Origin of the sequence: Pseudomonas sp. Os17, from assembly GCF_001547895.1 — a bacterium.
Classification (GTDB): Bacteria; Pseudomonadota; Gammaproteobacteria; order Pseudomonadales; family Pseudomonadaceae; genus Aquipseudomonas.
Genome location: NZ_AP014627.1, coordinates 1732716 through 1845084, shown reverse-complemented (window position 1 = coordinate 1845084; position 112369 = coordinate 1732716). Strand labels below are relative to the sequence as shown.

Annotated in this window: 116 protein-coding genes and 4 pseudogenes (1 of these 120 running past the window's edge); 37 read left to right on the top strand and 83 right to left on the bottom strand. The window is 60.3% G+C overall.

What is annotated here, in order from left to right; all coding sequences use genetic code 11:
* Positions 1-9 precede the first annotated feature (9 nt).
* The 42 genes from fliL to POS17_RS08085 all read right to left on the bottom strand — a co-directional run bounded on the left by fliL (position 10) and on the right by POS17_RS08085 (position 47879).
* Positions 10-510, bottom strand: coding sequence for a flagellar basal body-associated protein FliL (fliL, locus tag POS17_RS08290; RefSeq protein WP_060838149.1), 501 nt, complete (start codon positions 508-510; stop codon positions 10-12).
* A 153-nt stretch (positions 511-663) separates the two neighbouring features.
* Positions 664-2091: a flagellar hook-length control protein FliK gene (locus POS17_RS08285; protein ID WP_060838148.1), complete on the bottom strand. Its 1428-nt coding sequence runs from the start codon at positions 2089-2091 to the stop codon at positions 664-666.
* A gap of 95 nt (positions 2092-2186) precedes the next feature.
* Entirely contained in the window at positions 2187-2531 is a 345-nt protein-coding gene (locus POS17_RS08280) for an Hpt domain-containing protein (protein WP_060838147.1), read from the bottom strand.
* A 31-nt stretch (positions 2532-2562) separates the two neighbouring features.
* Positions 2563-4260 carry an ATP-binding SpoIIE family protein phosphatase gene (locus POS17_RS08275; protein WP_193790982.1) on the bottom strand — a complete coding sequence of 566 codons (1698 nt, stop codon included), beginning with the start codon at positions 4258-4260 and terminating at the stop codon, positions 2563-2565.
* A gap of 14 nt (positions 4261-4274) precedes the next feature.
* Entirely contained in the window at positions 4275-4580 is a 306-nt protein-coding gene (locus POS17_RS08270) for an STAS domain-containing protein (protein WP_011059979.1), read from the bottom strand.
* 87 nt (positions 4581-4667) lie between these two features.
* Entirely contained in the window at positions 4668-5117 is a 450-nt protein-coding gene (fliJ, locus tag POS17_RS08265) for a flagellar export protein FliJ (RefSeq protein WP_016963162.1), read from the bottom strand.
* A gap of 6 nt (positions 5118-5123) precedes the next feature.
* Positions 5124-6482: a flagellar protein export ATPase FliI gene (gene fliI, locus POS17_RS08260; RefSeq protein WP_060838146.1), complete on the bottom strand. Its 1359-nt coding sequence runs from the start codon at positions 6480-6482 to the stop codon at positions 5124-5126.
* A complete protein-coding gene (gene fliH / locus POS17_RS08255; RefSeq protein WP_060838145.1) occupies positions 6472-7308 on the bottom strand; it encodes a flagellar assembly protein FliH in 837 nt (278 codons plus the stop codon). The genes fliI and fliH overlap by 11 nt, the downstream gene beginning before the upstream one ends.
* Positions 7309-7317: 9 nt before the next feature.
* Positions 7318-8337 (bottom strand): flagellar motor switch protein FliG, encoded by a 1020-nt coding sequence (fliG, locus tag POS17_RS08250; RefSeq protein WP_011059975.1) that lies wholly within the window; start codon positions 8335-8337, stop codon positions 7318-7320.
* A complete protein-coding gene (gene fliF, locus POS17_RS08245) occupies positions 8330-10117 on the bottom strand; it encodes a flagellar basal-body MS-ring/collar protein FliF (protein WP_060838144.1) in 1788 nt (595 codons plus the stop codon). The genes fliG and fliF overlap by 8 nt, the downstream gene beginning before the upstream one ends.
* 15 nt (positions 10118-10132) lie before the next feature.
* A complete protein-coding gene (fliE, locus tag POS17_RS08240; protein ID WP_016963157.1) occupies positions 10133-10459 on the bottom strand; it encodes a flagellar hook-basal body complex protein FliE in 327 nt (108 codons plus the stop codon).
* 129 nt (positions 10460-10588) lie between these two features.
* Positions 10589-11995, bottom strand: a complete 1407-nt coding sequence (locus POS17_RS08235; RefSeq protein ID WP_060838143.1) for a sigma-54-dependent transcriptional regulator — start codon at positions 11993-11995, stop codon at positions 10589-10591.
* 5 nt (positions 11996-12000) lie between these two features.
* A complete protein-coding gene (locus POS17_RS08230; protein WP_060838142.1) occupies positions 12001-13212 on the bottom strand; it encodes a sensor histidine kinase in 1212 nt (403 codons plus the stop codon).
* Positions 13213-13322: 110 nt separating this feature from the next.
* The gene (locus POS17_RS08225; RefSeq protein WP_016963152.1) at positions 13323-14798 is read right to left on the bottom strand and encodes a sigma-54 dependent transcriptional regulator; all 1476 of its coding nucleotides are present in this window, start codon (positions 14796-14798) and stop codon (positions 13323-13325) included.
* A 171-nt stretch (positions 14799-14969) separates the two neighbouring features.
* A complete protein-coding gene (locus tag POS17_RS08220; protein WP_060838141.1) occupies positions 14970-15266 on the bottom strand; it encodes a hypothetical protein in 297 nt (98 codons plus the stop codon).
* Between the two features lie 11 nt (positions 15267-15277).
* Positions 15278-15673: a flagellar export chaperone FliS gene (fliS, locus tag POS17_RS08215; protein WP_060838140.1), complete on the bottom strand. Its 396-nt coding sequence runs from the start codon at positions 15671-15673 to the stop codon at positions 15278-15280.
* Between the two features lie 128 nt (positions 15674-15801).
* The gene (gene fliD / locus POS17_RS08210) at positions 15802-17241 is read right to left on the bottom strand and encodes a flagellar filament capping protein FliD (RefSeq protein WP_060838139.1); all 1440 of its coding nucleotides are present in this window, start codon (positions 17239-17241) and stop codon (positions 15802-15804) included.
* 82 nt (positions 17242-17323) lie between these two features.
* Positions 17324-17695, bottom strand: a complete 372-nt coding sequence (locus POS17_RS08205) for a flagellar protein FlaG (RefSeq protein ID WP_060841896.1) — start codon at positions 17693-17695, stop codon at positions 17324-17326.
* Between the two features lie 73 nt (positions 17696-17768).
* Positions 17769-18620: a flagellin domain-containing protein gene (locus POS17_RS08200; RefSeq protein WP_060838138.1), complete on the bottom strand. Its 852-nt coding sequence runs from the start codon at positions 18618-18620 to the stop codon at positions 17769-17771.
* A 232-nt stretch (positions 18621-18852) separates the two neighbouring features.
* The gene (locus tag POS17_RS08195) at positions 18853-19122 is read right to left on the bottom strand and encodes a hypothetical protein (RefSeq protein ID WP_060838137.1); all 270 of its coding nucleotides are present in this window, start codon (positions 19120-19122) and stop codon (positions 18853-18855) included.
* Positions 19119-20405 (bottom strand): motility associated factor glycosyltransferase family protein, encoded by a 1287-nt coding sequence (locus POS17_RS08190; RefSeq protein ID WP_060838136.1) that lies wholly within the window; start codon positions 20403-20405, stop codon positions 19119-19121. Before POS17_RS08190 ends, POS17_RS08195 begins: the two co-directional genes overlap by 4 nt.
* An 82-nt stretch (positions 20406-20487) precedes the next feature.
* Entirely contained in the window at positions 20488-21414 is a 927-nt protein-coding gene (locus tag POS17_RS08185) for a ketoacyl-ACP synthase III (RefSeq protein WP_060838135.1), read from the bottom strand.
* A gap of 231 nt (positions 21415-21645) precedes the next feature.
* Positions 21646-22698 carry a pseudaminic acid synthase gene (gene pseI, locus POS17_RS08180; RefSeq protein WP_060838134.1) on the bottom strand — a complete coding sequence of 351 codons (1053 nt, stop codon included), beginning with the start codon at positions 22696-22698 and terminating at the stop codon, positions 21646-21648.
* On the bottom strand, positions 22691-24196 hold the full coding sequence (pseG, locus tag POS17_RS08175) for a UDP-2,4-diacetamido-2,4,6-trideoxy-beta-L-altropyranose hydrolase (RefSeq protein WP_060838133.1): 1506 nt from the start codon (positions 24194-24196) through the stop codon (positions 22691-22693). Before pseG ends, pseI begins: the two co-directional genes overlap by 8 nt.
* A complete protein-coding gene (gene pseF / locus POS17_RS08170) occupies positions 24193-24900 on the bottom strand; it encodes a pseudaminic acid cytidylyltransferase (protein ID WP_060838132.1) in 708 nt (235 codons plus the stop codon). The genes pseG and pseF overlap by 4 nt, the downstream gene beginning before the upstream one ends.
* A 110-nt stretch (positions 24901-25010) precedes the next feature.
* Complete coding sequence (pseC, locus tag POS17_RS08165; RefSeq protein WP_060838131.1) at positions 25011-26180, bottom strand: UDP-4-amino-4,6-dideoxy-N-acetyl-beta-L-altrosamine transaminase; 1170 nt, start codon at positions 26178-26180, stop codon at positions 25011-25013.
* Positions 26181-26274: 94 nt separating this feature from the next.
* Positions 26275-29211: a TIGR00180 family glycosyltransferase gene (locus tag POS17_RS08160; protein WP_060838130.1), complete on the bottom strand. Its 2937-nt coding sequence runs from the start codon at positions 29209-29211 to the stop codon at positions 26275-26277.
* Positions 29212-29262: 51 nt separating this feature from the next.
* Complete coding sequence (locus POS17_RS08155; protein WP_060838129.1) at positions 29263-30000, bottom strand: cephalosporin hydroxylase family protein; 738 nt, start codon at positions 29998-30000, stop codon at positions 29263-29265.
* A 20-nt stretch (positions 30001-30020) separates the two neighbouring features.
* Complete coding sequence (locus POS17_RS08150; protein WP_060838128.1) at positions 30021-31091, bottom strand: class I SAM-dependent methyltransferase; 1071 nt, start codon at positions 31089-31091, stop codon at positions 30021-30023.
* Complete coding sequence (locus tag POS17_RS08145; protein WP_060841895.1) at positions 31081-31938, bottom strand: NAD-dependent epimerase/dehydratase family protein; 858 nt, start codon at positions 31936-31938, stop codon at positions 31081-31083. Before POS17_RS08145 ends, POS17_RS08150 begins: the two co-directional genes overlap by 11 nt.
* 5 nt (positions 31939-31943) lie before the next feature.
* Entirely contained in the window at positions 31944-33170 is a 1227-nt protein-coding gene (locus tag POS17_RS08140; RefSeq protein WP_060838127.1) for a class I SAM-dependent methyltransferase, read from the bottom strand.
* Complete coding sequence (locus POS17_RS08135) at positions 33167-33727, bottom strand: dTDP-4-dehydrorhamnose 3,5-epimerase family protein (RefSeq protein ID WP_060838126.1); 561 nt, start codon at positions 33725-33727, stop codon at positions 33167-33169. The genes POS17_RS08140 and POS17_RS08135 overlap by 4 nt, the downstream gene beginning before the upstream one ends.
* Positions 33724-34806, bottom strand: coding sequence for a CDP-glucose 4,6-dehydratase (gene rfbG / locus POS17_RS08130; RefSeq protein ID WP_060838125.1), 1083 nt, complete (start codon positions 34804-34806; stop codon positions 33724-33726). Before rfbG ends, POS17_RS08135 begins: the two co-directional genes overlap by 4 nt.
* A complete protein-coding gene (gene rfbF, locus POS17_RS08125) occupies positions 34788-35561 on the bottom strand; it encodes a glucose-1-phosphate cytidylyltransferase (protein WP_060838124.1) in 774 nt (257 codons plus the stop codon). Before rfbF ends, rfbG begins: the two co-directional genes overlap by 19 nt.
* 254 nt (positions 35562-35815) lie before the next feature.
* Positions 35816-39388: a glycosyltransferase gene (locus POS17_RS08120; RefSeq protein WP_060838123.1), complete on the bottom strand. Its 3573-nt coding sequence runs from the start codon at positions 39386-39388 to the stop codon at positions 35816-35818.
* Between the two features lie 120 nt (positions 39389-39508).
* Positions 39509-41077, bottom strand: coding sequence for a flagellar hook-associated protein 3 (locus POS17_RS08115; RefSeq protein ID WP_060838122.1), 1569 nt, complete (start codon positions 41075-41077; stop codon positions 39509-39511).
* 13 nt (positions 41078-41090) lie between these two features.
* The gene (gene flgK, locus POS17_RS08110) at positions 41091-43142 is read right to left on the bottom strand and encodes a flagellar hook-associated protein FlgK (protein WP_060838121.1); all 2052 of its coding nucleotides are present in this window, start codon (positions 43140-43142) and stop codon (positions 41091-41093) included.
* 10 nt (positions 43143-43152) lie between these two features.
* On the bottom strand, positions 43153-44415 hold the full coding sequence (gene flgJ / locus POS17_RS08105) for a flagellar assembly peptidoglycan hydrolase FlgJ (RefSeq protein WP_060838120.1): 1263 nt from the start codon (positions 44413-44415) through the stop codon (positions 43153-43155).
* Between the two features lie 10 nt (positions 44416-44425).
* On the bottom strand, positions 44426-45535 hold the full coding sequence (locus POS17_RS08100; protein WP_016963126.1) for a flagellar basal body P-ring protein FlgI: 1110 nt from the start codon (positions 45533-45535) through the stop codon (positions 44426-44428).
* A 15-nt stretch (positions 45536-45550) separates the two neighbouring features.
* Positions 45551-46246: a flagellar basal body L-ring protein FlgH gene (flgH, locus tag POS17_RS08095; RefSeq protein ID WP_060838119.1), complete on the bottom strand. Its 696-nt coding sequence runs from the start codon at positions 46244-46246 to the stop codon at positions 45551-45553.
* A 61-nt stretch (positions 46247-46307) separates the two neighbouring features.
* A complete protein-coding gene (gene flgG, locus POS17_RS08090; protein WP_060838118.1) occupies positions 46308-47093 on the bottom strand; it encodes a flagellar basal-body rod protein FlgG in 786 nt (261 codons plus the stop codon).
* A gap of 45 nt (positions 47094-47138) precedes the next feature.
* Entirely contained in the window at positions 47139-47879 is a 741-nt protein-coding gene (locus POS17_RS08085) for a flagellar basal body rod protein FlgF (protein WP_016965788.1), read from the bottom strand.
* 331 nt (positions 47880-48210) lie between these two features.
* Here POS17_RS08085 and POS17_RS08080 point away from each other — a divergent pair, with 331 nt between their 5' ends.
* Both POS17_RS08080 and POS17_RS08075 read left to right on the top strand, forming a co-directional pair.
* Positions 48211-49077: a hypothetical protein gene (locus POS17_RS08080; RefSeq protein ID WP_060838117.1), complete on the top strand. Its 867-nt coding sequence runs from the start codon at positions 48211-48213 to the stop codon at positions 49075-49077.
* A complete protein-coding gene (locus tag POS17_RS08075; RefSeq protein WP_060838116.1) occupies positions 49074-49796 on the top strand; it encodes a TylF/MycF/NovP-related O-methyltransferase in 723 nt (240 codons plus the stop codon). Before POS17_RS08080 ends, POS17_RS08075 begins: the two co-directional genes overlap by 4 nt.
* A 53-nt stretch (positions 49797-49849) precedes the next feature.
* Here POS17_RS08075 and POS17_RS08070 read toward each other — a convergent pair whose 3' ends face one another.
* Entirely contained in the window at positions 49850-51412 is a 1563-nt protein-coding gene (locus POS17_RS08070) for a sigma-54-dependent transcriptional regulator (RefSeq protein ID WP_060838115.1), read from the bottom strand.
* On the opposite strand from POS17_RS08070, the gene POS17_RS31590 reads away from it, so the two are divergent.
* The 7 genes from POS17_RS31590 to POS17_RS08045 all read left to right on the top strand — a co-directional run bounded on the left by POS17_RS31590 (position 51395) and on the right by POS17_RS08045 (position 56038).
* Positions 51395-51619, top strand: coding sequence for a hypothetical protein (locus POS17_RS31590; protein ID WP_129405521.1), 225 nt, complete (start codon positions 51395-51397; stop codon positions 51617-51619). The genes POS17_RS08070 and POS17_RS31590 overlap by 18 nt on opposite strands.
* A gap of 98 nt (positions 51620-51717) precedes the next feature.
* On the top strand, positions 51718-52509 hold the full coding sequence (phhA, locus tag POS17_RS08065; RefSeq protein WP_060838114.1) for a phenylalanine 4-monooxygenase: 792 nt from the start codon (positions 51718-51720) through the stop codon (positions 52507-52509).
* A gap of 69 nt (positions 52510-52578) precedes the next feature.
* Positions 52579-52935, top strand: coding sequence for a 4a-hydroxytetrahydrobiopterin dehydratase (locus POS17_RS08060; RefSeq protein WP_007930096.1), 357 nt, complete (start codon positions 52579-52581; stop codon positions 52933-52935).
* Positions 52935-54125, top strand: coding sequence for an amino acid aminotransferase (locus tag POS17_RS08055; protein ID WP_060838113.1), 1191 nt, complete (start codon positions 52935-52937; stop codon positions 54123-54125). Before POS17_RS08060 ends, POS17_RS08055 begins: the two co-directional genes overlap by 1 nt.
* 197 nt (positions 54126-54322) lie before the next feature.
* Positions 54323-54454 carry a hypothetical protein gene (locus POS17_RS32430; protein WP_256596728.1) on the top strand — a complete coding sequence of 44 codons (132 nt, stop codon included), beginning with the start codon at positions 54323-54325 and terminating at the stop codon, positions 54452-54454.
* Between the two features lie 85 nt (positions 54455-54539).
* On the top strand, positions 54540-54722 hold the full coding sequence (locus tag POS17_RS08050; protein ID WP_060838112.1) for a hypothetical protein: 183 nt from the start codon (positions 54540-54542) through the stop codon (positions 54720-54722).
* A gap of 116 nt (positions 54723-54838) precedes the next feature.
* Positions 54839-56038, top strand: coding sequence for an MFS transporter (locus POS17_RS08045; RefSeq protein WP_060838111.1), 1200 nt, complete (start codon positions 54839-54841; stop codon positions 56036-56038).
* Here the strand turns inward: POS17_RS08045 and arfB are convergent.
* Both arfB and POS17_RS08035 read right to left on the bottom strand, forming a co-directional pair.
* On the bottom strand, positions 56035-56448 hold the full coding sequence (gene arfB, locus POS17_RS08040) for an alternative ribosome rescue aminoacyl-tRNA hydrolase ArfB (protein WP_060838110.1): 414 nt from the start codon (positions 56446-56448) through the stop codon (positions 56035-56037). The genes POS17_RS08045 and arfB overlap by 4 nt on opposite strands.
* A 181-nt stretch (positions 56449-56629) precedes the next feature.
* Positions 56630-58051: an amino acid permease gene (locus tag POS17_RS08035; protein WP_060838109.1), complete on the bottom strand. Its 1422-nt coding sequence runs from the start codon at positions 58049-58051 to the stop codon at positions 56630-56632.
* Between the two features lie 395 nt (positions 58052-58446).
* Here POS17_RS08035 and POS17_RS31585 point away from each other — a divergent pair, with 395 nt between their 5' ends.
* The 3 genes from POS17_RS31585 to POS17_RS08030 all read left to right on the top strand — a co-directional run bounded on the left by POS17_RS31585 (position 58447) and on the right by POS17_RS08030 (position 60244).
* Positions 58447-58803 (top strand): hypothetical protein, encoded by a 357-nt coding sequence (locus POS17_RS31585; RefSeq protein ID WP_129405520.1) that lies wholly within the window; start codon positions 58447-58449, stop codon positions 58801-58803.
* A gap of 274 nt (positions 58804-59077) precedes the next feature.
* The gene (locus POS17_RS32135; protein WP_016964425.1) at positions 59078-59215 is read left to right on the top strand and encodes a hypothetical protein; all 138 of its coding nucleotides are present in this window, start codon (positions 59078-59080) and stop codon (positions 59213-59215) included.
* Between the two features lie 63 nt (positions 59216-59278).
* Positions 59279-60244 carry a leucyl aminopeptidase gene (locus POS17_RS08030; protein ID WP_060838108.1) on the top strand — a complete coding sequence of 322 codons (966 nt, stop codon included), beginning with the start codon at positions 59279-59281 and terminating at the stop codon, positions 60242-60244.
* Positions 60245-60406: 162 nt separating this feature from the next.
* Here the strand turns inward: POS17_RS08030 and rluB are convergent, their stop codons facing one another.
* The 5 genes from rluB to POS17_RS08005 all read right to left on the bottom strand — a co-directional run bounded on the left by rluB (position 60407) and on the right by POS17_RS08005 (position 65182).
* Positions 60407-61597 carry a 23S rRNA pseudouridine(2605) synthase RluB gene (gene rluB, locus POS17_RS08025; RefSeq protein WP_060838107.1) on the bottom strand — a complete coding sequence of 397 codons (1191 nt, stop codon included), beginning with the start codon at positions 61595-61597 and terminating at the stop codon, positions 60407-60409.
* Between the two features lie 242 nt (positions 61598-61839).
* Positions 61840-62847, bottom strand: coding sequence for an SMC-Scp complex subunit ScpB (gene scpB / locus POS17_RS08020; protein WP_060838106.1), 1008 nt, complete (start codon positions 62845-62847; stop codon positions 61840-61842).
* Positions 62848-62859: 12 nt separating this feature from the next.
* Positions 62860-63558 carry a segregation and condensation protein A gene (locus POS17_RS08015; protein ID WP_173655933.1) on the bottom strand — a complete coding sequence of 233 codons (699 nt, stop codon included), beginning with the start codon at positions 63556-63558 and terminating at the stop codon, positions 62860-62862.
* A 120-nt stretch (positions 63559-63678) separates the two neighbouring features.
* Complete coding sequence (locus POS17_RS08010; RefSeq protein ID WP_060841894.1) at positions 63679-64308, bottom strand: L-threonylcarbamoyladenylate synthase; 630 nt, start codon at positions 64306-64308, stop codon at positions 63679-63681.
* A gap of 13 nt (positions 64309-64321) precedes the next feature.
* Positions 64322-65182, bottom strand: coding sequence for a PHP domain-containing protein (locus tag POS17_RS08005; RefSeq protein ID WP_016965852.1), 861 nt, complete (start codon positions 65180-65182; stop codon positions 64322-64324).
* An 87-nt stretch (positions 65183-65269) separates the two neighbouring features.
* Between POS17_RS08005 and POS17_RS08000 the strand changes: the two genes are divergently transcribed.
* From POS17_RS08000 to POS17_RS07975, 6 genes and pseudogenes are all read left to right on the top strand, one after another.
* The gene (locus POS17_RS08000) at positions 65270-65866 is read left to right on the top strand and encodes a septation protein A (protein WP_060838105.1); all 597 of its coding nucleotides are present in this window, start codon (positions 65270-65272) and stop codon (positions 65864-65866) included.
* A gap of 1 nt (position 65867) precedes the next feature.
* Positions 65868-66167: a YciI family protein gene (locus POS17_RS07995; RefSeq protein WP_060838104.1), complete on the top strand. Its 300-nt coding sequence runs from the start codon at positions 65868-65870 to the stop codon at positions 66165-66167.
* A 110-nt stretch (positions 66168-66277) separates the two neighbouring features.
* Positions 66278-66688, top strand: coding sequence for a translation initiation factor 2 (locus POS17_RS07990; RefSeq protein ID WP_016965849.1), 411 nt, complete (start codon positions 66278-66280; stop codon positions 66686-66688).
* Between the two features lie 7 nt (positions 66689-66695).
* Positions 66696-67373, top strand: coding sequence for a response regulator transcription factor (locus POS17_RS07985; RefSeq protein ID WP_060838103.1), 678 nt, complete (start codon positions 66696-66698; stop codon positions 67371-67373).
* 138 nt (positions 67374-67511) lie between these two features.
* Positions 67512-67949: an LTXXQ domain-containing protein gene (locus POS17_RS07980; protein ID WP_016965847.1), complete on the top strand. Its 438-nt coding sequence runs from the start codon at positions 67512-67514 to the stop codon at positions 67947-67949.
* 66 nt (positions 67950-68015) lie between these two features.
* Positions 68016-69357 (top strand): annotated as a pseudogene (locus POS17_RS07975) (ATP-binding protein).
* Positions 69358-69439: 82 nt separating this feature from the next.
* Here POS17_RS07975 and POS17_RS07970 read toward each other — a convergent pair.
* The gene (locus tag POS17_RS07970) at positions 69440-70006 is read right to left on the bottom strand and encodes a nitroreductase family protein (protein ID WP_060838102.1); all 567 of its coding nucleotides are present in this window, start codon (positions 70004-70006) and stop codon (positions 69440-69442) included.
* A 122-nt stretch (positions 70007-70128) separates the two neighbouring features.
* Between POS17_RS07970 and POS17_RS07965 the strand changes: the two genes are divergently transcribed.
* Entirely contained in the window at positions 70129-71583 is a 1455-nt protein-coding gene (locus POS17_RS07965; RefSeq protein WP_016962638.1) for a TrkH family potassium uptake protein, read from the top strand.
* Here the strand turns inward: POS17_RS07965 and POS17_RS07960 are convergent.
* On the bottom strand, positions 71540-72601 hold the full coding sequence (locus tag POS17_RS07960) for an AraC family transcriptional regulator (protein ID WP_060838101.1): 1062 nt from the start codon (positions 72599-72601) through the stop codon (positions 71540-71542). The two genes, POS17_RS07965 and POS17_RS07960, sit on opposite strands and share 44 nt — an antisense overlap.
* 159 nt (positions 72602-72760) lie before the next feature.
* On the opposite strand from POS17_RS07960, the gene POS17_RS07955 reads away from it, so the two are divergent.
* Both POS17_RS07955 and POS17_RS07950 read left to right on the top strand, forming a co-directional pair.
* Positions 72761-73072: a DUF962 domain-containing protein gene (locus POS17_RS07955; RefSeq protein WP_060838100.1), complete on the top strand. Its 312-nt coding sequence runs from the start codon at positions 72761-72763 to the stop codon at positions 73070-73072.
* Positions 73073-73167: 95 nt separating this feature from the next.
* The gene (locus POS17_RS07950) at positions 73168-73758 is read left to right on the top strand and encodes an HD domain-containing protein (RefSeq protein WP_060838099.1); all 591 of its coding nucleotides are present in this window, start codon (positions 73168-73170) and stop codon (positions 73756-73758) included.
* A gap of 19 nt (positions 73759-73777) precedes the next feature.
* Here POS17_RS07950 and POS17_RS07945 read toward each other — a convergent pair whose 3' ends face one another.
* A complete protein-coding gene (locus POS17_RS07945; protein ID WP_060838098.1) occupies positions 73778-74599 on the bottom strand; it encodes a UDP-2,3-diacylglucosamine diphosphatase in 822 nt (273 codons plus the stop codon).
* 132 nt (positions 74600-74731) lie between these two features.
* On the opposite strand from POS17_RS07945, the gene POS17_RS07940 reads away from it, so the two are divergent.
* Positions 74732-75541: a helix-turn-helix domain-containing protein gene (locus POS17_RS07940; protein WP_060838097.1), complete on the top strand. Its 810-nt coding sequence runs from the start codon at positions 74732-74734 to the stop codon at positions 75539-75541.
* Positions 75542-75592: 51 nt separating this feature from the next.
* Positions 75593-76486 carry a DMT family transporter gene (locus POS17_RS07935; RefSeq protein ID WP_060838096.1) on the top strand — a complete coding sequence of 298 codons (894 nt, stop codon included), beginning with the start codon at positions 75593-75595 and terminating at the stop codon, positions 76484-76486.
* On the opposite strand, the gene POS17_RS07930 is transcribed toward POS17_RS07935, so the two are convergent.
* Positions 76480-76767 carry a SelT/SelW/SelH family protein gene (locus tag POS17_RS07930; protein ID WP_060838095.1) on the bottom strand — a complete coding sequence of 96 codons (288 nt, stop codon included), beginning with the start codon at positions 76765-76767 and terminating at the stop codon, positions 76480-76482. The two genes, POS17_RS07935 and POS17_RS07930, sit on opposite strands and share 7 nt — an antisense overlap.
* A 71-nt stretch (positions 76768-76838) precedes the next feature.
* On the opposite strand from POS17_RS07930, the gene POS17_RS07925 reads away from it, so the two are divergent.
* Complete coding sequence (locus POS17_RS07925; protein ID WP_060838094.1) at positions 76839-79028, top strand: patatin-like phospholipase family protein; 2190 nt, start codon at positions 76839-76841, stop codon at positions 79026-79028.
* A gap of 97 nt (positions 79029-79125) precedes the next feature.
* Here the strand turns inward: POS17_RS07925 and POS17_RS07920 are convergent, their stop codons facing one another.
* Positions 79126-79560 carry a MarR family transcriptional regulator gene (locus POS17_RS07920; RefSeq protein ID WP_016962630.1) on the bottom strand — a complete coding sequence of 145 codons (435 nt, stop codon included), beginning with the start codon at positions 79558-79560 and terminating at the stop codon, positions 79126-79128.
* Between the two features lie 119 nt (positions 79561-79679).
* Complete coding sequence (gene recQ, locus POS17_RS07915) at positions 79680-81806, bottom strand: DNA helicase RecQ (RefSeq protein ID WP_060838093.1); 2127 nt, start codon at positions 81804-81806, stop codon at positions 79680-79682.
* Between the two features lie 275 nt (positions 81807-82081).
* On the opposite strand from recQ, the gene POS17_RS07910 reads away from it, so the two are divergent.
* The gene (locus tag POS17_RS07910; protein ID WP_016962628.1) at positions 82082-82669 is read left to right on the top strand and encodes a UPF0149 family protein; all 588 of its coding nucleotides are present in this window, start codon (positions 82082-82084) and stop codon (positions 82667-82669) included.
* Between the two features lie 10 nt (positions 82670-82679).
* Complete coding sequence (locus POS17_RS07905) at positions 82680-83072, top strand: YbaN family protein (protein WP_060838092.1); 393 nt, start codon at positions 82680-82682, stop codon at positions 83070-83072.
* 74 nt (positions 83073-83146) lie between these two features.
* Here the strand turns inward: POS17_RS07905 and POS17_RS07900 are convergent, their stop codons facing one another.
* Together POS17_RS07900 and POS17_RS07895 are read right to left on the bottom strand one after the other, a co-directional pair.
* Positions 83147-83752 (bottom strand): tRNA-uridine aminocarboxypropyltransferase, encoded by a 606-nt coding sequence (locus tag POS17_RS07900; RefSeq protein WP_060838091.1) that lies wholly within the window; start codon positions 83750-83752, stop codon positions 83147-83149.
* Positions 83753-83761: 9 nt separating this feature from the next.
* Entirely contained in the window at positions 83762-84655 is an 894-nt protein-coding gene (locus tag POS17_RS07895; protein ID WP_060838090.1) for a LysR family transcriptional regulator, read from the bottom strand.
* 358 nt (positions 84656-85013) lie between these two features.
* Here POS17_RS07895 and speB point away from each other — a divergent pair, with 358 nt between their 5' ends.
* Both speB and POS17_RS07885 read left to right on the top strand, forming a co-directional pair.
* Positions 85014-85964, top strand: coding sequence for an agmatinase (gene speB, locus POS17_RS07890; RefSeq protein ID WP_060838089.1), 951 nt, complete (start codon positions 85014-85016; stop codon positions 85962-85964).
* A 334-nt stretch (positions 85965-86298) separates the two neighbouring features.
* Entirely contained in the window at positions 86299-87687 is a 1389-nt protein-coding gene (locus tag POS17_RS07885) for a sodium:solute symporter (protein ID WP_060838088.1), read from the top strand.
* Between the two features lie 243 nt (positions 87688-87930).
* On the opposite strand, the gene POS17_RS32425 is transcribed toward POS17_RS07885, so the two are convergent.
* Both POS17_RS32425 and ptrR read right to left on the bottom strand, forming a co-directional pair.
* Complete coding sequence (locus POS17_RS32425; RefSeq protein WP_011059908.1) at positions 87931-88059, bottom strand: PA1414 family protein; 129 nt, start codon at positions 88057-88059, stop codon at positions 87931-87933.
* A 133-nt stretch (positions 88060-88192) separates the two neighbouring features.
* Positions 88193-89086: a putrescine utilization regulator PtrR gene (gene ptrR, locus POS17_RS07880; RefSeq protein WP_060838087.1), complete on the bottom strand. Its 894-nt coding sequence runs from the start codon at positions 89084-89086 to the stop codon at positions 88193-88195.
* 103 nt (positions 89087-89189) lie between these two features.
* On the opposite strand from ptrR, the gene POS17_RS07875 reads away from it, so the two are divergent.
* The gene (locus tag POS17_RS07875; protein WP_060838086.1) at positions 89190-90350 is read left to right on the top strand and encodes an MFS transporter; all 1161 of its coding nucleotides are present in this window, start codon (positions 89190-89192) and stop codon (positions 90348-90350) included.
* Positions 90351-90358: 8 nt separating this feature from the next.
* Here POS17_RS07875 and POS17_RS07870 read toward each other — a convergent pair whose 3' ends face one another.
* The 3 genes from POS17_RS07870 to POS17_RS07860 form a co-directional block, all read right to left on the bottom strand.
* Complete coding sequence (locus tag POS17_RS07870) at positions 90359-91282, bottom strand: DMT family transporter (RefSeq protein WP_060838085.1); 924 nt, start codon at positions 91280-91282, stop codon at positions 90359-90361.
* A gap of 102 nt (positions 91283-91384) precedes the next feature.
* Positions 91385-91813 carry a DUF2177 family protein gene (locus tag POS17_RS07865; protein WP_060838084.1) on the bottom strand — a complete coding sequence of 143 codons (429 nt, stop codon included), beginning with the start codon at positions 91811-91813 and terminating at the stop codon, positions 91385-91387.
* Positions 91814-91841: 28 nt separating this feature from the next.
* Positions 91842-92678 carry a CvfB family protein gene (locus tag POS17_RS07860; RefSeq protein ID WP_060838083.1) on the bottom strand — a complete coding sequence of 279 codons (837 nt, stop codon included), beginning with the start codon at positions 92676-92678 and terminating at the stop codon, positions 91842-91844.
* A gap of 353 nt (positions 92679-93031) precedes the next feature.
* Between POS17_RS07860 and POS17_RS07855 the strand changes: the two genes are divergently transcribed.
* The 3 genes from POS17_RS07855 (at position 93032) to POS17_RS07845 (ending at position 95085) form a co-directional block, all read left to right on the top strand.
* On the top strand, positions 93032-93220 hold the full coding sequence (locus POS17_RS07855) for a hypothetical protein (protein WP_016962619.1): 189 nt from the start codon (positions 93032-93034) through the stop codon (positions 93218-93220).
* 198 nt (positions 93221-93418) lie between these two features.
* Positions 93419-94138, top strand: coding sequence for a TorF family putative porin (locus tag POS17_RS07850; protein ID WP_060838082.1), 720 nt, complete (start codon positions 93419-93421; stop codon positions 94136-94138).
* A 71-nt stretch (positions 94139-94209) separates the two neighbouring features.
* On the top strand, positions 94210-95085 hold the full coding sequence (locus POS17_RS07845; RefSeq protein ID WP_060838081.1) for a DUF6279 family lipoprotein: 876 nt from the start codon (positions 94210-94212) through the stop codon (positions 95083-95085).
* Between the two features lies 1 nt (position 95086).
* On the opposite strand, the gene POS17_RS07840 is transcribed toward POS17_RS07845, so the two are convergent.
* Entirely contained in the window at positions 95087-95479 is a 393-nt protein-coding gene (locus tag POS17_RS07840; RefSeq protein WP_060838080.1) for a hypothetical protein, read from the bottom strand.
* Positions 95480-95673: 194 nt separating this feature from the next.
* Here POS17_RS07840 and POS17_RS07835 point away from each other — a divergent pair, with 194 nt between their 5' ends.
* On the top strand, positions 95674-96417 hold the full coding sequence (locus POS17_RS07835) for a DUF899 domain-containing protein (RefSeq protein WP_060838079.1): 744 nt from the start codon (positions 95674-95676) through the stop codon (positions 96415-96417).
* Between the two features lie 118 nt (positions 96418-96535).
* Positions 96536-97483, top strand: a complete 948-nt coding sequence (locus POS17_RS07830; protein ID WP_060838078.1) for an AraC family transcriptional regulator — start codon at positions 96536-96538, stop codon at positions 97481-97483.
* A 151-nt stretch (positions 97484-97634) separates the two neighbouring features.
* Here the strand turns inward: POS17_RS07830 and POS17_RS07825 are convergent, their stop codons facing one another.
* Complete coding sequence (locus POS17_RS07825) at positions 97635-98216, bottom strand: hypothetical protein (RefSeq protein WP_060838077.1); 582 nt, start codon at positions 98214-98216, stop codon at positions 97635-97637.
* 443 nt (positions 98217-98659) lie between these two features.
* On the opposite strand from POS17_RS07825, the gene POS17_RS07820 reads away from it, so the two are divergent.
* The gene (locus POS17_RS07820; protein ID WP_060838076.1) at positions 98660-98932 is read left to right on the top strand and encodes a hypothetical protein; all 273 of its coding nucleotides are present in this window, start codon (positions 98660-98662) and stop codon (positions 98930-98932) included.
* A gap of 177 nt (positions 98933-99109) precedes the next feature.
* On the opposite strand, the gene POS17_RS30765 is transcribed toward POS17_RS07820, so the two are convergent.
* Positions 99110-99403 carry a hypothetical protein gene (locus POS17_RS30765; RefSeq protein ID WP_082729835.1) on the bottom strand — a complete coding sequence of 98 codons (294 nt, stop codon included), beginning with the start codon at positions 99401-99403 and terminating at the stop codon, positions 99110-99112.
* 171 nt (positions 99404-99574) lie between these two features.
* On the bottom strand, positions 99575-99814 hold the full coding sequence (locus POS17_RS07815) for a hypothetical protein (RefSeq protein ID WP_060838075.1): 240 nt from the start codon (positions 99812-99814) through the stop codon (positions 99575-99577).
* 259 nt (positions 99815-100073) lie between these two features.
* On the opposite strand from POS17_RS07815, the pseudogene POS17_RS07810 reads away from it, so the two are divergent.
* Positions 100074-100333: pseudogene (locus POS17_RS07810) on the top strand (hypothetical protein).
* 173 nt (positions 100334-100506) lie between these two features.
* Here the strand turns inward: POS17_RS07810 and POS17_RS31580 are convergent.
* The 12 genes and pseudogenes from POS17_RS31580 to POS17_RS07785 all read right to left on the bottom strand — a co-directional run bounded on the left by POS17_RS31580 (position 100507) and on the right by POS17_RS07785 (position 107544).
* Positions 100507-100920, bottom strand: a complete 414-nt coding sequence (locus POS17_RS31580; protein WP_129405516.1) for a hypothetical protein — start codon at positions 100918-100920, stop codon at positions 100507-100509.
* Position 100921: 1 nt separating this feature from the next.
* Complete coding sequence (locus tag POS17_RS31575; RefSeq protein ID WP_129405515.1) at positions 100922-101302, bottom strand: hypothetical protein; 381 nt, start codon at positions 101300-101302, stop codon at positions 100922-100924.
* A 734-nt stretch (positions 101303-102036) separates the two neighbouring features.
* Positions 102037-102714 (bottom strand): annotated as a pseudogene (locus POS17_RS32625) (hemagglutinin repeat-containing protein); the annotation flags it as partial.
* A gap of 42 nt (positions 102715-102756) precedes the next feature.
* Positions 102757-103008: a hypothetical protein gene (locus tag POS17_RS07795; protein WP_060838072.1), complete on the bottom strand. Its 252-nt coding sequence runs from the start codon at positions 103006-103008 to the stop codon at positions 102757-102759.
* A 3-nt stretch (positions 103009-103011) separates the two neighbouring features.
* Positions 103012-103551 (bottom strand): hypothetical protein, encoded by a 540-nt coding sequence (locus POS17_RS32240; RefSeq protein WP_197662856.1) that lies wholly within the window; start codon positions 103549-103551, stop codon positions 103012-103014.
* A 337-nt stretch (positions 103552-103888) separates the two neighbouring features.
* Entirely contained in the window at positions 103889-104173 is a 285-nt protein-coding gene (locus tag POS17_RS07790) for a hypothetical protein (protein ID WP_060838071.1), read from the bottom strand.
* A 43-nt stretch (positions 104174-104216) separates the two neighbouring features.
* On the bottom strand, positions 104217-104579 hold the full coding sequence (locus tag POS17_RS31570) for a hypothetical protein (RefSeq protein WP_129405514.1): 363 nt from the start codon (positions 104577-104579) through the stop codon (positions 104217-104219).
* Positions 104580-104791: 212 nt separating this feature from the next.
* Entirely contained in the window at positions 104792-105178 is a 387-nt protein-coding gene (locus POS17_RS31565) for a hypothetical protein (RefSeq protein WP_129405513.1), read from the bottom strand.
* Positions 105179-105257: 79 nt separating this feature from the next.
* Positions 105258-105575, bottom strand: coding sequence for a hypothetical protein (locus POS17_RS31560; RefSeq protein WP_129405512.1), 318 nt, complete (start codon positions 105573-105575; stop codon positions 105258-105260).
* Positions 105576-105709: 134 nt separating this feature from the next.
* Complete coding sequence (locus POS17_RS31555; RefSeq protein ID WP_129405511.1) at positions 105710-106159, bottom strand: hypothetical protein; 450 nt, start codon at positions 106157-106159, stop codon at positions 105710-105712.
* Between the two features lie 599 nt (positions 106160-106758).
* A complete protein-coding gene (locus POS17_RS31550; RefSeq protein ID WP_148654943.1) occupies positions 106759-107100 on the bottom strand; it encodes a hypothetical protein in 342 nt (113 codons plus the stop codon).
* 147 nt (positions 107101-107247) lie between these two features.
* Entirely contained in the window at positions 107248-107544 is a 297-nt protein-coding gene (locus tag POS17_RS07785; protein ID WP_060838070.1) for a hypothetical protein, read from the bottom strand.
* 177 nt (positions 107545-107721) lie between these two features.
* Between POS17_RS07785 and POS17_RS32270 the strand changes: the two genes are divergently transcribed.
* Positions 107722-107988 carry a hypothetical protein gene (locus POS17_RS32270; protein WP_082729834.1) on the top strand — a complete coding sequence of 89 codons (267 nt, stop codon included), beginning with the start codon at positions 107722-107724 and terminating at the stop codon, positions 107986-107988.
* A 132-nt stretch (positions 107989-108120) separates the two neighbouring features.
* Here POS17_RS32270 and imm2 read toward each other — a convergent pair whose 3' ends face one another.
* The 4 genes and pseudogenes from imm2 to POS17_RS07775 all read right to left on the bottom strand — a co-directional run.
* Positions 108121-108474 (bottom strand): Imm2 family immunity protein, encoded by a 354-nt coding sequence (imm2, locus tag POS17_RS30745; RefSeq protein ID WP_082729833.1) that lies wholly within the window; start codon positions 108472-108474, stop codon positions 108121-108123.
* Positions 108474-110487 (bottom strand): annotated as a pseudogene (locus POS17_RS07780) (deaminase domain-containing protein); the annotation flags it as partial. The pseudogene POS17_RS07780 and the gene imm2, both read right to left, overlap by 1 nt.
* A 123-nt stretch (positions 110488-110610) precedes the next feature.
* Positions 110611-110880 (bottom strand): hypothetical protein, encoded by a 270-nt coding sequence (locus tag POS17_RS31545; protein WP_129405509.1) that lies wholly within the window; start codon positions 110878-110880, stop codon positions 110611-110613.
* Positions 110880-112369: the final stretch of a hemagglutinin repeat-containing protein gene (locus POS17_RS07775; protein ID WP_159426418.1), read on the bottom strand. The gene runs 7219 nt beyond the window's last position; 1490 of the gene's 8709 nt are visible here — the last part of the coding sequence; its start codon lies beyond the right edge, outside the window; it ends in the stop codon at positions 110880-110882. Before POS17_RS07775 ends, POS17_RS31545 begins: the two co-directional genes overlap by 1 nt.

Genomic DNA, 112369 nt, shown 5'->3' with positions numbered 1-112369 from the left:
GTCGTGTTCCTACTGCAGTACGAAGTTAGTAAAGAGCAACTGCTCGACCACCACTTTGCCCACCTCTTTCTGCGCCACTTCCTGGACGCTGGCCGTAGCCTTCTGGCGGAGCATTTCCTGACCGACCGGAGTCGCCAGGGTGTCGAAATTCTGTCCGGAGAAAAGCATTACCAGGTTGTTGCGGATCACCGGCATGTGCACTTTCAGCGCATCCAGATCGGCCTGGTTGCGCGCCAGCAGGGTAATGCTCACCTGCATGTAGCGCTGCCGGCCATTCTGCGTGTAGTTGGCGACAAAGGCCGGAGCCATGGGCTCGTAGATCGCCGCCGGCTTGACATTGCTGGCGGTTTCCGCGGCCGGGGCGGGCTTGCTCTGGGAGCTGTGCATGAAATACCAGGTGGCGCCGACCGACAGGCCGATGGCCAGCAACAACGCCAGGACAATCAAGAGGATAAGCTTGAGTTTGCTTTTCCCTGCGGTGGGTTTCTCTGCTGCTTCGCTCTTCGCCATGCCAATAATCCGTCACTATTCGGGGGTTCACAGTCGCACGGCAAGGCAAGAGCAAGTGTTATGCCAGATTTGTCTGGAATGCGGGGATGAGCTGCGGGGAGGGAGAAGCAAGGGCCATGGCGAGCGGATCGCCACGACCCCTTTGTCACTCAATCAAGCGTAATAGTCGACCGCGCTGGTACCAATGACCGTCTGCACGGGCGCGGCCACTTCAGCCACGCCATGGGGCAACTCTTCGTCGCCACCGTCCAGGCTTGTGCCACGGGTGCTGGAGCCACTGCGACGGGCCTGTTCCTGCTGGGCCTGCTCCTGCCCCTGCCAGCCGCGGGACTGATCGGATACGTTGACGTCCACCTGCCCCAGCCCCTGCTGGTTGAACATGTCCCGCATGCGGTGCATCTGCCCCTCCAGGGCTTCGCGGACGCCGGCATGGGCACTCATGAAGGTCACCTGGGTCTGCTGGTCGGGGATCATGTGCACGCGAATATCCAGGCGCCCCAGCTCCGCAGGCTGCAACTGGATGTCCGCCGACTTGAGGTTGGCACTGGACAGGTACATCACCCGGTTGACCACTTCATCGGTCCAGCCGCTCTGGTGCATGGCCAGGGGCTGGTTGACCGGCACCGCGTTGGCGGTCTTGGGCGTTGCCGCCTGAGTCAGAGCCGCCAGGCGATTGGCGAAATCATCCACCCGGGTATCGCTGGAAGCCCCCTTGAGGTCTTTCAGGCCATCGGCAATCAGACCGGTGAAGGCCTTTTCACCGCCTTGCTCAGTACCGCCTTTGCCGGCCTGCTGCTCCAACATGCCGACCATGGCATTGGCGAAATTCTGCACCGACGCCAACTGACCCTCAGTATTGGCGCTCGCCGGTGCGGCCTTAGGCTGAGACTGACTGGAAGCCGAGACGTGACCGCCCTGCTCCATGGCCAGGCGCACTGCCGGCATGGCATCCAGAGGATCGGCCTCGGGGTCGAACACGGCCTTGGGCGGCTCGGCCGCAGGGGCCACCGCCGGCACTGCCGCGGCCACCACTGCCGGCACCACCACGGGCACTTCAACCTGAGGTTGCGGCGCTGCCACCGGCGGCACTTCGGCAACCTGAGGCTGGGGCTGGATGGCCGGCAACAGACCAGGGTCCAGCGGTGCCGGATTTACCGAAGCATCGGCCTGGGAGTTATCGACCGACTGGCTATCAGCCGACTTGCTGTCGGCCGGCTTACTGTCGTCACTGGCGGCGCTGGCCGTTTTGCTGTCGCTGCTCGTCGACTTGTCGGCAGGCAAGGATTTGCCGCTATCGGCAACCACGGGCTGCGACGCGGCAGACTGATTGCTGGCGACATCTTTCTTTGGACTATTGTCGGCGCCCTTGTCACGCACCGGCCTGGGCGAGTTGTCGGCAAAGGTCGGCGACTTGCTCAGCGGCTGGCTCTGGGCCTCCTTGGCATAGAGCTGGGCGAAGCTGGACGCCTTGTCACCAGGCTCGGCAACGCTTGCCAGGGGGCTGGCAGGAGTCGCTTGAGTCTTGGACTTAGCGCTGGCCTGAGCGGTGGCCTGAAGAAGCGTATTAGGGGTAACAGCCATGGGACAGTCTCCGCTGCACGGGGATCGTAGGTACAGTCGGGAAACTTTATTGCAAAGGTCGAGCCAGTTTCGTCAACCCGCTGAAAAAATATTGCTCAACAGTGAAAGCGCTGCAGTTCCTGCTCGCACAAGCGCCGGACAATGGCGAACTCGCCATCAATCTCCCCTACCAGGCGAGCTATGCCGTCAGTGGCGGACTGCCCGGCCCGCAACTCCAGCTCATGGCAGAGTTCCGCCAGGCGGATGGCCCCCATGTTGCTGCTGCTGCCCTTGAGGCTGTGAGCGGTGGCCACCAGTTGCAGAGCGTCCTCGGACTGGTGCAACAACCGCACCCGCTCCTCGGAATCGCAGACGAACGTGTCCAGCAGGACGGGGTATTCATCCTCCATGACTTCCTGCAATGCATTGAGCACCGTGTGGTCCAGATGGATCTCAGCCACTTGTTCACTCCTTGATCAAGAAACTTCGGGATTATGCCAGAGCGTCCCAGGAAAACTCCACGCAGACACTGCGCCCATCGTCCGACCACAGAGCCTCGCGGCTCATCTGTCGGATCAGGCTGACGCCACGCCCCGAAAACCGTCCGGCATCGTTGGGACGGGCCAGAACGGCCGCCACATCAAAGCCCTCGCCACTGTCTTCGACCCGCACCACCAGACGCCCTCCCGCCTCCAGCGGCTGTACCTGCAGGTGCACCCGGACAAACCCTTCCTGCAACTGCTCCAGCCGCGTCGCACGCTCGCGGTAGTAGCGGGTAAACCCCTCGGCATCGCGCTTGAGCCGGGAGTCGAGCTTGAGCACTCCATGCTCCAGAGCATTGGAATAGAGCTCGGCCAGGACACTGTAAAGAGCCCCGCTCTGGGAGCGCAGGCCATGCACTTCAAGCAGCAGTTGCAACAGGTATGGCAGCGGATTGAAGCGCTTGAGGGTGGCCGCGCGAAACTCGAAGCTCAACGACCAATCCAGTGGACAGGACTGGCCGCTGTCGGAGTACACCGGGGCTGGCGGCGTCAACCTGGGAAACTCCGGCAACCCGACCTCGACCATGCTCACATCGTCCCGGGCACTGCCGCCAAAGCTCTCCAGGGCCTGCTGGACCTCCTCGAACAGTCGCTCCGGCTGGCGGTTGGCGGCGAACACCCGATGCAGTCGTTCCACGCCAAACAGCTCCTCCTCGGCATTGCAGGTGTCGATCACCCCGTCGGACAGCAGGAACACCCGATCTCCGGGCATCATGGAGAACACCTCGGTACGATCCTCGAACGCCTCGGCACTCAATATGCCAAGGGGCAGATGCCGCGCCACCAGGGGCGTGCGCGCATCACCGGCATGGCGATACAGGTAGCCCTCGGGCATGCCGCCGTTCCACACCTCCACCGACCGTCGCTGGTAGCTCAGGCACAACAGGGTCGCGCAACAAAACATGTCCACCGGCAGGATGCGCTTGAGCTTGGCGTTCATCTCCCGCAGGGTTTCCGGCAAACCGTAGCCCTTGGCGGTCATGCCATAGAACACTTCGGCCAGAGGCATCGCCCCGACGGCCGCAGGCAATCCGTGCCCGGTGAAATCCCCCAGCAGCACATGCATGTCCCCCGCCGGGGTATAGGCCGCCAGCAACAGATCGCCGTTGAACAGCGCATAAGGCGATTGCAGATAGCGGATGTTCGGCGCATCCAGGCAGCCGGAGTGGGCCACCTTGTCGAACACCGCCTTGGCCACTCGCTGCTCGTTGAGCAGGTAATCGTGGTGACGGGTGATCTGATCGCGCTGGGCCAGCACGGTTTCCTGCAGGCGGCGCAATCGATCCATGGCGTTGATCTTGGCGCCCAGGATGACCGGGTTGTAAGGCTTGGCCAGAAAGTCGTCGCCGCCCGCCTCCAGACAACGGGCGAGCGCCTCGCTCTCACTCAGGGAGGTCAGAAAGATGATCGGTACCAGGGTCTCGCCCGCCAGGGCCTTGATCCGCCGCGCCGCCTCGAAGCCGTCCATCACCGGCATCAGCGCATCCATCAGCACGATCTGTGGCCGCTGCTGCTCGAACAGCGCCAGGGCCTCGGCGCCATTGCCGGCCACCAGTACCTGATGCCCCTGGCGCCGGATAATGCCGGACAGCAGCAGACGATCCGCCGCGCCATCTTCGGCAATCAGCACACACAGGGGCTCGGCCATCGAGCGCAGCCCGCTCAACTGATATCGAAAAGCTTGTCGAAATTGGAGATGGCGAGAATCTTGCGCACATCCGAGTTGCTGTTGATCACCCGGACATCGGCATTGTCACCGCCGGCATGGTCACGCAGCAGTAGCAGCATGCCCAGGGCAGAGCTGTCGAGGTAGGTGGCTTCCTTGAGATCCACCACGATGGACTCCGGTGTCCGATTGAGCCGCTCATAGGATTCGCGAAACTCCTGATGACGCCCGAAATCAAAGCGCCCACGGATGGAGATCGTGAGTTTCTGACCGTCCGGGGATATTTCTGTAACGACCGACATGTGACTGCTTCCTTGTCATTGACGACGTTTAAAAGGTTTAGCACCCACCGGGCAGACGAACAACCTGCAGACGAAAAATGAGCGCAATCAGTAGGGATTCTGACGGGGCAGACGCTGGGAAAGTTCATCCAGCAACTTCTGTTCGCGCTTGTCCTCAAGCGCCCGAGCCTCGTCAATGTAGCGCTGCACCAGCTTGCGCAGCCCTTCCACCCGGGCATAAGCCTGCTGCCAGGCCTCCCGCGCGCGATCGAGGTTGTTCTGATGCCAGGCCAGGCTTTGCCGCTGCTGGGCCACCGCCGTGTCCAACTGACTGAGAAAGTACTGGTAGTTCATCAGCCAGTGACCGCTGACGCCCAGCTTGCCGCGCTCGACCCACTGCTCCTGGTAATCGCCGCGAAAGCGCTCCAGATCCCCCAGCTTGCTCTCGGCCACGCGCACCTGGCCATGGAAGTACTCCAGGCGCTGGGCAGCGGTACGCTCGGCGCTTTCAGCCATGTCCACCACCGGCGCCAGGCGCGCCGCACGGCTATCGGCCATGGCCGGTTAACCGCCCGCCGCCGGAGCGAAAAGCATCTCCAGATGGGTTTGGCTGTGGCCCAGGCTGACGTTGTCGTTCAGCCCCTGGCGCAGGTAGGCAACCATGGCCGGCTGCAGGGAAATCGCCGTGTCGGTGTCGCGATCACCGCCTGCCACGTAGGCGCCGACGCTGATCAGATCCCGCGCCTGCTGATAACGCGACCACAACTGCTTGAAGTACTGGGCCCGCGCCATGTTGTCGGGGCTGATCACCGCCGGCATGACCCGGCTGATGGAGGCTTCGATGTCGATGGCGGGATAATGCCCTTCCTCCGCCAGGCGCCGGGACAGCACGATATGCCCGTCGAGCACGCCTCGGGCCGAGTCGGCGATAGGATCCTGCTGGTCATCGCCCTCCGACAGCACGGTGTAGAAGGCCGTGATCGAACCACCGCCGGCCTCGGCGTTACCGGCCCGCTCCACCAGCTTGGGCAGCTTGGCGAACACCGAAGGCGGATAACCCTTGGTGGCGGGCGGCTCGCCAATGGCCAGGGCGATTTCCCGCTGTGCCTGGGCGAAACGAGTCAGGGAATCCATCAGCAACAGGACATTCTTGCCCTTGTCGCGAAAATATTCGGCGATCCGCGTGCAGTACATTGCCGCCCGCAACCGCATCAGCGGCGCGTCGTCCGCCGGCGAAGCCACCACCACCGAACGCTTGAGGCCTTCTTCGCCCAGGATGTGTTCGATGAACTCCTTGACCTCACGCCCCCGCTCACCGATCAGCCCGACCACGATAATGTCGGCCTCGGTGAAGCGGGTCATCATCCCCAGCAGCACACTCTTGCCCACACCGGTACCGGCGAACAGGCCAAGACGCTGGCCGCGCCCCACCGTCAATAAACCGTTGATGCTGCGAATCCCCACATCCAGCGGCTGACTGATGGGATCGCGCTTGAGGGGGTTGATGGTTGGACCATCCATCGGCACCCAGTCTTCGGCGCGCATGGAGCCCTTGCCGTCCAGCGCCCGACCGGCGCCATCCAGCACGCGTCCGAGCATGCTCATGCCCATGGGCAGGCGCCCGGTGTCGGCCTGAGGCACCACCCGGGCACCCGGCGCAATCCCGGCGACACTGCCCACCGGCATCAGGAACACCTTGCCTCCGGAGAACCCCATGACCTCGGCCTCGACTTGGACCGGGTGATAGCTGTCATCGTTGATCACCAGGCAACGAGTGCCCATGGCGGCACGCAATCCTTCCGCTTCCAGGGTCAGGCCGACCATGCGCAGCAGACGCCCCTCCAGGATGGGCTGACCAGGCAGCTTGACGGCCTCGGCGTAGCTCCCCAGACGCTTGCCGAAACTGGTGCGTTCAAGGCGCATCAGCGGCTTCCGCAGGCTCGGGGTGCTCGGTGACGAAAGATTGCTCGGGATCGATATCCGCCACCGACGGCGTCCGCGGCCCCAGATCCAGGCTCAGGTCCGCAGCGCCCGGGTGCAGCGACTGCTCGTGCATCCGATCGAACAATTGATCCATGGCTTGGGTAATGCGGGTTTCGACGCTGGCATCGATGCGACTGTGCTCGGTTTCGACCCGACAGCCGCCAGGCAGCAGTGCCTCGTCTTCGACGATGCGCCAGCTTTCCTCATGCCGCTCGCGCAGGCTCTTGACCTGCTCGAAGTCCTGCGGATTGACGTAGAGACGCACATTGCCGACACCCAGGGGCAGCAGCTTGAGGGCTTCGCGCATGACGTGCTCGATCTGGCTGGAATCCATCGCCAATTCACGCTGGATCACCTCACGGGCGACATGCTTGACCAGTTCCACCAGGGTTTTCTCGATCTGCATGTCCTGCTCGGCAATCGGCTCGAACAGGTTGACCATCAGTTGCTCGAGGGCCTGCAACTTGGCGACCAGAGCGACTTCAGCTTCCTGCCGGACCTTGAGCGTAGTGCTGTGGAAGCCTTCTTTCTCGCCGGTGGCAAAACCTTCGTTATAGGCTTCCTGACGAATGCTCTCGAGCTCTTCAAGGGTCAGCGGCTGGACTTCCTCCAGCGGCACTTCCTCGATCTCTTCCGGAATCTCTTCAGGCTCCGGCTCCGGCTCGGGCGGCTCGGGATCGAAACTGGGCAGCGCCCAGACGTCAAAACCCTCGACGTCCCGGGCGCGAATCAGTTCGCTGTGGGACTCATCACTGCTGGACGACATAAAGCGACCTTAGATCATTTCTTCGCCGCCCTTCCCGCCGAGAACGATCTCTCCGGCTTCGGCCATACGGCGGGCAATGGTGAGGATTTCCTTCTGCGCCGTTTCCACGTCGCTGACGCGAACCGGCCCCTTGGCTTCCAGATCGTCGCGCAGCAGCTCCGCCGCACGTTTGGACATGTTCTTGAAGATCTTTTCCTTGACCCCTTCGTCCGACCCCTTGAGGGCCAGCACCAGCACGTCGGAAGACACTTCGCGCAACAGCGCCTGAATGCCGCGATCGTCGACATCGGCCAGGTTGTTGAACACGAACATCAGATCTTCGATCTGGCCGGACAGGTCTTCGTCGACTTCGCGGATCGAATCCATCAACTGGCCTTCGATCGAGCTGTCGAGGAAGTTCATGATGTCGGCCGCACGCTTGATACCGCCCAAAGTGGTACGGGAGGCGTTGGAGTTACCGGAGAACTGCTTCTCGAGAATCTGGTTCAGCTCTTTGAGCGCCGCCGGCTGCACGGTATTGAGCGAGGAAACCCGCAAGATGATATCCAGTCGCGCCTTGTGGTCGAAGTTGCCCAGCACTTCACCGGCTTGATCCGGATCCAGATAGGCGACGACGATCGCCTGGATCTGCGGGTGCTCGTAACGAATCACGTCCGCCACCGCCCGGGGCTCCATCCACTTCAGGCTGTCCAGGCCGCTGGTGTTGCCACCCAGCAGGATGCGGTCGATCAGGCCGTTGGCCTTGTCTTCGCCCAGGGCCTGGGTGAGCATTTTGCGCACGTAGTCATCGGACCCCACGCCCAGGCTGGTCTGATCGCCGACGATGTCGACGAACTCGCTCATCACCTGCTCGACCTGCTCGCGGTGCACGTTGCCCATCTGCGCCATGGCCACACCCACACGCTGGACCTCTTTGGGCCCCATGTGGCGCAGCACCTGCGCGGCATCGGTGGACCCCAGGGACAGCAGCAGAATCGCGGCTTTGTCGACCCGGGTCAGTTTGGCGGTAGCGGCTCGGTTATCACTCATCTGCGTTAATCCACTCTTTCACGACCTGAGCCACACGACCCGGGTCTTCAGCCACCAGACTCTTGATTGCGTTCAACTGAGCGTCATAGCCCTCGCTCGGGCTCGGCAGCAGGATGCTTTGCGGACCACCGAGGCTGACGCGATCGTTGGCCAACTCGCCATCCAGGCCGCCCATGCCGCCCAGTTCGACATCACTGCCAAGACCTGCCAATTGCTTGTCTTTGCCACCGCCGGTGATGTTGTTGAGCACCGGACGCAGGACACCGAACACCAGCACCAGGATGAACAGCACGCCCAGGACCTGCTTGACGATGTCCCAGAACCAAGGTTGCGAATAGAACGGAATATCGGCGACCGCTTCTCCACGCTCGGCGGAGAATGGCACGTTGATCACACTGACGCTGTCGCCACGGCTGGCATCGAAACCTACCGCGTCCTGCACCAGTCGGGTGAACCGCGCCAATTCGTCGGCGCTCCAGGGAGCACGGGTGGTTTCGCCATTGGCCGGATTGACCTTGACCTGATCGTCCACCACCACCGCTACCGACAGGCGATTGACCCGACCCTGCTGCTGCTTGGTGTGGCTGATGGAGCGATCGAGCTCGAAGTTCTTGGTGGATTGTTGACGCTTGTCCGCCGGGTAAGGTGCCAGCATCGGCTGACCGGTGGCCGGATCCATGACCTGTTGGCCATTGGCATCCAGCAGCGGCTGGCCGGGTTGCACCATGCCCGCAGAGGCAGTCGCGCCCCCAGTGGTTTGCGGCGCCGACGCCGGTGACGGCGGTTGGTTGCTCAGAGCACCCGGCACGCCTTGCGGGCCATTGCTGCTGGAGCGCTGTTCGTTGACCGATTGCTCGCTGCGCAGGGCCGGCTGATCGGGGTTGAACTGCTCGGAAGTGGACTCCACCGCGCTGAAGTCGACATCTGCCGAGACTTCAGCCTTATAGCGATCGTTGCCCAGCACCGGCTGCAGAATGTTGTGCACCCGCTGGGTCAGCATGCTTTCCAGGCGACGGCTGTAATCGAACTGTTTGCCGGCCATGGTCAATGCGGAGTTTTCCGCCTGATCGGAGAGCAGGTTGCCCTTCTGGTCGACCACGGTGACTTGGGACTTGCTCAGCTCAGGAACGCTGGTGGCCACCAGGTTGACGATGGCCATGACCTGACCCGGCTCCAGAGAGCGACCGGAGTACAGCTCTACCAGTACCGATGCGCTGGGCTTGCGCTCGTCGCGGACGAACACCGAGCTTTTCGGAATCGCCAGGTGCACGCGGGCGCCCTTGACGTTGTTTAGGCTGGAGATGGTCCGGGCCAGCTCGCCTTCCAGGCCGCGACGATAGCGGGTCGCTTCCATGAACTGGCTGGTACCCAGGCCCTGGTCCTTATCGAGGATCTCGAAGCCGACGTTACCGTCTCCCGGCGCCACGCCAGCGGCAGCCAGCTTCATGCGAGCTCGGGACAGATCATCGGCCTTGACCAGCAAGGCACCGGAATTAGGCTCGACGGTATAAGGAATGTCGGCAGAAGCCAGGGTATCCATGACCTGCTTGGCATCCATACCGGCCAGGCTGCCGTACAGCGGCCGGTAATCGGGCTGCTGCGACCACAGCACCACGGCAAAGCCGATCGCCACGCTGGCGGCCAGGCCTACCAACAGGCCAACCTGACGCAGCATGGTCATCTGGGACAGGTTTTCCAGGAAGGACAGACCGAACAGCGGCGGTTTACCGTCTATCGGGGTGGCCTTGGCCGGTACGTTATCGGCGACTGCTTCTGCCATGACTCAATCTCGTCCTTAAACCGGCATCTGCATGATGTCTTGATACGCTTGAACCAGCTTGTTGCGCACCTGGGTCAAAGCTTGAAAAGACACGCTGGCCTTTTGCGAGGAAATCATCACGTCAGTCAGGTCGACGCCGCTTTTACCAATTTCAAAAGCGCTGGCCAGCTGATTGGAAGCCTGCTGAGTGTCATTGACCTTGTTCACGGCCTGACCAAGCATGTCAGCGAAGCTACTGCCGCCGACTTCTGCCACTGCGGCGGATTTAGGCTGCGACATCGCGTCCATCTGCATGGCCCGCATATCCAGCATCAACCGATTAAATTCAACACCTTGGCTCATGGTCTACTCTCTCTGACGACCCGCAATTTTTTGACACTCACTGTGCGGTTAGTGAGGTGTTAGCAACAAGGGTGCCAGCTCCATGGCCTTGCGCGACAAAAGCCTGTCCGAGGCTTCGTCCATGAACGATCAAGTGGCAAACAGATAGGCTTCGACATCCATTCCGGCGTCACGCATCTGCGCCAACTTGTAACGCAGGGTGCGCGGACTGATCCCCAATCGCTCCGCCGCCTCCTTGCGCCGCCCGCGCTCGGAACGCAAGGTATCGATGATCATCTGGAATTCCCGACGCCGTAGATCGTCGCCCAGGCCGCCCGACTCCTGGGGCGCACCCTCCCCGGCATTGACCAGACCGCGCGGCGCCGACTGACCGGCCACCGGCAAGGCCGGCAGCGGCGCACAGGCAACCGGCCCGGCCAGACAGAAGTCCTCCGGCTGGATCAACCCCCCTTGCTGCAGGATCAGGGCTCGCTGCAAGGCGTTGTCCAGTTCGCGAACGTTGCCCGGCCAGGGATAGGCCAGCAGGCAGGCCTGAGCCTCGGCAGAGAGTCTGGCGGCGGCATGCTTCATTTTATTGACGTGCTTGGCCAACAATCGCTCGGCCAGCGGCAGGATATCGGCGGTCCGCTCGCGCAGCGGGCGCCATGCCAGGGGAAAGACCGACAGGCGATAGTACAAATCCTCACGGAAGCGCCCGGCCGCCACCTCCCCCGCCAGATCGCGGTTGGTGGTGGCCACCACCCGGATATCCAGGGTGATGGGCTTGCGGGCGCCGACCCGCTCCACCTCGCGCTCCTGCAAGACCCGCAGCAACTTGGCCTGCAGCCCCAGGGGCATTTCGGAGATTTCATCCAGAAGAATGGTGCCGCCATCGGCCTGCTCGAACTTGCCGGGCTGGGCCGCAATGGCACCGGTAAAGGATCCTTTCTCATGCCCGAACAGGGTGGCTTCAAGCATGTTGTCGGGAATCGCTGCGCAGTTGATGGCAATGAACGGCTGGCTGGCCCGATGGGAATGCTGATGGATATAGCGCGCCAGCACTTCCTTGCCAGTGCCGGACTCGCCGGAGATCAGCACCGTGGAATCACTGCGAGCCACGCGCGCGGCCAACTCCAGCAACTGGGCACTGGCCGGCTCGAAAGCCACCGGCCCTTCCCCGTCAGCCGCCCCCAGGCAGCCTAGGGCATGACGAGCCACCAGTTCCAGCAACGCCTTGGGCTCGAAGGGCTTGACCAGATAATCGGCAGCCCCCTGGCGCATGGCCTCCACGGCACGCTCGACGGCGCCGTGGGCGGTCATCAGCAACACCGGCAATTGCGGTTGCCGGGCACGCAACAGCCCCAGCAACTGATGGCCATCCATACCCGGCATGTTCACATCGCTGACCACCAGGCTGAAGGACTCGACGGCTACCGCTTCCAGCGCCTCTTCCGCGCTGCCAACCGCCTTGTAGTCATGACCGGCCAGCAGCAGGGTATCTGCAAGGGCCTCGCGCAAAGCACGATCGTCTTCAACCAGTAGAACCTTGATTGCCATTAACTTCACTCCACTCCATGAGCACTGGAGAACAGAGGCAGTGTCACCAGCGCACAAGTACCGCGCCCAGGACGCGAACGCAGGGATAATTCTCCCTGATGAGCCCGGGCCACCGCCTTGACCACCGTCAGGCCGAGCCCGGTGCCGTTGGCCTTGGTGGTGAAAAACGGCTCGCCCAAGCGCTCCAGAACCGCAGCGTCAATTCCGCTGCCACTGTCACTGATACACAACCTGAGGCTGTCACCCCGGGTATACAGATGCACCTTGAGTCGCGCCGCGCCAGCACTGGCCTGCACGGCGTTTTCGATCAGATTGAGCAAGGCGCCGACCAGGGTGTCGCGGTTGCACAGCAACTCCCCTTGATGACTGTCACACTGCCAGCGCACGGCAACGTCCTGGACATGGGTCTGGGCCGCGGCCTGCAACGACTGCAGCAGCGACTTGGGGGACAGGCGATCGGTCAAGGGCAATTCGCCACGGGCGAATACCAGCATGTCGCGCACCTGATGCTCCAGCTCATGCAAGCGCTCTTTGAGCCGCCCAGCGAAACGCTGATGAGTGGCCACTGGCAACTCCTGTTCGGTGAGGTGGCTGGCATACAGCAAGGCTGCCGAAAGAGGGGTGCGAATCTGGTGTGCCAGGGAGGCGACCATCTTGCCCAGGGAGGACAGGCGCTCGTGACGAGCCAGTTGATCCTGCAGATGACGGGTTTCAGTCAAGTCGTTGAGCAACACCAGTTGCCCGGGCTCGGCATCCAGCGAACGGGTAGCAATCGACAGGCGCCGACCGTCGCGCAGGGAAATTTCATGACCGTCGTCCTCGCGGGGCGCAAAGCTGCGGGCAATGATGTTGCGCCACAACTCCCCTTCCAGAGGCAAACCTAAAAGATCACAGGCCGCCGGGTTGGCTTCACTGACGATACCCTGGCCATCGATGACGATAACGCCGCCCGGCAACAGGTCGAGAAGGTTCTGCAGACGGTTGGCCAGACGCTCTTTTTCCGCCAGCTCCTGCATGCGCTGGGCGCTGACCACGGCCAACTCGCCCTTGAGCTCGGTCACCCTGGCCTCAAGCATGCTGTAGGAGTCAGTAAGTTGGCTCGACATCTGGTTGAACAAGGCGAAGGCCTGCTCAAGACCCTGCCGGCTTGCCTGCTCTACGGACGACGATGGCCCCGGCGCATCGGGGACAGGAGACATCTGGGCGGCTTGGGGCATCGTGCTCTCTCGCTTGGCTGACCGTCAGTTAAACGGAACGTTACAAGAGACTTAGCAATACCCGTGCCTAAAAAAAACCACCCAGTTTTCAACGACTTGAAAAACAGGCGTCAATCATCCGCCTGTTCATCACCTTCACGACGGCTCATGCCGTACTTGCGCATCTTCTCCACCAGCGTCGTGCGACGGATGCGCAGACGCTCGGCGGCACGCGCCACGATGCCATTGGCGTCGTCCAGGGCTTGCTGGATCAACCCCTGCTCCAGGCTACCGAGGTAATCCTTCAGGTCCAGGCCTTCCGGCGGCAACATGGCGGTGGCGGCGAAGTCCGGGGCATGACCATTGATCGCTACCCGCTCTTCCAGATCGCTACGCAAGCTATCCACCAGCTGCTCGTCTTCATCATCGACGTAGCGGAACTTCTTGGGCAGCTCGACCACACCGATCACCCCGTATGGATGCATGATCGCCATGCGCTCCACCAGGTTGGCCAGCTCTCGGACGTTGCCCGGCCAGCCATGCCTGCACAGCGACATGATGGCGGCGGAATTGAAACGAATCGAACCGCGCTTCTCGTGCTCCATGCGCGAAATCAATTCATTCATCAGCAGCGGAATATCTTCCACCCGCTCGCGCAGCGGCGCCATCTCGATAGGGAACACGTTGAGGCGGTAGTACAAATCCTCACGGAAGGTCCCGACCTCGATCATGCTTTCCAGGTTTTTGTGGGTGGCGGCAATGATCCGCACATCGACACCCTGGGTCTTGTTGCTCCCCACACGCTCGAAGGTCCGCTCCTGCAGCACCCGCAGCAGCTTGACCTGCATCGGCAATGGCATATCGCCAATTTCATCGAGGAACAGAGTGCCGCCATTGGCCAATTCGAAGCGACCGGCGCGACTGGTAATGGCCCCGGTGAAAGCCCCCTTCTCGTGACCGAACAATTCGCTTTCCAACAGCTCGGCAGGGATGGCTCCGCAATTGACCGGAACGAAAGGCGCATCACGGCGCTTGGAGTGATAGTGCAGATTGCGCGCCACCACTTCCTTGCCGGTTCCCGACTCCCCAAGGATCAACACACTGGCGTCGGTATCCGCGACCTGCTGCATCATCTGCCGCACGTGCTGGATTGCGCGACTGGTGCCTACCAGGCTACGGAACAGGTTGGGCTCGCGATGACGGCCGCGCTCGCGGGCCTGATCGTACATTTCACGATAGACCTGGGCGCGGTGCAGGGAATCAAGCAACTTGCTGTAGCTGGGCGGCATTTCCAGGGTGGAAAGCACTCGACGCCGCTGGTCTTCCGGCAAATCAATGGAAGAATTTTCGCCCATTAGCAAAACCGGAAGGAACTCATCCCAGGTTGAGAGTGTCTTTAGCAGACCCAGAAGCGCGCCCGGAGCATTTACGGTCCCAATGAGGACGCAAATTACTTCACGACTTGACGACAAAGAGCCGACAGCCTGCTGCCAGTCATGGCTACCGCAGGGTAAATTTTCTTCGCCGAGAAAATTTAAAATCACCGCCAGGTCGCGGCGGCGCACGCTATCGTCATCGATCAGCAGAATTTTGGTTTCACGCCACATGCAATAGCAACTTCCCTAGTCAACTCAATGCCCAGAATAAGGGGCAAGCTAGACGCGCTTGTAGGCATTTTCTGCCTTATAGACGCCTGAAATCTGAAAACAGCCACTAGTTAAGTCAAAAATGCGTGCACAGTCAAATTTATGGCGCGCAACGTTCGGATTAACTCAACATTAACCGAACAAATGGTAAACCTTTGCCGCGCTCTGCGCTTGAGTGATCTGCGACATCTCGTCGACTATCGCCTGACGCTCGCCGGTCGCCACCTCAAGCAGCTGTCGGTAAACCCCCAACAACTCCTCCAGATTGTCACGCAAAGCGACCTCATCGACCTGAGCTTCGCTGAGCACGTCCTCCATGCACGAACGACAAGCCAGATCCAACTCACCAATGGCTTGCCAATTGCGCTCAGCAAGGGCGTCGACCAATGCCTCGCGGGTTTCTTCGATACGTTGCAGGACAGCGCTCATGGTGTTCCTCCTCAGAACTGCGGACCCGGCGCAGCGATGGCATCCCAGCCCTCTTTGACCGTACGCAGCAGACCAGCAACCTCATCAAGGATCTTCGGATCAGTCTTGATATTGGCTTCAGTCAGACGCTTCATCATGTAGGTATAAAGACTGTCCAGATCCCCCAGAGTATCCATGGAGTTTTCCAGGTCCAGGCCCTCACGCAAGCCACCGATAATGCCAATGGCCTTGCTGATGAACACGCCCTTGTTGGCGATATCCTTGCGCTCCATCGCACCCTTGGCCTGAGCGATACGATCCAGGCCGCCTTCCATCAACATCTGCACCAGACGATGTGGACTGGCTTCGGAGGTCTGCGCCTGCGCACCGACCTTCTGATACTGCCGAAGGGCTAACATCGGATTCATGTGATACCTCTTCAAAACTCAAGGGTTCGTATAAGCATTGTATCGACGCAACGTCAAAAAACTTTAGGCCAAATACAAAAGCCCGGAGCGTTGAAAAACGCTGCCGGGCTTTGGGCACAGGCCAGATATTAACCTTTCTTTTGTGCGTTCAACGCTTCGAACATCGACGTGATGTTACTGGCGGTGGCCTTCAACTTGCCCACCAGAGTATCCATGTCGTTGTACTTCTTGGTCAGTACTGCCGTCAGTGTTGCCACTCGACGATCCAAAGCATCCTGTTGATCGCTGAGCTTTTTCTTGGTGATATCCAGAGTCTTGGTCCGAGTGGTCAGAATCCCCTCGGTCATGCTGCCTACACCCTGAGTGAACGGCTTGATAGCGGAAGTCATGCGATCGAGCAACCCCGGATTGGTGCCGTCGCCCGAAAACAGCTTCTGCACTTCGCCACCAAGCTTCTTATCGGTCATGGCGACAGTGAATTTTTTATCGTCGAAATCCAGCGCACCAGTCTTCTGGTTGGTGGTAATCCCCAACTGCGCCAGGACGGTGAGCTTGTCGCCCGCCCCAACCTGTGACAACGGCTCACGAATGGCCGCCAGAATCGAACGAGGCAGAGCGTCACCGGTCAACTGAGCCGGGACCGTCAGCTTGCCATTGTCATCCAAAGAGGGCTTAGTCAGGGTCGAAATACCATTGGCCACAGCGTTATAGGCATCGACAAACTTCTGAATTGAAGTCTTCAGACCTTCAGTATTGGTCGCAACGGTGATAGTGATCGGCTTATCGGTCTTGGCCAACAAGTTGAGCTTGAGACCGGAAACAGCCTGAGTGACGGTGTTGGTCTTGCTGGTCAGTTGCATGCCATCGATACTAAAAACCGCATCCCTGGCCACCCCACCAATGTTGCCCGAAGCGGCGGCTCCAGTCCCCATAGACTGGGTGCCATCAACTTCCAACCCAGCGATACCACTGACAGAAATATCAGAGCCCGCACCGGTCTTGTCAGAGCCGATCACCAGACGCGAACCGAACGAGTCAGTCACAATGTTGGCACTGATTCCGGACATGGCCATCTTGGAGTCGGCATTGATCGAGTCACGCACCGACTGCAATGTCGCATTCGCGCCGATTGTCAGCGGATAGTTAATGCCATTTTGAGTGATGTTCAACGTACCACTCGGAATGGCACTGGTATTTCCTCCGGCAAAAGCCTTACTGGCCACTTTTGACGAAGTTGCAAGATCGGTCACCTCAACAGTGTACTTGCCAGCCACCGCATAGTTGTCGGCTGTGGCATCCACGATTTTACTGTCGGTGGAGGTCGCCGCAAAACCGGCAAAGGAAGGATTGACCGAGCTTCCGAGCCCTGTGACCGACAGGGTGCTCTGAAAAGTCGACAACAGCGATTGCAAGGTTCCGATACCGGAGATACTCGCGCTGTTGTTGGTAGTTGCACGGTCGATCTGACCCTGCTTGGCCGCTTTGTCAGCCGCAACCAACGCCTTGACGATAGCACCGGTATCGAGGCCGGAACCCAGACCGGTACCCGGTAGAATTGGACTTGCCATGTGTTTCTCCCTTCAGTGTGCCGCCGATCTTTTGACCACTACAACGTCCAAAAGAACATAGCAACAAATTTCATGCCAGCTATCAGACTTTCGCGCTAAACAGCAGACTGCTGGCGTCATTCAAGCTATTGGCCAATCTCAGCACTTCCTCGTTGGGGATCTGACGAACCACCTCACCCGAATCACTGGCAATGACCTTGACCACAACCTGACCGGAGGGCTCGTCGATCGAGAACTCCAGGTTACGCTTGACCGACTGGACGAATTTCTCGATTTCCTGAACGGCCATCTTCAACTTATCTTGCTCAGCCTGCGCATCTTTCTTGCCGTCATGGCTAGCAGTTTCAACCACAGCAGGCACCACCTCTCGAGGCTTCTCCACGGGCTTGTCAGCAACTGGCGTTACCGGCTTGGCCGTTGGATAAGACAAGTTCAGCTTCACGCTCATATCCATGTCCATCACCTCTTAAAGTAAAAAAGCGAGAGAGCACGACCAGCGCACTCCCCCGCCAAAGCTTAGCCAGCTATTACTGAAGCAGTTTCAGTACAGCGGACGGCAGTTGGTTGGCCTGGGCCAGAACTGCGGTCGAAGCTTGTTGCAGAGTCTGCTGCTTGGTCAGCTGGGCAGTTTCAGCAGCGAAGTCGGTATCTTGTACGCGACCCAGTGCAGCACTGGCGTTTTCGTTGATGTTCTGCAGGTTGGAGATGGTGCTGGTCAGACGGTTCTGGGCAGCACCGAGGTCGGCACGGCTGGAGTTGATGGTCTGCAGCGCCTTGTCGATAGCGTCCATTGCAGCTTTGGTGCTGGCTTCAGCAGTGGTGCTGTCAGTACCGGTGATGGCGATGGTCGCCGAACCCACGCTCAGGGTTGCAGCGTCGAAGCCGCTGGCCAAAGTGATGGTGATCTGGTTGGTAGCGCCAGTGTTGGAACCTACCTGGAAGGTCATGGTGCCAGCAGTACCGTCGATCAGGTTCTTGCCGTTCAGGTTGGTCGACTTGGCGATACGAGTCAGCTCGTCCGACATCTGAGCAAATTCTTTGTTCAGAGCAACACGGTCTTGAGTACCGTTGGAGTCGTTTCGCGACTGAACTGCCAGTTCACGCATACGCTGCAGGATGTTGGTGGACTCTTGCATCGCGCCTTCAGCGGTCTGGGCGATGGAGATACCGTCGTTGGCGTTTTTGATTGCCATGGTCTGACCACGGATCTGCGAGGTCATACGGGTAGCGATCTGCAGGCCGGCGGCGTCGTCTTTTGCACTGTTGATTTTCAGGCCGGAAGACAGGCGAGTCATCGAAGTCGACAGAGCGTCGGAAGCGCGGTTCAGGTTCTTCTGAACGTTCAACGACGTGACGTTAGTGTTTACTGTTAAAGCCATGACGAATTCCTCGTTGGTTGGGTACTGCGGCTTCCGGCCCTGGCAACCGCCGGGTAATGGCCTAGAGAACCTTCGTAATAGTTATCGTCGGTAATGCAAGTTGCTTTAGGGCTTTTTCAAAAATATTTGCCATCACCCTGCCACCCCTTGAAAAACAAGGGGTTAAACCCTTGTCCAACTAAAAAATGACGCCAGAAAAACCCCACCAAAACCCGCCTGATGCGCCTAATCCTCAATCTCCAAATGCCATGGACAGCCACTCCACCAACTCGTACTCCAGGTAGTCGGCCAGGCCCAGCCAATCCTGCGCCTCCTGACACTTGAGCATCAGACTCAGCAACCCGGACCACTCCTGCTGAACCGCCAGAGGGGCAACATCGACCAGGCCTTGCACCGGGTCGAACAGCTCGATCATGTTCACCGCCGCTTCGACCTCCCGTCCCAGGCGGAACAGATCGGCAACCTCCCGGGCACGGGCGATCAGAGACTCAAGCCGGCTCATTGGACAAAATCCTCATGGAAGGTGGTGCCCGCGATCATGGCGCCGCTGCGACTGGTATTGAAAAACCTGACCTCGGGCTGACTCTGGATGTAGCGCTCCAACTCGCACAGGTAGCTGCGGAAATTGAGCTGGGTCTTGACTCGCTGCCCGTTGCCGTCCAGCACCCAATGCTTGGCGGCCTTGAGTTGCGGCCCCAGGTCGCCGTCCTGCCAGCCGGCATGGGTTCGATCCATCGGAAAGGCAAAATCCGCACCGAACAACGTGATCCGCCGCCCTCCCATCTTCACCGCCAGGTCCACCGCGGGATGGATCACGCTGCCTCCGGCATGCAACTGCGCCTTAGGCCATCGCTGACGCAAAGACGCAAAGACCGGGCTGGCCGAGTAAGCGACGTAACGTGGCCCCTGCCAGCCTTCAAGCACCCGCGGATCCGCCAGAGGCATGTACACGAGGGTCGTGCTGGCACTGTCCTGAGCCGGAAGATGCCGGCTGGAAATACGCTGATCGATACTCACCACCACATCCGGCTGAATGCCGTGGCGCTGCAGGGGCTGATACGCGGTGTCGACACAGATCAGCAACGGTCGTTGCGGCCGTTCGCGCAATGCCCGCAAGGCTGCAAAATGCTGCTCCAGGCTCGGACCGGTCGCGATCACAAAAACCTCGCGCCCGCTATCGCGGCCAAACAACTCGGCGACATCGGCATCAGCCCGCACCCACGGCTCGACGGCAGCCAGGCGCTCGGCGACACCCGCCTCCTCGGTGAACAGGCGGTTGTTGAACGTCACATGAGTCTCACTGACCAATCGGTCGCGAATCTTCGCGCTGTAATCATCGGCCAGCACCAACTCGGACGGCAGGGCAAAGAATGGCAGCTGAATCTCCGACAGGTCGCCGGCGTAGAGCAGCTCGACCCGCGGATCGGCCAACCAGAACTGCTGATCGAGCAACTGCAGCACCAGCTTGAACAGCGCGCCGTTGAGAATATGCACGTAAAGTCGCGTCAGCCCCGGTCGCTCAAGCAACGCCAGTTGCAGATCCCCCAGGCCGCAGCCATACAGATGCAGGACAGGCGCCTCGGGCAGACTGGCCGCCTGAGTACGAGCCTCGCGAGTGCGATCATGACGGCTGGTGAGCTGGATACCGGCGACGCTCAGGGTCGACCCCAGGCCTTCCACCAGATCCGCCTGCAATACGGCACTGTCCTCAGCCAACAGCCGCTCCAGCAGCGCCGGCCAGCGCTCCCTCAGTACCTGGGCATTGTGTTCCAAGCTATCGCTCATGCTGCCTCGCCTATCACTCGCGCAAAAAAATAGCGCTCAAGATTACACCTTGAGCGCTACATGTACCGCCGGGAACGGGAACTCAGGCGCGATAGATGATCGCCGAGCCCCAGGACAGGCCAACGCCAAAGCCACTCAAGGCCACGCGCTTCCAGCTGGAATCGAACATGTGTTTTTCCAGCAACAGCGGAATGCTCGAGGAAACCGTATTACCGGTTTCCACCATGTCCTTGATGAACTTGTCCGGATCGCCCTCAAAGCGCCGGGCCACGGCGTCGACAATGGCCGCACTGCCCTGGTGAATGCAGAACGCATCGATATCGTCCGGCTGCAAGCCCGACTCGGCCAGCAACTCATGCAGATGCGCCGGCACCTTGAGCAACGCGAAGTTGAACACCTGACGACCGTTCATGAAGAACACGCCATCGCTGACCTTCAGGTGCGGAGCGCCGGAACCGTCGGTGCCGAACTTGGCCTTGCCCAACTGCCAGGTCGCGCCCTCGCCCAGCCAGGTGGCAGTGGCGGCATCGCCGAACAGCATGGTGGTGTTGCGATCTTCGGGATCGACGATCTTCGAATAGGGATCGGCGGTGACCAACAGGCCGTTTTTCAGGCCCGCAGCTTCCATGAAGCCCTTGATGGCATAGATACCGTAGACATACCCGGAACAGCCCAGGGAGATATCGAAAGCCGCGACGGTAGTCGGCAGGCCCAATTTGTCCTGCACGATCGCGGCGGTGTGGGGCAACCCTTCCTCGTCTCCGTTCTGGGTGACCACGATCAATACGTCGATGGCTTCGCGCTTGAGCTCCGGGTTACTGGCGAACAGGGCATTGACCGCTTCGACACACAGATCGGAAGTCTCTTGCCCGGCGTCTTTGCGCGGCAGAAAAGCAGAACCGATCTTGCCCAGGATGAAGTCTTCATCCTTGGCGAATTTTGCACCTTGTGCGTAATTGTCCACGCCGGCTACAGGCACGTAGCTCGCAATGCTTTTTATGCCAATCATTACGGCTTCCCAATAATAAACAGCTCAATACCCCCGCTCAGTCACTGAGCAGGGGCTGCCGAAAGAAACACAGATACTTGCGCCGAACACAACGGCATCGGGAAGAACAAAGGGCTATCACGGGTCCTGTCACGCAGGGCTGGCGCCATCTTCCCGGGCAATACAATACAGTGAAGATGCACGTTATGACTCACAGGTCACGCCATTTTGCCGAATCAGCTACACAAAGGCCTATTCGACGAATGCCCAGTCCAGTGCGGTGCCGCGCTTGAGTACCTTCCGCGCGCGGCGGCCGAGCAGCGCGTCGTAGTGCTTGGGAGCCAGCCCCAGCCCGGGACGGATCGCCCGCAGGTTGTCGGCGCTGAACAGCTCTCCGGCCTGCATGTCCCGGGTGACATACAGCGACCGGCGGTACATCAGCGACTGCTTTTCCGCCTGGGTAGCGCCATAGCGCACCTGCCCCATGGCTTGCCAGGCACGCTCGGTCTCTACCACCAGACTGGCCAACTCCCCCGGCTCCAGGGAAAAACTGGCGTCGACCCCACCGGCCGAACGGTCCAGGGTGAAGTGCTTTTCGATCACCGTCGCTCCCAGGGCCACCGCCGCCACCGATACGCCAACCCCCATGCTGTGGTCGGACAGCCCCACTTCACAGCCGAACAGCTCCCGCAGGTGGGGAATGGTCAGCAGGTTGCTGTTGGCCGGTGATGCCGGATAGGTGCTGGTGCACTTGAGCAGCACCAGATCCCGGCAACCGGCCTGGCGCGCGGCCCGGACACTTTCGTCCAGCTCGGCGATGCTGGCCATGCCGGTGGAGATGATCAGCGGCTTGCCGGTGGCGGCGACCCGACGAATCAAGGGCAGGTCGGTGTTTTCAAAACTGGCGATCTTGTAGGCCGGGACGTCGAGGCTCTCGAGAAAATCCACCGCGCTCTCGTCGAACGGAGTGGAAAACGCCAGCATGCCCAGCTCCCGCGCCCGGGCGAAGATCGGCGCGTGCCACTCCCAGGGCGTATGGGCGCGTTGATAAAGGTCATAGAGGGATGAACCGGCCCAGAGACTGTCCGGGTCCTTGATGAAGAACTCGCCCTGATCCAGATCCAGGGTCATGGTATCGGCGGTGTAGGTCTGCAACTTCAGGGCATGGGCACCGGCCCGGGCCGCGGCCTCGACGATCTGCAGGGCCACCTCCAGCGACTGATTATGGTTGCCGCTCATCTCGGCGATGATCAGCGGCGCCGCACCGGCGCCTACAGAGCGCGAGCCGATCTTGAAACTAGTCATCCAGAGATTCCTTCAATACACGGGTGAATTCGCAGGGTGCCTGGCGGTAGCCGGCGCGGCGAAACAACGCCAGTGAAACCTGGTTTTCTGCCAACACACGGGCCCCCAGGCGTTGCACATCGGGCCAATGGCGCATCAGGCATGCCTCGCCCTGCTCCAGCAACGCAGCCCCCCAGCCCAGGCCCAGGCGCTCGGCAAACAGGTAGATCGACACCTCGGCCTGCACGCCTTGGCGGTCATAGCGCAGCACCCCCACCGGCCCCTCGGGCACTTGCGCAATCAGCAACAAACGCTGCGGATCCTTCAGACAAGCCTCCAGCCAGCGCAGATGGTCCGGCCACTCAAGCGTCCCGGGCTGCTGTGACCAACACCGGACAAGCTCGGCATTGCGCCCGTCGAACAGCAGGCGGGCATCATCCAGGGTCGCCGGACGCAAGCGCAGCGCGGCGGTGAACAAAGCCGCTGCCACGCGTTGCACGCCACGGCCATCCACCAGTTCACGGGCCCGCCGGGCCAGGCTCTGACGCAACCATGGATTGTCCAGCAGCAGGCTCACCGCCTGACGCACCTGCTCCACACTGACCTGCTCACAAGGCCCCAGATACAAGTGGGCACCGGTTTCGGCCAGCAAGCGCGCATTGAGCTCCTGGTTGCCGGCCACGGTGATGCACAGCGTGGGCACACCCAGCACCGCGCGCTCCCAACTGGTACCGCCCCCGGCGCCCAGGCACAGATCGGCCTCGGCCAGCAGAGCGGCAAAATTCTTCACATAGCTGTGCAGGCGCCAGTGCGGCCGCTCGGCGGCCAGGGCCTGCATGGCCTGCCAGTCCGGGTTGCCGCTGCCGGCGACGAAATCCACCTGCAACTGATGGAAATCCGCCAGCGCCAACATCGCCTTATGGGTCTGACCGGCGGCATCGAAGCCACCGAAGTTCACCAGCATCCGCCGCGGCTGGGGACGAATCGGGACCGCGGGACGTCGGAACTCTTCGCGCAGCAAGGCGAAATGCGGGCCGAACAGGGTCCGGCAGCGCTCGTCATGCAACCCGGCATAGGCCTGGGCGCTGCCGCTGAAATTCTGGTCCAGCAACAGGTCCACGGCATGCCTGCGGTTGGCCAGATCGTCGATGGCGGCGATCCTCGGCGCCCACTGCCGAGCCGCACTCTGCCATTGATGATCAAGGCCGTAATGGTCCACCAGCACCCAATCGAAGGCTGCTTGAGTGGCCAGCGCCTGCTGCAATGCGGCGATGTCCGCCTGCCAGGGCAAGGGCGTCTCGATCCCCAGTTCGGGATGCTCGTCGGCATAGCGATCCGGCAATTCAAAGGTCTGGAACCCCTCGGCCTGCAGCGCCTCCAGGCGATGCCCGGGCAGACGCCGACAGGCGAATGCCACGCTGGCGCCCTGGCGGCGCAGCTCCTGGGCCAGGGTCAGGCAGCGAGCCACATGGCCACTGCCGATGGCCGGCGAGGCGTCGGCGCGGATCAGCAGCCTCACTCCAGCTCTCCCCCGGCCTTGAGCGCGGCATACAGGTATTCAGCGCGGCGCCAGTCCTCTTCGGTATCGATGTCCTGCACCAGATGCCGGGGCAGGATCACCGGCAGGCTGCGAGGCGAGAACAGCACCTCGCCCTGCAGCCAGGCCTGGCTCCGGCCCCAATAGAACTGCGCCGCATCCTGATAGGCCGCGGGCAGATCCTGGGAGCGGCTTTGACGAAACTGCGGATACAGCGCATCGAGCGCCCCTTGCTCATCGAGGATCAACGCCCGCTGCACGGGAAAGCCGAAACCGCACACCGAAAAGGCGAATCCCTTGTCCGGGCGTCGCATCAACATCTCCAGCCCCTGACGCAGATAACGTGCCTGCAGCAAGGGCGCCGTGGCATAGATGCAACAGGCGTACTCGTATTCCCGCCCCTGTTCCCGCAACGCCTGCAAGGCATGGACAATCACCGCCGCAGTGCCAGTGAAGTCATCCGCCAGGGCCGGCGGCCGGATGAAGGGCACCTCGGCCCCACAGGCGAGCGCCAGCTCCGCGATCTCGGGGTCATCGGTACTGACCACCACCTGCCGGAACAACCCGCAGCTCAGCGCCTTGTCGATGGAGCGCGCGAGCATCGGCACGCCATCGAAGGCCTTGAGGTTCTTGCGGGCAATACGCTTGCTGCCGCCTCGGGCTGGAATCAACGCCACGCAACTCACCGGTGTCTCTCCACATTGCAAACACCGATCTCAGGCACACAACCTGGGCGAACAGCAACAGTCTCGGTGCCTTGTAACACGCCCCCGAAAATAGCCCTCACGAACATCGTTCACTCCAGAATCCGTTGCAGGTGCGCCACCACTTCATCCTGCAGCTCATCGGTCAATTCGGGGAACAGGGGCAGACTAAGGGCTTCGAGGAAATAGCGTTCTGCCTCAGGGAAATCTCCCTCGGCAAAACCTTGCTCCTGGTAATACGGCTGCAGGTGCACCGGGATGTAGTGCAGATTCACCCCCAGGCCCGCTGCACGCAACTGCTCGAATACCTGCTTCTGTGTCAGCTGGATACGACTCAGATCCAGGCGCACCACATACAGATGCCAGGCAGAGTCGGCACCTTCCTGCGCCACCGGCAAGGTCAGTGGCAAGTCGGCCAACAGCACTTGATAGCGTGCCGCCAGCTCACGACGCCGGGCCACGAACTCGTCGAGCCTGGCCATCTGCGAGAGTCCGAGCGCCGCGTGCAGATCGGTCATCCGGTAGTTGAATCCCAGCTCAAGCTGCTGGTAATACCACAGGCCCTTTTCCGGGACCTGCATCAGCGCCGGATCACTGCTGATGCCATGACTGCGCAAGCGTCGCAGGCGCTCAGCCAACTCCGGCCTGTTGGTCAGCACCATCCCGCCTTCGGCGCTGGTGATGATCTTCACCGGGTGAAAACTGAAGATAGTCATCGTCGCATGGGCTCCGGAGCCCACGGGACGCCCCAGATACGAAGCCCCCACGGCGTGCGCCGCATCTTCGATCAAGACAAAGCCATAACGATCGGCAAGCTGGGCGATAACCCGCAAATTGGCACTCTGCCCGGCAAACGCGACAGCCACCACCACCTTCGGCAAAGTGCCATTACGTTCGGCGTTCTCGAGCTTTTGCGCCAACAGATCCGCATCCATGTTCCAGGTATGCGGATCGATGTCGACAAAGTCCACTTGCGCGCCACAGTAACGCGCGCAATTAGCCGAGGCGACAAAGGTATTGGGGCTGGTCCAGAGAACATCGCCCTGTCCCAGCCCCGCCGCCAGGCAGGCGATATGCAGCGCGGCCGTGGCATTGCACACCGCAACGGCGTGCCCTGCCTGGCAGTAATCGGCCAGAGCCCGCTCAAAACGCTCGACAGTCGGCCCCTGGGTCAGCCAGGGAGACTGGAGCACCTGCACCACTGCATCGATGTCAGCCTGATTGATGCTCTGGCAACCATAGGGAATCCGGTAGGGCATCATGATCCACTCCTTCTGCAAGCAGGCGTTAGGCGCTGATACGCCAAGCGCGCAACCAATGGGCGACTGAGCATGCTTGAATCCTTAGAAACAGCGATCAATGGGAAAATATCTGCAGCCAATCTACAGGTGCCGCTGCAACCAGGACAAAGCCCTTGCCGCTCAACGCCAGGTTCTGGTTATAGGCACTATCCTGGGCAAAGCGCGCCGCCCATTTGTCTTGCAGCGCCGCGGCCGCCTGCGGGTGTTGCGGCAAAGTCCCCGGATGCTGCACCTGGGCCTGGGGCGTCAGCACCGTGAGGTAACCGGCATCGGCGACTTTCAGGCACAGGTCGACATCGGCGAAGGCTTGGTCGAAATGCTCTTCGTCCAGTCCGCCCACCGCCTCGAACAGCGCCTTGGCGATCATCAGGCAGGCACCGGACACCGCCGAGTAGTTCTTCTCCACCCACAGGCTGTTCATGTAGCCCGCCGCGTCCTTGGCCTCGCCGGCGAAGGCGGCGCCCAGGTGGCCGTCGAAGCCCAGGATCAGGCCGGCCTGAGTGGTCATGCCCCTCTCGTTCACCAGCTTGGCGCCGACAATCCCGACTTCCGGACGCTGGGCCTGGTTGAGCAGACTCTCGATCCAGTTGGCGTTGACCACTTCACCCTCGGCCGAGAGCAGCACCAGGTACTCGCCCCGTGCTTCCCGGCAAGCCATGTTGAACAAGGCCGAAGCGCTCAGGCGCCGGTCGCTGCGCAACACACGAATACGCTCGCCGCGGCCTTCAAGGCTGGTCAGCCAACTGTCGAGCTCGGCACTCTGACTGTGGTTTTCGGCGATCAGCACTTCATAGCGCTGGTAGCGGGTGCGCTGCAGGACGCTGACCAGGCAGCGTTGCAACTCGGCGAAATTGTCCTGGCTGGGCAGAATGATCGATACCAGCGGTCGCTCGGCGTGCTGATACTCGATCTGGTAAGTGCCCGGCTGCGCTGAGCCAACCTGAGCGCGATAACCTCGTGCGGCCAGGTGCCGGGTCAGCACCTGCCGCTCTTCGGTCTCTGCCTTGTCCCCAGGGGCCTGACAAATCAACAATGGCTCGGCCAGGTGGGCCAGGCCGGCCAGACCGCCGTCCTGGATCAGGCGCAGCAGCAGGTCCAGCTCCAGCGCCTGTTTGAGTTCTCGGGAGAAACCACCGGCCCGCAGCACCGTCTCGCGGTCCAGCAGCCAATGCCGGGCCATCAGCGCCGGCGTGCCTTGCAATTGATCGAGGTTGACCCCGGGGCGGAACACTGAAGTCAAGGTGGCATCGGCACGGCGCTGGATCTCGTCCATGGCCACAGCCCGAATACCTTCGGCGCCGAGCAACTCCAGGCTCGCCCGCAGCAGGCCGCTGGCGGTGAACTGATCACCGGCCTCGGCCAACAACACCCAGTCGGCGCGAGACTGGGCCATGGCCTGATTGATGCGCTCGACGTAGTTGTTTTCCGTGACTTTGATGAAGTGCAAGGTGTCCTGGGCCGTGGTGGTGGCCGGCAGCTCGCCCGTGGTGAACACCACCAGTTTGAACGCCTTGTAATGGCCGGCCAGCAGACTGTCGAGCGTAGCCTGCAACTTGACCAGATCAGCGTCCAGGTCCAGCAACAGGATCTGCACCTGCGGGCCTCCGGCATGACGCGCCAGGTGCGCAGCGATGGCACTCAGTTGTGCCGGCTCCGGAGTACGGGCCTCGAGCCATTTGAGCAAGCGTCCCGACTCGGTCGCGTCGAACAGGGCACGACTGTCTACCCCTGGCACCGACGCCAGGCGCTCGGCCCAGGCCTGCAGCTTGCGCGCCTCCTCGGGCTCTTCGCTGTCCTGCATCGACTCCGCCAGGCGCTTGACCACCTCGCGGTTGAACAGGTTCAGGGTCAGCGCTTCCCACAACCGGGCGCGCAGGCTTTGCGGCGTGTCATTGGGATGGACCCGCATCAACTCTTCCTGACGCAGCAACACGCCCTCCAGCTCCTTGAGCTGCAGGCGCCCGGTGGGCATGGCGTGCATGAGGAATTCCAACTCAGTCAGCAGATCGAACATCGGCTGGTTGTAGAACGGCATCTCGACGAACTGCTCGGGACCGAAGGAGCGTACCGGCTCGGCTCCAACCTCGACCCAGGCCGAACGAAAGATCGCCGTCCCCTTGAGGGAGCGTCCGCTGAGCAGGCAGTCGGCCATGGCGGTGAAACTGTCCAGGGCGATCTGCTTCACCTGCTCGGGGTCCCGGTCACTGAAACCGGTGGGCAGCGAGGCGAGGAATTCGGCGAACGCCTCACGCTGGGCCACCGATTGCGCGTCCTTGTAGGTCAGCACCGTCAGCACATTGGTGTTGTGCTCCGAGGCCCCGTAGTTGGCCTCGCGCACGGCAAACGGAATCGGCAGGATCCGCGCCTTGGCACAAGCCAGCAGGAAGAAGGAGTGACCGATTTCCTGCCATTCGAAACTCACCCCCGGTGGCAACAGCTCATACCACTGGCGCAGCAGGTCGGTGCGGGTCACCGCATAGAACGGCGGCAGGAAATGCCCCATGAAATTCATCACCCGGTCCTGGGCATCATCGGCGCCATAGTCCTCCATGACCCGGCGATCACGGCGGTAGTAATTGGTTTCCGAAGCCCGGGCCAGGTACATCATCCCGTAGCCGTGGCACAGTCCGTAGTCGGGATGGGCCTCAAGAAACTCCAGGGAGCTGGTCAGCGCATCATGGAGGAGAAAATCGTCATCAGCAGCGAACGCCATGTAGGGCGTAGTCACCAGGCTCATGCCGTAGGTCAGCTTGTCCTGCAAGCCCTTGTAGCCGAACTGCGGCAGATGCCGGTAGTCGACCCGAGGGTAGAGTTGCGACAGCGACTCGTCCGCCTCCAGCGACGAATCCAGTACCAGGATCGAGCACGGATAGGTGCTGTAATACTGCAAGGTGCGCCGCATGAACGCTTTGCGGTTGTGGGACAGCAGCACAAGGGTGAAACGCTCACTCAGGGGTGCTTTGTCATTCATTGCTTTGTCTCCAACCCACATAGGTACTTCCCCACAACCGGCCAAACGCCTTAAACCTGCAACCATTGATAGTTAACGAACCCGACGCAGGTAACCGTCCGGTGCCACGGTGATCAGCAACTTGTTCTGCATCTGGTAGTCGATCTCGAAATCGCGGTTCTCCTCCAGATAGGCCCAGACCGCGGTTTTCGGGTTGTCGCCCGGGCCCCACGGACGGTCCGGGAAGAACTCCGGCGGCATGTCCTCGACCACGGTGTCCATGACCACGCAGTAGCTGTCGACCGACACCAGCGGCGCATACAGGCGCAGCTCTTCGAGCACGTGCTCGTGGGTGTGGTTGGAGTCCAGGACCAGGATCACCTTCTTGCCCGCCGCCGCGGCCCGCACCTGCTCGGCAATGGCCGGATCGATGCTCGAACCTTCGATCATGCGGATGCGCTTGCTCATCGGATGCTGCTCGATGGCTTCGCGGTTGTGCGGGCGGATATCCAGGTCGATGCCCAGCACTTCGCCATGGCCCTGCAGCTCCAGCAGCGAGGCGTAGTAGATGATCGAACCGCCATGGGCGATGCCGCATTCGATCACCAAGTCCGGCTTGACCCGCCAGATGATCTCCTGCATCGCCATCATGTCCTGGGGCAGCTGGATGATCGGCCGGCCCATCCAGGAAAAGTGATAGCTGTACTTGTGCGCCGCGGACTCATTGAAAAAATCGCGGGCCAGGCCCTTGAGCTTTTCATCCTGGCCCTGGGCGCTGATCTGCGCCTGGCATTCTTGTTCAAAGGCTTGAATGACGTTGTGCTCGGTCATATTCGGTTCTCAATGGCAAATTAGCTGAACGAAGCGCTATCGACGGCGTGATAGACGTAACGGCCGTCGGTCATGCGCTTGATTTCTTCGAGGTAGTTGGAATTCATCACGAACAGGTTGGCGCCCGCCGGCAGAGCCTCCATGGCTTCCTGGGGCGAGGACACGCGCATGCCGCTGAGCGGCAGGTAGCGGCCCTGTTTGGCCGGGTTGATATCGACGACCTGATCCACTGCGACACCGGCACGCTGCAGGAACAGCGAATAGATCACGCCCTTGGAAGAGGCGCCCCAGATCCCGGCGGCGGTGTGCGGCGCCGACTGGATGATGCGCTTGGCACACTCGATGCTGGCGGTGAAATCCGCCGGCATCCGCAACGGCTGCAGCGGCGCCGGCAACGCCGACTGCAAGCTGCCCAGGTCCGCCACCACGTACAGGTACTGGCCGCCAAACAGATGCCCGGCTTCATGCACTGTGCCGAACATGCGCTGCAGGTCTTGGAGACGGAAGTAATTGACGTGCTCATAGAACACATCGAACCAGGCGCGATGCTCAAGGATCCAGTCGAAACACGGCACTTCGATGTAGATCTGCCCACCCTGGTTGGCATCGGCAATCTCTGCCAGAAAGGCCAGCGGGTCGGCAATATGCTCCAGCACATGACGCAGCACGATGGCCTCGGCCGCCAGCCCCAGGCCACGGGTGAACGGCGCCTTGATCACCTCGGGATTGGTCCCCTCATAGGCCGGGTCGATGCCGGTGATGGCATAGCCCTCGCTGCGCAGCAGCTCGAGGAAATAGCCCTTGCCGCAACCGACCTCGATCAGCTCACGCCCCTTGAAGTGGCGGGCGATGATGCCCTCCACGTCCATCAGGTGCTGCTGGAACTGCGCCGAGTGAGCCTGCTCGTTCTGATAGTCGCTGTCGTAGCTGAGCTTGTCGGCATCGAAGGCCTGATTGAAGATCAGCCCGCTCTGCAGGTCCTGCACCAGCACGATATCCGCAGACGCCGAGGCACGGGCACTCTGGGCATCGGCGAAGGTGCGGTTCTGCAGCACCGGCAAATCGGCGACCCGATACAACTCATGCGCCATGTTCGGCTCCTGTTATGTGCAGCAGGCGCTGGTTCAAGCCCCAGAACGCCATGGGTTCGTAGTCCGGGTACGGGTAATGCCCCAGGTTCAGGCGGATCGCCGCACCGCGCTGAGCGATACGCTGCTCCACCAGGGAGCGCACGGATACCGGCCGACCACTGGAGCAATTGACCACTCCGGAAAATCCGCGCTGGTCGAGCAGCGCCGCCAGGTGGCCGGCGGCGGCCTCGATGGCCAGGTAGTCCCGCAGTTGTTCGCCGCCGGACATATTGAAAACCTCGTCACCGGCATCGATCGCTCGGTCCAGCGCCGCCAGCAGGCTCTTGGGGTTCTGCCCCGGGCCATGCAGGTAGAACAGCCGTGCCCACTGCAAACTGAAGGGCAGCTGCTGCTGCAGGGCTTGCAGAAACAGGTGCAGGCTGTGCTTGGCCAAACCGTAGGGATTGCTCGGGCGCGCCTCGATCTCTTCACCCAGCGGCCCGCTCTGCATGCCGTACTCGAAGCAGGTGCCGGTGACCAGCACCTGGCTCACCCCGGCCTCGACCACGGCCTTGATAAAGCGGTAGTCGGCCATCAGGTTGTGTTCCAGATGAAACAGTGCCTGATAGTTGGGCAGCCCCGGCCAGGCCAGATGGGCCAAGGCATCGACGCCTTCCACCAAGGCCGCGACATCGAGCTGCGGGGCGTGCACGTCCAGGGCGCGAAACTCCACCGCGTCGAACCAGGGCAACTGCCGCGCCTTGTCCGCATCCCGCGCCAGCGCACGCACGCGGCATCCCCGGGCCAGCAAGGCCGCGACCAGATGCCGACCGACAAAGCCGGTGGCGCCGGTGACCAGCACCGTCATGCCCTTCACAGCAGCTTCAACTCGGGCACCGCGATCACGAAGCGCCCGCCCCATTGCCGTACCTGGGCCAATTGCTCGCTGACTTCGTCCAGCAGGTTCCACGGCAGTACCAGCACATAGTCCGGACGCTCCTGATCGATGCGCTCGGGCGCGACCACCGGGATCCGGCTGCCCGGCAGGTACTTGCCCTGCTTGTGCGGGCTGGCATCGGCAACCCAGGCCAACAGGTCGGGCTTGACCCCGGCGTAATTGAGCAAGGTATTGCCCTTGGCCGCCGCGCCATAACCCACCACGCGCTTGCCTTCGGCCTTGGCCTGGAGCAGGAAGCGCAGCAGCTCGTGCTTGATCCGCTCGGCGGCCGGCGCCAGGGTCTGGTAGTACCCGGGTGTGTTCACCCCGGCCTGCTGTTCCAGCCGCAACTGACGCGCCACGCTGTCCAGTACGGGACGGCGCTGGCCATCGACACGCTGCACGAACACCCGCAGCGAACCGCCATGGGTCGACAGGGTTTCGACATCGAAGATTTCCAGGCCGTTGCGCTGGCACAGACCCTGGACCGCGGTCAGCGACAGGTAGGAATAGTGCTCGTGGTACAGGGTATCGAACTGCTGCCCGGCCATCAGGGTCAGCAGTTGGGGGAACTCGAAAGTCGCCACGCCCGTGGGCTTGAGCAAGGCGGCAAAACCACAGAGGAAGTCGTTGATGTCCGGCACATGGGCCAGCACATTGTTGGCCGCCATCAGGTCGGCGGCCCAACCCTCCGCCAGCAACTGCGCGGCGGTATCGCGGCCGAAGAACGACTCACGGATCAGCAGCCCCTTGTCCCGCGCCGCCTGGGCGGTACTGCGAGTCGGCTCGACCCCAAGGCAAGGGATGTCACGCTGGGCCACGTACTGCAACAAGTAGCCATCATTCGCCGCCACCTCCACTACCCGGCTCTGGGCATCCAGGCCGAAACGCTCGACCATCTGCGCCACGTAGTCCCGGGCATGCTGCAGCCAGGTGCTGGAAAACGAGCTGAAATAGGCGTAGTCGGCGTCGAACAGGTGGTCGGCGCGGGTGTAGTCCTCGGTCTGCACCAGCCAGCATTGCTGGCACACCTGGACCTTGAGCGGCACCCATTGCTCGGCCTGATCCAACTGCCCGGCACGCAGATAGGCGTTGGACGGCGGCGAGGTGCCCAGGTCGATCAGAGGCAGGCTCAGGCATGCGCCACAACCGCGGCAATTCATAGACTCACTCCAGCGAAAGCGGCATCGAGCAAGGGGTGGCTGGCATCCCGGGTCGACAGATTATTGACAGGCAGCGGCCAGTTGATCGCCAGGCGCGGGTCCAGCACCGACAACCCGGCCTCGTGCTCCGGGGCGTAGTCGGCGCTGTGCAGATAGAGCAGTTCGGCATCCTCGCTCAGGGTCTGGAAACCATGGGCGAAGCCTGCCGGCAACAACAGGCTGCGGCCGTCGCCGCCGCGCAGGTGCTCGGCATGCCAATGCAGAAAGGTCGGCGACTCGGGGCGCAGGTCCACTGCCACGTCCCAGACCTCACCGCGCAGGCAAGTGATGAGCTTGGCTTCGGGTCGGGCCGCGGTCTGGTAGTGCAGACCGCGCACGCTGCCGCGCTCGCGGGTGCAGGAATGGTTGATCTGACGGATATGGAAAGGCTGGCCAAAGGCACTCAGGCTGCCCTCGCAGAACAATCGGGAAAAATGTCCGCGCTGATCCTCGAAACGTTTGTGGCGCACCTCAAACAACCCGGCCAAGGGCAGCGCCAGCACCTGGAACTCGCTCACAGCGCCCCCCGATACAGGTTCAACTGCCCGAGGGTCACGGCGCGCATGTCCGCTCCGCTTTTCCAGGCCAGGTGCCAGTCCAGGGTTTGCACCAGGCATTGCTCCAGGGTCCAGCGGGGCATCCAGCCCAACAGCTGTCGCGCACGACTGCTGTCCAGGCGCAACAGACCGGCTTCGTGCAACTCGCTGGGCTCGATCCGCAGCCCCGGGGCTTCGGGCCAGTGCCGGGCCAGCAGCCCCACCACGTCACCGACGCTGCACATGTCTTGCTCGCCGGGACCGAAGTTCCATGCCCCCGCGTATTGCGGACCTTGCTCATACAAACCAGCCGCCAGCTGCAGGTAGCCGGCCAACGGCTCCAGGGCGTGCTGCCAGGGGCGCACCGCCTGGGGGAAGCGCAGGGTTACAGGTTCATCGGCGGACCAGGCCCTGAGCACATCGGGAATCAGCCGCTCGGGCGCGAAGTCGCCCCCGCCCAGCACATTGCCGGCGCGGGCCGTGGCCAGGGCCAGGCCGTGCTCGGCGTAACGCTCGGCGGCAAAGAACGAGGAGGCATAGGACTGGGCCAGCAGCTCGCAACAGGCCTTGCTGCTGCTGTAGGGATCATGACCACCCAGGGGTTCGTTTTCCCGGTAGGGCCACAGCCATTCCTGATTGGCGTAGACCTTGTCGGTAGTCACCAGGACGCAGGCGCGCACCCCACCGACCTGACGGATCGCTTCCAACAGGTTGAGGGTGCCCATGACGTTGCTTGAGTAGGTCCCCAGCGGATCACGGTAAGCCTCGCGCACCAGGGGCTGGGCCGCCAGGTGCAGGACGATTTCCGGCTCGACCTGGGCGATCAGCTCCAGCAGGCTGCCCAGGTCCCGCAGGTCGCCACGATGATCGTCAATCCCCTCGGCCACCCGGGCCAGCTCGAACAGGCTTGGCTCGGTCCCCGGATCCAGGGCGAAACCGCTGACCTCTGCGCCCAGGCTTTGCAGCCACAGGCTCAGCCAACTGCCCTTGAAGCCGGTATGGCCGGTCAGCAGGACCCGCTTGCCGCGCCAGAACTCCGGACTCAGTCCCACTGCTTCCACGGGGCCTCCCCGCTTTGCCAGAGCTGTTCCAGATGGTTCTTGTCGCGCAGGGTGTCCATGGACTGCCAGAAACCCGAGTGCTCGTAGGCACTCAGCTGATGATCCTTGGCCAACTGGATCAGCGGCTCGGCTTCCCAGGTGGTGCTGTCGCCATCGATGTAAGACAGCACCTTGGGCGACAACACGAAGAACCCGCCGTTGATCCAGCCGCCGTCGCCACGGGGTTTCTCAGTGAACCCCAGGACCTGATCGCCCTTGCGATCCAGGGCGCCATAGCGGCCTGGCGGCTGCACCGCGGTCACGGTGGCCAGCTTGCCGTGGGCCTGGTGAAAATCCACCAGGGCGCCGATGTTCAGGTCTGACACACCATCGCCGTAGGTAAAGCAGAACGCCTCTTCATCCTGCAGATAGCGCCCGGCACGGCGCAGGCGCCCACCAGTCATGGTTTCCTCGCCGGTGTCGATCAGCGTCACGCTCCAGGGCTCGCTGTAGTTCTGATGCACGTCCATGCGGTTGTTGCGCATGTCGAAGGTCACATCCGAGGTGTGCAGGAAGTAGTTGGCAAAGAAGTCCTTGATCGCGTAGCCCTTGTAGCCCAGGCAAATCACGAAGTCATGAATCCCGTGGGCGGAATACTGCTTCATGATGTGCCAAAGAATTGGCTTGCCACCGATCTCGATCATGGGCTTGGGCTTGAGGTGGGACTCTTCGCTGATTCGCGTTCCCAGTCCACCTGCCAGAATTACGGCCTTCATCGCTGTCCTCTTGCTCTTCGTGGGCCAGGTCAGCCCATTCAGGGCTGGCGCGGCGCCAGATGCAGATCATTCATCGCAACCCAAGGGTCCCTTGCACCGCGCCGCAGTGAAGGATTTATGGCGATTTACTGGGGACTTGCAGGAAGTGCGCCAATTGCGTGCAGGCAACGCAGAAGGCCGCAAGGACAGTCACTCGAGTGATGCTTGCCCAGAGAGGCGGCCGGTGACGGTGGGCATCACCGGCCAAGATTGGATCAGTCCGCCAACCATCCCCACAGCCAATGCCGCAGGTTATCGTCACGCAGCATGAAGTCGCGATGCACCGCTTCTCGCAGCTCATCGCCCATGCGGTAGCTGGCTGCCGGGTCGGAAAGGTGCATGCGGATCGCCTGCAACCATTCCTCGGTGCTGTTGCTGCGGACCTTGGTGCAAGGCAGGAAACCGCGATAGGCCTCAGTGTCGGTGCAGATCACCGGATAACCGCAGGCACCGTACTCCAGGAGCCGCAGGTTGCTCTTGCAATCGTTGAAGATATGAAACTCCAGCGGCGCCAGCGCCAGATCCAGGTTCAGGCTGGCCAGCTTGAACGGATAGCTTTGCAGGCTGGTGAGCGAGTGAAATTCGTGTACGTAAGGACGCAAGTCGTCAGGGCACATGCCAAAGAATACCCACTCGACCTCGTTCGCCAGCTCGCGCACCACCTCGGCGATGATCTCCAGGTCGCCGGTATGGCTGGTGCCACCACCCCAACCCACCCGAGGCTTGCTGGAGGTACCACGACGACTGGTCAAGCTGGCCCAGGGGTCCAGCGCCAGCATGTTGGGCACCACGCGGATGTCGCTGTGCATGCTCGACAGGGCGTCTGCCAGTGGCTGGGTGGTCACCACCACCCGATCGCACAAGCCGATGCCTTCACGCAGCATCTGCTCGGTGTTCACCGGCTTGTTCCGAGCGTGGGTGTTTTTCTTCGGCGCACTGACGATGTAGTCGTCGAGCTCGAAGACCCGCAGGGCGCTGGAATATTTTTTCATCCGCAGAATGTCACTGGCCGCCCCTTCGCTATAGCGGCACTGCAGGATGATGGTATCCGGCGACAGGCGCTCGATATCCACCGTGGACGGCGACTCGTAGGCCACCCGGGCAATCACCCGCCCCGCTTCTTCCAGTGCCGCCAGGGGACCTGTGACCCGGTAATGCCCGACCGCGGAACTGTTGACCGGCAAGCCGAGGATCAAGGGCAACGCGCGACTGCAGAACGGATTCCAGTTGTTGCGCAAGGAAGGTTCCAGACTGAAGCTGGAATAGCCCAGGCTAAGGGCCGGGTTATAGGCCGGATCGCGAGCGATCTTCGCCATCCACTGCTGATAGAAGCGCTCCTGCTCGGCCTCGCGGACCAGCTGGCGCTCGCTGTCGTCAACGGCAGGCGATGCTGGTCGCAGCATCAGGGTGGCATGAGGCGTCCAGACCACCAGATAGCCATTGCGATCGACCCGCAGACACAGATCGGTCGCCCCCAATTCGCCGGCGAAGGCCTGCTCATCCAGGCCGCCCAGGCTGGCAAAGACCTCCTTGCGCACCATCAGGCAATCGTCACTGACCGCACTCCAGTTCTGTACCACTTGCAGTCGTTGCATGTAGCCCCTGGCGTCCATGGCTTCGCCGACAAAAGGCGAACTCACAGGCCCAGCCATACCCAGCACCTGACCGGCATGGAGAATGGAACCATCAGTCGCCAGGATCCGTGCCCCCACCACGCCCACCTCCGGACGCTGGGCCTGATTAAGCAGCTCATCCAGCCAGTCGCCACTGCAGATAAGCGCCCTCGGGCTGAGCAGCAAAAGGTAGTCGCCACGCGCCTGGCTCGCCGCACTGTTGATCAGCGCAGCATGGCTGTGCGGACCGACATAAGGCAGAACTCGCAGCATGGCACCACCCAACTGGGCCATGGCTGTCAGCCAGTCGGCCATGGCCGGGTCGCGACTGCCGGCATCCATCAGCACAATTTCATAGTGGTTGTAGGCCGTCTGCTCGATCAGGCTTTCCACACAGCGCTGCAGGGTCGCCAGGGAGTCACCGCACGGCAGGATGATCGACACCAACGGTCGGCTAGCATGCAGGTAATCAATGCGGTTGAGCAGCGGCAGATCATCATGAACAATCCGGTGCTCCACGCCGATGCGCTGCAAATGCGCCGCCACCAGCCCTTCACTGGCCTCGATCACCTGAGGGCGGGACAACCACTGGGCGAAGCTGAACTCGGACTCCAGCTGGATATCGGCAATGTGCTCGATGGTCTGCGGCCCGGCCGCCTCCACCATCCGCCACAGCAGATCCTGGGGCGCCAGCTCGCCACGGACCGGGTCGAAACCGCCCTCGGCCATGAAACGCTCGCGAGAAAAAGCCAGGGCGCGACCGACATAGGGATAGGAGCGCATCAGGTCGAGGTTGAAGTCGGGCTTGAACACCGGCTCCGACGACTCACCCTCTACCAACGCGCCTTCATCGCTGTAGGCACAGAACATGGCCGGGGTATTGGCGATGCGCTCGGCAAGGATCAACAGTGCCGACTCCTGCAGGCGATCACCAGCCTGCAGCAGATAGAACCAGTCGCAACCTTCCAACTGCGGCACCAGCTCATTGAGCTGCTGCACCCAGTCGCCTCGCAGAGACTGATGCAGAACCCGATCACGCACCTGCTCTTCGCCCACCGACAACACCAGCACCGCGGCAGGCGCGAACAACTGACCATCAATGCTGTCCAGAGTCCGAGCAAGTGCCTCGCCATCGCCCTCAAAGTCAAGGACCACCGGCACCAGTTGCACCCGCCGCGGCCAGCTGTCGATGCGCTGAGGCATCAGCCGCTGCTCCACCGCCGAAAACTTGCGTACCGACAGCCACTCCCGATAGAAATCCTCGTAACTGATGCTCTCGCCACCGACCCGGCCATCGACCACGGTACTGCGGTTGCCCAGCACCCGGGTCACGCACAGCTCCTGCCAGTTACGCGGCTGCTCGGCCTCCCGAGCCATATCGACATAGCGCACCCAGCCTGCCGCCGGCGCCGACTCGCCACTGCGTGCGGCCAGCATCTGCACCAGCCACTCCCACTCACTACGTGCCTGCTTGAGCATTTCCGGAGTCGCGCTCAGGCGCCCCGGGTACAGGCGCTCGCAACTGAGCACCGTCACCAACGCCGCGAGATTGCCACGGCGCATCAGGCAGATGAACAGAGCGAAATCCAGCAGCGCTACAAAACCGGCACCCTCCTGGATCAATGCCGGCAGCAGCTCCAGCACATCGGCACGACGCATCAGCGCCGAGCTGAAGTTGCCGAGGAAATTGCGCGGCGTGCTCTCGAGGATCGCCAGCATATCCTCGCCCTTGAGCACGGCATCGTTGTAGGTAAAACGGCAGTTGTCGACCCGCGGCGGCAGGATGAAATTCCCGGCGTCACTGAAGACCCGTAGTGCGCACACCAGGTTGATATCCGGATTGTCGATCAGCACCGGTGCCTGCAGGGCGATGCTGGGCGCAAACAGCCGATCGTCATCACATAACACCTTGATCAGCTCGCCACGCGCCTCTTCAACACAGCGCAGGACGTTCTTCTGCAGGCCCAGGCGCTGCGGGTTGCGCAGATAGCGCACAGGATGTGCAGGCTCGACAATGGCTTCGACGATACGCTGGATCTGATCGTCGGCACTGTCGTCGCAAATGACGATTTCCAGGGGCTGGTAGGTCTGCGCCAGGGCACTGTCCAGAGCCTGACTGAAGAAACGCGGGTTGAAGGCGGGGATGACGATGCTGACTAGAGGGGCTTGGTTCACGGTTGCAAACTCTCGAGCGGCGAGCCCCGGCCAGAAAGACCAGGGCTGCAGGACCGCTTAAAAAAGACGGCTGACGGCTCGACGATCACGGCGTTCGAGACGGGCTCGAACGCCTTGTACTCAGACCTTGTTGAACAGGCCGAGTTGAGTGATCTTGCTGAAGGCCAACTGCGAGGCCTGCAACATGGTCTGCTGCAGGGTCAGACGGGTCATGACTTCGGCCGGATCGGAATCACTGATGGCCGAACGCGTGGTGACGTTGGCTGCCGCCAGACTTTCGTTGATTTCGTTCTGGGTGGCCAACGCCGAGCCACGACCACCGATGGAGCTGATGCCGATGGACAGCTGATCGACACCACTGGCCAGGTTGGCCATGCCCGAGGCGAGGTCGGCCAACTGCTTCTGGGTCGCCAGGACGTTACCGTCGGTGGGTGTGTTCAAGGCGTTTTTCAACTGACTCACGGTGTCCAGGATATTCTGGGTTTCGTGAGTGTTGACCGCCACGCTGAACTGATCGTTGGCGGCCGGCGACGGAGCGCCCGTCAGGGTGAAGCTCACACCTGCCGCAGTGGCAATATTGCCCGGACCGACCACCCCTGAAGACACTGGCTTGCTGTCGGCCGTCAGCGGCGCGGCATACAGGTCGAAGTTGGTGGCGCTGGTGAACTTGAGCACCGCGTTACCGCTCGGGAACGTCGAGTTGTAGGCCACCGGGTCAGTCACGCTGGTGGCTGAAACCTGAGTCATGCTCGGGTTGCCCGGAGAACGCGCAACGTTGAAGGTGTCCGGCTTCGACGCCAGGGTGAAGCTATGGCCCGGCAGCACCGTGTTGGCGACATCGCCGGACTTGAGATTGACGTTCAGGTTCAGATCGATACCCCGGAAACTCACCGTCTGATTCGGCGAAGTACCGACCACGCCACCCTTGCTGGCCTCGGCGGTCACATCGTTGCCGCTGCCATCGAGGATCTGCAACTGGGTACCGCTGACGAACGACACGGTATAAGGCTCGCCAGCGCGGAACTGGCTGTTGTAGGCGCCACTGTTGCTCATCTGGCCATTGGACAGGGAAACCCGTCCATCATCCACCGCCGGCGAGGTCATGGTGACCTGACTACGACTGGTGTTGAGCGCCTGCTGGAACACATCCCAACCGGTGCTGTTGGCGGCCATCATCATGGTGTCGCCCACCGGCAATTTCAGGCTGCTCTGGTCACCGTTGTAGCTGTAGGTGCCATCGGAGTTGCGGCTGAACGGCGGAACGTCGTCCTTGGAACCACCGAACAGGTACTTGCCGTTTTCGTCCTGAGAGTTCATCAGGCTCAGCAGTTGCTCTTCGATCTGCCCCAGCTCGGCAGCATTGGCCTGGCGGTCGGCATCGGTGTAACCGGCGCTGCCCGCGCCGACGGCCAGTTGCTTGGCGCGGTCCAGGACGTTGTTGATGCTGGTCATCACCGACTCGGCCTGGCCCAGGGAAGCCTTGATCGAGTTGCTGTTGGCTTTGTACTGATCAAGCAGGGAAGCCTGCTGACCCAATTGCAGCAGACGGGCAGCGCCCACCGGATCGTCGGCGGCGGTCTTGACCCGGACCAGGCTGCTGGCTTCTTCGCCGCTCTTGATCGCGTTGGAGAAGTTCTTCTGATAGTTGGCAGCCGAAGTCTCGTAATACTGGGCGGTGGAAATGCGCATGGGCTACGACTCCTTAAAGGCTGTTGATCAGCGTGCTGAAGGTTTCCTGCGCAGCCTTGATGATCTGCGAAGACGCGGTGTAGTACTGCTGAAACTTGACCAGGTTGCCGGTCTCATCATCCAGGTTGACCCCGGACAGCGAGTCCCGGGCACCCTTGGCGTTGGCCAGGATGGAACCGTTGGCCGCGGTGTCGAGCTTGGCCTGGCTGGCCTTGGCGCCGACGTTCTCGATCAGCTTGCCGTAGGCATCCACCAGGGTGATGCCCTTGCTCGCCGAACCGGTGTCCACGGTCTGTTTGGTCTGCAGGCCCGACAACGCCAGGCCGTTGCGGTTATCGGAAGAACCGGCGCCATTCACCGAGATGCTCATGTTGTCACCGGCGTTGGGCGAACCGGCAACGGTCATTTGCACCGTGAAGGTCTTGGTCACGGGTGGCGTGCCGCCGTCGGTGATCGGGTTGCCGCTGGCATCGAGCATATTGACTTGCAGGTTCAGGACGTTGCTCTGCCCCGGCACGATGGAGCCGCTGCCCATCTTGGTGCCCTTGGCGTCAAAGTAATCGTATGTCTGGCTGCCGCCGGACGCCGCGTTGAACACCACCTTGACCGGGCCGGAGTTCTTGAGAGCGGTCTGCATCTCCAGCTTGCTGGCTACATCGTAGTTGTCGATCGGCACCGCCAGGGACGGCTGCGAAGAAATGCTCAGGGAGCTCTTGACCCCGGCACCCAGCTCGGCCTTCAACGGCGCGGCCAGAGCCAGGCGCTTGGAGTCGGTCATTTCCGTCTGGATGGTGGCTGCGGCATTGCGGGTCGGGATGATCTTGAAGCTGTCACCGGCGGCCACCGTACCAGTGAGGTTCAGCGAGAAGCCGTCGATCACCGGCGCCGGGCTGGTGGTCGTGCTGAAGCTACCCAGGTCGGAGCCATCGGAACGCTTGACGCTGTAATCGGTGGCACTGCTGAAGGTCACCGTGTAGTCACTGGTGCTCAGCTTGCCGGTGTCCTTGATCGTCACATTGAAGTTGCCCGAACCGGCGCTGTTGGTCGCGCTGGCCATGCTGCGCTGACTGATCATCCTGAGGCTGTTGATGTCGTTGAACAGGTTGCCGCCGAATTCACCGTTCTTGTCGATGCCCTGGGCCATCTGGCTGTTCATCTGGTCGGCTACCACCAGGGCCACGCGCCCCAGTTCATTCATGGCCGGGTCCAGCACTTCGCTGCGATAGCGCAACAGGCCGCCGATCTCGCCACCCGTGGTGACGTTGGTGATGTCCGCGGTACTGGTACCCCGGTTGATCTGCAGCATGGAGCGGGTCGGATCATTCTTGCCCTGCACCACTTCCAGGGTGTTGGCAGAGTTGCCCATCACCAGTGGCTGACCGCTGCCCAGGTACAGATCGAGGCTCGAACCGCGCTCCGATACCTGAACCCCGATAAACGTCGAAAGCTGACGCACGGTTTCATTACGGGCATCCAACAGATCGTTGGGCATGCCGTTGCCGTTGGTCGACAGCTCGGAAATCTTCTGGTTGAGCTGAGCCACGGTGTTGGCCAGCTTGTTGACCTGGTCCGCCATGCTCGCCAGGTTGCCATTGATGTTGCTGTTCTGCTCGTTGAGCTGGCTGGACACCGAATTGAAACGGTTGCTCAAGGCCTGAGTGTCGCTGAGCAGCAACTGCCGGGAGGCCTCGTCGGTGGGCTTGGCGTTGAGGTTCTGCAGCGAGGCGAAGAACTTGGTCAGGGCGCCGTTCATGCCGGTGCCGTTGTCCGACAGCAACTGGTCGATCGGGCTGATCTGGCCCTGGTAGGCGGCCACGTCACTGTTGAGGGACGTGGCGGTGCGCAACTGGGCATCGAGGAAGCTGTTGTACACCCGGCGCACGTCGGCCAGGGTGGTACCGGTGCCGATGAAGACATTGCCGAATTGAGCGGAGGCCTTGGTGCCCTGCACGGTCTGCTGGCGCGAGTACCCGGCGGTGTCGGCGTTGGCAATGTTGTTACCCGTGGTCATCAACGACGTTTGGCTGGCGGCCAGCCCCGACATCCCGATATTGAGCAAACTCATGATTCAGACCTTATAAATTCGTGGAAACGCCCGCCGCAGCGTAGTTCTGGTAGTTCTTCATCTGCTTGGCTATCTGCGAAATCTTGCTAGCGTAATCCGGGTCCGTTGCATACCCGGCTTTTTGCAACTCGCGAACAAACTGTTCTGGTTTATCGGCCACCTTCAGCACTTCTTGATAGCGATTGTTGCTCTGCAACAAGGTCACCAGATCGTGGAAGCTGTCCTGATAGGAATCGTAGGAACGGAACGCCGCCGTCTCCTTGACCATCTGCCCATTGCGGAACTCACTGGTGATCGCCCGGGCCTGAGCACCCTGCCAGCTCTTGCCGGCCTTGATGCCGAACAGGTTGTGACTGCTGGTGCCATCCTGCTGGCGCATCACCGATTTGCCCCAACCGGTTTCCAGCGCGGCCTGGGCCACCAGATAGCGAGGATCGACGCCGATCCGCTGAGCAGCCTGCTGCGCCATTGGCAGCATGGTGGCCACGAAGTCGTCGGCGGAGCTGAAGGCGCGCTTGGCCGGCGCCAACGGCGGCTGGGCCATGGCCCGGCCATACACGCGCATCTTGCCCTGGGACGCGGCATAGCCCTGGTTGACCCGCCATTCGCCGCGCAGCACCGCATCAGCGGCCGCCGTGGTGCGACTCGGCGCAGCGTTCTGAGTGGTGGCATCGGCAACACCGCCGGCCGACGGCACGATCCCGGTCAACAGGCGATCGGTCAGCTTGCTTGGCAGCGACAGGCGACGCTGGTTGAGCAGGACCATGTCGTTATGAGCCACGGAGGTTCGCAACGGGTCATGGGCACGGGAGGCCCACAACGGCCGCTGGCCATTGGACCGGCTCAAGGGACCATCCTGGGCACTGGTGCCCGCAGCAATCGGCGTCGGTGTCGCCACTGGCGCAGCGGCCTGGGCTGGCGGCGTGGCGCCCGGCGTGACCGGCTTGTTCTTCATCATCTGGCGCATCAGCACATTGGCCAGGCCGATACCGCCCCCCTCACGCGACAGGGACACCGCGAGCTGCTGATCGTACATGTCCTGGTATTGCTTGGCGGCCGGGGTATTGAGCGGGTTGTCCTGGGCAATGACATCCGTGGCCTTGCGCATGGACTTGAGCATTTCGTTGAGAAACAGCGATTCGAACTCCTGGGCCACCTTGCGCACGTTGGCTTCGCCGTTCTTGTCCCCGACCTTGAGTTGCTGCAGACGATTGAGGTCGGAATAGGACCCGGAATCGCCGCTGCCAATCAATCCGCTCTTACGTATATCCATGGCCGCCACCTCAAATCACGATCAAGTCGGCTTGCAGCGCGCCGGCCTGTTTCAAGGCTTCGAGAATCGCCATCAGGTCGCCTGGGGCCGCGCCCACCTGGTTCACCGCGCGAACGATCTCATCCAGGGTGGTACCCGGGCCGAACTTGAACATCGGCTTGGCTTCCTGCTGCGCATTGACCCGCGAACGCGGCACCACCGCGGTCTGGCCATTGGACAGGGGACCGGGCTGGCTGACGATCGGGTCTTCGGTAATGGTCACGGTCAGGCTGCCGTGGGTCACCGCCGCCGGCGACACCTTGACGTTCTGCCCGATGACGATGGTGCCGGTCCGGGAGTTGATGATGACCTTGGCCACCGCCTGCCCCGGATCGACTTCCAGGTTCTCCAGGATCGACAGGTAATCCACGCGCTGGCTTGGGTCCAGTGGAGCGGTGACGCGGATCGAACCACCATCGATGGCCTGGGCCACGCCCGGGCCGAGCATGTCGTTGATCTTGTCGACGATGCGCTTGGCAGTGGTGAAGTCCGAACGGTTGAGGTTCAGGGTCAGGCTGTTGCCCTGGTTGAAACCGCTGGGCACGGCTCGCTCCACCGAAGCGCCGCCGGGAATCCGCCCGGCCGACGGCACGTTGACGGTGATCTTCGAACCGTCGCGCCCTTCAGCGTCGAAACCACCCACCACCAGGTTGCCCTGGGCGATGGCATAGACGTTGCCGTCGATCCCCTTGAGGGGTGTCAGCAACAGGGTGCCGCCACGCAGGCTCTTGGAGTTACCGATGGACGAAACCGTGATATCCACCTGCTGGCCCGGCTTGGCGAAAGCCGGCAGATCGGCACTTACCGACACTGCCGCAACGTTCTTCAACTGCACGTTGCCGGAACCGGCCGGCACCTTGATGCCGAACTGCGACAGCATGTTGTTGAAGGTCTGCAGGGTGAACGGCGTCTGAGTGGTCTGGTCGCCGGTGCCGTTAAGCCCGACCACCAGGCCGTAGCCGATCAACTGGTTGGAACGCACGCCGGAAATACTGGCGATGTCCTTCAGCCGCTCGGCCTGAACGCCGAGGGAAGTGGACAGCAACAAGGCCGCCGCCATCAGGTGCTTGAAGTTGAACATGAGGCTTCTCATCACCTAGAAAGGGAACAGCGGGCTGAGGAAGAAACGGTCGAACCAGCCAGGCTGGTTGGCATCGGCAAAGGAGCCGGTGCCCGAATAGGTGATGCGCGCATCCGCCACTCGGGTCGAGGAAACGGTGTTGTCAGTGGCAATATCGTCGGCCCGGACCAGGCCGGCGATCCGCACCAGCTCGTCGCCGGTGTTGAGGGTCATCCACTTCTCGCCGCGTACCGCGATGATGCCGTTGGGCAACACATCGGCCACGGTGACGGTGATCGAACCGGTCAGGCTGTTGCTCTGCGCCGCCTTGCTGTCGCCCTTGGTCGCACGGTTGCCGCTGTAGCCGGCATTGAGGGTCAGGTCGCCATCGCCCAACGGGTTGTTGGTGTTGGGTACGGCACCGAACAGCGAGGTCAGGCCAACGCTGTTGGAGCTGGTCTTGGTCAGGGCCGAGTTGGCGCCCTTGCTGGCGTTGGTCCGCTCGTTCAGGGTGATGGTGATAATGTCACCGACCCGGAACGCCTTGCGGTCGCTGTACAGGTTCTGCTCGAAGCCGGCCTGGTAAATCGAGCCATTGTTGGACGCGGAAGGCAGCGGTGTACGAGGCAATACTGGCGCGTAGTAAGGGTCATTGGGCTTGGGCGGCGGGGCAACACAGCCCGCAAGCACGGCACTCCCACTCAGCGCTAGAACACAAATAAACCGATTCATGACCCTTCCTCACGATGTTGCCGGCACGCCACATCAGACCTGTGGCGACCTCAAGACTTGATTACAGCTTCTGCGTTATGAACGAGAGCATCTGGTCGGCGGTGGAGATCACCTTGGAGTTCATCTCGTAGGCACGCTGGGTGGTGATCATGTTGACCATCTCCTCGACCGTACTGACGTTGGACGCTTCCAGAGTGTTCTGCAGGGTGGTGCCGAAACCGTTGAGACCCGGGGTACCGATCTGCGGCGCGCCGCTGGCGGCGGTTTCCAGGAACAGGTTGTTGCCCTGGGCCTGCAGGCCGGCCGGGTTGATGAAGTCGGCGGTTTGCAGGTTGCCGATCACCTGGGACGCCGGGTTGCCGGCGATGGTGATGGATACGGTGCCGTCCTGACCCACAGTGAAAGTCTGCGCGTCGTTGGGCACGACAATCGCCGGTTCCAGGGCAAAACCACTGGCGGTGACGATCTGGCCATTGGAGTTGAGGTGGAAGGTGCCGTCACGGGTGTAGGCCGTGGTGCCGTCGGGTTGCAGGATCTGGAAGAAACCGCGGCCGTTGATCGCCAGGTCCAGCGGCTGCTCGGTGGTTTGCAGGCTGCCGGCGGTGAAGTTCTTCTGGGTGCCGACAATGCGCACACCGGTACCGACCTGCAGGCCGCTTGGCAGTTCGCTGTCCTGGGTCGACTGGGCACCCGGTTGACGCTTGATCTGGTACAGCAGGTCCTGGAATTCCGCGCGATCACGCTTGAAACCCGTGGTCGAGACGTTCGCCAGGTTGTTGGAAATCACACTCAGGTTGGTGTCCTGGGCGGACAGACCGGTTTTGGCAACCCATAGAGCCGGAAGCATTCGATTCTCCTCTCGCGCCTGTTTTACGGCGCTAGGTACTGGTAATTAGCTGATCTGCAAGACCCGAGCCATGGCCTGGTCGTCTTCTTTGGCGCTGTTCATCATCTTGATGTGCAATTCGAACTGCCTGGACAAGGCCAGTACTGCGGTCATCTCTTCCACGGCATTGACGTTGCTCGACTCCAGGAATCCCGACACCAGCTGGACATTGGCATCGGCCGGCGCCGGCTGGCCGTCCTTGGTCTTGATCGAGCCATCGAGCCCTTTGGTCAGGTTCTTGATGTCCGGATTGACCAGCTTGATGCGATCGACCTCGGCCATGACCCGCGGCCCCTCACCCATGGCACGGATGCTGATGGTGCCGTCCTGGCCCACTTCGATCTTCTGCTCAGGCGGCACGGCGATCGGACCGCCGTTGCCCATGACCGGCATGCCGTTGCCGGCACGCAGCACACCCAGGGCGTCGACGTTCAAGCTGCCGGTGCGCACATAGCTTTCGCTGCCATCGGGGCTTTGCACGGCGATCCAGCCCTTGCCGCTGACGGCTACGTCCAGGTCACGACCGGTTTCCACCATCGAGCCGGGAGTAAAGTCCGTGGCTGGCCGCTCGCCCATGGCAAAGGCCCGCGCCGGAAAACTGTCACCAAACACCGGCATCGCGCGCGCCTGTTCCAGGTCGCGCTGAAAGCCGTTGGTGGAGATGTTCGCCAGATTGTTGGCATGAGCCTTTTGCGCCAGTGCGTTCTGGCTGGCGCCGGTCATTGCCACATAAAGGTACTTGTCCACAATCGTTCCTCATCTGCCGGACGTTTGCCGCCCCACGCTGTAGTAGGCATGGCGCAAGCAATTTCTACACCAACTTCCACGCCAAGCAACGCACACCATGCAGGCCGGGGCTTTAACGCAAGCAACGTGGTTTTCAAGACGAGCCAAGAGACGAAAAAACGGCGGACTTATGCCGCTGACGGCAAGTATCGGTCGCGCTCCCGGGGAACTTTCGACCACCAAGCCGGCACTTTGTGAACAGTTCTTGCTAGACACAGTCGCTGGCGCTCGCGACTTCAGTTTGCAGGGGGGTGGCCGACACCTAAGCCAGTGACTGCCAAGGAGAACCACTTTGAACCTGTACCTCAATCAGCTGCGCAAGACAGCCGACTTCAAGGAAGCCATCTATTCCGGGGATATCTTCCTGGACACTGACCTGGCCACCGCAAAAGAACTCTGCGGGTACGCCAAGGAAAGCATCACCGCGGCATTCGATGGCGAAACCAACCACCAGGCTCTGCACACGATGATGCCGGTAGAAGAGTTCGTCAGCCGGGTTACCCGACTCAAGGGCCAGTTCACCAACAGCCAGCGCGTCAAGGATCTGATCCTTGCCTTCATTCACGAGATCGGCATCGATCCTCGGGACTACATTTTCGACGTACCGCGCCTGCGGGTCGTGCCCAACTACGACTACCTCCACGCCGGCGTCAGCTACGCCTACAAGCCTCATCGCGACAGCTGGTATGGCAGCGTGGACTGCCAGATCAACACCTGGATGCCGGTCTACAGCATCACCCCGGACCAGACCATGATGATCAACCCCGGCTACTTCGAGAAGCCGGTGGCCAACACCTCGAAAGACTGGAGCCTGAAGGACTGGATCAGTAACCAGCGCCACAAGGCCAAGGACAACCTGACAGAAGAAGTGCGGGTCCATCCAGTTCCCCTGGAAGAGATCGACAACGCCTCGGAGATCCGCATTGCCGGCAATTGCGGCGAGATGCTGGTGTTCTCCGGCTCGCACCTGCACGGCACGGTGCCCAACCACACCGATCGCACCCGCTTCAGCGTGGACTTCCGCCTGATGCACCTCGAAGACCTGAAACACCACCGCGGAGCCCCCAACGTCGACAGCGCCTGCCCCGACGTCGGCTCCGGCTTCAAAGACTACTTCCACGCCCACGACTTCTCGAATTTCCAAGGATTCAAGCCATGACCAAACGTCGCCTTACCCCCGCCGAAGCCGAATACAACGAAACCCGCGCCGGCGTACTCAAGCGGGTCGACGCCGAGTACGTTGCCGACGCACCCTTCGTCTTCGCCAACCGCATCAACGTCACCGCCGCGCTGTCGCGCATGGAGCTGTTCAAGAAGGTCATGGATGTACCCGGCGCGATCATCGAATGCGGCGTGTACAAGGGCAACTCACTGATGCTCTACATGCACCTGTCGATGATCCTCGAGCCTTACGCCATCAACCGCTCCATTGTGGGCTTCGACACGTTCGAAGGCTTCACCAGCATCAACAAGGACGAAGACCCGGCCGACATCAACGAAAGCATGTTCTCCGACACCGACCAGTCGCTGATCCAGGACATGATCGATGCCAACGACCTGCTGCGTCCGGTGAACCGTATCCCGCGCTGCGAGCTGGTCAAGGGCGACATCTGCAAGACCGTGCCGGAATTCGTCAAATCGCGTCCGGACCTGGTAGTGGCCATGCTGATCCTCGACACCGACCTGTACGAACCCACCAAGGTCGCGTTGGAAACCTTCCTGCCGTACATGCCCAAGGGCGCCATCGTGGTTCTCGACGAAGTCGCCTACCGCAACTTCCCGGGCGAAACCAAGGCCCTGCGCGAAGTGTTCGACATGAACAAGATCGAACTCAAGCGCCTGCCTTTTGACTCCTGTGTCGGCTACTTCCATATCTGAAGACAGCCAGCCCCGAGCCAAACGAAAAGCCCCGCTTCATCAGCGGGGCTTTTTTATTCCGGAGATTCCTTGCCGACCTCGTACTGGCGCAACTTGTTGGCAATGGTGGTATGGGACACCCCCAGACGCTTGCCCAACTGCCGGCTGCTGGGATGCTCGGCATACAGGCTTTCCAGCACGGCCTTCTCAAAGCGCCCGACGATCTGTTCCAGGCCGCCCTCCAGGGAGAAATCCCCCAGGGGCTGACGGGCACCGTAGTCCGGCAAGCGGATGTGCTCGGCCTTGACCATGCCGCCATCACACAACGAGACCGCCTGGAACAACACGTTCTCCAACTGCCGGACGTTGCCCGGCCAGTGGTAGTGACTCAGGCGCTCCATGGCCGCCGGTGCCAGTCGCGGCAGCGGGCAGCCGATCTGCCGGCTGGCCTGATCGAGAAAATGCTCCACCAGCGGGGTCAGGCCATCGAGGCATTCGCGCAGGGGCGGTATGTGCAGCGACAGCACATTCAGCCGGTGATAGAGGTCCTGGCGAAACTCGCCCCGGGCACAGAGCTCCGACAGGTCGACCTGAGTCGCGCAAATTACCCGCACATCCAGATACACCTCTTCATCACTGCCCACCCGCCGGAAGCAGCCATCCTGCAGAAAACGCAGCAACTTGACCTGCAGACGCGGGCTCATCTCCCCCACGCCGTCGAGAAACAGGGTGCCTCCGGCGGTCAGTTCCAACAGTCCCAGCTTGCCCTCGGCCCGCGCCCCTTCGAAGGCCCCGGGGCCATAGCCGAACAGCTCGGTTTCAGCCATGGATTCCGGCAACCCGGCGCAGTTCAGGGCCATCAGTGGCGATTGCCCCCGCGGGCTGGCCAGGTGGCAGGCGCGGGCCAGCAGCTCCTTGCCGGTGCCGGTTTCGCCCTCGATCAACAGCGGCGCATCCAGCGGCGCCATGCGCCGTGCCTCACGCACCACCGCCGCCATGACTTTCGAACTCTGGAAAATACTGTCAAAACCGCGCAACTCCTGCTTGCGCACGTTGTAGATGCGCTCACCGACCCGATCCGCCCGATGCAAGGTCAATACCGCGCCGGCCATGGCCTCGCTGTCGTCGTGCTCGGATTGCAGCGGGGCGATGTCCGCCAGGAACACATCGCCCTTGACCTTGACCCGCAGCCCGTTGATCCGCGACTGGTTGGCCCGTACCAGTTCCGGCAAGTCGAAGTCCTCGGCATAGCGCGACAGGGGAATGCCCGGCACCTCATCCACCCGCACCCCCAGCAACTGCGCCGCCGCCCGGTTGGCGGCAACGATGGAGCCGCCCATATCGATGGACAACACCGGGAACTCCAGCGCCCCCAGCAGCGCATTGAGCTCCATATGCCGACGCTCGCTGGGCATCAGCCCGACACGCTTGACACCGAAGACCCCGGCGATGGATTCGAACTTGGGGCGCAGCGCCTGGAACTGCAGATTGATCAGGTTCGGGCAGTGCAGGTAGATGGCGTTGCCATGCTCGCCCCCCACTTCGCCACGGGCCACGTTGATCCCGTACTCCACCAGCAGATTGAGAATGTCGCGCAGGATGCCGATGCGGTTCTGGCAGTGAACTTTGATACGCATAAAAGGAGGCCCGGAGCTGATGATAAAGGGCATAAACGCCAAAAACCGACGTTTTTGACGCCGACCTTGGCAAACTTTCTGCAGGGTGACGCAGATAATCGTCAAGATTATGTGACAGCAAAGGGCTTTTTCAAAGCTGAAAACCCACAACACGGCGGCCATCCAGGCAAATTCGTAACGATTACTTTACAAATAGACACCCAATAGCCCCTCACGCCCACCGAACGCCTGCTGCAAAGCGTCGCACCCTCGGGTAAGACTGGGGTCACACATAACAAGAACGCATCCCCTGGCAGGAGAGCAGCATGAAGCAGACGCAGTACGTGGCCCGCGAGCCCGACGCGCAAGGTTTTATCGACTATCCACCCGAAGAACACGCGGTGTGGAACACCCTGATCACGCGTCAGCTGAAAGTCATCGAAGGTCGTGCGTGCCAGGAGTATCTGGATGGCATCGAGAAACTCGGACTGCCCCACGATCGCATCCCGCAGTTGAGCGAAATCAACAAGGTCCTCGGCGAAACCACCGGCTGGCAAGTGGCCCGGGTGCCGGCGCTGATTCCCTTTCAGACCTTTTTCGAACTGCTGGCCAGCAAGCGTTTCCCGGTGGCGACCTTCATTCGCACCCCAGAAGAGCTGGACTACCTGCAGGAGCCGGACATCTTCCACGAGATCTTCGGCCACTGCCCGCTGTTGACCAACCCCTGGTTCGCTGAATTCACCCACACCTACGGCAAGCTCGGCCTGCAAGCCACCAAGGAAGAGCGGGTATACCTGGCGCGCCTGTACTGGATGACCATCGAGTTCGGCCTGGTAGAAACCCCGGCCGGGCGACGCATCTATGGCGGTGGCATCCTCTCCTCGCCCAAGGAAACCGTATACAGCCTCTCCGAAGCCCCGGAACACCAGGCCTTCGACCCGCTGGAAGCCATGCGCACGCCGTATCGCATCGACATCCTGCAACCGATCTATTTCGTCCTGCCCAACCTCAAGCGCCTGTTCGACCTGGCCCATGAAGACATCATGGCCCTGGTCCACCAAGGCATGCAGCTGGGCCTGCACGCGCCCAAGTTCCCGCCAAAACCCAAGGCGGCCTGAGCGGTTCGCACTCGCGAGCCGCTGCGAAAGATAGTAACTTCCAACAAGAATCGAACTCAGGAACACACCATGACCGCTCTGAACCAAGCCCATTGCGAAGCCTGCCGCGCCGATGCTCCACAAGTCAGCGACGAAGAACTGCCGGTACTGATCAAGCAGATCCCTGACTGGAACATCGAAGTTCGCGACGGCGTGATGCAGCTGGAAAAAGTCTTCCTGTTCAAGAACTTCAAGTTCGCCCTGGCCTTCACCAACGCCATGGGCGAGATCTCCGAAGCCGAAGGTCATCACCCGGGCCTGCTCACCGAGTGGGGCAAGGTCACCGTGACCTGGTGGAGCCACTCGATCAAGGGCCTGCACCGCAACGACTTCATCATGGCCGCCCGCACCGACGAAGTGGCCAAGACCGCAGAAGGACGCAAGTAATGCATTTTGACGCCATCGGCCGGGTACCCGGCGACCCGATTCTCGGCCTGATGGGGGCCTACGCCAGCGATCCCAATCCGAACAAGTTCGACCTCGGCGTGGGGGTCTACAAAGACGCCCAGGGCCTGACTCCGATTCCGCGTTCGGTGAAGCTGGCCGAGCAGCGCCTGGTGGATCGCCAGGACACCAAGATCTACATCGGCGGCCACGGCGACGCGGCCTTCGGCAAGGTGATCAATGAACTGGTGCTGGGCAGCGACTCTGCGCTGATCGCCAGCCAGCGCGTCGGTGCCACCCAGACCCCGGGCGGCACTGGCGCCCTGCGCCTGAGCGCCGACTTCATCGCCCACTGCCTGCCGGGCCGTGGCGTGTGGCTGAGCGATCCGACCTGGCCGATCCACGAAACCATCTTCGCCGCAGCCGGAGTCAAGGTCAGTCACTACCCTTACGTGGGCAGCGACAACCGCCTGGACGTCGAGGCCATGCTGGCGACCCTGAACCGGGTGCCCGAGGGCGATGTGGTGCTGCTGCACGCCTGCTGCCACAACCCGACCGGCTTCGACCTCAGCCACGCCGACTGGCAACGGGTACTGGACGTGGTGCGCAGCCGCAAGCTGCTGCCACTGATCGACTTCGCCTACCAGGGCTTTGGCGATGGCCTGGAGCAGGATGCCTGGGCGGTGCGGCTGTTCGCCGCCGAACTGCCGGAAGTGCTGATCACCAGCTCCTGCTCGAAGAACTTCGGCCTGTACCGCGACCGCACCGGCGCCCTGATCGTTTGCGCTCAGGACGGCGAAAAACTGCTGGACGTGCGCAGCCAACTGGCCCACATCGCCCGCAACCTGTGGTCCACACCACCGGATCACGGCGCTGCAGTGGTCGCCACCATCCTTGGCGATGCCGAACTCAAGCGCCTCTGGATCGACGAAGTGGAAGCCATGCGCCAGCGCATCGCGCAACTGCGCGCCGGCCTGGTGGAGGCCTTGCAACCCCATGGCCTGGCCGAGCGCTTCGCCCATATCGGTGTGCAACGCGGGATGTTCTCCTACACCGGCCTGAGCCCGGCTCAGGTGCAGGCGCTGCGTGAGCAGCACAGCGTGTACATGGTCAGCTCCGGCCGTGCCAACGTGGCCGGGATCGACGCCACCCGCCTGGACCTGCTGGCCGAGGCCATCGCCCGGGTCGTCTGAAACATGTGTTTGCCGAGGCGGGCGTCTAAAGGACGCCCACCTCGGCAAGGCACTTGCGGCGCGGCCCTGATCCTTTCATCCCAAAAAATCGCGATAAAAATCTTTTTGTCATTTCCAGTGCTGTATCCTGCCCAGGCTTTTTAAAAGCGCGGACCTACCCAGCGATTTAAAAAACAGACTTTGCGAGGAGCAACGACATGCATGAGATCCCGAATCTCCCCTTCCCAAGCCTGCACGAAACTGAGCAGACCACCCCGCCCCAAGCCAGTGCTGAAAAGCCTGTAGTGCAAGAAGCCGCCGACCGCCGCAAGGCCGACAGCGAAGACTGAAAAGTGCTGTAACCAGACCGTGTGGAAAGCGCTACTCAAGCGCTTTCCACACCGCCTGAAACCTCCCTCCGAGCCTCACCCGACCATGACCGACTCCTTCAGCGAAACCCAGGCCAGCGTACTGATCGGCACCGCGGAAAAAATGATCGAGGTGTGGAACCGCCTCAGCGCGCAGAAACAGGCCGCCCTGCTGGCCCGCTTCGGCACCCAGGAAAACGCCATCGCCGCCCTGGTCACCACTCACCTGCTGCAAGACCAAGACGCCTGAGTCAACACCCTGACCCGAAAGATCTGAACAACGCGTCGAATTCTCCCCCTGCATCAGCGTCCACATCGGTATCATAAGCAGCCTATCTATTTAGCTGTCGCCGTGGACCCATCCCCATGCCAGATTCCCAGCGCCCCTTGGCGGTCACGCTGCAAGTCGTCTCCATCGTCCTGTTCACCTTTATCGGCTACCTGAACATCGGCATTCCCTTGGCGGTGCTGCCGGGCTATGTGCACAGCGACCTGGGTTTTGGCGCGGTGATCGCCGGCCTGGTGATCAGCGTGCAGTACCTGGCCACCCTGCTCAGCCGCCCCTACGCAGGACGCATCATCGACAACCTGGGTAGCAAGCGCGCGGTGATGTACGGTCTGGCCGGCTGCGGACTGAGCGGTGTGTTCATGCTGCTTTCGGCCTGGCTGCAACATCTGCCGACCCTGAGCCTGATCAGCCTGCTGACCGGCCGCCTGGTGCTGGGCAGCGCGGAAAGCCTGGTGGGCTCGGGTTCGATTGGCTGGGGCATCGGGCGAGTCGGCGCGGCCAACACCGCCAAGGTGATCTCCTGGAACGGCATCGCCAGCTACGGCGCCCTGGCCATTGGCGCGCCCCTGGGCGCGTGGCTGGTCGATCATCTCGGCTTGTGGAGCATGGGCTCGAGCATCATCCTGCTGGCCGTGCTCGGCCTGCTGCTGGCCTGGCCGAAAGTCGCCGCCCCCATCGTCGCCGGCGAACGCCTGCCATTCATCCATGTGCTGGGCAAGGTCTTCCCCCACGGCTGCGGCCTGGCCCTGGGCTCCATCGGCTTTGGCACCATCGCCACGTTCATCACCCTATATTACGCCACTCAGCATTGGGCCAACGCGGTGCTGTGCCTGAGCCTGTTCGGCGCCAGCTTCATCGGTGCCCGCTTGCTGTTCGGCAACCTGATCAACCGCCTGGGCGGCTTTCGCGTGGCGATCGCCTGCCTGTCGGTGGAAACCCTCGGCCTGTTGCTGCTGTGGCAGGCTCCGGACGCCAACTGGGCCCTGGCCGGCGCGGCCTTGAGCGGCTTCGGCTTCTCCCTGGTGTTCCCGGCCCTGGGGGTGGAGGCGGTGAACCTGGTGCCGGCCTCCAGCCGAGGTGCCGCGGTGGGCGCCTATTCGCTGTTCATCGACCTGTCGCTGGGCATCACCGGCCCCCTGGCCGGGGCGATTGCCGCGGGTTTCGGCTTTGCCTCGATCTTCCTGTTCGCCGCCATCGCCGCTTGCTGCGGCCTGGTACTCAGCCTGTGCCTGTACCGTCAGGCACCCCGACAGCGCAAGGAACGCGCACTCGGCTAGAAGTCCACCTTGCCGCGACCGGCCTTGATGTTGCCGCGCTTGGCCTTGCTCTCCAGACGGCGCTTCTTCGAACCCAGGGTCGGTTTGGTGGGGCGGCGTTTCTTTTCCACCTTGACGGCACTGAGGATCAGCTCGGTGAGGCGCTCAAGGGCATCGGCACGATTCTGCTCCTGAGTGCGGTACTGCTGGGCCTTGAGAACGATCACGCCGTCACTGGTGATGCGACTGTCGCGCAGCGCCAGCAGGCGCTCCTTGTAGAAGGGCGGCAAGGACGAGGCCGGAATGTCGAAGCGCAAATGCACCGCGCTGGACACTTTATTGACGTTCTGCCCTCCCGCGCCCTGGGCGCGGATGGCGGTCAGCTCGATCTCGGCATCCGGCAGATGCACATTGTTGGAAATCACCAGCATGGAACAGGAATCCGTTTTCAGGGCCCACAGGATACCCCCATTACCCGGGCTCCGGCGGGCCTCTTCGCCGCCCAGCACACACTTGCAGGCGGCCTGCCGGCGCAAGCAATCCAAGCCCGCACAAGAATCACAGGCATGAAAAACCCGGCCGGAGCCGGGTTAGTCCTTGCCGGGGCCGCGCTTACTTCAGCGAAGCACTGGCCGCCTGCAGCGGTTGCTGGGCACTGCGCTTGTTCTTGATCAGGTAGCAGACCCACATGAACACCACCCACACCGGGATCGCGTACACCGAGATCTGGATGCCCGGGATCATCAGCATGATGCCGAGGATGAACACCACGAATGCCAGGCAGACGTAGTTGCCATAGGGGTACCACAGGGCCTTGAACAGCGAGGTCTGGCCGGTGCGGTTCATGTGCTGGCGGAACTTGAAGTGCGAGTAGCTGATCATCGCCCAGTTGATCACCAGGGTCGCCACCACCAGGGACATCAGCAGTTCCAGTGCGTGCTGCGGGATCAGGTAGTTGAGCACCACGGCAACGAAGGTCACCACCGCCGAGGCGAGGATCGACATCACCGGCACACCGCGCTTGTCGATCTTGGCCAGGACTTTCGGCGCATCCCCCTGCTCCGCCATGCCCAGCAGCATGCGGCTGTTGCAGTAGGTGCCGCTGTTGTACACCGACAGCGCCGCGGTCAGGACCACGAAGTTGAGGATGTGCGCCGCAGTGTTGCTGCCCAGCATCGAGAACACCTGGACGAACGGGCTGCCGCTGTAGGCATCGCCGGAAGCGTTCAGGGTCACCAGCAGGGTGTCCCATGGGGTCAGCGACAGCAGCACCACCAGGGCGCCGATGTAGAAAATCAGGATGCGGTAGATCACCTGATTGATCGCCTTGGGGATCACGGTCTTCGGCTTGTCGGCTTCAGCTGCGGTGAAACCGAGCATTTCCAGGCCGCCGAAGGAGAACATGATGATCGCCATGGCCATCACCAGGCCGCTGACGCCATTGGGGAAGAAGCCACCGTGGGACCAGAGGTTGCTCACCGAGGCTTGCGGGCCGCCATGGCCGCTGACCAAAAGGTAGCTGCCCAGGGCGATCATGCCGACGATGGCCACCACCTTGATGATGGCGAACCAGAACTCGGCCTCGCCGAAGACCTTGACGTTGGCCAGGTTGATGGCGTTGATCATCACGAAGAACACCGCCGCCGAGGCCCAGGTCGGGACGTCCGGCCACCAGTAGTGCACATACTTGCCGACCGCGGTCAGCTCCGACATGCCCACCAGGATGTAGAGAATCCAGCAGTTCCAGCCAGAGAGGAAACCGGCGAAGCCGCCCCAGTACTTGTGGGCGAAGTGGCTGAAGGAACCGGCCACCGGCTCTTCGACGATCATCTCGCCCAACTGGCGCATGATCATGAAGGCGATGAAACCACAGATGGCGTAGCCGAGGATCATCGATGGGCCAGCGGATTTGAGTACCCCGGCCGAGCCCAGGAACAAACCGGTGCCGATCGCGCCGCCCAGGGCGATCAGTTGAATATGGCGATTTTTCAGGCCGCGTTTCAGCTCGCCCGAATGCGAGTTTTGTCCACTCATGAAAAGGTTCTCACGCAAGGTTTGATGATGTTTGCAAGACGTTGCCGCCCGATGAGGCTTAAGCGGCGCGGAGCAAACCCCAGCGCAGGCACCCGAAATTCAGCGTTTTTCTAACGGTCATGCGTCACCTGTTTGTTTTTATCTGTGACGAAATCGAACCCACCACGCTCGTGACGCGGCGGAGTGAACAAGGTGGATAACCTTGAGTTTATTGGCCCGGCAGCGCGGCTCCCAGCGCCCTCGGGGCAGGCTGAAACGCGCGACGCAGACGCAAAATGCGCGGGTACGCAGTTGGGTCACAGTTAAAACGCCGCGCATTGTACACCCCTGACCCCCTGCCGCCAGACACCGCTGTATCAGCGTGCCGGTAACCGGGATCTTGCGGGGCCTGCTCGATGCTCGACATCGGCGGCGGAACATTGGACGGACCGCGTGGGGTCGTCGATGAAGGTGCGATGACCATCGCCCTTCGAAGGGTGTCGGTGAAAGTCGGTTACGGCGTTCATTGCGCCTCCTTCTTGTTATGCACCTGTACGCAGGCAGGTGTGCATCTCACCCGCCTTGGCGCTCCGGAACAAGCGGGCCAGAGCCTCGGCAAGCAGATGGCTCACGGTCCGCCGGCAGCTTTTCCTTACAGCGCCACGACCCGTGCCGTTTCAGGGCGCAACACGCAACATTTCGTCATTTTTTCTTTACAGCGCGTAACGTTAACTTGCCAAGACAGATCATCCGCCCCGGCGACTGCAAATTGACGCGCCGACCGCGGCGCCGCCGGGAGTGCTTTAGCTTTTTGTTTTCAGGCGATAAATAGCTCGCGCAAAAATAGAAAATAAAGTTCAGTAGAAAATAATCTAAATATTTTTTTGCACTTCAAAATGCCCTGAACTAGGTTTCCAGCCACTTGCCGGATGCCTCGTCCGACAGGTACGAGGAGCGGCTGCGCAGCCTGTGCAAGCATCTCGTTCACCGCTGTTGATCCGCTCTGCCAATGGACTGCTATGCGCTATGTCATCTAGGAGAGTCACCATGCAAACACTGGAACAAGACCTGGAAACCGAACTGCAACTGGACGAGTGGTTCGAAGCGGCCACTCATGATGCAGCCGTGGAAATGATGCAGGCCGACGCCGTGGTGCCGTTCGGCACGGCGATGTGGCCAATGTAAGGCGCCCGGACCGGAGCAGGCCTTGCGCCTGCCCCGGTCACCTTTGTCCTCCAGGGAGGTTTTATGGACCAGACCCGCGCCATCCGCCATTTCCTGTACTACCTCGAACGCCACCCGGCCCTGAGCAACGCCCGAGCGCAGAAAGTGGTGCTCGGCCACACCGCCGACTACCAGGCCATGGTCAGTGCCATCCTCGAACAGGCGCGCCAGGCCACGCCGCTGACGCTCAGCGCCCTGCGCCTGGACCTGGAGCCGGCCGAACGCCTGGCCCGGGCGATCATCGACTGCGACCTGTACATTTTTTTCTACGACTCCTCGACCCTGACCCAGCCCCGCCCCGACGGCCCGGAGTTCCTCCGCCCGCTGCACGGACTGATGGCCGAGCACTGGAAGAAGTCGCTGCTGTTCAAGGATTACGGCGAGTACTTCTACGACACCTTCAGCGTCGAGCCGCAGCGTATCGCCGACCTCAATGCCACCTTGATCCGCCGCCTGTCCCAGGCTTCGACCCTGAGCTTCAGCGACCCCCAGGGCTCATATTTCGAGACCCCCCTGAGCAACGTGAAGAAATGGACCGACATCAACGGCGTCGGCAACTACGACCTGGCACCCGGGGAAATCGCCACCCACAGCGAGGCCATCAACGGTCATGTGAAGTTTCTCGGCACCTTCCTCGGCACCATCCCCTTCGCCCGTAAATACGGGGTACTGCAAGCACCGCTGGAGCTGTGGATCGAGAACTCCAGCATCACCAGGGTCGCCACCGAGGTACCGGGGCTGGCCAACGACTTCAACAAATACCTGGATGCCAACCCGTCCAACCGGCGCATCGAGGAGCTGGGCATCGGCACCAACGAAGGCATCAGGTCCCTCTACGGGCGCAATTCCGGCTTCGAGGAGCGCCACTGCGGCCTGCACCTGGGGCTGGGAGGCGGCGCCAAGGGCAGCCACCACCTGGATCTGATCTTCAGCTCAGGGGTGCTGGCGGTGGACAACAAGCCGGTGTTCGACGGCCAGTTCGCCTTCTAGCGCAGCCGCAGGCTGGTAGGTAGGCGCTGGCTTTTCAGCGAAGACGATCATGCCCCAGGCGCAGGACTTGAGAGCCTGTTCGCCGGCAAGCCGGCGCCCACCAAGCACCGGGCAAAAAAAACGCCAACCCGAGGGTTGGCGTTGTTGTCGGCTGGCCGACGCTTACTCCGGCTTGCGACGACCGAAGCCGGGACGCTGGCCGGCACCGGCCGGGGCGCCACGACGCTTGCCGGACGGCGCGTCCTTGTCCAGCACCGGGCTTGGACGCTTGGACTTCGGTGCCGGTTTGGCCGGACGCTTGGTGTCCGCCGGACGCTCGGCTACCGGCGTGCCCCGACCGCTGGCCGGACGCGGCGCGCGTGGCGCGCGCTCACCGTCCTGACGGGCCGCCGGCTTGCGCCCTGGGCGCTCGCCTTCGATCTGCGGCTCGCGGGAAGCACGCGGGCTGGCCGGTGCGCCGGTGGCCGGACGCAGGGTGCGCACGCGCTCGCTCTTGCCCACCGGACGCGAGGATTTGCGCTGCATGCGCTCCAGCTTGTCCTTGGACTTGGCGTTGAGCTGCGGCAGGGCCACCGGGGTCAGGCCGACTTCGGCACTGAGCACGTCGACTTCGTACTGGCTCATTTCGCGCCAGCGGCCCATGGGCAGGTCTGAGTTGAGGAACACCGGACCGAAGCGCACGCGCTTCAGGCGGCTGACCACCAGGCCCTGGGATTCCCACAGGCGGCGCACTTCACGGTTGCGCCCTTCCATCACCACGCAGTGGTACCAGTGGTTGAAACCTTCGCCACCGGGCGCCTGCTGGATGTCGGTGAACTTGGCCGGGCCGTCTTCGAGCATGACCCCGGCCTTGAGGCGCTCGATCATCTCGTCGTCGACCTCACCACGCACACGCACCGCGTACTCGCGGTCCATCTCGTAGGACGGGTGCATCAGGCGGTTGGCCAGCTCACCGTCGGTGGTGAACATCAGCAAGCCGGTGGTGTTGATGTCCAGGCGGCCGATGTTGATCCAGCGGCCTTCCCGCGGACGCGGCAGCTTGTCGAACACGGTCGGACGGCCTTCCGGGTCGTCACGGGTGCAGATTTCGCCGTCGGGCTTGTTGTACATGATCACGCGGCGCACCGATTCGGCGGCCTCTTCGCGCTTGATCACCTTGCCATCGATGGAAATGGCGTCATGCAGGTCGACGCGCAGGCCCAGGGTGGCCTCTTTGCCGTTGACCTTGATCCGGCCCTGGCTGATCCAGGCCTCGACGTCGCGGCGCGAGCCGACGCCGATACGGGCGAGGACTTTCTGCAGTTTCTCGCCGGCTGGACGGATTTCCTGGTCGTTCTGATCGGTATCGCTCATCTGGGCACCTCCCGGTGTAGCGCTTCAGGCTAGAGCGGCCTGAAGACGTGAAAACAGGTTCTGTGGCGAAGGGATCGCCAAAGGGTCGCGAATCATACGCTCATGGCGGCGATTGCGCATCACAGACTAGTTGATAAGTCGCCGCCCGGGCTTTTTTCCGCCAACCGGTGACCGGCATCGCCGTGGGAGCCGGCTGGCCGGCACGTCATGCGCCGCACCGACTGATGCCTTCGCCGGCAAGGTCAGTCGTCCAGCAGGCGGCGTTCGTTTTCGATGGCTTCGGCCAGGGCCAGGGCTTCGGCTTCTTCTTCGCTCAATTGCGGTGGCGAAGGCTCCAGCGCGGCCACGGCGGCCAGCAATTTGGCCCGGGCCTCGGCGACACCCAGCACATCGTCCTCGGCTGCACCCTGCGGCTCTGCTTCGGGCTCGACCGCAAACTCATGGGAGTCATCCAAGTCGTCACCAGGGATGTCAGGCTCGGCTTGCACCTCCGGGTGATCGAACAGCGGCTCCGAGTTCCCAGGCTCAACCGCGCCATCGCGATGCAGGTCGTCGAAGTCGGTCTTGATCCCCTCCTCCATGGAGTCCAGCTCCAGCAACAGGGTATGGAAGCTGGTTTCTTCCTTGGGCTCTTCCTGCTCCGCGCTGGCGTCGGCCAGTTGCTGCAAGTGCTCGGGCACGGGGGCGTCATCGAACTCCAGCACCGGCTCGGCTTCGATCTCCCGCAGTTCGGCCAGCGGCGGCAGGTCGTCGAGGTTCTTCAGGTTGAAATGGTCGAGAAAGGCCTTGGTGGTGGCGAACATCGCCGGTTTGCCCGGCACATCACGGTAGCCCACCACCCGAATCCACTCGCGCTCCAGCAGCGTCTTGACGATGTTGCTGTTGACCGCCACGCCGCGCACATCTTCGATCTCGCCGCGGGTAATCGGCTGGCGGTAGGCAATCAGGGCCATGGTTTCCAGCAGGGCACGGGAGTAGCGCTGCGGGCGCTCCTCCCACAGGCGGCCGACCCAGGGCGCGAACTTTTCGCGGATCTGCAAGCGATAGCCAGAAGCCACTTCCTTGAGCTCGAACGCCCGCCCCTCGCAGGATTTGCCCAGCAGGGCCAGGGCCTTCTTGAAGACGGCCGGGTCCGGCCGCTCGGCTTCTTCGAAGAGCTCGAACAGGCGTTCCAGGGACTGGGGTTTTCCCGAGGCCAACAGAAAGGCTTCGAGCAGGGAGGCCAGCTCGCGGGGTTCATTCAGGTTCATGATTTAAGCTCGTTATTCGGCTCGCGCCCGTACGTGGATGGCCGCAAAGGGCTCATTCTGCACCAGCTCGACCAGGGATTCCTTGACCAGTTCGAGGATCGCCATGAAGGTCACCACCACCCCCAGGCGCCCTTCCTCGGCGGTGAACAGCTCGACAAAGGGCACGAAACCGCCGCCCTTGAGCCGCTCCAGCACATCGCTCATGCGCTCGCGGGTAGACAGGGCCTCGCGGCTGACCTGGTGGCTTTCGAACATGTCGCCACGGCGCAGCACCTCGGCCATGGACATCAGCAACTCTTCCAGGGCCACATCCGGCAGCAGCTTGCGCACCCGAGCCTCGGGCGCATCAAGCTTGGGCACCACCACGTCGCGGCCAACCCGGCTCAGGCCGTCGATGCCTTCAGCGGCGGCCTTGAAGCGCTCGTATTCCTGCAGGCGGCGGATCAGCTCGGCCCGCGGGTCGTCCTCTTCTTCCTCGACCTCGGCGGAACGCGGCAAAAGCATTCGCGATTTGATCTCGGCCAGCATCGCCGCCATCACCAGGTACTCGGCGGCCAGCTCCAGGCGCACCGACTGCATCAGTTCCACATAGCCCATGTACTGGCGGGTGATTTCCGCCACCGGGATGTCGAGGATATTGATGTTCTGCTTGCGGATCAGGTACAGCAGCAAGTCCAGCGGGCCTTCGAAGGCTTCGAGGAAGACCTCCAGGGCATCCGGGGGGATGTACAGGTCCAGGGGCATTTCCATGACCGCCTGGCCATAGACCATGGCGAATGGCAGCTCCTGTTGGGCACCGGCCTGCTCGTCGACGGTTTCTACTGCGGACATCTAGGCCTCGGCCATGAACGGCGCAGGGTCGCCACAACCGACGCGGATCACTTCCGGCTCGCCATCGGCCAGGCTGATCACTGTGGACGACTCGGTGCTGCCGAAGCCGCCGTCGATGATCAGGTCCACCTGATGCTCCAGCAACTGGCGCATCTCATAGGGATCGCTCAGGGCCTCGGTGTCGCCGGGCATGATCAGGCTGACACTCATCAGCGGTTCGCCCAGCTCGGCCAGCAGCGCCAGGGCAATCGGGTTGCTCGGCACCCGCAGGCCGATGGTGCGGCGCTTGGGGTGCAGCAGCAGGCGCGGCACCTCCCGGGTGGCATTGAGGATAAAGGTATAGGGCCCCGGCACATGGGCCTTGAGCAGGCGGAAGGTGCCAGTGTCGATCTTGGCGAACAGGCCCAACTGCGAAAGGTCGCTGCAGATCAGCGCGAAGTTGTGCTTGTCGTCCAGTTGCCGCAAGCGGCGCACCCGCTCGATCGCCGCCTTGTCGCCCATCTGGCAGGCGATCGCATAGGACGAATCGGTGGGATAGATCACCACGCCACCGCCACGGATGATCTCGACGGCCTGTTTGATCAGGCGCGGCTGGGGGTTTTCCGGGTGGATCTGGAAAAATTGACTCACTGTCTCTACCTGTTCAGGCGGCAATAATTGGCTCATGTTTGAAGCGACACCATAGCGGTGGCAGATCCTCGGGTACCGGGCGGTATTCGCCGATCTCGGACCAGCCTCCTGGACCATGAAAGTCACTGCCGGCGCTGACCAGCAGTCCGAATTCACGAGCAAGAATAGCCAAACTGCCCACTTGCTCCGCAGGTTGATGGCCATTGACCACTTCGATTGCATGACCACCGGCTTGAATATAGTCGGCAATCAGACGGCGACGCTTGCTGCGGGTGAAATCGTAGTGCCAGGGATGGGCCAGGCTGACCCAGGCACCGGCCTCGCGCAGGGTGCCGACCGTTTCCTCCAGGGTGGGCCAGTGCAGCTTGACGTCACCCAGCTTTCCCGCCCCCAGCCACTTGCGGAAGGCTTCGGCGCGGTCCTTGACGAAGCCGGCACGCACCAGGTAGTCGGCAAAGTGCGGCCGCGCCGGGGCGTTACCGCTGTCTCCCAGCTCCTGCTGGATGGCCCGGGCGCCTTCCAAAGCGCCCGGCATGCCCTTGAGGGCCAGCTTGCGGCTGATTTCCTCGGAACGCAGCCAGCGCCCTGCGTGAAGTTTCTCGATGGCTGTCACCAGGGCCGGGGCCCGGGTATCAAATCCGTAGCCCAGCACATGAATAGTGGCGCCGCCCCAGGTGCAGGACAGTTCGACGCCATTGACCAGTTGCATGCCCAGTTGCGCCGCTGCCTGACGGGCCTCATCCAGCCCTTCGAGGGTGTCGTGGTCGGTCAGGGACAGGATTCGCACGCCTCTCTCGTACGCACGCGCAACCAGAACCGCAGGCGCCAGGGCGCCGTCGGAGGCCGTGCTATGGCAGTGCAAATCGACATTCACAGGATGTTAAAACCTCAAGTCAGCTGGCGCTTTCGCGACCAAGGATGTTTGTTATTATGCCGCCACATCCTGCTTCTGGCTGCCACTGTGAAACAATTCATCGACTTCATCCCGCTGTTCCTGTTTTTCATCGTCTATAAAATCGATCCCCGGGTCGTCGACCTGGCCGGGCACGAAGTCACCGTGGGCGGCATCTACAGCGCCACGGCGGTGCTGATCATCAGTTCCCTGGTGGTGTACGGCGCGCTGTTCATTTCCCAGCGCAAACTGGAAAAGAGCCAGTGGCTGACCCTGGTCGCCTGCCTGGTCTTCGGCAGCCTGACCCTGGCCTTCCACAGCGAAACCTTCCTCAAGTGGAAAGCCCCGGTGGTCAACTGGCTGTTCGCCCTGGCCTTCATCGGCAGCCATTTCATCGGCGACCGCCTGCTGATCAAGCGCATCATGGGTCACGCCCTGACCCTGCCTGATCCGGTGTGGACCCGCCTGAACATCGCCTGGATCGCGTTCTTCCTGTTCTGCGGCGCCGCCAACCTGTTCGTCGCCTTCACTTTCCAGAGCATCTGGGTCGACTTCAAAGTCTTCGGCAGCCTGGGCATGACCGTACTATTCCTGGTGGGCCAGGGCATCTACCTGTCGCGCCACCTGCATGACGCCGATCCCACTACCCCGAAAACCGAGGACTGACATGCTTTACGCAATCATTGCCACAGACGTCGCCAACTCCCTGGAAAAACGCCTGGCCGCACGCCCGGCGCACCTGGAGCGACTGCAAGTACTCAATGAGCAAGGGCGTGTGGTGCTGGCCGGCCCGCACCCGGCGATCGACAGCAACGACCCCGGCGCCGCCGGCTTCACCGGCAGCCTGATCGTGGCCGAGTTCGAGTCCCTGGAAGCCGCCCAGGCCTGGGCCGAAGCCGACCCCTTCGTCACTGCCGGCGTCTACGCCAACGTGCTGGTCAAGCCGTTCAGGCAATCGATGCCGTAAATCCTCCCCGACGCGATGAACCTTCAGGGTCCATCGCGTTCTCAATCGCTCATTATTCTCGTTTGACGGCCGACAACCTGCCCAACACTCGATTGGAATCAGGAGTTTCGATGCGCCAAGGTCCGCTGTGTCTGCTGTTGGTCATGTTGTCGATCGGGGCTCCGGCCCTTGCCGAGGAAACCCAGGAAACCGGCCATTCGACGCCGCTGTCCCTGAGCGCCGGCAGTCAGATCACCGAGTTGCAGCAACGCTTGAAAGAAAGCGAGCGCCTGCGAGAAGAGCTGAGCAAACAATTGCAAAGCGCCGACGCCGAACGGGAAAGCCCACAACTGGCCCGCTTGCGCCAGGAGAACCAGCGCCTCAAGCTGCAGCTCAAAGAGGCCCAGGCCAACCCGGTGCCGCGACTGCTGACCGATCAGCAGCAATGGTTCGTCACTGGCGGCGGCGTGGCCCTCATCGCCCTGCTCTGCGGTATCTTCGCCAGTGGCGGGCATCGCAAGCGTCGACAATGGCTAAATTGAGTGATTCATGAGCGACCTGTTACTGATTGATGATGACCAGGAGCTGTGCGAGCTCCTGAGCAGTTGGCTCGGCCAGGAAGGCTTTCAAGTGCGTGCCTGCCACGATGGCTGGAGCGCACGCCGGGCCCTGGCCGAAGCGGCCCCGGCAGCCGTGGTGCTGGACGTCATGCTGCCCGACGGCAGCGGCCTGGAACTGCTCAAGCAACTGCGCAACGACCACCCCGACCTGCCGGTGCTGATGCTTTCGGCCCGCGGCGAGCCCCTGGACCGCATCCTCGGCCTGGAACTGGGCGCCGACGACTACCTGGCCAAGCCTTGCGACCCTCGCGAACTCACTGCCCGCCTGCGCGCAGTCCTGCGCCGCAGCCACCCGGTGGCGGCTTCCAGCCAGCTGGAGCTGGGCGACCTGTGCTTCAGCCCGATTCGCGGCGTGGCCACCATTGACGAGCAGGACATCAGTCTCACGGTTTCCGAAAGTCGCCTGCTGGAGGCCCTGCTCAAGCAACCTGGCGAGCCGCTGGACAAACAGGAACTGGCGCAGATCGCGCTGGGCCGCAAGCTGACCCTGTACGACCGCAGCCTGGACATGCACGTCAGCAATCTGCGCAAGAAGATCGGCCCCCACCCAGATGGTCGCCCGCGCATCGTTGCCCTGCGCAGCCGCGGCTACTACTACAGCCTGTAACCGCGTCCCGACGCCATTGTCAGGACGCCGGCCCGGCGTCTTTACCCAAGCTTTACCCTCCACTGACCGCCGCTGACCTTGATCTGGGTAACCTGAACTCATCCGGAACTTACCGGGAATGAGACAAGGAGACACACCATGCGCAAGACCCTGATCGCTCTGTTGTTCGCCGCCGCCCTGCCAACCGTGGCCATGGCCATGCCTGAGGGCAACGGCCCGATGGGGCCGATGGACGGTCCACGGCACAGCGAGCACATGCGCGGCAAAGGCCCCTTCGGTCAACTGGACCTGAGCCGTGAGCAACGCCAACAGATCGGCAAGCTGATGGGCGAGCAAATGCACGACCGCAAGGCCGTCGTGGAAAAATACCTGGAAAAACTCTCGCCGGCCGACCAGAAAGCCATGAAAGACGAACTGGCCGCCAAACAGCAGAAAACCCAGGCTGACATCCGCGCCCTGCTCAAGCCCGAGCAGCAGAAAGAATTCGACGCCATCGTGAAGAAACAAGAGGAACGTCGCGCCGAATGGGCCGAGTTCAAGGCCTGGAAAGCGCAACAACCGCAAAAAGCGCAATAATGCGTTAGCGTCCATCCCCCAGCCCAGTGGCCTGCGCCACTGGGCTTTCGCGTTCGAGGAGTCTCTGTGCGTTCATTGTTCTGGCGCATCCTGGCCAGTTTCTGGCTGGCCATCACCCTGGTTGCCGGGTTGTCGATCCTGCTCGGGCACATGCTCAACCAGGACGCCTGGATCCTCAGTCGCCATCCGGGGCTCAACAGCCTCACCGCGGAGTGGACGCAAACCTACGAAACCCAGGGCGAAGACGCCGCCCAGGACATCCTCCAGCAGCGCAAGCGCCAGTACCACATCGATGTCCAGGTCCTCAATGAGAGCGGCGACCCGGTGGTACGCGGGACTTTCCCGCGCCGCGCCGCCGCCTTCGAGGCCCGGCAGAACAACGACGACCGCCACCTGCCCTGGCGCCGCCTGACCGCGGAATACACCAGCCCGACCACCGGCGATACCTATCTGTTCATCTACCGCATCCCCCATCCGGAGCTGGATGCCTGGCACCGCGACAGCCTGACCTGGCCCCTCAGCGCCCTGGCCATTGCCCTGGTGGTGCTGACCCTGTTCAGCCTGCTGGTAACCCTGTCCATCACCCGTCCGCTGAGCCGCCTGCGCGGCGCCGTACACGATCTGGGCCAGGCCAGCTATCAGCAGAACAGCCTGGCGCGCCTGGCCAATCGGCGCGACGAGTTCGGCGTACTGGCCCGGGACTTCAACCGCATGGGCTCGCGTCTGCAAAGCCTGATTGGCAGCCAGCGTCAGTTGCTGCGGGATGTGTCCCACGAACTGCGTTCCCCCCCTGGCACGGCTGCGCATTGCCCTGGCCCTGGCCGAGCGTGCCGCCCCCGAAGAGCGGGAGCGGCTGTGGCCCCGACTGACTCGGGAATGCGATCGCCTGGAGGCGCTGATCAGCGAGATCCTGGTGCTGGCCCGGGTCGACGCGGACAACGCCAGCGCCGAGGACGTGGACCTCAATGCCTTGCTGCTGGCCCTGCAAAAAGACGCGCAACTGGCCTGCCCGGAGCAACAGGTGCAGATCGACGCCCAGCCGCAGCTGAGCCTGCGAGGCTGGCCGACCATGCTGGAGCGAGCGGTGGACAACCTGCTGCGCAATGCCCAGCGCTTCAACCCCGCCGGGCAACCGATCGAGGTCCAGGCCCTGCGCCAGGGCGACAGGATCCTGATCAGCGTGCGCGACCACGGGCCCGGGGTGGGCGCCGAACACCTGAAACAGTTGGGTGAGCCGTTCTTCCGCGCACCAGGGCAAAGCGCACCCGGCCATGGCCTGGGCCTGGCCATTGCTCGCCGGGCGGCGGAGCGTCACGGCGGCAGTCTGTTACTGGACAATCACTCCCAGGGCGGCTTCATCGCCACCCTGGAGTTGCCCCTGATGCCCGGCGCGCCAGCCCCCGCCTGAAACCAGCGCGGGCAAGCCGCTACTGCCAGGTCCGGCGGTAACGGGCTTGCCCGCGATGCAACACAGCGACCGCTGGTGTCGATCAGGCCTTGGCGCTCCAGGCGCTGACAAACTCGCTGGTGTCGACTTTTGGTGCGACCCGAGGCTCGTTCAGCGGCGTCCCCAGGTACAGGAAGGCAATGATCTCTTCCCCCTCCGTCAGGCCCAGCCCCTTGGCCACGTGCGGCGAATAGGACAACTCGCCGGTGCGCCACACGGCGCCAATGCCCTGGGCATAGGCCGCCAGCAGGATACCGTGGGCTGCACAGCCCGCCGCCAGCAATTGCTCGGACTTGGGCACCTTGAAATGCTCCTGCAGCCGCGCCACGACCACTACCACCAGCGGTGCACGCAGCGGCATGGCCCGGGCCTTGTCCAGCGCGGCCTGAGTCACTTCGCCGCCTTGCAGCTGTACGGCTTCAACCAGCAGTTCGCCCAACTGATCACGGGCTTGGCCTTCGACGGTGAGGAACCGCCAGGGGCGCAATTGCCCGTGGTCCGGCGCGCGCAAGGCGGCGGCGAACAGTGCTTCGCGCTGCGCGGCGCTGGGCGCAGGCTCCACCAGGCGCGGCACGGAAACACGGTTGAGCAAAGCGTCGAGAGCCTCCATCGGCCACCTCCTGAAAAAAATGTCCGGCCATTCTAACGGCATCCGCCGCCGGGGTGCCGGTTTACATGCCCTGCCCCGCAGGTAGAATGAGCGCCCTTCACCTACCAGCCCGAGCGCAATACATGGCGTTGCCGACTTTAAGAATCATTGGCTTCATCATCGGCATCTTCCTCATCACCCTGGCCATCGCCATGGTGGTACCGATGGCGACACTGGTGATCTTCGAACGCACCGGCGACCTGCCGTCCTTCCTCTGGGCCAGCATGATCACCTTTATCGCCGGGCTGGCCCTGGTGATTCCCGGTCGCCCCGAGCACATCCACCTGCGCCCGCGAGACATGTACCTGCTGACGGTTTCCAGCTGGGTGGTGGTGTGTATCTTTGCCGCCCTGCCGTTCCTGCTGACCCAGCACATCAGCTACACCGATTCGTTCTTCGAAAGCATGTCCGGCATCACCGCCACCGGCGCCACGGTGCTCAGCGGCCTGGACAGCATGTCCCCGGGCATCCTGATCTGGCGCTCGATGCTGCACTGGCTGGGGGGCATCGGCTTTATCGGCATGGCGGTGGCGATCCTGCCGCTGCTGCGCATTGGCGGCATGCGCCTGTTCCAGACCGAGTCCTCGGACCGCTCGGAAAAGGTCATGCCGCGCTCGCACATGGTGGCGCGCCTGATCGTCGCCACCTATGTCGGCATCACCATCTTCGGCAGCCTGGCGTTCTGGTGGGCCGGCATGAACGTGTTCGACGCCATCAACCACGCCATGTCGGCAATCTCCACCGGCGGTTTCTCCACCTCCGACGACTCCCTGGCCCACTGGCAGCAACCGGCAGTGCACTGGGTGGCGGTGGTGGTGATGATCCTCGGCAGCCTGCCCTTCGCCCTCTATGTGGCGACCCTGCGCGGCAACCGCAAGGCGTTGATCAAGGATCAGCAGGTCCAGGGCCTGCTCGGCATGCTCCTGGTGACCTGGCTGGTACTGGGCACCTGGTACTGGTGGACCACCGACCTGCACTGGCTGGACGCCCTGCGTCACGTGGCGCTGAACGTGACCTCGGTGGTCACCACCACCGGGTTCGCCTTGGGCGACTACAGCCTGTGGGGCAATTTCTCACTGATGCTGTTCTTTTATCTGGGGTTCGTCGGTGGCTGTTCAGGCTCCACGGCCGGAGGGATCAAGATCTTCCGCTTCCAGGTGGCCTACATCCTGCTCAAGGCCAACCTCAATCAGCTGATCCACCCCCGGGCGGTGATCAAGCAGAAGTACAACGGCCACCGCCTGGACGAGGAAATCGTCCGTTCGATCCTGACCTTCTCGTTCTTCTTCGCCATCACCATCTGCATGATTGCCCTGGCCCTGTCGCTCCTGGGCCTGGACTGGATGACCGCCCTGACCGGCGCCGCCAGCACCGTATCCGGCGTGGGCCCGGGCCTGGGCGAAACCATCGGCCCGGCGGGCAACTTCTCGACCCTGCCGGATGCCGCCAAGTGGATCCTGTCCCTGGGCATGCTCCTGGGCCGACTGGAGATCATTACGGTGTTCGTGTTGTGTATTCCGGCGTTCTGGCGTCATTGACCGACGCCGGCAGCGCCAGCAGGCGTGCCCGATACTCACCCGGCGTGGTATCGAACCAGCGGCGAAACGCCCGGAAGAAATTGCTCGGATCGGCGAACCCCAACAGGTAGGCAATCTCCAGCAAGGTCATGCGCGGCTGCGCCAGATACTGCTCGGCCAACTCTCGCCGGGTGTCGTCCAGCAGGGTCTGGAAGCTGGTGCCCTCCTCCTGCAGACGACGCTGCAACGTGCGCTGCGACAGGTGCAGGGTCTGCGCCACCACCTCGCGCTTGGGCTCGCCCTGGGGCAACAGGCGGCACAGCACCTGCCGCGCCTTGTGGGTCACCCGGCTTTCAGAAAAGCGCGCCAGGTACTCGCCGGCAAAACGATCGTGCAGCAAGGCCATCGCCTCGTTGGCCGTGGGCAGTGGCGCCTCCATGTCGGCGCGTTCGAAGATCAGTGCATCAAAGGGCGCGGAGAACGCCAGCGGGGCATGGAACATCTCCTTGTAAGGCTGCAGGTCCTCGGGCTGCTCGCCTTGCAGCAGTACCTTGCGTGGCTGCAGGGCCCGTCCGGTCAACCAGCTGCACAGGGCCAGTGCGCAGGCCAGCGAGGCCTCGGCACTTTGCCGGGTGGGCGGCAGATGGTCGCCATGTACCGTCAGGATCAGCGCATAACCCTCGGGTAAAAGACGAAAGCTCAGGTCGGCGCTTTCGGCAATGATGCGCTGATAGCGCACCAGACGCTGAAAGCCTTCGACCAGGGTACGACTCGACATCAAGGCGTAACCGGCCACATGAAAGGATGCCGGACGCACCACCTTGCCCATGTTCAGGCCGATCGCCGGGTTGCCGGACAACTCGACGGCACGCTGCCAGAGCCGGGTCATCGAATCCTGGGGGAAGCGCGCGTCGGGGTCTTCGAGAGCGCCGTAGTCGAGCCCCAACTGCTCGAACAAAGCGCGGCAGTCCAGGCCATCCATCTCCAGAGCCTTGACTATTCCCAAGGCCCAGCTTGCAGAAGTCGTTCGTTCGCTCATGAGGGCTTCTTACATGACAAGCCGCATGCTACGGCCAATTGCCCAAGGATACTAAAGTGGCGCCTATTGTCACTGGCCAGCGCAACCAGGGACTCTAGACTCACATAAGCTCCCGCAGAACATCCGCCCGCACAACAACAAACAACCGAGATCGCGGCCATGGAAAACATCCGACAGTTCAGCAGCTTCGCCGAGTTCTACCCCTATTACCTGAGCGAGCACAGCGACAGCACCTGCCGTCGCCTGCACTTTATCGGCACCAGCCTGGTGATCTTCCTCCTGGCCCTGGCCATCGGCAAAGGGGCCTGGCTGCTGTTGCTGGCGCTACCGCTGGCCGGCTACGGCTTTGCCTGGGTCGGGCATTTCTTCTTCGAAAAAAATCGTCCGGCCACCTTTCAGCACCCGCTGTACAGCCTGCTGGGCGACTTCGTCATGTACCGCGACATGATCCTCGGCAAGGTGCCGTTCTAGCGCCGACCGGCCATCCGTCCTCGCCACCCCGCGACCATGGCTATGACCATGGCCGGGCTCGGGCCCGACTTCCCCTGACAACAAGAGGCCGAACGATGAAGGCTCACGCACGCTTCACCCACATGCAGGATGGCACCCAAGAGGACTGGGCGATCATCGCTGCGGATTTCAGCACCTACGCCAGGCAACTGCCCGCCCGCATCCTGACCCACTTGCGACTGCTGGAAGGCGACTTCGGCGGTTTCCCGGTGGACCGTCTGACTCATTCACTGCAGACCGCCAGCCGCGCCTGGCATGACGGGCGCGACGAGGAGTACGTGGTCTGCGCCCTGCTGCATGACATCGGCGACACCCTGGGTTCCTACAATCATCCGGATATCGCCGCCGCCATCCTCAAGCCCTTCGTCAGCCCGGAGAACCTGTGGATGGTGGAAAAGCACGGAATCTTCCAGGGCTACTACTTCTTCCACCACCTGGGCATGGACCGCCATCTGCGCGAGCAATTTCGCGAGCATCCGCTGTACCAGCGCACTGCCGAATTCTGCGCCAAGTACGATGCCGCGGCGTTCGACCCCACCTACGCCAGCCTGCCCCTGAGCTTCTTCGAACCCATGCTGCAACGGCTGTTCGCCCAGCCACGGCAGTCGCTGTACCAGGCGGCCATGGAACAGCCCCGCGCCGACTGAAGCCCGATGGTTCTCCGGCTCAGGCCGGCTCCGCCATTTTCGTGAGCGAGGCCTTGAGCTGGGCTTCCCGGGCCTGGGCGTCGGCCAGGCGATAGAGTTCGATGCTGCCGTCCCAATGCTCGATCAGGGCGGTGCAGGACTCGACCCAATCACCGCAATTGAGGTAGTCCACCTCGCCGACCTTGCGGATCTCGGCATGGTGGATGTGGCCACAGACCACCCCGTGCAGCTCGCGCTTGACGCACTCGTGGGCAATGGCCTCCTCGAAGTCACTGATAAAGCTCACCGCGGTCTTGACCTTGTGCTTGAGGTAGGCCGACAGCGACCAGTAACCGTAGCCATAACGCGCCCGCCAGTGATTGAGCCAGCGGTTGAGGGTCAGGGTGAACTCGTAGGCCGAGTCGCCGAGAAAGGCCAGCCAACGGTGATAGCGGGTGATGACGTCGAACTGGTCGCCGTGAATCACCAGCAGATGGCGACCGTCCGCCGTGACATGCACGGCTTCGTCCACCAGTTGGATGTTGCCCAGAATCAGCTTGGAGTAACGGCGCAGGAACTCATCGTGATTGCCGGTGACGTAGATCACCTCGGTGCCGCGCTTGCTCATGGTCAGCAAGCGGCGGATCACATTGGTATGGGCCTGAGGCCAGTACATGCCACCGCGCAGCTTCCAGCCGTCGATAATGTCCCCCACCAGGTAGATGCGATCGGCCTGGTAGCCCTTGAGAAACTGCGCCAGGTGCTCCGCCTGGCAATCCCGGGTCCCCAGGTGCACATCGGAAATCCATAAGGTCCGTACCCGTTGCTTGCGACTGGGCTTGGCGAGTTCGACATGGGTCATGGACGCTCTCCGGGATTTTTTGCGAGCTTGCGCCCCAGCGATTAATAGCCCATGACAAAAATGCGGCAATGCGATGACAGCCCGAACCGCCCGACTGGCGGTGTAGACTGCGCCTCTGCCAAGGAGACCGTGATGGGATCTATCCTCACTCTGCGCCATTACACTCACGACCTGATCGCCCACAGCCACGAGCATGCGCAACTGGTGTTCGGCCTGCGTGGCCAGCTCGATTTCGAAGTCGAAGGCCGGGGCAGTCAGGTGCAGCAACAGAGCTTCGTGGTGGTACCGGCCGGCGCCCGGCATGTGTGCGGCAGCCCCAGTGGAAGCCATTGCCTGGTGCTGGACATACCCGGTGAACACTGGGTGCAACAATCTTTGGGCGAACACGCCGAGGCCAGCCGGCGCTTGCTCGACGCCCCCCGACATCGGGTCCTGGAGCCAAGCCAGAGCCGCCTGGTCAACTGGCTGGCGCAGAGCCCGGTGGACGACCCCCTGATTGCCCAGCAAGGCGCAGTCCTGCTGCTGGCCAGCCTCAACCACTCGACGCCGCTTCCTCCTGGCGAGCGACGGCTGCCCTACGCCGCCATGCAGGCCCACATAGAGCGCCACGCCGCCCGTCCGCTGCAGGTGGCCGATCTGGCACGAATTGCCGGTCTTTCCAGCGCACACTTGCACACACGGTTCATCGCCGAATGTGGCGAGACGCCCATGGAATACGTGCGACGACGGCGCCTGCACATGGCGCTGGAACTGCTGCGCGGCTCGACCCTGCCGGTCGGCGAGATCGCCAGCCGGGTCGGCTACAACTCACAGAGCGCCTTCGCCGCCGCCATGCTGCGCGAATTCGGTCAATCCCCGCGTCGGCTCCGGCAGGGAGCCCAGGCTAATCCCTCGACAAAAAAACCCAGGATCGCGACAGACGCCGGCACCGACCCTTCTTAAACTGAGCCGCAGCCCTTCAAGGCCATCACCGTCTTTTGCTCAAGGATCAAGATGACTCCGCGTACCGCCCTTGGCGCCCTGCATATCGGCGCTCTGATGTTCGGCCTGACCGGCGTGTTCGGCAAACTGGCCGTCGCCTCGCCTGCTGTTATCGTGTTCGGCCGTGCGGCCTTTGCCGTGCTGGCCCTGGCTGGCTTCGCGCGCCTGGCCAGCGCCACGCCCTGGCAGAAACTGGCCTCCACCGATTGGCGGCGCCTGCTGCTCAGTGGCCTGTTGCTGGCCGGACACTGGGTCAGCTTCTTCGTCGCGGTGAAGGTCGCTGGGGTGGCCATCGCGACCCTGGGCTTTGCCAGCTTCCCGGCCTTCACGGTCATTCTCGAGGGGCTGATCTTCCGCGAGCGGATCCGCCTCAACGAGATGCTGCTGGTGAGCCTGGTGAGCATCGGTTTGGTGCTGGTAACCCCGGACTTCGACCTCGCCAGCCAGGCCACCACCGGCCTGCTCTGGGCCGCGGGTTCGGGCCTGCTGTTTGCCCTGCTGTCCTTGAATAACCGCGCCAGCTCCGGACGCATTCCCGCGGTGCAGGCGGCCCTCTGCCAGAACGTGGTGGTCGCCCTGTGCCTGTTGCCGGTGGCCGCCCCCGAGCTTGGCCAGGTGCGGGCCATGGACTGGCTATGGATCAGTCTGCTGGGAATCTTCTGCACCGGTCTGGCCCACAGCCTGTTTGTCGCCAGCCTGGCGGTGATCAAGGCTCGCACCGCGGCGGTGGTTTTCGCCCTGGAACCGGTCTACGGGATTACCGTGGCCTGGCTGCTGTTCGGCGAGAATCCGACGCTGCGCATGCTGATGGGAGGCGCCTTGATCATCGTGGCGATCGTGGTGTCGAGCCGACTCTCGACCCGTTCAGGCAAGCCAGCCACAACGGCGTCGGCCGGCTCTCACTGAGCCCGATCGTTGTGTCCCAGGTCGCGCTCGGGGTCGATGCAGTCGCGAACCCTTTGCTTGAGCACCTTGGCTTCGGGAAAGCCGCCGTCGGCCTTGCGCTCCCAGATCTGCACGCCATCGCAGCTGATATGAAAGGTTCCCCCGGTAGCGGGCACCAGGGACACCTTGCCCAGGTCGTCGCTGAAGGTGCTCAGCAGCTCCTGGGCCAGCCAGGCCGCCCGCAGCAGCCACTGGCATTGGGTGCAATAGGTGATGATCACTTCGGGTTTACGTTCAGTCATGGTACGGCGGACTCCTGGGTGCAAGGGCGTCGCTATAATAGCCGGCTTTATCGCCCGTCCCGAGATCCACGATGCGCCGCCTGCTGTCCTGCCTGTTGCTCTGCCTGCTGCCCCTGATCGCTCAATCCAGTGAAGCACCGCGACCGAAAATCGGCCTGGTGCTTTCGGGGGGCGCGGCCCGCGGCCTGGCCCATGTCGGCGTGCTCAAGGCCCTGGAAGAGCAAGGCATCCGCATCGACGCGATCGCCGGCACCAGCATGGGCGCAGTGATCGGTGGCCTCTACGCTTCGGGCTACAAGATCGACGAGCTGGAGAAACTGGCCCTGAACATTGACTGGAAACAGGCCCTGTCCGATGCCCCGCCCCGGGAAGACGTGCCCTTTCGGCGCAAGCAGGACGATCGGGACTTTCTGGTCAAGCAGAAGCTCAGCTTCCGTGACGACGGCAGCCTCGGCCTGCCCCTAGGGGTGATCCAGGGCCAGAACCTGGCGTTGTTGCTGGAAAGCAAACTGGCCCACGCCAGTGACACCCGGGACTTCGACAAGCTGCCGATCCCCTTCAGGGCCGTGGCCACTGACATCGCCAACGGCGAAAAGGTGGTGTTCCGCAAAGGCCACCTGCCCCAGGTGATCCGCGCCAGCATGTCGATTCCGGCGGTATTCGCCCCGGTGGAACTGGACGGGCGGCTATTGGTGGACGGCGGCATGACCGACAACATTCCCCTGGATGTGGCCCGGGACATGGGGGTCGACATTGCCATTGTGGTGGACATCGGCACGCCGCTGCGCTCGCGCAAGCAACTCAATACCGTGGTGGATGTGCTCAACCAGTCCATCACCCTGATGACCCGACGCAACTCCGAAGAACAACTGGCGACCCTGCACAAGGACGACGTGCTGATCCAACCTTCGCTGTCGAGCTTCGGCGTCACCGACTTCGGCCGCGCCCAGGAAGTGATCGACGCCGGCTATCGCGCCACCCGCATCCTCGACGCACGCCTGGCTCGCCTGCGCCCCTCCGAGCCGCAGGACGCGCAGTTGACGGCCGCGCGCCAGCCCAGCCAGCGCACGCCCATCATCAGCGCGATCAAGGTGGAGAACGACTCCAAGGTCAGCGATGAAGTCATTCGCTACTACATCCGCCAGCGGATCGGCGAGCCCCTGGACCTGGGCCGCCTGGAGACCGACATGGGCACCTTGTACGGCCTGGATTTCTTCGAGCAGGTGCAGTATCGCGTGACCCACAAGGGCCCGGACAACACCCTGGTGATCAGTGCCCGCGGCAAGCGCAGCGGCACCGACTACCTGCGCCTGGGCCTGAACCTGTCCGATGACATGCGTGGCGACAGCGCCTTCAATATCGGCGCCAGCTACCGCATGAACGGAATCAACAGCCTCGGTGCGGAGTGGCTGACCCGAGTGCAGGTCGGCGACCAGCAGGAAATCTACAGCGAGTTCTACCAGCCACTGGACGCCGGCTCGCGCTACTTCATTGCGCCCTTCATCGCCGCTGAAGCACAGAACGTCGAAGCGGTACTGGACAACGATCCGATCGCCGAGTATCGCGTGGAACGCTACGGCCTCGGCCTCAACCTGGGACGACAGATCGGCAACAGCGGCGAAGTCCGCTTCGGTGTCGGCGAAGCCTGGGGCAAGGCCGATGTACGCATCGGCGATCACGACTTGCCCAGCGAGCACTTCAACGAAGGCTACTACCAGTTGCAGTACTCCTTCGATTCGCTGGACAACGTCTACTTCCCTCACTCCGGTGAGGACATCGGACTGACCCTGCGCCAGTTCGAACCAAGCCTGGGCTCGGACAACCGCTACCGTCAGTGGGAGTTCAAGCTGGACAAGGCCTTGAGCAGCGGCCCCAACACCTTCGTCCTGGGCGGACGCTACGGCCGGACCCTGGACAACGCCGAAGTGGTGACTTCCAGCTTCCTGCTCGGTGGCGCCCGGCAGCTGTCGGGCTTCCGCCAGGACGCGTTGTCCGGGCAGAACATCACCCTGGCCAGGGCGGTGTACTTGCGTCGACTGACGCCACGCGCCTACTTGCCGCTGGATTTCCCGCTGTACCTGGGAGCTTCGCTGGAGCGTGGCCGGGCGTGGAACAACGACAACGCCTTTGACAGCGGCTATATCAATGCCGCGAGCATCTTCCTCGGGTTCGATACGCCGCTGGGGCCATTGAATTTCAGCTACGGCTTCAACGACGACAACCAGAAGGCCCTGTCGCTGAACCTCGGCCAGACCTTCTGACAGACGCGCAAGTGCCGCACCGGATGGCGCAACCAGCAATATTCAGGGAGAGGCGAAAACAGGACAAACCGGGGTCAGGCAACCCCGGCGGAAGGCGTCAGGATTTTTCCAGATTGGCCAGGATGCGCCCATGAACGCGCATGCAGACCCGCAGGTCTTCATCGTCGACGCCAATGAACAATTCATGGCGCAAGGCGGTAGCAATGGTTTCGATCTGTTCGATCAGGGGCCGGGCGGAAGGACAGAGCACGATCTTCTTCGCCCGACGATCTTCCATTACCGCCTGGCGTTGGACCAAGCCCTGGGTTTCCAGGCTGTCCAGCAGACGGGCCAGGGTTGGACCTTCCACGCCAACGCTTTGTGCCAGCTCACGCTGGGTTGGCGCGTCTTCGAAACGGGCCAGGTGCAACAGCACCAGCCAACGGGCCTGGGACAGGCCGAGCCCGGCCAGGCGGCGATCCAGTTCGGCACGCCAGCCGCGAGACATATGCGCCAGCTGCATACCAAAACGGTGTTCATCGGTTAACGGCATAAAACACTCATGATCAGACTGAAAATAAAGAAAACCTAATTATTAGTCAGCTAAGCATGCCCCTTGCCCGGAGGCAAGGCCTGTAAGGGACTGAATCGTTACAACATTGACGCACCCCCTCAAATTTCAAACTCCGACTGCAAGGCCGCACGCACGCAATACAAAACCCCTTCAGGCACGCGTCCGGCAAACAACTCGCTGATCTCGGCCACCGGCGGCAATTCACCCTCACCGTCGAGGAAAGCATCCTGGATTTCTCCCAGCAGGTCTTCCGGCAGGTCCAGAGCCTGTTCCAGCGACAACTGCTGCTTGCCTATGGCTTCGGCCAGCAAGGTGTAGACATTCTTCTCCGTGCATTGCAGTTGCCCGGCGATCTGTACCGGGGTCATCCCGGCACGGGCCAGGGTGATCAACTCGTGACGGATATCGGCGACCACCTTCGGCGCCTCGACACCGCCGCCCAGCACTTCGAGGAAGGCCGCGCCATAACGCTCCAGCTTGCGCGCGCCGACTCCGCTGACCTCGGCCATCTCCGCCATGGAGCCGGGCTGGCTGCGCAGCATCTCCAGTAAGGTCGAGTCGGGGAAAATCACATAAGGCGGCACCCCATGCTCTTCCGCCAGCTTGCGGCGCAGGGCTCGCAGCGCTTCCCACTGCTCGCGCTCCTCGCCCCGTACCAGCTGGCTGGCCTGACTGGTACTGCTTTTCGGGCTGCTCTGCGGCTTGAGATCGCGGCGCAGCTCCAGGGTCACCTCCCCCTTGAGCAAGGGACGACAACTGTCGCTCAGACGCAAGCCGCCGTAGCCTTCCAGGTCGATATCCGCCAGCCCGCGCGCCACCAACTGGCGAAACAGGGAGCGCCACTCGCCTTCGCTGCGAGCCTTGCCGACGCCAAACACCGACAGGTGCTGATGACCGAAACTGCGCACTTTTTCCGTGTCCTTGCCCAGCAGCACATCCACCAGGTGACCGACGCCATACCGCTGGCCGGTGCGATAGATCGCCGACAGTGCCTGGCGTGCCGGCTCGGTGGCGTCCCAGGTCTGCACCCCGTCGACACAGTTGTCGCAATGGCCACAAGGCTGGGGCATGTCCTCATCGAAATAGGCCAGCAATGTCTGGCGCCGGCAGCGGGTTTCCTCGCACAGGGCCAGCATCGCATCGAGCTTGTGCTGCTCGAGACGCTTGTGGCGCTCGTCGCCCTCGGAGTTCTGCAGCATCTGCTTGAGCATCAGCACGTCCTGCAGCCCGTAGGCCATCCAGGCATCCGCCGGCAGGCCGTCACGGCCGGCGCGACCGGTTTCCTGATAGTAGGCTTCCAGGGACTTGGGCAGATCCATATGAGCGACAAAACGCACGTTGGGCTTGTCGATACCCATGCCGAAAGCGATGGTGGCCACCATGATCAGGCCCTCCTCGTTGAGGAAGCGCTTCTGGTGATAGGCCCGCAGCTCATTGGGCAGGCCGGCGTGATACGGCAGCGCGGTAAAGCCCTGCTCACAGAGGAAGGCCGCCACTTCGTCGACCTTCTTGCGCGACAGGCAATAGACGATACCGGCATCGCTGCGCCGCTCGTTGAGGAACGCCTGCAACTGCTTGCGCGGCTGCTCCTTGGGCACGATGCGGTAGAAGATATTCGGCCGGTCGAAGCTGGAGAGAAAGCGCTCGGCGTTCTGCAGGTGCAGGCGATTGACGATCTCTTCCCGGGTGCGCTTGTCGGCGGTGGCGGTCAGGGCAATGCGCGGCACGTTGGGGAACATTTCCGCCAGTTGCCCCAACTGCAGGTATTCGGGACGGAAGTCGTGGCCCCACTGGGACACGCAGTGGGCTTCGTCGATGGCGAACAGGGCGATGTCGAGGTTCTGCAGGAACGCCAGCATCCGCGGCTGAACCAGGCGCTCAGGAGCCAGGTAGAGCATCTTCACCTCGCCGCGACGAATACGCGCCGCCAGGTCACGCTGCTGCTCGGCACTCAGGGTCGAGTTCAAGGCGGCAGCCGCGACACCGAGTTCCTCAAGGGTGGCCACCTGATCGTCCATCAGCGCGATCAGTGGCGATACCACCACCGCCAATCCTTCGCGAAGCAGGGCCGGAACCTGGAAACACAAGGACTTGCCACCACCGGTGGGCATCAGCACCAAGGCATCGCCGCCACTGGCCACGCGCTCAATGATCGCACCTTGGCGACCACGGAAACTGTCGTAGCCGAAGATGTCCTTGAGGACGCGTTGAGCCTGTTCGAGCATGAAAAACTCCAAAAATCACCGAATTCCCTGGGCGCAGACTGGCCGAAAAACCGGCACGCTTCACCGACAAATGCGTTAGCGGACTTGTCCGCAACTGCGTTCGGGCCTGCAGGGCATCACAAAACGCGGCAGTATACCCGAGCCCCACCTGACAGAGGGCGCGGACAAGGGACCGCTGGTAACCTTTAGAACCGCTCAAATCTGCCCCGTGGCTGGCTTGAGCGCGCAAGAAAGCCTAGAATTCAACATCGTTTATTCCCCAAGGTAGCCCGTCAATGTCCTTCGCTGAGCAACTAACCCGCCTGCAAGTCTTCCTCGACGCAGATGATCTGCACGACGAGGCGCTGGACTACGTGGCCGCTCACGGCTACCTGACCGCGCTGTCGATCTGTTCGGAAAGCGTTCCCGACCGTGAGTGGATCGACGCTCTCTTCGCCGAGGAGCCGCATTACCGCGACGACGCCGAACGCGAAGCCATCGAATCCACGCTGCTGGCCCTCAAGGCGCACATCGCTCGCCAACTGGCCTCCGACGAGGAGTTCGAACTGCCCTGCGAACTCGACCTGGGCGACGACCCGGATGACTCCGACCTGCGCGGCTGGTGCATCGGTTTCATGGAAGGCGTATTCCTGCGTGAAGCGGCCTGGTTCGAAACCGCAGAGGAAGAAGTCAGCGAGATGCTGCTGCCGATCATGGTCGGCTCCGGCCTGTTCGACGAGCAGCCGGAGTTCTCGGACATCGCCACCGATGCCAACCTGATGGACGACATGATCGTGCAGATCCCCGAAGCACTGACTGCGTTGTACCTGCTGTGCAACGCCCCCGACGAAAAACCCGCGCTGCTCAAGCCTCGTCACCACTGAGTCGGCGCCTATGGCCAAGCCCATAGGCCAACGCCCCCGGGTATTGCGTTACGTTCTGCTGGCCATCGGCTGGCTGAGCGTAGCGCTCGGGGTCATCGGCATCTTCCTTCCGGTACTGCCCACCACCCCTTTCCTGCTGCTGGCGGCGGCCTGTTTCGCCCGCAGTTCGCCACGCTTCTACCAGTGGCTGGTGCAACACCCGCGCCTGGGTCCATGGATATGCAACTACCTGGACGGCAACGGCATACCGCTCAAGGGCAAGGTGTATGCGATCGGCCTGATGTGGCTGAGCATCGGTTTCTCCTGCTACCTGGTGCCGTCAATCTGGGCACGCAGCTTCATGCTGACCAGCGCGGTGCTGGTCAGCATTTACATCCTGCGGCAGAAAACCTTGCGAACCTGAGACGCTAGACGCCCCCTTGAAGTAGCCCGTTTACCGGGGAAAAGCACTGCAGCTTTGTCCCGTTTTCGCCCCTCTTACAGGGAGGAATTGGCGCCATGGTTGCGTTGGTAGGTGTCCTCGCCCATCGCGGCGATCTGCCCTTCGATCAGGGCCTCGAAGGGGCGCAGCAAGGGCTCGAAGGAGGTCGGCGCCTCCAGCACCTGCAACGCCTGGACAATCGCTTCCAGGGTCGACAGCGCACCCGGCCCCGGGGCCTTGCGCAGGCGATAGCGCGAAGGCGTGGCAGCGGCCAGGGTCACTCGCGGCAGGGCCGCCAGCAGCGGATTGAGGTGCAGCAGCTTGCGCGCCTTGCGCCAGGTGCCGTCGGGCACCACCAGCAGCAACGGTTCATCCGTCTCGGCGTAGGCCTGCAATGGCTGGGCATCATCCGCCGGGAACAGCAGGCAGGCCCTGTATCCGGGCTGAGCGAGCAGCGCCGGCAAATCCTCGAACACCTCGCCCACCACCAACTCGGCGTTACTCAACCCCAGCGCGGCCAGTCGCGCCGTGTTCAGGGCATGGTTGACCTCGCTGGGGTGCTGCAACAGCAACACCCGGGTGCGACTGGACAACCGCGGGATCAGCGGGCACAGACAGTGGCCCGTAGGGCGCAGGCAACGCTCGCAGCGTGCTCGGGACATGGGAATACCTTATGACTGGTTGAGCTGGGCCTTGAGCAGGTCGCGGAAGGTCTGGATCAGCGGCTCACGGCCCCGGCCACGGCGCATGATCATGGAGAACGGCGCCTGATAGCCGAAGGTCGCCGGCAGCAGCACCCGCAGGTCCCCCTTGTCGGCCCAGGCCTGGGCGTAGTGTTCCGGCAGGTAGCCGATGTAGGCACCGGACAGCACCAGGATCAACTGCGCCTCCATGCTCTCCACGGTCGCCGCACTGTGCTTGAAGCCGTGACGGGCCAGCTCGGCCTGGCTCCAGTAGCCGCGGCCCACCATGCGCTGCTGGGTGATGACCTGCTCGGGGATGCGCCGCTCGCTGTACAGCGGATGCCGGTTGCTGCAGTACAGCCAGTGCTGCTCGCGGTACAGCGGCATGTACACCAGGCCGCTCATGCGTGTGGAGAAGGCGCCGATGGCCAGGTCCAGGCGGTTGTCCTGCACCCCCAGTTGCAACTCATGAGGACTCAGCACCGACAGGTGCAGATGCACCGCCGGATGCTCCTGACTGTAGGCGCCGATGGCCTCGGCGAACGGCAGGGCCTTGTCGCTGACGGTGGAGTCGATCACTCCCAGGTTCAGGGTGCCGCGCAACTCGCCCTTGAGGGCCGCCGCGTATTGCTCGAAGCCCTCCAGTTCCCCCAGCAAGCGCAGGGTTTCCTGGTGGAAAAGCTCACCCTTGCTGGTCAGGCTGAAACCGCCCCGGCCACGGTGACAGAGCACCAGTCCCAGGGAGGCTTCCAGCTGGCTCATGTAGGTGCTGATGGCCGAAGTCGAGAGATTGAGCTCGTGCTGGGCATTGGCGAACCCCTGATGGCGCACCACGCTGACGAAGATGCGCAATAGTTTCAGATCAGGTAAAGCGTTGGCCATGACAGGCTCCGATAACAGGCAAAACGACCACTTCCCTGTAACAAGTGCGCGTGCTCGTGCCGCGCGATGAAGCAGGCCCGATGCCATCCATGCCCACGTTCAATCGCCCCCCGTCACCCGGATAACGCTGCTTGCACCAGCGGACAGGGGCAGGCAGCCACACTTCGCAGGGCGTTGGCAGCAGCGCGAGAGTCTAGCGCGGCCCTGGTCATTAGTTTAGAAAAATCTGAACTAAGTATTTGTCCGTAGCGATTCTTTCCCCGAACTACATTTCGCAGAATCGGCCCACTCGGTTGATCGGGCGGCACCTGCTGCGCCCTCAACCTCATAAATATAAAACAACGATGAGGCCTATCCCGTGGACAAGATTCTCCACCAACCACTGGGCGGCAACGAAATGCCGCGCTTCGGCGGCATCGCCACCATGATGCGTCTTCCCCATCTGCAAACCGCTGCCGGCCTGGACGCGGCCTTCGTCGGCGTGCCCCTGGACATCGGCACCTCGCTGCGTGCCGGCACCCGGTTCGGCCCGCGGGAAATCCGCGCCGAATCGGTGATGATCCGCCCCTACAACATGGCCACCGGTGCCGCCCCATTCGACTCCCTGTCGGTGGCCGACATCGGCGATGTGGCGATCAACACCTTCAACCTGCTGGACGCGGTACGCATCATCGAAGAGGCCTACGACGGCATCCTCGAACACAACGTGATTCCCCTGACCCTGGGCGGCGACCACACCATCACCCTGCCGATCCTGCGGGCCATCCACAAGAAACACGGCAAGGTCGGGCTGGTGCACATCGATGCCCATGCCGACGTCAACGACCACATGTTCGGCGAGAAGATCGCCCACGGCACCACCTTCCGCCGCGCCGTGGAAGAAGGCCTGCTGGACTGCGACCGCGTAGTGCAGATCGGTCTGCGTGCCCAGGGCTATACCGCCGAAGACTTCAACTGGAGCCGCAAACAGGGTTTCCGTGTGGTCCAGGCCGAAGAGTGCTGGCACAAATCCCTGGAACCTCTGATGGCCGAGGTCCGTGAAAAGGTCGGCAACGGCCCGGTGTACCTGAGCTTCGACATCGACGGCATCGACCCGGCCTGGGCACCGGGCACCGGGACTCCGGAAATCGGCGGCCTGACCACCATCCAGGCCATCGAGATCGTCCGTGGCTGCCAGGGCCTGGACCTGGTGGGCTGCGACCTGGTGGAGGTTTCGCCGCCTTACGACACCACCGGCAACACCTCGCTTCTGGGCGCCAACCTGCTGTACGAAATGCTCTGCGTACTGCCCGGCGTGGCCCACCGCTGAATCCCGGCCCTGGGAGGGCTGGTGCCGCGCTCAAGCACGAGCGCGGCCATGGATCCGTCATGCAAAGGAGCGCAACACCTTAGCCAACGTGATCGGAGCAGATCATGAATAACAATAAAGAAAACAGCCTTAACCACATGAACAACGGGGACGCGCAGATCCCCGCCCCGCGATGCAGCACCCTGTACGACCTCTCTCGAAACAGGCCGCCCTTGGCCTGAACTGCCCAGCAACCGCAATTCTTGCGATAGACCGGTCGCCACCGGTCGAACGGTTGGTCGTGCGCATCCGCAGGTGGCGACAACAATAACAATTTGCTTTTGAGGACCCGAACATGGGCTTGGATATTCTCGTAGTACTGATTTATGCCGCTGGCATGATCACCCTGGGCTGGTACGGCATGCGCCGGGCCAAGACCCGTGACGACTATCTGGTAGCCGGCCGCAACCTCGGGCCGGGCTTTTACCTGGGGACCATGGCGGCCACCGTACTGGGCGGCGCCTCGACCATCGGCACCGTGCGCCTGGGCTACGTCCACGGCATTTCCGGCTTCTGGCTCTGTGGCGCCATCGGCCTGGGCATCGTCGGGCTCAGCCTGTTCCTGGCCAAACCCTTGCTGAAACTGAAGATCTATACCGTCACCCAAGTGCTGGAGCGCCGCTACAACCCCGCGGCACGCCATGCCAGCGGACTGATCATGCTGGTCTACGCCCTGATGATCGGGGCCACCTCGACCATTGCCATAGGCACCGTGATGCAAGTGCTGTTCGGCTTGCCGTTCTGGGTCTCGATCCTGGTGGGCGGTGGCGTGGTGGTGCTCTATTCGACCATCGGCGGCATGTGGTCGCTGACCCTGACTGACATCGTGCAGTTCCTGATCATGACCATCGGCCTGGTGTTCCTGCTGATGCCGCTGTCCATCGTCGACGCCGGCGGCTGGGACAGCCTGGTGGCCAAGTTGCCGGCCAGCTATTTCGACTTCACCGCCATCGGCTGGGACACCATCCTCACCTACTTCCTGATCTACTTCTTCGGCATCTTCATCGGCCAGGACATCTGGCAGCGGGTATTCACCGCCCGCAGCGAAGGCGTCGCGAAAATCGCCGGAACCGCGGCCGGCCTCTACTGCGTGCTCTACGGACTGGCCGGCGCCTTGATCGGCATGGCCGCCAAGGTGCTGCTGCCGGACCTGGACAACGTCAACAACGCCTTCGCCAGCATCGTCCAGACCAGCCTGCCCAACGGCATCCGCGGCCTGGTCATAGCCGCCGCACTGGCTGCGCTGATGTCCACCGCCAGTGCCGGCCTGCTGGCCGCTTCCACCACCGTGACCCAGGATCTGCTGCCACGCCTGCGCGGTGGTCGCCAGAGCGGCAACGGCGACGTTCACGAGAACCGTATCGCGACCCTGCTGCTGGGCATCGTGGTGCTGGGCATCGCCCTGGTGGTCAGTGACGTGATCAGCGCCCTGACCCTGGCCTACAACCTGCTGGTGGGCGGCATGCTGATTCCGCTGATCGGGGCCATCTACTGGAAACGCGCCACCACCGCCGGAGCCATTACCAGCATGTCCCTGGGGTTCATCACGGCCCTGTTCTTCATGTTCAAGGACGGCCTGGACGCCAACACCCCGATCTACTACAGCCTGGCCGTGGGCCTGGTGAGCTTCGTGGTGGTGAGCCTGCTCTCTCGGCGCCCGGCGCCGCTGGCCAACGCGATCTGACCTGACGTCGGACGCCTGAAGCTTTTCTTCGACGGGTGCGGCGTCGGTGGCCGCACCCGTTTTTTTTTCGCCCACAAAAAAGTGCCCGGGCGCCGGGCGGGCAAAGCGGTTGAATGCTGCAGGAGCCAGGCAGAAGAGCGGGACTATAGAGGGTTGCACGAACACCCCGGGATCAGGCCCAGCGTCTCGTGGTGGGAAAAACCAGGCGCGAGACGGAGTCTGCACTCCGCACTCGCGGCAAGCTCAACGGCGACGTTGCTGACGGCGCCGCAGCTCTTCGTCGGTAGGAATCGGCACCGGTTGCAGCGGTGGCTCGATCAGGCCCAAAGCGACGCCAAGGTCGTGAAGCCAGCTTTGCAGTTTGTCTTTCATAGTGCCCCCTCAGGGTCGTGCCGAGCGGCGGTACTGCGCCGCCTCAAGCAGATAATAGTCCTAACTTTTCCTGCGCGCTGCCTCGCAATCGCAATGAACTGTTACTGGATTGAGACGAATCGGCCAAGGCTATTCAGCCATTGGCCCGCCGCACCGGCACCTGATGCCCGAAGGCACCCTGCTGCAGTTCTATCCAGGCATTGAGGTTGGCCCCCAGCATGCCCTTGCGCCACATCAGCCAGGTGGTGGTGTGGGCGAACGGCTCGGCCAGAGCATGCACCGCGACACTTTCCCGCCCCGGCAGGCTGTCGAGCATCGACTGGGCCATCAGCGCCACCCCGGAACCGGCAATCACGCAGGCCAGCATGCCCTGATAGGACTCGATCTCCATGGCCCGGCCCATGGCTGCGTGATAGTGGGCAAACCAGGACTCCAGGCGCATGCGATAGGAACAGCCCTGACGAAAGGTGAACACCGCCCGGCCCTCCACATCCCGGGCAGTGCGCACCGGAGGGTGATCGGCCTCACTGATCAGTACCAGGGTTTCATCGCACAACGGCACGCCATCCAGCCCCGCCAGTTCCAGGGGACCATCCACCAGGGCGGCGTCCAGGCGTCCGGTGAGCAAGCCTTCCAGCAACTCGCCGCTGGGCCCGGACTGCACCTGCAGATTCACCGCCGGGTAGGTGCGGTGGTAGCGCGCCAGCAGCGCCGGCAGATGAATGGCCGCGGTGCTGTACATGGTGCCGAGGACGAAATCCCCGGCCGGCTGACCGCCTTGCACCGCGGCATGAGCTTCGTCGTGCAGGGCGAACAACCGAGCGGCGTAATCGAGCAGGACCTTGCCCGCCGGTGACAGTTGCAAGCGCTGGCGCTCACGCAGAAACAGCTCGACGCCCAGTTGTTCCTCCAGTTGCCGGAGCCGGGTCGAGAGATTCGACGGCACCCGGTGCAGGCGCTCGGCGGCCCGGGTGATGGAACCTTCCTCGGCCACAGCCTGGAAAATACGCAGCTGGCTGAACTCCATGACCTTCTCCAAAACTGAACAGGTTTCTCACTATTATTCATTTTTAATGAAAGTCAATCCGCCCTAGCCTGACGGTCATTGTCCTTGCCGATGGAAGACCACCATGTCCCCCCTGCTGCGCCTGCTTGCCAGTTTCATTGCCCTGATGATGGCCATGGGCATTGGCCGCTTCGCCCTGACGCCACAGTTGCCGCACCTGATCAGCGAAGGCCAGGTCGACCTGACCGCCGCCGGACTGATCGCCGCCGCCAACTACCTGGGCTATTTCATCGGCGCTCTGGACGCCATGTTCGCCCGGCAGCCGGGCCAGATGCGGGCCCGCCTGCTGGGTGGGCTGTGGTTATGTGTGTTGCTGACCCTGGCTTCGTTCTGGGCTCGGGGTTTCTGGCCGCACCTGGCGCTGCGCTTCGGCACCGGCCTGGCCAGTGCCTGGGTGCTGGTGATGATCACGGCCCTGAGCCAGCCCCTGGCCCTGGCGGCAGGCCGGCCCCGCCTGGGAGCCCTGGTGTTCGCCGGCCCGGGGCTGGGGATCATGCTCACTGGCCTGCTGGCGCTGGGCGCCAATCGGCTGGGACAAAGCTCCGCCAACCTGTGGCTGCTGTATGGCGCCGTGGCCTTGCTGATGCTGCTGGTGATCCTGCCGATCCTGCCCCGGACCTCCAGCAGCCAGCGGCTCACCCCCCAGCCGACCGCGGAAAATGAGCAAAGCGTGGGCCGCCTGGGGCTGGTCTATGGCCTGTACGGCGTGGGCTACATCATCCCCGCGACCTTTCTCTCGCAGATGGCCAGCGCGCGCTTTCACGGCCAGTGGCAAGCCGATCTGTTCTGGCCCGGCTTCGGCCTGGCCGCCGCCCTGGGAGTCGCCCTGGTGAGCCTGCGCCGACAACGCCCGGACAACACTCGGCACTGGCTAATGGCGACCCTGTGGCTGCAGGCGGCGGGGGTCTTCGCTTGCCTGCTGGGCAGTGGCCTGGGCCTGGTGCTGGGAGTGCTGCTGTGTGGCACGCCGTTCCTGGCCTGCATGCAACTGGTCATGCAGCGCTCACGGGAACTGGCACCAGAGTCGGCCCAGCGCAATGCCGGGTTGCTCACCGCCTGCTTCGCCATGGGCCAGTTGAGCGGTCCATTGCTGGCGGCCCTGAGCAGTCATTTCAGCGGCAATCTGCAGCCGGCGCTGATGGTCGCAGGCTGCGGCTTGCTGCTCGGCGCCAGCCTGCTCTGGCAACCGCGGTCCGCGACACAGCGCTGCCCGCTGGCGTCCTAGGCAGCGGCTTACAGAAAGCGCTTGATCCGCCGACGCAACCATTGCTCGGCGCTGACAAAAGTGATGCCCAGCAGCACCAGCATGGCGCCGAGCACAAAGTTGAGACTCAATGGCTCACCCAGCAACAGCACGCCGAAGGTCACGCCGAACATCGGCGTCATGAAGGAAAACACCGCCAGGTTTGCCGCCAGATAGCGGCGCAACAGCCAGAACCAGGTCAGGTAGCTGAAAAACGACACCACCAGCCCCTGGAACAGCACGCTGGCCACCGCCACCGGGGTCAGACTGACGTGGGTCACCTGACCGCTGAGCACGGCAATCAACAACAGGCCGACAAATCCGACGATCAACTGATAGAACAGGGTCAGGGTGGCAGGCGCTTCCGACAGCCGTGAAGCCCGCACCACCACCGTGGTCGCCCCCCAGGCCAGCCCCGCCAGCAATCCCAGCAGGTCGCCCAGGAGCATGCGCCGGTCCAGGTTGTCGAGGGAGATGCCACCGGCAAAGGCAATGCTGATGCCAATGAACGCGAGAACGATCCCCAGCCACTGCAAGGGCCGCAACCGCTCACTGGGCAGCAGCCAATTGACCCCCAGGGCGGTGAAGATCGGCGCGGTATAAAGAAACACCGACATGTGCGCGGCGCTGGTGAGCTTCAGGCCCTCGGCAATGAACAAAAACTCCAGGCCGAACAGGGCGCCGGCCAATAGACCGGCGCGCCAGGTGCCGGGAATCTGCGACCAGCCGCCCTTCCAGCACATCAACAGGGCCACCAGCAGCGCCGAAATCCCGGAACGGGCGGCCGCCTGCATCACCGGAGCAATGTCCGCCGCCGCCCACTTGATCATGACCTGCTGCACGCCCCAGATCAGGCACAACCCCAACATCACTTGCAGGGCAAAGCCATCGGCGTTGCGCCGTTCGATGCTCACCACAGTGCCTCACAGTGTTTGAATGACATGACACCTACCCAAGATAAAAAAGTTACACCCCAGCGGGCTGAACAGCGGCGCAAAACCCAGTGGCAAACCCGCTCAGACTTGCGGCCCGCGTCCAGCACCAGGTGCCCAACGGCAGGCACAGAAGACGCCGAAACCACTGGCCAGGGCACTGACCAGCATGCCCCAGGCCATATCCAGCAGCGCCAGGGCGGCCGGCCAGGCCTGCAAGGTCGCCCAGTTGCTCAGATCATAAGTGCCGTAGGACACCAGCCCGAGCAGTGCCCCCAGGCGCGCAGCCCGACGCCAGCCACCCTGTTGCAGGGCGGGGCGTACCGCGAACAGCAGGCAACCAGTCACGTAGAGGAGGTAGAACAGAGCCGCCGGCAAGAGCCGTGGTTGTTCCAGCAGCAGCGAGCCCAGCTGGGCGCGGTAGGTGGGGCCCATCATCAGCCCCAGCCAAAGCGCGTCGAGCAGCAGGAACGCCAGCAGGGTGGCGAGCCAGGCGGCCAGAGTGGTTTTCATGAGACTCGCCTGCAGCGTGAAGTGAGTGTCAGCTTAGCTCGATGCGATCTGCGTGGATGACAATCTGGCCCTGCTTATAAAGTGCACCGATGGCCTTCTTGAAGTTGCCCTTGCTGACCCCGAACAAACTGCTGATCAATGCCGGATCGCTCTTGTCGCTGACCGCCAGGGAACCATTGTTCTCCCGCAACTTGGCAAGGATCTTCGAGTTCAGACTGGTGGCCGCCTCTTCACCCACAGGTTGCAGGCTCAGGCTGATCTTGCCGTCGGCGCGGACTTCCTTGATGAAGCCTTTCTCTTGCATGCCAGAGCGCAGGAACTTGAACACCTCGTTCTTGTGAATCAGGCCCCAGTGCTTGTTATTGATGATGGCCTTGAAGCCCATGTCGGTGGACTCGGCCACCAGCAAGTCGACTTCCTGGCCCACCTTGTAGTTGGCGGGCGTCTTGTCCAGATAGCGGTCCAGGCGGGCCGTGGCGGTGATACGACGGGTGTGCTTGTCCAGGTAGACATGCACCACGCAGTATTCGCCGGCATTCATCTGGCGCTTTTCCTCGGAGTACGGCAGCAGCAGATCCTTGGGCAATCCCCAATCCAGAAATACCCCGATGCTGTTAACTTCGACAACTTTAAGACTGGCGAACTCGCCGACTTGAACTTTCGGCTTTTCAGTAGTTGCGATTAACTTGTCGGCACTGTCCAGATAAACAAAAACATTCAACCAGTCTTCATCTTCACTGGGAATATCCTTGGGAATATAACGATTGGGCAGCAAGATCTCGCCGTCCGCACCGCCATCCAGATACAAACCAAAGTTAGTGTGTTTTACCACTTGCAAACTGTTGTAGCGCCCGACTAAAGCCATTTCCAATACCCTCGTTACGTGGGCGGCATTCTACCTGTTTTCCACAGTGGCGTTGATGCTCCTGAGTCGCCCAGGGAAAAAATCCATGAACAGCCTTGATTTTTCTGGCCTTGGCGCCGATCAAGCGGCCACTCGTCAGGCAAAGGCGCACCTGCCCGAGCGGAATCCGCAGCGCCAAGACCGCCTCGCCCGCCAGTAGTCCTTATTTAAAACAGCCACTTAGGTAGATATCAGCGAGATCAACTTAGAAAAAAACACAAAAAGCCGCGCCTTATTCCAGAGGATATTTACCAAGCAATTGTCAAGTATTTCTGATAAGATGCCTGGCCAAATTAATTTTCCCGAAAGGTTAAATGGCCGCCATGCGAGTAAAAGCCTCCAACAGCAAAGCAAAACCAGCTCCCGCCGTTGAAACCAGCGAATCGATCAACGAACAAATCGCAGCCTTCCTCAAGTCCGGCGGCGAAATCCAGCAAATCGCCAAAGGCGTCAGCGGCCAGACTTTCGGCCCGTCCAAGCAGATCAGCCTCGGTAAAAAGTAATTCCCCACGCTCTATCCTGGTCCCTTAGCGCTTTGCCCTCAAAGCGCTAGGACTGGCACCCCGCTCCCCGCCCAACGCCAGCAAAAATCGACGAACGGCCCTCATCCCCAGGCATTCGCCGGTATTCTTGCCGCCTTCCGGATAAATCGTTTCAGCCGACTTTCAGGTTGTCACTCCCCGCCGTTCAAGGAGTGCTGCATGCTCAAATCCGCCACACTGGCCCTCAGCCTGCTACTGGCCTGCCCCATCGCCCTGGGCCAGACAGTCCAGCGAGAACTGGGCGCCTTCGACCTCAAGCTGGGCACCAGCCCCAGCCGCAGCATGGCCCAGGGCCTGGTCAAACCCGCCTCCAGCGACTCCCTGCACGGCGGCCTCGACCTGAGCCACGACAGCGGCTGGTACTTCGGCCAATGGTCCCCGAGCATGGGCCTGAACCCCGCCAGCCCGCTTGAAGTGGACGCCTACCTGGGCTTCAAGCGGCCCTTCGACCAGACCCTGGGCTACGAACTGGGGATCATTCACTACAACTACCCGCAGCGGCGCACCCAGAACAGTCAGGAGTTCTACGGCGGCCTGAGCCTGCTGGGCAGCCGGTTTGGCGCCGCCCTCAGCAACGACCCGGCCATGCGCAACAGCACCCTGTTCGCCGACCTGGGCGGCAACTCGCCGTTCGGCATAGGCATCAGCGTCAAATACACCGCGTACCAGTTGACCAACGCTGTCGCCGTGGCCAACGGCAGTGAAGTGGCAGGCTTCAATGACTGGTCGATCAAATTCTCGCGGCCCTGGCGGGGGATCGATCTAAAGCTGATCTACAGTGATTCAAGCCTGCGCGGTAGCGATTGCAGTGCCTACACCGGGCACAACCCACAGTGCGACGGCCTGCTCACCTTCAAGGCCGAACGGACGTTTTACTAGGCACAGGCCTCTGAACTGTCAGCGGCCCGGCGGGTTCAGATACAGCAACCCGCACTCGCAAGGACTCGCCCATGGCCCGCCGCTGGCACCTGCTCATCCCGCTGCTGATCTGCAGCCTGCTGCTCGGCGCCTGCAGCCGGGTCGGCCTGGCCTATCGCAACCTGGATGTGATCATCCCCTGGACCCTCAACGACTACCTGGACATGAACCGCGAGCAGAAGAGCTGGTTCAACCAGCGTCTGCAGCAGCACCTGAGCTGGCATTGCACCACCCAACTGCCAGGCTACCTAGACTGGCTTGATCGCCTGCAAGCCATGGTGCAGAGCAATCAGGTCAGTGATCAAGCCCTGCAACAGCGAACCCTGGAAGCCAAGCAAGCCATCGCCGAAACCGCGCGGCAGATCGTGCCCTCCGCGGTAGAGCTGCTCCAGGGCCTGGACGACGGACAAGTCGCCGAGATGAACAACGCCTTTGCCAAGGACCAGCAGGAACATCGCGAGCAATACCTCAAGCCCTCCCTGGCGCAGCAGATCGAACAGCGCAGCCAGCGCATGAGCAAACGCCTGAAATCCTGGATCGGCCCCTTGAGTCCCAACCAGCAAAGACGCATCGAGCAATGGTCGGCGTCCCTGGGCGAACAGAACCAGCAGTGGATCGCCAACCGCATCCACTGGCAGGCACAGTTCAGCGCCGCCGTGGCGCAACGGCAAAACAGCGATTTCCCACAACGCATCGAGCAACTGCTGGTGAACCGCGAGCAGTTATGGACAGAGGATTACCGCCAGGCCTATGCCCGCACCGAACAGGCCGCCCGCCACCTGCTGGTGGACCTGATGGCCACCAGCAGCCTTGAGCAGCGCCAGCGCCTGCTGAAGAAGATCGACGGCGTACGCCAGGATTTCGCGGAACTCAAATGCCTGCAGAACGCCCGCCAGGACCCGCCCTGAGCTAGGCGATCTGAGCCTTGGAGGCCAACTCGTCGAAAGTTTCCGGCGCCAGGGCATCGGCCTGCTCATCCAGCACCTGACGGGGATGCTCATGGCCCGGAATACTGCTGTCGAGCAGGCACAGCAGGCTGGAGCCCCGGGGTGTCAGGATGAAATTCTCACCGTTGCCACCCTCTTCCTCAGGCCGAGTTTCGATAAACCCCCGGTCCAGAAGCAGCTTTTCGTACTCGGTAGCAGTGACTTTCAGATCATCCAGGTTACCGGTGGGCTCACCTTCCGCCGCCTTGGCCGCCGCATGCTGCTCGGCGTAAGGACGGGGAGTGAAACTGTGGCCGGCGCCGTTCTGCACTTCGTGCAACAGCCGTTCGATCAGATCCCAGTTGTAAGTGCTCATCCTGATTCAACCTCCAGACACAAGAATGAAATGCCGTTCATAAGTTGTGACCGACAGGCTTTTCAGCCGTTCAGGAAATCCACCCAGGCCAGCGCCCCCCAAGCGGAAAACCGCTGGGCGGTTTGTCGATCTGCCCCGGAGTCAAACGACTAGCGTGTGTAAGACACTTCGCCCACTGCCAGAGGAGAAATGTCATGCCCGTTACCGATCATCCCGTGGTCTCCCGGGAACAATGGCTACGAGCCCGCAAACAGCACCTGATCCACGAAAAGGCCTTTACCCGCCAGCGCGACCAGCTCAGCGCCGAACGCCGGGCGCTGCCCTGGGTAAAAATCGACAAGCCCTATCAGTTTCAAGGCCCGAATGGCCCGCTAAGCCTCGCGGACCTGTTTGGCGACCACAGCCAACTGCTGGTCTACCACTTCATGTTCGGCGCCGGCTGGAAAGAGGGCTGCAAGGGCTGCTCGTTCCTGGCGGACCACTTCGATGGCGCCAACCTGCATCTGGCCCACCACGATGTGGCGCTGGTGGCGGTATCCCACGCGCCCTACGGCCAATTCCAAGCCTTTCGCCAACGCATGGGCTGGCATTTCGACTGGTACTCCAGCGCCGGCGGCGACTTCAACCAAGACTTTGGCGTGAGCCTCAGCGACGAGCAACTGGCCCAGGGAACCGCCAGCTACAACTACGAACAGGTCAGTGGCGACGAGCGGGAGCTACCCGGCCTGAGCGTGTTCTATCGCAACCCGCAAGGTGAAATTTTCCACACATATTCCACCTATGCCCGCGGGCTGGACCTGTTGCTGGGGGCCTACAACTTCCTCGACCTGACGCCCAAGGGGCGCAACGAAGAACAGATCATGGACTGGGTTCGGCACCACGACCGTTACCAGAAAACACCCCGGAGCAAGGGCAGCAGTTGCTGCTGTGACAACTGACAGCCTGTTCGCCGACAGAAACCTCCCGTAGGAGCCGGCTTGCCGGCGAATCGCACACACAAATAGCACAAATCTACGGCAGACTACGACGACCCTCACAGCCAACTAATCTGAAGACATGAGCGCCGCCTACAACAGCCTCCACGAATACACCCTGCGCATGAACCGGGTGCTGGAGTACATCGACCAACACCTGGACCAGCCCCTGGAGCTGACGGACCTGGCGCGGGTGGCACATTTTTCGCCCTACCACTTCCACCGCCTGTTCAGCGCCTGGGTCGGCGAGCCCCTGGGCGCCTACCTGCGTCGCCGGCGCCTGGCCTGCGGCGCCTACCTCATGGCCAGTCGCCCCGCAGCCTCGATCCTGGAAATCGCGCTGGAAGTCGGCTTCGGCTCGGGCGAAGCCTTCTCCCGAGCCTTCAAGCAACACTTCTCGGTCTCCCCCAGCACCTGGCGCGACACCGAACCGAAACGCTGGCACCGCCGCCTCGACGACATCCGAGAACGGCGCCTGCGTGAATTGAGCAATCCTGATCAGACCCACATTCCCGCCTTCGACGATCCTGACGCCTTCATTCACCTGAAGGAAACAGCGATGAACGTCACCCTGCAGCAGCTGCCCGCCACCCGCGTGGCTTACCTGCGCTACTTCGGCGCCTACGGCCCGGGCATTGGGGTTTTCTGGCGCGAAACCGCCATGCCATGGATGCTCGAACAGCACCTGTTCAACCGCGTGCGCTACGGCATCGGCCACGACGACCCGGACCTCACCCCCGCCGAAAAATGCCGCTACGACGCCTGCGTCGAAGTGCCCGAAGACTTCAAGGCCGGCCCTCCCGCCGTGATCACCACCTTGCCCGGCGGCCTGTACGCCGTAGCGGCCTACCGCGGCCTTGGCCCGGACATCGCCGACGCCTGGATCGAACTGTGCCGTGACTGGCTACCCAAGAGCGGCATGCAGTTCGACCCGCGCCCGGCGTTCGAACGCTATCCGGCGGATGCGTACTACGACATCAAGACCGGGGAGCTGGAATGTGAGATTTGTATTCCGGTGAGGGCGCTATAAGCCAAAAGGCCAACTGATACATCCATACCCCATGTAGGAGCGAGCTTGCTCGCGATGAACGTCAACGACAACGCGCCGCAACTGAAAGAACGCAGCGCCCCTCGGGCTCATCGCGAGCAAGCTCGCTCCTACCATCCAGCCACACACCTACTCAGCGCGAAGGAATGGCCTTGATATCACTGACAATGAACTTCGGCAGAGCGCGAATGTAGAAGTTCTCCACATCCGAATTACCGCTGTTGGTGATCACCCCCAGCATGCTCTTCATATTGCGCAACTGGCCCATGGCTCCGGCAGGCTGCAAACCGTTGCGCTCCTGAGCGAAATGCAACACCTCGGCGCCGTCGCGCTTGACCTGGACCTTGTAGCCGAAATCGACACTGGCCAGGATCGTATTGTCATCGACGACCATCGACACCAGCCCACCCTTGGAATCACTCAGGCGGCGCTTGTACACCGCATCCACATCCAGCAGGTAGTCGGCACTGTCCTTGCTGGCGGCGTAGCGATTGGCATTGCCTAATTGCCGGATCAACTCCATGCCCAGTTGCTGACGCAGCTTGTCCTCGGGCAGAAAGCGCTCGCTCTCGCCAACCAACTGCAGGTTGAAGGTATCGATCCAGTAAGTGGCGGTGGCGGGAATCTGCACCGGTTTGGGCGAGATGTAATAGTCCGGGGTTGAAGCACAACCGGCGAGCAGAACGAGGGTGAACAGCAGAGACAACAGACGCATGACGGATCTTCCTTGAGAGGGTTTTCAACAACGCACCGCCACCTGAAAACCAACTGTGGCATGGCGATAAGCGGCGGCATTGTAAGCCAGGAAAATCGCGGAGGGCCGGCTCGAAAAGATACGCTCGGCAAATTAGGAATTGCCTTACGGCAGAAGCAGACAATCCAGTAGGAATGGGGCTTTAAGGACAGGGGGGGCGCTGGATATAGTCGATGGGTCGTTGAAAGGACGACCGGGTTTGGCGACCTGACACCAGAATTGATGCAAAAGCCTCTGCTTGCAGGTACTTTTGCTCCCGCACAATCGCTTCATGGCGGCTGTGCGTGGGAGATCCTTTTGGGTCTGCCGGCTTATCTGGTGCCGGTTCGCCAACCTGCGTACAGCTGCCACCTTTCGTTTGGCGACGGTAGGGACAGCATCACCCCATCACCAGAGAACTAACCATGAACAGATACATGTCGATTACCGGCCACGACTGCAACATTCCCTCACTGCTGATCGATACCCAGGCTCCCATTGATGTACTGCACGATGCAGCGGCGCATCGCATCCGAGCCGCAACTCAACTGCTGGAAAACTTCGCCATTTCTGATGAGGAGCCCAAAGGCGCAGTGGTGCTACAAGAACTGGCGCTGGTGTGCAGCATTTTGCTGCGCGATGGCTGTGATTTGATGGATGTGGCGGGGCGACGGATGCAGGGACAGCTATCGGCATAAGCAGACAGGGGCGGTGTAAAGCCGCCCCTTAGCCGTTTAGTGCATATCATGTTCGGTGTAACTCTGAACGTCGTAGTTGCTTTCAACTCATCGTGCGGCTGCGAAATTTCATAGCCCCTCTACACCTCTAAAAACTCCTAAACATCCACCTGAGTACTAATTTCTTCATCCCTTAAACTAGGGCACTGGCGAATCTGGAAACACCCTATCCCAAAGAATTTCCACCATATAGGTTTTAGCATCATCTTCATCATCCGCCGGATAAACCAAATAACTCTCATTATCCAGCAATTTCACCCAAGAAACTGACGAATCACTGAACAAACCAACCAACTCAGACTCTATCTCCCTCCGTTGAAAATCATCTTTTAAAATTCTATCTAAAATAGCAATCTCCGAATTTCTTTCCAAACCAACATCTACCGAGAATATAGACTGAAGTAGATTTATTATCGATGAATATTTTTTCACAATATCACCTCGACAGAAATATGGTTATTGCCTCTAATTTTCTTACAACTGGATTCAATCCGTAAATCGCCTGCACACTTCTCAAATCACTCATTAATCTTGGAGCACATTGCAATCCTGGATTTAATTTATTCCCAGCAATCCGTTCAAAGCCACGTCTTACGTTCACGCCTAAATAGCCGACATAGGAAAAAGCTCAACTCCACTCATAAAAACGGACAAAATACTACCCTCCCACCCATATACAATTATCCCACCATCAAAATATTCAACCTCAACACTCCCCTCAAATGAATTACCTTGATCTACCACTTCCACCGACTGACCAGGTTCAATTATATACTCTTCCGCCCACGGCTCGACAATAAGCAATACGGCCTTTTCCGCTCCGTTTTTATATATCACTTTCATATTTTTACCGCTCCAGATCACCCAAACCTTTTACACCAGCCCCACACAATCCAATCACAGCAATATTATTACTATCTCTAGAAAAATATTCATATAAAAATTCCTCACTGCAGAGTCATGTGTTTCCGCACTGATCTGACGTAAACAACCTGACAGTGCCAGCTCATGTATCCCTGATCCGCCGACCTTGTGCAATCCGTCACCTTACTTTGCTTGGCGGCAGAAATTGATGACTCTGATTGATATAGGAGTAAGATCCATGACGACTCTGAATCGATACATGCCGATTACCGGCCACGACTGCAACATTCCCTCGCTGCTGATCGATACCCAAGCCCCCATTGACGTCCTCCACGATGCAGCGGCGTATCGCATTCGCGCCGTGACTCAATTGCTGGAGAACTTCGCGATTTCTGATGACGCGCCCAAAGGCGCACAGTGGTGCTGCAGGAACTGTCACTGGTGTGCAGAATTCTGCTGCGCGGCGGGTATGATTTGATGGATTTTACAACAAGATGAATACAGGAGCAGGTACTTCAGCAAGCAAAAATCGCGGCTTGAAAGTCGCGATTTTTCTCTCGTGTTCTTCGACGCTCAGTTCGCGACAAGATAGTTACTCTTATTTTCAGAAGCAACCCCTCTTCCAGCCAGCACAGTATCCTCAACATCAGTTTCTTTACACCAAATATCAGTCAAGAAACATATTCACATCTAATATCAGAAAAACCAAAGCCACTCACAACTTCCTTAAGTCTAAAAACATACTCAGTAAAATCCGGCACAGTGCCAAAAACACAAATTCTATTTATTGAAATAGACAACGATATACAATCCCGACTAATTAAGAACTCCCCTCCAAACCTACCATCAAAAACCATAGCAATACCAATCCTCCCGAATGGCGAATGAGAGCCAAGAAATTCCTTTAAGTTGAAATGCTCAGCATACTCTTTCTGCCAATCATAAGAGTCAATATCTGATGACAACAAAAATAGAACATCCCCTTCAAAATCAAAACTCCACCCAGAATCAAGTAGTGCCATCACTATATCTTTTGGACTACAAGGCCGAGACAGACTTACATCTACAGATGCTTGGCTACCCATATTAATACTCCTTAAAAAATATCCCTTTTGAACTCAGCCACTCCTTGGCATGCTGAGGAATCGGTGTATTGGAATGGACCTCAAAAGAAGCGCCATTATCTTTAGCTATTCGAGCATGCGCGCCGACATCTGACTTAAACTTATCAAAACCTTTAGATCCGGCTTGAGCATGATCCTCCCAGTATCGGCCAGATTTAGCCTCGTACCATATAGAGTTACTCGCTCCATAAGCCCCGTCAAACTCTAGTCCTTTCGTCGAAAAGCTTGGTTTTCCACCCAGTTCTTTATAAAGATATTTTTCAAAATCCTGTCCGATTAAACCTTTTGCAGCTCCATCTTCACTATACATCACCCCCGGATTCAGCTTGTGCTCCGGAGTCACATAGGCGCCATCCTTCTGCCCTCCATCCAGTTGAGTACCGCCGGTATGTGGCGTTGTAACAACTCCGCCACCCTCAGCGTAGCCCCCGCTGGCGGGGTTCCATCCTGATGTAATAACAATCGGATTAACCAGCTTTCAGTTTTCGTCATCAAGTAGATGAACTGGGAACGGCATGAGGGTGACCATTTCCCAGACTGTCATCGTAACCTTGAGTTGGTTCTGTATTTGATCCTTTTTTAAGGCGACACCCTGGCTTACAGCTTTAATCATCGAGTTAGCAGAGTTACGCATCCGCTCTTGACTTTCAGGTGTCAAAGTAGGATAGACCAGAGCCGCAGCAAGTGCTGCCATTACTCCAGCATAGCCTGCCACTTGTACATAATTCTGCGCTGTTGTAGGAGAGCCTCTCAGAGTGGAAATCATTGCTGTCAGCTCAACTGATTTCTCAGGGCTTTCGCGGACAATTTCCTTCATCCGAGCGAGGAGAATCTTTTCCCCATCGGAACTTAAGTCTCCCAACTGCTCCCTCAGGCGAAACTCAATAGCCTCCGCACGTCTGTTCTCATCCTTACTGAAGGCTTTTAGATAGTTTTCGGTTTCTACCAGGACTCTATTAATGTCTTCGGATGTACCCTGAAGATTGTCTGGCGACGCGATTAGAACGCCCATGCTGGCCAAGAGAAGGGACAGCTTTACCATCGTCTCCCGGCTTTTTTCCCCATACAACTCAACACTCTTCTTCCACTGTTCATACGCCTTCTTCGGGCTCGCCACAGCGCCAAGGGAAGAACTGCTCGCATACAAATCCGTACGCGACTCTTCATCCTTGGTGATCTCATACGCCTTGTTCACATCCCGGTTCAGCCCGGCCGTTGAATCGGCCCCGGTCTCGGCATCCTTGCGCACCACGATCTCGCCCGCCCCGACGGTGGCGCGCACGATCTGCTCGCAGTCCTTCTGGTAATCCCAGCCGCTGACGCTCCAGCCGGTTTCACCCTCCTTGCCTTTACCCACCTGGCTGCTGTCTTGTGTGGTGCCACTACCGGAGCTGTAGGTGCCGCCCACGTTCAGGTAATAGCCGTGCTCCTTGTCCTTGCCGACGATATCGCTGAAGCCCAGGGTGCCGGTGTCCAGCTTGAGGTTGCCGTTGTCGGCGGCGATCAGCGCACCGTCGATCTGGGTGTGGTTTTCGGTGCGGATATCGACCTTGTTCTTGCCAGTGATGCGGGTTTGCTCTTCAACCCAGTCGGTCTTGCCGGTGGTCTGGCCGTAACCGACTGAGCCACTGAGGCCCGGGGCAGGACCAAAGGTGGCGGTGACGCTGATGTCGAATTCCTTGCCCTTGACCTTGCCGGTGCCGGCGACCGAAGCAACGTTTGGTCGCCTCCTACGCTCCCGATGACTTCGTCGCCACTACTATTGCAATTGGTCTCGCTGCAATTGCCCCCCCAAAATTACAAATCATCCTTGAATCTTTCTGGCAAGTACTCTTGCCGAACCATGCCTTTGAGCAACTCTTTAAGTTCATCAAAATAGTAAGAAAGCTCTTCTCTAGACTCGCAGACTGTACTTCTCTCAATATCAGAGTCACTAAAATGCTTCATCACCATCGCTATACTATCTGCAAAAACCATTAACTCGCCCTCGGAGACGCGAAGATCATACAGCGTGACACTTGCAATGCACTCTTTGCTTAAAAGTTCCATAAATTACCACCTCACATAATTAGAAAAAATCGACTCAAATTTATCAAGCTCATCTTGCGAGGCCGGCCGCCACTGCCCCCGCCGAATCCTATCTCTTGTATTAGCTTTAGGATTATCCAATGAAATTACAACCTCACCATCAGGCTCAATAATATGAATACGAACTTTTAGCCCCTTGATTACCCATCTACCATCATCCTGAATCAAAATATCTGCAGGCCGCGCAACCTGAACATCATTTACAACAGAGCCAACCGGGCGCCCTTCTTTATTTCTGATTTTAGCATGCGCACCCTGAGTAATTTTTTCACCTTGAGAGTTATAAACAATCCCTGAAGACGGAAGCTCCTCCACAGGTCGAACATAGTCGCTCTCACCTACACCGCCAATAGGACGATCGCCTGTAGTAGTTAAACTGTCCGGGCTACTACCGCCAGCATATACTTCACTAGAAGGATTCCCTCCTGACGTATCAACAATCGGATTGACCAGCTTTCGGTTTTCATCAAGCAGGTGAATTGGAAACGCAGTGAGTGTTATCAACTCTCAAAGGCCGATCAAAATTTTTAGCTGCCTCTGCACCTCTTCCTTTGCAACACCACCTACTTTTTTAGCGCTCTCAACAACCGAGTTGTCTGTGTGTCCGGGATTAGTTGACCATTACAGCGAGATGGATGTGATTTGATGAATATAACGATGAGGCGGATGCTGGAGCAGATGCTCCAGCAGGCACAAAAGCGGCGTGAAAGTTGTCTTTTTTATCGCATTTGATCGAATATCGATCAATGACTTAATCATCCTCTTTGACGATAGAATGACCACTACAACCAAAACGCACTACCACACATAAATTTCGCGCACTTATTCCGCGCATCTTCAATCACTTCAAAACCACAACATAGTCTTTCAACTCTGCCTTTAGCCGCTCAAACAGATGCTCTCCTTCTTTATTAAACTCCGCCTCATCCTCCTCGCTAGAAAATCCAGAGTCAGGAGGATATTCCTCATCTAATGTATCATCATACTTAAGCGCCCATGACATTAGATCAGCTTTGAGCTCTTGTAAGATCGGCAACTCCTCAGGATCAAAATTCCCAATAGAGTCTGGCGACAAGCTCCACAATGGAAAACACTGATAGTCAGGCATCAGTTTAATGATCTTCATTCCACCCTCAAAATTAGTTACACCCTTGAGAGCAACTTTACTTTTATGGTCCGATATAGATACCCTCGGCAGATCCAGGCGAGCTAATAGGCCAGTCCATTTTTTTAGCCACCTCAGCAGCAAGCCCTCTTATTTCCTCCCAGTGGACAGAGTCGTACAAAGAATTTTTAGTCCAAATCTGCGAATTGGACTCACCACTAATAGATAAAATCTTCTCATCTAGATGTTGAATTGCCAATAGCGCGTCTGCTGACACCAGCTCTCTAAAAACCTCAAGACCTTCTAAGACATCCTCCCAAATTAATGCAAGCTCATCTGCAACATTAACAAAAGGTGGAAATAAACGCACCTGTTCAGATGCTGGAATAGCCAAAGCTTGAATTATCCATTTTAATTTTGACAACATCAAACTAACCTCCAGAAACAATCTTTGCCTTTTCCCCATGATTCGGCTTATACGTTGAAGGATCAACTATCTTTATAGTCCCCTCTATTGCAGTAGAGACTTTATAATAAGCTCCTTCATGCCGACCTCCACCAGGATGAACTTGAACCTGCGAAATTTGGGGATGCCCTTTTACCTCCACAATTAAAGTCTTACTGAAACCACGAGTGAATTTAGGACGAGGCCTGTTTAAGCCAATCATCCCTCAGACCCGTTAAAATATTCAAAACATTGGAATAACTCAAAAATGGCACCAAAAGAGAAAACCCAAAAAACTCACATTCAATATCTACAGGAAGATAAAAATCAAAATCATCTATCCCACCAGAGAAAAAACTTGCATTCAAATGACTTTTTATAGCAACAATTTCCTCAAATAGAACCTTGCAAACCTCATCTTTCTTCGAAACAAAAAACCCATCTACACATATATCTAAAACGCCGCTCTCAAGTTTTACAGAACAAAGCATCTGCCTTTCATCTGCAACCTCATAAAAACGCCCTCGACCCGATGCATCTAGCTGCCTCATTCTTTTTTCAAGGGTACGACGAATCTTCAATACTCAAGCCCTTTTAAGAACCCTTTTAACCCTTCTCGGGTAGCGAGGAAACTGAAGGAAAAATTTTGCTTAACATTATCTACACTACCCATCCCCAACATCGCTCCGTCCTCACAGTTGCATAACGACCTTTTAAATTAATCTTCTCTGCCCCTTGAGACTGCGCATCGTTGAACATCTGTTTCAACGGGCCAACCAACTCAGCTGCACCAGCTGGCCAATAACCGAAATCCCCCTCTGAAGTGCCTACAGAAAAGTCGTTAAAAACTATCTCACAATTATTCAAACTAACCTTAGGAGAATAGATGATTCCTATACCATTCGCAGCATCAAAAGAAGCAAAGCCCAAATTTTTAGAGATATTTTTTAAACTATCTGACTCACTATAACTATACATCACACCCAGACTCAGCTTGTGCTACGAAGTCACATAGACACCATCCCTCTGCACTCCATCCAGCTGAGTACCGCCGGTACGCGGCGTTGTAATAACCCCGCCAGTGTTTAGTCAAACACTCCGCACCTACCACTCTACTTATCAGGAATCAACCCCATCAAAGAGCTACAAAAATCATCTACTGCTGAAAACTCAATACTAGCTTCAAACCCAAAATACACATTTGAAGAATCTTCATCCTTCCCTCCAAAATTAAATAAAAATCCGATCCAAAAATACCCCTCCTCCAAGCTATCAGCCTCTCCCGCCATAAACCTTATTTGAAAATCATTTTCCAACGGCATAAAAATCAATGCCCCATCAACCTTATCAGCGAGCACTGACAATTTATGTCTATGAAAATACTCCACGAGTCTTTTTATATCGTCAAAGTTCAAACTGCAAAAAAATCTATCCGGCAGACAGCCTGAAAATTTCTTATTCCAATCACAGGCAACATCAAAATCAAAAAAACAATTCTTAACCCCTGTACTTTTGACAAGAAATCTCAGCACCCCTGCCTCGGATTCAAGCTCAATCCTCACGCTACTTCCTACTTAAAAAGGAAAATTTTCCCAGCCTTGGTTTCGGGCCATCTTTTGAACATCAAACCTATCAAAATTACGCATACCCCCTTCATCTTCAACAACCAAATTATACTTTTCTACCAGCTCTTACCTCCCCCCCCAAAAAACAACAGCCCCATCATCTCCATGAACTTATGCGATGCATTATCAACCACATCACCAGACCGATTAACATTATTTAAAACATGATACTGCAAGCTTTCAACCGAGCAATTCTTCAGTACAGGCACATCAGGAATGCCAGATGATTTAAATATCACTCCCGAACTCGCTTGTTCTCCACAGCCACAGCCGATAAAACTTAACCCCTCATACAAACTTAATTATCCCACCACACACAAAAAAAAAAAAAAAAAAAAAACAACCATCACATGAGTAAAAGCAAGCCCAAACACACCAACCACGAAGACCATATTACATATAAAAAACAACACTAAATCCGAAAACCCAATACTATCTACCCTCCAAAATTATAGCCCCGCAAAAAAACTAGCTGGATCCACACAAAAAGCAAAAGCGTTAGACTCTTTTATCTTTTCCACAACTAATGGCAATTTTTACTCAACAACCTCACCACTACCAAACAGCACCAAACTACAATCAAACTCAGCTGCAAGAACTAAAATCCCCTCTAGCAGAGATAAAGATAAACTCCTAAAATCCAGATAACATAAAACATCATCCTCCCAAAACTCTACTCGATCACCATCCTCACAACCAAACCTTCTTGCCTCACTAGTCCACGACTCAATTTCCGGAAGCAAACGAGAAATCCCAGCCAACAACAACTCAATATTTCCTATTTCTAACCAATAGTTAGGAAAACCGCCTAAAATCTCTTCAGCGCCCCCCCTTCCCACTATATTCAGGCAAGCGCGCCACCATTTCCCCACATACACTTACTATTCTCTCATCAGGAACCAAAGCAAATTTAAAGTACTAAACAGCCATCACACACCTCATCTCTATTTAGGCTACAGATATCTCCTATTGTATTCAGCGCGTCACTTCCTATAGACCTTTACGCAGCAGCCATAACAAAATAGTTATTTTAGAAAAATCCACCAATCAAGTCCCCCCTCCAAAAGGTCGTCCCCTTCAACATAGTCATACAACTGGATCTGCGAAAAGTCGTCATCATTAACGAATAGTAAATCATGCCCTTCATGCTGCTGAAAAAAGGCCTGAATAATATCCCACGCACGCTTATCACTAAGCCAAGATCTTTCCTTATCAGAGTAAACCCCCTGAACAACTAATCGCCCTCCCTCCTTCGCCAACTTCTTTCCTAAGTTCAATGAAATCCGGCAAGTCTTGCAGCACAAATAATAATACGTCCCCATTTACTTTCCTCTCACAATCGGAACTTGAATAATCCCATGTTGTGTGATTGCAAAAACCTGCTCCAACTCAGGACGCTTCGGCACTACGTTATTTAAAGCTCTATCCATATATCCAGCAACCTGCTTAAATGACAAAATCAACGCACACACATGAATTAACACCACATCTGAAAAGCCATTAAGTTTCGAGTTACCGGCAACGACTGCAACGCTCCCTCACTGCTGATCGACACCCAAGCTCCCACAGACGTCCTGCACGATGCAGCGGCGTATCGCATTCGCGCTGTGACTCAACTGCTGGAAAACTTCGCGACTTCTGATGACGCGCCCAAAGGTGCAGTGGTTCTGCAGGAACTGTCGCTGGTGTGCAGCATTTTGCTGCGAGACGGGTGTGATTTTATGGATGTAGCAGGGCGACGGATGCAAGGTCAGCTATCAGCATAAGCAAAAAGGGGCGGTATTAGAGCCGCCCCTTTAGTCTGGGACAGAGAGTTCCTTTTCATAAAGATCAAGAACACCTCCCTCGCAATCCGCGCCCCCCCAGAAATGCCATCATCCAAACAGAGCACCCATAGACTAAATCACCCCTAACAGCCTGAGATCAGAACTGAACTCCACTGCTTCTTCTTGTGGCACCCCTTCTAAAATACTAGGAAGATCATTATCTCTTAATACTTCCTCAATAACAGCCCGATGATAATCATGAACCTTTTCTGAAGTTCGCCCCCCCCTAAGCACCAGAGCAACAACTTCCAACATCAAAATTTCAACAGGCTTATCAAAACTCCCTTCAAGCTCTGCATATGCATAACCAGCCTCGCTCTCTCCTTCTACCCACAAACTATTATGACGAAGCTTCACCCTACAATAATTATAATAGAGAGCTAAAAAACAAGCCCTAACCTCACTATAAGTTACTCGATCTTCCATTACGGAATTCTCCTTGGAGGTCGGAGCATACCCCCCTGACCATCTATAAAATCAACAGTGATATTAGGATATCTTTCATTAAATTGTTCTCCCGCCCCCAGACAACTCACACATGCTGGCTTTTCTGTAAATATATTTACACTTCCACTTACCGCCCTATTACCACCTAACTGATCGGCGATATTATCAAGAATTTTATATTCAGAGTCTGTCCCTCGATAAACCGGACCCCCTGCTTTATTGGGGACAATTTGAGCTACAAAATTCCCACTTCCCTCACCAATAAATCCTCTACCTGCGGCAGAAATCCCACTATGTGCAGCCATCTGCCTCGATATTCCTGGGATATCTATATCAGCAACGGCAACGTTACCACCGCGTCTCAAGTCAGAGGGTAGTCCAGCTCGAGCATCCATAACTCTTTGTGCAAGGATGGCACTATCAATGATAGTTGCATCACCTTTTCCTGTCCCACCCTCACTATACATCACCCCCGGATTCAGCTTGTGCTCCGGGAGTTACATAGGCACCACCCTTCTGCACTCCATCCAGCTGGCGGGATTCCCTCCTGACGTATCAACAATCGGATTGACCAGCTTTCGGTTTTCATCATCAAGCAGGTGAATTGGAAACGCAGTGAGGGTTATAAACTCCCAAAGGCCGATTGAAATTTTTAGCTGCTTCTGCACCTCTTCCTTTGCAGCACCACCTGCTTTTTTAGCGCTCTCAACAACCGAGTTGGCTGTGTTACGCATATTTTCTTGAACCTGAGGCGTCGCTACTGAGTAGGCCAGCGCAAACGCTAAGGCTCCCATCACTCCTGCGGCAGGAGCAGCAGCGAGATTTAGCGATCCATTTGAAGGGTTCTTCAAATTGGCCAACATTTCTGCCAGCTCAAGTGACTTTTCCGGGCTCTCGCGGGCGATATCCTTCATTCGAGCGATAAGAAGTCTGCCCCCCTCCCCATTCGCTTCGCCGACTTTCGCCCGGATCAGATAATCCATACCCTCCGCGCGCTTGTTCGCATCCTTGCTGACGAGTTTTCGAGCGTTTTCACGGAGCACCAGCACGTTATTCACATGCTTGGATGCAAACTCGATATCACTTCCAGCTGTCAGCAGCACGACCATACTGGCCATAAGCTCGTCAAGCTTTAAGATCGCGTCTCGACTGTTCTCCCCATACAACTCAACATTCTTCTTCCACTGCTCATACGTCTTCTTCGGACTCGCCACCGCCCCAAGGGAAGAACTGCTCGCATACAAATCCGTACGCGATTCTTCATCCTTGGTGATCTCATACGCCTTGCCCACATCCCGGTTCAGCCCGGCCGTTGAATCAGCCCCGGTCTCGGCATCCTTGCGCACCACGATCTCGCCCGCCCCGACAGTGGCGCGCACGATCTGCTCGCGGTCCTTCTGGTAGTCCCAGCCCCTGACGCTCCAGCCGGTTTCACCTTCCTTGCCTTTACCCACCTGGCTGCTGTCTTGTGTGGTGTTACCGCCCGCACTGTAGGTGCCACCCACGTTCAGGTAGTAACCGTGCTCCTTGTCCTTACAGGCGATATCGCTGAAGCCCAGGGTGCCGGTGTCCAGCTTGAGGTTGCCGTTGTCAGCAGAGATCAGCGCACCGTCGATCTGGGTGTGGTTTTCGGTTGAGCCACTGAGCCCCGGAGCAGGACCAAAGGTGGCGGTGACACTGATGTCGAATTCCTTGCCCTTGAACTTGCCGGTGTCGGCGACCGAAGCTACGTTCAGGTCTCCCCCGACACGCCCGATCACTTCATCACCACGCAGGTTGGCACCAGAAATGTTGGTGTCCTTGCCACTGGTTAAACCTAGACGGTCCCCGGCATAGAGATAAGCCTCTTGATGGCGCTCGCCTTCACACTCCAGATTGCCACGCCGGCATAGAACGCCATCTCTTTTCGGTACCGACAGTGATGCCCACTTCCCCACCATCATTGTCGTTTTGCTCGGCGCGGACCTTCAAGCCGCTGCTGATCTTGAGGTTTGAGCTCTCTTATGTACAACCAAAAGGACTCACCCAATCAAGCAAGCCATTACATCTACATCTCGCAAAACCCACTTACTACAGCAACAAACTTATCAAAAACCACATTCACTCAAACAGCAACTAGTCAACTTCCTTTTTATATCTATCAAACGCATCCCCCCCCTCATCAACCTGCAATAGAATACGACCGCAAGACGGACACTTGTATGCATCTCTTCTAAACTCATTATATAAATCCAAAAAATCATCACTACTAAAATTAGCACCAGCAGCCTCCCACTTATTTAGCAATCCAACGATTACCTTCTGAGGAACAAAATCATATAAAAACTCCTCCTCCATTGTACGAGCAACCATTACACAACCACATTCACACTGTAACTTTGACATTAGTTACCTCCTAAGACCGGACGATCAAAACGATGTATTTGCCCTTTTGAATCCTGAAAAAATAATGTATGGATATTTTTAGCATTGGGTTTGCCCCAAACCCTATCTGCAATACTTTTCATTTCAACTCCAGACAAATCAATCTGCGTCAAAACAGATGAAGCTTGTGACTTTTTCTTCTCAATAACATTTATAATATTTTTTTGATTTGCTGTGTTCGGCGTATAAACATCAACCTTCCCAATACCAGACACATACATATCTGGCGTCCTTACATCTTTAACTCCTAGATCCGATGCGGTAGCTTTATATTTAACATCATATCCAAGCTTTGCAAACCCTGACCCAGCCCTAATTTCATTTGCATCAGGCCTAGCCAATGGTTCATAAACTACTTTCCCTTCACGAACTACAGGCAGATTAGTATTGGTATCGTGTACAGTTTTATCTACTGACCCAGCGCCCCCCTTTCCAGTATCACCAGCAGAATTCCCCCCACGTTCATTAATTCTGCCATCGTTAACAGAAACATGAGCCTCGCCCTTCGCTCCCTTCTTACCCGGTAACGCACCAGTAAAGATGCTATAGATCAGCTCGCCACCGCCAATTATATAGGCATCTTCTTGAAAATTCGGGTATAACTCTGTCCCTTGAATAGCCTGTGCTGCTGCTTTTCCCGCGTAGGCTTCCACCTTACCCATATTTTCAGCAAACTTCTTACCAAACTCTGTTCCCTCAATAGCTTTCATCACCAGAAACTGCGCAACACCTTTAGGCCCCTGCGCAGCAGCCATAACATAGCCTACAGCTTCCGCTTGCTCTGGATTTTCCTTAATATATTTCTGAGCTGCCGCAAGACTCTCTAAAGTTCCCTGAAGCTCCAATATCCCAGTGGGATTAACCTGCGTTTCTTTCAGCACCAGCGAACCTTGGCTAGGAACGTTGTTACTGGGCTCTACGACCCTTTCAATTTCCTCCAGAACCTTCGGTTCGATACCATTTAATGAGGCGATACCAACAAGAACACCATCGATAAACTTTTGATCTCCCATCATCGCCATAGCTTCGCGGCGACTTTTACCGGAAAGAATCAGTGCCTCAAGTGTACTTTCTGCTAAGTCCTTCCCTGCCACAGCTTCCGCACGAGCATCCATGGGACGCCCTAAAATTTTATCCACGCGATTAATCATCACGTTGAGCGCTGACGCCGCCTTGTTAAAGTTATTCAGTGCAGTTTTGTCATAGTTGAGCAACCCATCAGACCATTGTTTCAGCGTTTCACCCGGTTTGAGTGCAGCGTCAATGGAAGAACTGCTCGCATACAAATCCGTACGCGACTCTTCATCCTTGGTGATCTCATACGCCTTGCTCACATCCCGGTTCAGCCCGGCCGTTGAATCGGCCCTGGTCTCGGCATCCTTGCGCACCACGATCTCGCCCGCCCCAACGGTGGCGCGCACGATCTGCTCGCGGTCCTTCTGGTAATCCC

Excerpts from the sequence above, each read along its gene's own strand:
- fliL (WP_060838149.1), bottom strand. The coding sequence starts at position 510 with ATGGCGAAGAGCGAAGCAGCAGAGAAACCCACCGCAGGGAAAAGCAAA.
- POS17_RS08285 (WP_060838148.1), bottom strand. The coding sequence starts at position 2,091 with ATGGCTGTTACCCCTAATACGCTTCTTCAGGCCACCGCTCAGGCCAGC.
- POS17_RS08275 (WP_193790982.1), bottom strand. The coding sequence starts at position 4,260 with ATGGCCGAGCCCCTGTGTGTGCTGATTGCCGAAGATGGCGCGGCGGAT.
- POS17_RS08270 (WP_011059979.1), bottom strand. The coding sequence starts at position 4,580 with ATGTCGGTCGTTACAGAAATATCCCCGGACGGTCAGAAACTCACGATC.
- fliJ (WP_016963162.1), bottom strand. The coding sequence starts at position 5,117 with ATGGCCGATAGCCGTGCGGCGCGCCTGGCGCCGGTGGTGGACATGGCT.
- fliI (WP_060838146.1), bottom strand. The coding sequence starts at position 6,482 with ATGCGCCTTGAACGCACCAGTTTCGGCAAGCGTCTGGGGAGCTACGCC.
- fliH (WP_060838145.1), bottom strand. The coding sequence starts at position 7,308 with ATGTCGTCCAGCAGTGATGAGTCCCACAGCGAACTGATTCGCGCCCGG.
- fliG (WP_011059975.1), bottom strand. The coding sequence starts at position 8,337 with ATGAGTGATAACCGAGCCGCTACCGCCAAACTGACCCGGGTCGACAAA.
- fliF (WP_060838144.1), bottom strand. The coding sequence starts at position 10,117 with ATGGCAGAAGCAGTCGCCGATAACGTACCGGCCAAGGCCACCCCGATA.
- fliE (WP_016963157.1), bottom strand. The coding sequence starts at position 10,459 with ATGAGCCAAGGTGTTGAATTTAATCGGTTGATGCTGGATATGCGGGCC.
- POS17_RS08235 (WP_060838143.1), bottom strand. The coding sequence starts at position 11,995 with ATGGCAATCAAGGTTCTACTGGTTGAAGACGATCGTGCTTTGCGCGAG.
- POS17_RS08230 (WP_060838142.1), bottom strand. The coding sequence starts at position 13,212 with ATGCCCCAAGCCGCCCAGATGTCTCCTGTCCCCGATGCGCCGGGGCCA.
- POS17_RS08225 (WP_016963152.1), bottom strand. The coding sequence starts at position 14,798 with ATGTGGCGTGAAACCAAAATTCTGCTGATCGATGACGATAGCGTGCGC.
- POS17_RS08220 (WP_060838141.1), bottom strand. The coding sequence starts at position 15,266 with ATGAGCGCTGTCCTGCAACGTATCGAAGAAACCCGCGAGGCATTGGTC.
- fliS (WP_060838140.1), bottom strand. The coding sequence starts at position 15,673 with ATGAATCCGATGTTAGCCCTTCGGCAGTATCAGAAGGTCGGTGCGCAG.
- fliD (WP_060838139.1), bottom strand. The coding sequence starts at position 17,241 with ATGGCAAGTCCAATTCTACCGGGTACCGGTCTGGGTTCCGGCCTCGAT.
- POS17_RS08205 (WP_060841896.1), bottom strand. The coding sequence starts at position 17,695 with ATGGATATGAGCGTGAAGCTGAACTTGTCTTATCCAACGGCCAAGCCG.
- POS17_RS08200 (WP_060838138.1), bottom strand. The coding sequence starts at position 18,620 with ATGGCTTTAACAGTAAACACTAACGTCACGTCGTTGAACGTTCAGAAG.
- POS17_RS08195 (WP_060838137.1), bottom strand. The coding sequence starts at position 19,122 with ATGAGCCGGCTTGAGTCTCTGATCGCCCGTGCCCGGGAGGTTGCCGAT.
- POS17_RS08190 (WP_060838136.1), bottom strand. The coding sequence starts at position 20,405 with ATGAGCGATAGCTTGGAACACAATGCCCAGGTACTGAGGGAGCGCTGG.
- POS17_RS08185 (WP_060838135.1), bottom strand. The coding sequence starts at position 21,414 with ATGATTGGCATAAAAAGCATTGCGAGCTACGTGCCTGTAGCCGGCGTG.
- pseI (WP_060838134.1), bottom strand. The coding sequence starts at position 22,698 with ATGACTAGTTTCAAGATCGGCTCGCGCTCTGTAGGCGCCGGTGCGGCG.
- pseC (WP_060838131.1), bottom strand. The coding sequence starts at position 26,180 with ATGATGCCCTACCGGATTCCCTATGGTTGCCAGAGCATCAATCAGGCT.
- POS17_RS08160 (WP_060838130.1), bottom strand. The coding sequence starts at position 29,211 with ATGTGGGTTGGAGACAAAGCAATGAATGACAAAGCACCCCTGAGTGAG.
- POS17_RS08155 (WP_060838129.1), bottom strand. The coding sequence starts at position 30,000 with ATGACCGAGCACAACGTCATTCAAGCCTTTGAACAAGAATGCCAGGCG.
- POS17_RS08150 (WP_060838128.1), bottom strand. The coding sequence starts at position 31,091 with ATGGCGCATGAGTTGTATCGGGTCGCCGATTTGCCGGTGCTGCAGAAC.
- POS17_RS08145 (WP_060841895.1), bottom strand. The coding sequence starts at position 31,938 with ATGACGGTGCTGGTCACCGGCGCCACCGGCTTTGTCGGTCGGCATCTG.
- POS17_RS08140 (WP_060838127.1), bottom strand. The coding sequence starts at position 33,170 with ATGAATTGCCGCGGTTGTGGCGCATGCCTGAGCCTGCCTCTGATCGAC.
- rfbF (WP_060838124.1), bottom strand. The coding sequence starts at position 35,561 with ATGAAGGCCGTAATTCTGGCAGGTGGACTGGGAACGCGAATCAGCGAA.
- POS17_RS08115 (WP_060838122.1), bottom strand. The coding sequence starts at position 41,077 with ATGCGCATTTCCACCGCCCAGTATTACGAGACTTCGGCTGCCAACTAT.
- flgK (WP_060838121.1), bottom strand. The coding sequence starts at position 43,142 with ATGAGTTTGCTCAATATCGGGATGTCGGGGCTGGCCGCCAGCCAAACG.
- flgJ (WP_060838120.1), bottom strand. The coding sequence starts at position 44,415 with ATGGATATACGTAAGAGCGGATTGATTGGCAGCGGCGATTCCGGGTCC.
- POS17_RS08100 (WP_016963126.1), bottom strand. The coding sequence starts at position 45,535 with ATGTTCAACTTCAAGCACCTGATGGCGGCGGCCTTGTTGCTGTCCACT.
- flgH (WP_060838119.1), bottom strand. The coding sequence starts at position 46,246 with ATGAATCGGTTTATTTGTGTTCTAGCGCTGAGTGGGAGTGCCGTGCTT.
- flgG (WP_060838118.1), bottom strand. The coding sequence starts at position 47,093 with ATGCTTCCGGCTCTATGGGTTGCCAAAACCGGTCTGTCCGCCCAGGAC.
- POS17_RS08075 (WP_060838116.1), top strand. The coding sequence starts at position 49,074 with ATGACCAAACGTCGCCTTACCCCCGCCGAAGCCGAATACAACGAAACC.
- POS17_RS08070 (WP_060838115.1), bottom strand. The coding sequence starts at position 51,412 with ATGCGTATCAAAGTTCACTGCCAGAACCGCATCGGCATCCTGCGCGAC.
- phhA (WP_060838114.1), top strand. The coding sequence starts at position 51,718 with ATGAAGCAGACGCAGTACGTGGCCCGCGAGCCCGACGCGCAAGGTTTT.
- POS17_RS08060 (WP_007930096.1), top strand. The coding sequence starts at position 52,579 with ATGACCGCTCTGAACCAAGCCCATTGCGAAGCCTGCCGCGCCGATGCT.
- POS17_RS08055 (WP_060838113.1), top strand. The coding sequence starts at position 52,935 with ATGCATTTTGACGCCATCGGCCGGGTACCCGGCGACCCGATTCTCGGC.
- POS17_RS32430 (WP_256596728.1), top strand. The coding sequence starts at position 54,323 with ATGCATGAGATCCCGAATCTCCCCTTCCCAAGCCTGCACGAAACTGAG.
- POS17_RS08050 (WP_060838112.1), top strand. The coding sequence starts at position 54,540 with ATGACCGACTCCTTCAGCGAAACCCAGGCCAGCGTACTGATCGGCACC.
- POS17_RS08045 (WP_060838111.1), top strand. The coding sequence starts at position 54,839 with ATGCCAGATTCCCAGCGCCCCTTGGCGGTCACGCTGCAAGTCGTCTCC.
- arfB (WP_060838110.1), bottom strand. The coding sequence starts at position 56,448 with ATGCTGGTGATTTCCAACAATGTGCATCTGCCGGATGCCGAGATCGAG.
- POS17_RS08035 (WP_060838109.1), bottom strand. The coding sequence starts at position 58,051 with ATGAGTGGACAAAACTCGCATTCGGGCGAGCTGAAACGCGGCCTGAAA.
- POS17_RS31585 (WP_129405520.1), top strand. The coding sequence starts at position 58,447 with ATGCTCGACATCGGCGGCGGAACATTGGACGGACCGCGTGGGGTCGTC.
- POS17_RS32135 (WP_016964425.1), top strand. The coding sequence starts at position 59,078 with ATGCAAACACTGGAACAAGACCTGGAAACCGAACTGCAACTGGACGAG.
- POS17_RS08030 (WP_060838108.1), top strand. The coding sequence starts at position 59,279 with ATGGACCAGACCCGCGCCATCCGCCATTTCCTGTACTACCTCGAACGC.
- rluB (WP_060838107.1), bottom strand. The coding sequence starts at position 61,597 with ATGAGCGATACCGATCAGAACGACCAGGAAATCCGTCCAGCCGGCGAG.
- scpB (WP_060838106.1), bottom strand. The coding sequence starts at position 62,847 with ATGAACCTGAATGAACCCCGCGAGCTGGCCTCCCTGCTCGAAGCCTTT.
- POS17_RS07995 (WP_060838104.1), top strand. The coding sequence starts at position 65,868 with ATGCTTTACGCAATCATTGCCACAGACGTCGCCAACTCCCTGGAAAAA.
- POS17_RS07990 (WP_016965849.1), top strand. The coding sequence starts at position 66,278 with ATGCGCCAAGGTCCGCTGTGTCTGCTGTTGGTCATGTTGTCGATCGGG.
- POS17_RS07985 (WP_060838103.1), top strand. The coding sequence starts at position 66,696 with ATGAGCGACCTGTTACTGATTGATGATGACCAGGAGCTGTGCGAGCTC.
- POS17_RS07980 (WP_016965847.1), top strand. The coding sequence starts at position 67,512 with ATGCGCAAGACCCTGATCGCTCTGTTGTTCGCCGCCGCCCTGCCAACC.
- POS17_RS07970 (WP_060838102.1), bottom strand. The coding sequence starts at position 70,006 with ATGGAGGCTCTCGACGCTTTGCTCAACCGTGTTTCCGTGCCGCGCCTG.
- POS17_RS07965 (WP_016962638.1), top strand. The coding sequence starts at position 70,129 with ATGGCGTTGCCGACTTTAAGAATCATTGGCTTCATCATCGGCATCTTC.
- POS17_RS07960 (WP_060838101.1), bottom strand. The coding sequence starts at position 72,601 with ATGAGCGAACGAACGACTTCTGCAAGCTGGGCCTTGGGAATAGTCAAG.
- POS17_RS07955 (WP_060838100.1), top strand. The coding sequence starts at position 72,761 with ATGGAAAACATCCGACAGTTCAGCAGCTTCGCCGAGTTCTACCCCTAT.
- POS17_RS07950 (WP_060838099.1), top strand. The coding sequence starts at position 73,168 with ATGAAGGCTCACGCACGCTTCACCCACATGCAGGATGGCACCCAAGAG.
- POS17_RS07945 (WP_060838098.1), bottom strand. The coding sequence starts at position 74,599 with ATGACCCATGTCGAACTCGCCAAGCCCAGTCGCAAGCAACGGGTACGG.
- POS17_RS07940 (WP_060838097.1), top strand. The coding sequence starts at position 74,732 with ATGGGATCTATCCTCACTCTGCGCCATTACACTCACGACCTGATCGCC.
- POS17_RS07935 (WP_060838096.1), top strand. The coding sequence starts at position 75,593 with ATGACTCCGCGTACCGCCCTTGGCGCCCTGCATATCGGCGCTCTGATG.
- POS17_RS07930 (WP_060838095.1), bottom strand. The coding sequence starts at position 76,767 with ATGACTGAACGTAAACCCGAAGTGATCATCACCTATTGCACCCAATGC.
- POS17_RS07925 (WP_060838094.1), top strand. The coding sequence starts at position 76,839 with ATGCGCCGCCTGCTGTCCTGCCTGTTGCTCTGCCTGCTGCCCCTGATC.
- POS17_RS07920 (WP_016962630.1), bottom strand. The coding sequence starts at position 79,560 with ATGCCGTTAACCGATGAACACCGTTTTGGTATGCAGCTGGCGCATATG.
- recQ (WP_060838093.1), bottom strand. The coding sequence starts at position 81,806 with ATGCTCGAACAGGCTCAACGCGTCCTCAAGGACATCTTCGGCTACGAC.
- POS17_RS07910 (WP_016962628.1), top strand. The coding sequence starts at position 82,082 with ATGTCCTTCGCTGAGCAACTAACCCGCCTGCAAGTCTTCCTCGACGCA.
- POS17_RS07905 (WP_060838092.1), top strand. The coding sequence starts at position 82,680 with ATGGCCAAGCCCATAGGCCAACGCCCCCGGGTATTGCGTTACGTTCTG.
- POS17_RS07900 (WP_060838091.1), bottom strand. The coding sequence starts at position 83,752 with ATGTCCCGAGCACGCTGCGAGCGTTGCCTGCGCCCTACGGGCCACTGT.
- POS17_RS07895 (WP_060838090.1), bottom strand. The coding sequence starts at position 84,655 with ATGGCCAACGCTTTACCTGATCTGAAACTATTGCGCATCTTCGTCAGC.
- POS17_RS07885 (WP_060838088.1), top strand. The coding sequence starts at position 86,299 with ATGGGCTTGGATATTCTCGTAGTACTGATTTATGCCGCTGGCATGATC.
- POS17_RS32425 (WP_011059908.1), bottom strand. The coding sequence starts at position 88,059 with ATGAAAGACAAACTGCAAAGCTGGCTTCACGACCTTGGCGTCGCTTTG.
- ptrR (WP_060838087.1), bottom strand. The coding sequence starts at position 89,086 with ATGGAGTTCAGCCAGCTGCGTATTTTCCAGGCTGTGGCCGAGGAAGGT.
- POS17_RS07875 (WP_060838086.1), top strand. The coding sequence starts at position 89,190 with ATGTCCCCCCTGCTGCGCCTGCTTGCCAGTTTCATTGCCCTGATGATG.
- POS17_RS07865 (WP_060838084.1), bottom strand. The coding sequence starts at position 91,813 with ATGAAAACCACTCTGGCCGCCTGGCTCGCCACCCTGCTGGCGTTCCTG.
- POS17_RS07860 (WP_060838083.1), bottom strand. The coding sequence starts at position 92,678 with ATGGCTTTAGTCGGGCGCTACAACAGTTTGCAAGTGGTAAAACACACT.
- POS17_RS07855 (WP_016962619.1), top strand. The coding sequence starts at position 93,032 with ATGGCCGCCATGCGAGTAAAAGCCTCCAACAGCAAAGCAAAACCAGCT.
- POS17_RS07850 (WP_060838082.1), top strand. The coding sequence starts at position 93,419 with ATGCTCAAATCCGCCACACTGGCCCTCAGCCTGCTACTGGCCTGCCCC.
- POS17_RS07845 (WP_060838081.1), top strand. The coding sequence starts at position 94,210 with ATGGCCCGCCGCTGGCACCTGCTCATCCCGCTGCTGATCTGCAGCCTG.
- POS17_RS07840 (WP_060838080.1), bottom strand. The coding sequence starts at position 95,479 with ATGAGCACTTACAACTGGGATCTGATCGAACGGCTGTTGCACGAAGTG.
- POS17_RS07835 (WP_060838079.1), top strand. The coding sequence starts at position 95,674 with ATGCCCGTTACCGATCATCCCGTGGTCTCCCGGGAACAATGGCTACGA.
- POS17_RS07830 (WP_060838078.1), top strand. The coding sequence starts at position 96,536 with ATGAGCGCCGCCTACAACAGCCTCCACGAATACACCCTGCGCATGAAC.
- POS17_RS07825 (WP_060838077.1), bottom strand. The coding sequence starts at position 98,216 with ATGCGTCTGTTGTCTCTGCTGTTCACCCTCGTTCTGCTCGCCGGTTGT.
- POS17_RS07820 (WP_060838076.1), top strand. The coding sequence starts at position 98,660 with ATGAACAGATACATGTCGATTACCGGCCACGACTGCAACATTCCCTCA.
- POS17_RS07815 (WP_060838075.1), bottom strand. The coding sequence starts at position 99,814 with ATGAAAGTGATATATAAAAACGGAGCGGAAAAGGCCGTATTGCTTATT.
- POS17_RS31580 (WP_129405516.1), bottom strand. The coding sequence starts at position 100,920 with ATGGGTAGCCAAGCATCTGTAGATGTAAGTCTGTCTCGGCCTTGTAGT.
- POS17_RS07795 (WP_060838072.1), bottom strand. The coding sequence starts at position 103,008 with ATGGAACTTTTAAGCAAAGAGTGCATTGCAAGTGTCACGCTGTATGAT.
- POS17_RS07790 (WP_060838071.1), bottom strand. The coding sequence starts at position 104,173 with ATGAAGATCATTAAACTGATGCCTGACTATCAGTGTTTTCCATTGTGG.
- POS17_RS31570 (WP_129405514.1), bottom strand. The coding sequence starts at position 104,579 with ATGTTGTCAAAATTAAAATGGATAATTCAAGCTTTGGCTATTCCAGCA.
- POS17_RS31560 (WP_129405512.1), bottom strand. The coding sequence starts at position 105,575 with ATGTATAGTTATAGTGAGTCAGATAGTTTAAAAAATATCTCTAAAAAT.
- POS17_RS07785 (WP_060838070.1), bottom strand. The coding sequence starts at position 107,544 with ATGGGGACGTATTATTATTTGTGCTGCAAGACTTGCCGGATTTCATTG.
- imm2 (WP_082729833.1), bottom strand. The coding sequence starts at position 108,474 with ATGGAAGATCGAGTAACTTATAGTGAGGTTAGGGCTTGTTTTTTAGCT.
- POS17_RS31545 (WP_129405509.1), bottom strand. The coding sequence starts at position 110,880 with ATGTCAAAGTTACAGTGTGAATGTGGTTGTGTAATGGTTGCTCGTACA.